Annotated in this window: 85 protein-coding genes, 4 other RNA genes and 3 pseudogenes (2 of these 92 cut by a window edge); 74 read left to right on the forward strand and 18 right to left on the reverse strand. The window is 65.1% G+C overall.

Going from position 1 to position 115,343, the window contains the following annotated elements; translation table 11 throughout:
* The 31 genes from ACCQ05_RS11520 to ACCQ05_RS11670 form a co-directional block, all read left to right on the forward strand.
* Positions 1-1,141, forward strand: the 3' portion of a protein-coding gene (locus ACCQ05_RS11520) for a FliI/YscN family ATPase (RefSeq protein ID WP_104541078.1). It extends 236 nt beyond the left edge of the window; only the last 1,141 of its 1,377 coding nucleotides appear in the window; the start codon falls outside the window, past its left edge; the stop codon is at positions 1,139-1,141.
* Positions 1,142-1,144: 3 nt separating this feature from the next.
* Entirely contained in the window at positions 1,145-1,600 is a 456-nt protein-coding gene (gene fliJ, locus ACCQ05_RS11525; RefSeq protein ID WP_228963695.1) for a flagellar export protein FliJ, read from the forward strand.
* Positions 1,597-2,877 (forward strand): flagellar hook-length control protein FliK, encoded by a 1,281-nt coding sequence (locus tag ACCQ05_RS11530; protein ID WP_372390329.1) that lies wholly within the window; start codon positions 1,597-1,599, stop codon positions 2,875-2,877. Before fliJ ends, ACCQ05_RS11530 begins: the two co-directional genes overlap by 4 nt.
* Positions 2,878-3,068: 191 nt before the next feature.
* Positions 3,069-3,587, forward strand: coding sequence for a flagellar basal body-associated FliL family protein (locus tag ACCQ05_RS11535; protein WP_104541075.1), 519 nt, complete (start codon positions 3,069-3,071; stop codon positions 3,585-3,587).
* A gap of 9 nt (positions 3,588-3,596) precedes the next feature.
* Positions 3,597-4,610, forward strand: a complete 1,014-nt coding sequence (gene fliM / locus ACCQ05_RS11540) for a flagellar motor switch protein FliM (RefSeq protein WP_104541074.1) — start codon at positions 3,597-3,599, stop codon at positions 4,608-4,610.
* Positions 4,607-4,945, forward strand: a complete 339-nt coding sequence (gene fliN / locus ACCQ05_RS11545) for a flagellar motor switch protein FliN (protein WP_104541073.1) — start codon at positions 4,607-4,609, stop codon at positions 4,943-4,945. The genes fliM and fliN overlap by 4 nt, the downstream gene beginning before the upstream one ends.
* Positions 4,942-5,349, forward strand: a complete 408-nt coding sequence (gene fliO / locus ACCQ05_RS11550; RefSeq protein ID WP_104588620.1) for a flagellar biosynthetic protein FliO — start codon at positions 4,942-4,944, stop codon at positions 5,347-5,349. The genes fliN and fliO overlap by 4 nt, the downstream gene beginning before the upstream one ends.
* A gap of 1 nt (position 5,350) precedes the next feature.
* Positions 5,351-6,208 carry a flagellar type III secretion system pore protein FliP gene (gene fliP, locus ACCQ05_RS11555; protein WP_104541071.1) on the forward strand — a complete coding sequence of 286 codons (858 nt, stop codon included), beginning with the start codon at positions 5,351-5,353 and terminating at the stop codon, positions 6,206-6,208.
* Positions 6,209-7,176: 968 nt separating this feature from the next.
* Entirely contained in the window at positions 7,177-8,127 is a 951-nt protein-coding gene (locus ACCQ05_RS11560; protein ID WP_506191520.1) for an IS481 family transposase, read from the forward strand.
* Positions 8,128-8,213: 86 nt separating this feature from the next.
* Positions 8,214-8,483 (forward strand): flagellar biosynthetic protein FliQ, encoded by a 270-nt coding sequence (locus ACCQ05_RS11565; protein ID WP_005917968.1) that lies wholly within the window; start codon positions 8,214-8,216, stop codon positions 8,481-8,483.
* A 13-nt stretch (positions 8,484-8,496) separates the two neighbouring features.
* Positions 8,497-9,288, forward strand: a complete 792-nt coding sequence (fliR, locus tag ACCQ05_RS11570) for a flagellar biosynthetic protein FliR (RefSeq protein ID WP_228963702.1) — start codon at positions 8,497-8,499, stop codon at positions 9,286-9,288.
* A 91-nt stretch (positions 9,289-9,379) separates the two neighbouring features.
* Positions 9,380-12,340, forward strand: a complete 2,961-nt coding sequence (locus ACCQ05_RS11575) for a ligand-binding sensor domain-containing diguanylate cyclase (RefSeq protein ID WP_372390334.1) — start codon at positions 9,380-9,382, stop codon at positions 12,338-12,340.
* Between the two features lie 512 nt (positions 12,341-12,852).
* Positions 12,853-15,774 carry a diguanylate cyclase domain-containing protein gene (locus ACCQ05_RS11580; protein ID WP_372390336.1) on the forward strand — a complete coding sequence of 974 codons (2,922 nt, stop codon included), beginning with the start codon at positions 12,853-12,855 and terminating at the stop codon, positions 15,772-15,774.
* A 92-nt stretch (positions 15,775-15,866) separates the two neighbouring features.
* Complete coding sequence (locus tag ACCQ05_RS11585; protein ID WP_228963711.1) at positions 15,867-17,954, forward strand: putative bifunctional diguanylate cyclase/phosphodiesterase; 2,088 nt, start codon at positions 15,867-15,869, stop codon at positions 17,952-17,954.
* A gap of 145 nt (positions 17,955-18,099) precedes the next feature.
* Complete coding sequence (gene flhB / locus ACCQ05_RS11590; protein WP_372390338.1) at positions 18,100-19,230, forward strand: flagellar biosynthesis protein FlhB; 1,131 nt, start codon at positions 18,100-18,102, stop codon at positions 19,228-19,230.
* 17 nt (positions 19,231-19,247) lie between these two features.
* A complete protein-coding gene (gene flhA, locus ACCQ05_RS11595; RefSeq protein WP_208622730.1) occupies positions 19,248-21,320 on the forward strand; it encodes a flagellar biosynthesis protein FlhA in 2,073 nt (690 codons plus the stop codon).
* Between the two features lie 389 nt (positions 21,321-21,709).
* Positions 21,710-23,455 carry a type IV secretory system conjugative DNA transfer family protein gene (locus ACCQ05_RS11600; RefSeq protein WP_372394053.1) on the forward strand — a complete coding sequence of 582 codons (1,746 nt, stop codon included), beginning with the start codon at positions 21,710-21,712 and terminating at the stop codon, positions 23,453-23,455.
* A 320-nt stretch (positions 23,456-23,775) separates the two neighbouring features.
* On the forward strand, positions 23,776-24,027 hold the full coding sequence (locus ACCQ05_RS11605) for a hypothetical protein (protein ID WP_372360406.1): 252 nt from the start codon (positions 23,776-23,778) through the stop codon (positions 24,025-24,027).
* Between the two features lie 378 nt (positions 24,028-24,405).
* Positions 24,406-24,783 (forward strand): hypothetical protein, encoded by a 378-nt coding sequence (locus tag ACCQ05_RS11610; protein ID WP_372390340.1) that lies wholly within the window; start codon positions 24,406-24,408, stop codon positions 24,781-24,783.
* Positions 24,780-24,929 (forward strand): hypothetical protein, encoded by a 150-nt coding sequence (locus ACCQ05_RS11615; RefSeq protein ID WP_372390342.1) that lies wholly within the window; start codon positions 24,780-24,782, stop codon positions 24,927-24,929. Before ACCQ05_RS11610 ends, ACCQ05_RS11615 begins: the two co-directional genes overlap by 4 nt.
* 117 nt (positions 24,930-25,046) lie before the next feature.
* On the forward strand, positions 25,047-25,502 hold the full coding sequence (locus tag ACCQ05_RS11620; protein ID WP_372390344.1) for a hypothetical protein: 456 nt from the start codon (positions 25,047-25,049) through the stop codon (positions 25,500-25,502).
* A gap of 32 nt (positions 25,503-25,534) precedes the next feature.
* A complete protein-coding gene (locus tag ACCQ05_RS11625; RefSeq protein WP_372390346.1) occupies positions 25,535-25,993 on the forward strand; it encodes a hypothetical protein in 459 nt (152 codons plus the stop codon).
* On the forward strand, positions 25,990-26,112 hold the full coding sequence (locus tag ACCQ05_RS11630; RefSeq protein ID WP_372390348.1) for a hypothetical protein: 123 nt from the start codon (positions 25,990-25,992) through the stop codon (positions 26,110-26,112). Before ACCQ05_RS11625 ends, ACCQ05_RS11630 begins: the two co-directional genes overlap by 4 nt.
* Entirely contained in the window at positions 26,099-26,647 is a 549-nt protein-coding gene (locus ACCQ05_RS11635) for a hypothetical protein (RefSeq protein ID WP_372390350.1), read from the forward strand. Before ACCQ05_RS11630 ends, ACCQ05_RS11635 begins: the two co-directional genes overlap by 14 nt.
* Entirely contained in the window at positions 26,640-29,849 is a 3,210-nt protein-coding gene (locus ACCQ05_RS11640; protein ID WP_372390352.1) for a zeta toxin family protein, read from the forward strand. Before ACCQ05_RS11635 ends, ACCQ05_RS11640 begins: the two co-directional genes overlap by 8 nt.
* A gap of 937 nt (positions 29,850-30,786) precedes the next feature.
* Entirely contained in the window at positions 30,787-32,469 is a 1,683-nt protein-coding gene (gene flhF, locus ACCQ05_RS11645; RefSeq protein WP_372390355.1) for a flagellar biosynthesis GTPase FlhF, read from the forward strand.
* Entirely contained in the window at positions 32,456-33,340 is an 885-nt protein-coding gene (locus ACCQ05_RS11650; RefSeq protein ID WP_010374294.1) for a MinD/ParA family protein, read from the forward strand. Before flhF ends, ACCQ05_RS11650 begins: the two co-directional genes overlap by 14 nt.
* The gene (locus ACCQ05_RS11655; RefSeq protein WP_228961404.1) at positions 33,337-34,104 is read left to right on the forward strand and encodes an RNA polymerase sigma factor FliA; all 768 of its coding nucleotides are present in this window, start codon (positions 33,337-33,339) and stop codon (positions 34,102-34,104) included. Before ACCQ05_RS11650 ends, ACCQ05_RS11655 begins: the two co-directional genes overlap by 4 nt.
* Positions 34,105-34,128: 24 nt before the next feature.
* On the forward strand, positions 34,129-34,521 hold the full coding sequence (gene cheY / locus ACCQ05_RS11660) for a chemotaxis response regulator CheY (protein ID WP_014507662.1): 393 nt from the start codon (positions 34,129-34,131) through the stop codon (positions 34,519-34,521).
* A complete protein-coding gene (locus ACCQ05_RS11665) occupies positions 34,521-35,147 on the forward strand; it encodes a protein phosphatase CheZ (protein WP_372390357.1) in 627 nt (208 codons plus the stop codon). The genes cheY and ACCQ05_RS11665 overlap by 1 nt, the downstream gene beginning before the upstream one ends.
* 2 nt (positions 35,148-35,149) lie before the next feature.
* Positions 35,150-36,802 carry a chemotaxis protein CheA gene (locus ACCQ05_RS11670; protein ID WP_372390359.1) on the forward strand — a complete coding sequence of 551 codons (1,653 nt, stop codon included), beginning with the start codon at positions 35,150-35,152 and terminating at the stop codon, positions 36,800-36,802.
* Positions 36,803-37,183: 381 nt separating this feature from the next.
* On the opposite strand, the gene ACCQ05_RS11675 is transcribed toward ACCQ05_RS11670, so the two are convergent.
* Positions 37,184-38,383, reverse strand: coding sequence for an XVIPCD domain-containing protein (locus ACCQ05_RS11675; protein ID WP_372390361.1), 1,200 nt, complete (start codon positions 38,381-38,383; stop codon positions 37,184-37,186).
* An 82-nt stretch (positions 38,384-38,465) separates the two neighbouring features.
* On the opposite strand from ACCQ05_RS11675, the gene ACCQ05_RS11680 reads away from it, so the two are divergent.
* A protein-coding gene (locus ACCQ05_RS11680) for an IS3 family transposase (protein ID WP_372360270.1) occupies positions 38,466-39,610 on the forward strand; the annotation gives its coding sequence in 2 pieces (ribosomal slippage) (positions 38,466-38,703 and positions 38,703-39,610; 1,146 coding nt in all).
* 4 nt (positions 39,611-39,614) lie between these two features.
* On the opposite strand, the gene ACCQ05_RS11685 is transcribed toward ACCQ05_RS11680, so the two are convergent.
* The 3 genes from ACCQ05_RS11685 to ACCQ05_RS11695 form a co-directional block, all read right to left on the reverse strand.
* Positions 39,615-40,283, reverse strand: a complete 669-nt coding sequence (locus tag ACCQ05_RS11685; RefSeq protein ID WP_372390363.1) for a hypothetical protein — start codon at positions 40,281-40,283, stop codon at positions 39,615-39,617.
* Between the two features lie 86 nt (positions 40,284-40,369).
* Positions 40,370-40,786 carry a SymE family type I addiction module toxin gene (locus ACCQ05_RS11690; RefSeq protein WP_372390364.1) on the reverse strand — a complete coding sequence of 139 codons (417 nt, stop codon included), beginning with the start codon at positions 40,784-40,786 and terminating at the stop codon, positions 40,370-40,372.
* Positions 40,783-41,052 (reverse strand): hypothetical protein, encoded by a 270-nt coding sequence (locus tag ACCQ05_RS11695; protein WP_372390366.1) that lies wholly within the window; start codon positions 41,050-41,052, stop codon positions 40,783-40,785. Before ACCQ05_RS11695 ends, ACCQ05_RS11690 begins: the two co-directional genes overlap by 4 nt.
* A gap of 555 nt (positions 41,053-41,607) precedes the next feature.
* On the opposite strand from ACCQ05_RS11695, the gene ACCQ05_RS11700 reads away from it, so the two are divergent.
* The 6 genes from ACCQ05_RS11700 to ACCQ05_RS11725 all read left to right on the forward strand — a co-directional run bounded on the left by ACCQ05_RS11700 (position 41,608) and on the right by ACCQ05_RS11725 (position 44,496).
* Positions 41,608-41,928 (forward strand): DUF2026 family protein, encoded by a 321-nt coding sequence (locus ACCQ05_RS11700; RefSeq protein ID WP_372390368.1) that lies wholly within the window; start codon positions 41,608-41,610, stop codon positions 41,926-41,928.
* Between the two features lie 39 nt (positions 41,929-41,967).
* Positions 41,968-42,282, forward strand: coding sequence for a DUF1153 domain-containing protein (locus ACCQ05_RS11705; protein WP_372390370.1), 315 nt, complete (start codon positions 41,968-41,970; stop codon positions 42,280-42,282).
* Entirely contained in the window at positions 42,282-43,106 is an 825-nt protein-coding gene (locus ACCQ05_RS11710) for an IS3 family transposase (RefSeq protein WP_228964733.1), read from the forward strand. Before ACCQ05_RS11705 ends, ACCQ05_RS11710 begins: the two co-directional genes overlap by 1 nt.
* Positions 43,107-43,121: 15 nt before the next feature.
* Positions 43,122-43,568: a DUF2026 family protein gene (locus ACCQ05_RS11715; RefSeq protein WP_372390372.1), complete on the forward strand. Its 447-nt coding sequence runs from the start codon at positions 43,122-43,124 to the stop codon at positions 43,566-43,568.
* 491 nt (positions 43,569-44,059) lie between these two features.
* Positions 44,060-44,135: non-coding RNA, sX9 sRNA (locus ACCQ05_RS11720), on the forward strand.
* Between the two features lie 46 nt (positions 44,136-44,181).
* Complete coding sequence (locus ACCQ05_RS11725) at positions 44,182-44,496, forward strand: PIN domain-containing protein (RefSeq protein ID WP_372390374.1); 315 nt, start codon at positions 44,182-44,184, stop codon at positions 44,494-44,496.
* A 103-nt stretch (positions 44,497-44,599) separates the two neighbouring features.
* Here ACCQ05_RS11725 and ACCQ05_RS11730 read toward each other — a convergent pair whose 3' ends face one another.
* From ACCQ05_RS11730 to ACCQ05_RS11745, 4 genes and pseudogenes are all read right to left on the reverse strand, one after another.
* Positions 44,600-45,580 (reverse strand): IS5 family transposase, encoded by a 981-nt coding sequence (locus ACCQ05_RS11730; RefSeq protein WP_372390376.1) that lies wholly within the window; start codon positions 45,578-45,580, stop codon positions 44,600-44,602.
* Complete coding sequence (locus ACCQ05_RS11735) at positions 45,561-45,995, reverse strand: RNA-directed DNA polymerase (protein ID WP_372390378.1); 435 nt, start codon at positions 45,993-45,995, stop codon at positions 45,561-45,563. Before ACCQ05_RS11735 ends, ACCQ05_RS11730 begins: the two co-directional genes overlap by 20 nt.
* A 777-nt stretch (positions 45,996-46,772) precedes the next feature.
* A pseudogene (locus ACCQ05_RS11740) lies at positions 46,773-47,264 on the reverse strand (TonB-dependent receptor domain-containing protein); the annotation flags it as partial.
* 273 nt (positions 47,265-47,537) lie between these two features.
* Entirely contained in the window at positions 47,538-48,449 is a 912-nt protein-coding gene (locus tag ACCQ05_RS11745) for a CPBP family intramembrane glutamic endopeptidase (protein ID WP_372390380.1), read from the reverse strand.
* A gap of 231 nt (positions 48,450-48,680) precedes the next feature.
* Between ACCQ05_RS11745 and ACCQ05_RS11750 the strand changes: the two genes are divergently transcribed.
* Positions 48,681-48,756: non-coding RNA, sX9 sRNA (locus ACCQ05_RS11750), on the forward strand.
* A gap of 267 nt (positions 48,757-49,023) precedes the next feature.
* Here the strand turns inward: ACCQ05_RS11750 and ACCQ05_RS11755 are convergent.
* Positions 49,024-52,122 (reverse strand): TonB-dependent receptor, encoded by a 3,099-nt coding sequence (locus ACCQ05_RS11755; RefSeq protein ID WP_372390382.1) that lies wholly within the window; start codon positions 52,120-52,122, stop codon positions 49,024-49,026.
* Positions 52,123-52,983: 861 nt separating this feature from the next.
* On the opposite strand from ACCQ05_RS11755, the gene ACCQ05_RS11760 reads away from it, so the two are divergent.
* The 16 genes from ACCQ05_RS11760 to ACCQ05_RS11835 all read left to right on the forward strand — a co-directional run bounded on the left by ACCQ05_RS11760 (position 52,984) and on the right by ACCQ05_RS11835 (position 79,146).
* Entirely contained in the window at positions 52,984-53,724 is a 741-nt protein-coding gene (locus ACCQ05_RS11760) for a flagellar motor protein (RefSeq protein WP_372390384.1), read from the forward strand.
* Between the two features lie 179 nt (positions 53,725-53,903).
* On the forward strand, positions 53,904-54,878 hold the full coding sequence (gene motD / locus ACCQ05_RS11765) for a flagellar motor protein MotD (RefSeq protein WP_372390386.1): 975 nt from the start codon (positions 53,904-53,906) through the stop codon (positions 54,876-54,878).
* Position 54,879: 1 nt separating this feature from the next.
* Positions 54,880-55,662 carry a ParA family protein gene (locus ACCQ05_RS11770; RefSeq protein WP_228964949.1) on the forward strand — a complete coding sequence of 261 codons (783 nt, stop codon included), beginning with the start codon at positions 54,880-54,882 and terminating at the stop codon, positions 55,660-55,662.
* On the forward strand, positions 55,659-56,957 hold the full coding sequence (locus ACCQ05_RS11775) for a chemotaxis protein CheW (RefSeq protein ID WP_372390388.1): 1,299 nt from the start codon (positions 55,659-55,661) through the stop codon (positions 56,955-56,957). The genes ACCQ05_RS11770 and ACCQ05_RS11775 overlap by 4 nt, the downstream gene beginning before the upstream one ends.
* Before the next feature lie 114 nt (positions 56,958-57,071).
* The gene (locus ACCQ05_RS11780; RefSeq protein WP_003489692.1) at positions 57,072-57,380 is read left to right on the forward strand and encodes an STAS domain-containing protein; all 309 of its coding nucleotides are present in this window, start codon (positions 57,072-57,074) and stop codon (positions 57,378-57,380) included.
* Positions 57,377-57,742 carry a response regulator gene (locus tag ACCQ05_RS11785; RefSeq protein WP_002806565.1) on the forward strand — a complete coding sequence of 122 codons (366 nt, stop codon included), beginning with the start codon at positions 57,377-57,379 and terminating at the stop codon, positions 57,740-57,742. The genes ACCQ05_RS11780 and ACCQ05_RS11785 overlap by 4 nt, the downstream gene beginning before the upstream one ends.
* Before the next feature lie 33 nt (positions 57,743-57,775).
* Entirely contained in the window at positions 57,776-59,788 is a 2,013-nt protein-coding gene (locus ACCQ05_RS11790) for a chemotaxis protein CheA (protein WP_372390390.1), read from the forward strand.
* A 246-nt stretch (positions 59,789-60,034) separates the two neighbouring features.
* Positions 60,035-62,305 (forward strand): methyl-accepting chemotaxis protein, encoded by a 2,271-nt coding sequence (locus ACCQ05_RS11795; RefSeq protein WP_372390392.1) that lies wholly within the window; start codon positions 60,035-60,037, stop codon positions 62,303-62,305.
* Between the two features lie 365 nt (positions 62,306-62,670).
* Entirely contained in the window at positions 62,671-63,204 is a 534-nt protein-coding gene (locus ACCQ05_RS11800; RefSeq protein ID WP_104540872.1) for an MCP four helix bundle domain-containing protein, read from the forward strand.
* Positions 63,205-63,500: 296 nt separating this feature from the next.
* Positions 63,501-65,675, forward strand: a complete 2,175-nt coding sequence (locus tag ACCQ05_RS11805; RefSeq protein WP_228964953.1) for a methyl-accepting chemotaxis protein — start codon at positions 63,501-63,503, stop codon at positions 65,673-65,675.
* Positions 65,676-65,877: 202 nt separating this feature from the next.
* Positions 65,878-68,577, forward strand: coding sequence for a methyl-accepting chemotaxis protein (locus tag ACCQ05_RS11810; RefSeq protein WP_372390394.1), 2,700 nt, complete (start codon positions 65,878-65,880; stop codon positions 68,575-68,577).
* Positions 68,578-68,838: 261 nt separating this feature from the next.
* Positions 68,839-71,088 (forward strand): methyl-accepting chemotaxis protein, encoded by a 2,250-nt coding sequence (locus ACCQ05_RS11815; RefSeq protein WP_372390397.1) that lies wholly within the window; start codon positions 68,839-68,841, stop codon positions 71,086-71,088.
* Positions 71,089-71,363: 275 nt separating this feature from the next.
* Positions 71,364-73,613, forward strand: a complete 2,250-nt coding sequence (locus ACCQ05_RS11820; protein WP_372390399.1) for a methyl-accepting chemotaxis protein — start codon at positions 71,364-71,366, stop codon at positions 73,611-73,613.
* Positions 73,614-73,721: 108 nt separating this feature from the next.
* On the forward strand, positions 73,722-76,193 hold the full coding sequence (locus tag ACCQ05_RS11825) for a methyl-accepting chemotaxis protein (protein ID WP_372390401.1): 2,472 nt from the start codon (positions 73,722-73,724) through the stop codon (positions 76,191-76,193).
* A gap of 95 nt (positions 76,194-76,288) precedes the next feature.
* Entirely contained in the window at positions 76,289-76,588 is a 300-nt protein-coding gene (locus ACCQ05_RS11830; protein WP_228964959.1) for a hypothetical protein, read from the forward strand.
* Between the two features lie 308 nt (positions 76,589-76,896).
* Complete coding sequence (locus ACCQ05_RS11835; RefSeq protein ID WP_372390403.1) at positions 76,897-79,146, forward strand: methyl-accepting chemotaxis protein; 2,250 nt, start codon at positions 76,897-76,899, stop codon at positions 79,144-79,146.
* A gap of 120 nt (positions 79,147-79,266) precedes the next feature.
* Here the strand turns inward: ACCQ05_RS11835 and ACCQ05_RS11840 are convergent.
* A non-coding RNA gene (locus ACCQ05_RS11840) (sX9 sRNA) lies at positions 79,267-79,343 on the reverse strand.
* Positions 79,344-79,747: 404 nt separating this feature from the next.
* Between ACCQ05_RS11840 and ACCQ05_RS11845 the strand changes: the two genes are divergently transcribed.
* The 5 genes from ACCQ05_RS11845 to ACCQ05_RS11865 all read left to right on the forward strand — a co-directional run bounded on the left by ACCQ05_RS11845 (position 79,748) and on the right by ACCQ05_RS11865 (position 87,635).
* On the forward strand, positions 79,748-82,417 hold the full coding sequence (locus ACCQ05_RS11845; RefSeq protein WP_372390405.1) for a methyl-accepting chemotaxis protein: 2,670 nt from the start codon (positions 79,748-79,750) through the stop codon (positions 82,415-82,417).
* A 675-nt stretch (positions 82,418-83,092) separates the two neighbouring features.
* Positions 83,093-83,875, forward strand: a complete 783-nt coding sequence (locus ACCQ05_RS11850; RefSeq protein WP_372390406.1) for a flagellar brake protein — start codon at positions 83,093-83,095, stop codon at positions 83,873-83,875.
* Positions 83,876-83,997: 122 nt separating this feature from the next.
* Positions 83,998-84,483 carry a chemotaxis protein CheW gene (locus ACCQ05_RS11855; protein WP_104540881.1) on the forward strand — a complete coding sequence of 162 codons (486 nt, stop codon included), beginning with the start codon at positions 83,998-84,000 and terminating at the stop codon, positions 84,481-84,483.
* 307 nt (positions 84,484-84,790) lie between these two features.
* The gene (locus ACCQ05_RS11860; protein ID WP_003486337.1) at positions 84,791-85,174 is read left to right on the forward strand and encodes a hypothetical protein; all 384 of its coding nucleotides are present in this window, start codon (positions 84,791-84,793) and stop codon (positions 85,172-85,174) included.
* Between the two features lie 82 nt (positions 85,175-85,256).
* Positions 85,257-87,635: a methyl-accepting chemotaxis protein gene (locus ACCQ05_RS11865; RefSeq protein WP_506191521.1), complete on the forward strand. Its 2,379-nt coding sequence runs from the start codon at positions 85,257-85,259 to the stop codon at positions 87,633-87,635.
* Positions 87,636-87,639: 4 nt separating this feature from the next.
* On the opposite strand, the gene ACCQ05_RS11870 is transcribed toward ACCQ05_RS11865, so the two are convergent.
* Positions 87,640-87,713: non-coding RNA, sX9 sRNA (locus ACCQ05_RS11870), on the reverse strand.
* Between the two features lie 279 nt (positions 87,714-87,992).
* Between ACCQ05_RS11870 and ACCQ05_RS11875 the strand changes: the two genes are divergently transcribed.
* The 4 genes from ACCQ05_RS11875 to ACCQ05_RS11890 are packed head-to-tail and all read left to right on the forward strand — an operon-like array spanning position 87,993 to position 92,859.
* Positions 87,993-88,859, forward strand: a complete 867-nt coding sequence (locus tag ACCQ05_RS11875) for a CheR family methyltransferase (RefSeq protein WP_228964932.1) — start codon at positions 87,993-87,995, stop codon at positions 88,857-88,859.
* Positions 88,856-89,452 carry a chemoreceptor glutamine deamidase CheD gene (gene cheD, locus ACCQ05_RS11880; protein WP_104588586.1) on the forward strand — a complete coding sequence of 199 codons (597 nt, stop codon included), beginning with the start codon at positions 88,856-88,858 and terminating at the stop codon, positions 89,450-89,452. Before ACCQ05_RS11875 ends, cheD begins: the two co-directional genes overlap by 4 nt.
* Positions 89,449-90,525: a protein-glutamate methylesterase/protein-glutamine glutaminase gene (locus ACCQ05_RS11885; protein WP_064508754.1), complete on the forward strand. Its 1,077-nt coding sequence runs from the start codon at positions 89,449-89,451 to the stop codon at positions 90,523-90,525. Before cheD ends, ACCQ05_RS11885 begins: the two co-directional genes overlap by 4 nt.
* A 6-nt stretch (positions 90,526-90,531) precedes the next feature.
* A complete protein-coding gene (locus ACCQ05_RS11890; RefSeq protein WP_372390410.1) occupies positions 90,532-92,859 on the forward strand; it encodes an EAL domain-containing protein in 2,328 nt (775 codons plus the stop codon).
* A 312-nt stretch (positions 92,860-93,171) separates the two neighbouring features.
* Here ACCQ05_RS11890 and ACCQ05_RS11895 read toward each other — a convergent pair whose 3' ends face one another.
* The 4 genes from ACCQ05_RS11895 to ACCQ05_RS11910 form a co-directional block, all read right to left on the reverse strand.
* Complete coding sequence (locus ACCQ05_RS11895) at positions 93,172-94,017, reverse strand: alpha/beta fold hydrolase (protein ID WP_372390416.1); 846 nt, start codon at positions 94,015-94,017, stop codon at positions 93,172-93,174.
* Between the two features lie 209 nt (positions 94,018-94,226).
* Positions 94,227-96,818 (reverse strand): bifunctional aconitate hydratase 2/2-methylisocitrate dehydratase, encoded by a 2,592-nt coding sequence (gene acnB, locus ACCQ05_RS11900; protein ID WP_372390418.1) that lies wholly within the window; start codon positions 96,816-96,818, stop codon positions 94,227-94,229.
* A gap of 66 nt (positions 96,819-96,884) precedes the next feature.
* The gene (locus tag ACCQ05_RS11905; protein ID WP_011259444.1) at positions 96,885-97,295 is read right to left on the reverse strand and encodes a type II toxin-antitoxin system VapC family toxin; all 411 of its coding nucleotides are present in this window, start codon (positions 97,293-97,295) and stop codon (positions 96,885-96,887) included.
* Positions 97,292-97,540: an AbrB/MazE/SpoVT family DNA-binding domain-containing protein gene (locus ACCQ05_RS11910; RefSeq protein WP_016903180.1), complete on the reverse strand. Its 249-nt coding sequence runs from the start codon at positions 97,538-97,540 to the stop codon at positions 97,292-97,294. The genes ACCQ05_RS11905 and ACCQ05_RS11910 overlap by 4 nt, the downstream gene beginning before the upstream one ends.
* Positions 97,541-97,687: 147 nt before the next feature.
* Between ACCQ05_RS11910 and acnA the strand changes: the two genes are divergently transcribed.
* Positions 97,688-100,456 (forward strand): aconitate hydratase AcnA, encoded by a 2,769-nt coding sequence (gene acnA / locus ACCQ05_RS11915; protein WP_372390420.1) that lies wholly within the window; start codon positions 97,688-97,690, stop codon positions 100,454-100,456.
* Between the two features lie 139 nt (positions 100,457-100,595).
* Here the strand turns inward: acnA and ACCQ05_RS11920 are convergent, their stop codons facing one another.
* Positions 100,596-101,042, reverse strand: a complete 447-nt coding sequence (locus ACCQ05_RS11920; RefSeq protein ID WP_372390422.1) for a nuclear transport factor 2 family protein — start codon at positions 101,040-101,042, stop codon at positions 100,596-100,598.
* 97 nt (positions 101,043-101,139) lie between these two features.
* Between ACCQ05_RS11920 and rpfB the strand changes: the two genes are divergently transcribed.
* From rpfB to ACCQ05_RS11945, 5 genes and pseudogenes are all read left to right on the forward strand, one after another.
* Positions 101,140-102,822, forward strand: coding sequence for a fatty acyl-CoA ligase RpfB (gene rpfB, locus ACCQ05_RS11925; protein ID WP_372390424.1), 1,683 nt, complete (start codon positions 101,140-101,142; stop codon positions 102,820-102,822).
* A gap of 22 nt (positions 102,823-102,844) precedes the next feature.
* Positions 102,845-103,303: pseudogene (locus ACCQ05_RS11930) on the forward strand (hypothetical protein); the annotation flags it as partial.
* Positions 103,304-103,346: 43 nt separating this feature from the next.
* Entirely contained in the window at positions 103,347-103,976 is a 630-nt protein-coding gene (locus ACCQ05_RS11935; RefSeq protein WP_228964924.1) for an imm11 family protein, read from the forward strand.
* 322 nt (positions 103,977-104,298) lie between these two features.
* Positions 104,299-105,633, forward strand: a pseudogene (locus ACCQ05_RS11940) (hypothetical protein); the annotation flags it as partial.
* Positions 105,634-105,746: 113 nt separating this feature from the next.
* On the forward strand, positions 105,747-106,394 hold the full coding sequence (locus ACCQ05_RS11945; protein ID WP_104540888.1) for a DUF1629 domain-containing protein: 648 nt from the start codon (positions 105,747-105,749) through the stop codon (positions 106,392-106,394).
* Between the two features lie 10 nt (positions 106,395-106,404).
* Here the strand turns inward: ACCQ05_RS11945 and ACCQ05_RS11950 are convergent, their stop codons facing one another.
* Entirely contained in the window at positions 106,405-106,890 is a 486-nt protein-coding gene (locus ACCQ05_RS11950) for a hypothetical protein (RefSeq protein WP_372394240.1), read from the reverse strand.
* Here ACCQ05_RS11950 and ACCQ05_RS11955 point away from each other — a divergent pair.
* The 4 genes from ACCQ05_RS11955 (at position 106,819) to rpfF (ending at position 113,324) form a co-directional block, all read left to right on the forward strand.
* The gene (locus ACCQ05_RS11955; protein ID WP_372394055.1) at positions 106,819-110,304 is read left to right on the forward strand and encodes a coiled-coil domain-containing protein; all 3,486 of its coding nucleotides are present in this window, start codon (positions 106,819-106,821) and stop codon (positions 110,302-110,304) included. The two genes, ACCQ05_RS11950 and ACCQ05_RS11955, sit on opposite strands and share 72 nt — an antisense overlap.
* Positions 110,252-110,983: a hypothetical protein gene (locus ACCQ05_RS11960; protein ID WP_372394057.1), complete on the forward strand. Its 732-nt coding sequence runs from the start codon at positions 110,252-110,254 to the stop codon at positions 110,981-110,983. The genes ACCQ05_RS11955 and ACCQ05_RS11960 overlap by 53 nt, the downstream gene beginning before the upstream one ends.
* 306 nt (positions 110,984-111,289) lie before the next feature.
* Entirely contained in the window at positions 111,290-112,240 is a 951-nt protein-coding gene (locus tag ACCQ05_RS11965) for an IS481 family transposase (protein ID WP_372360283.1), read from the forward strand.
* 214 nt (positions 112,241-112,454) lie between these two features.
* A complete protein-coding gene (gene rpfF, locus ACCQ05_RS11970) occupies positions 112,455-113,324 on the forward strand; it encodes a diffusible signal factor synthase RpfF (RefSeq protein ID WP_372390426.1) in 870 nt (289 codons plus the stop codon).
* 12 nt (positions 113,325-113,336) lie between these two features.
* Here the strand turns inward: rpfF and rpfC are convergent, their stop codons facing one another.
* A protein-coding gene (rpfC, locus tag ACCQ05_RS11975; RefSeq protein ID WP_372390428.1) for a sensor histidine kinase RpfC crosses the window boundary here: on the reverse strand, positions 113,337-115,343 show its 3' portion. It continues 174 nt past the right edge of the window; only the last 2,007 of its 2,181 coding nucleotides appear in the window; the start codon falls outside the window, past its right edge — the gene reads right to left on this strand; its stop codon occupies positions 113,337-113,339.

A 115,343-nucleotide genomic window follows, 5' to 3' on the forward strand; every position in this document is an offset into this window, starting at 1 on the left:
CTTCGCCGGCGAACGTACCTACCTGATGCCCAGCGCCGAACTGCACGGCCTGCTGCCCAATGCCCGCGTGGTGCCTTCGCGGCGCCGTGGCGGCGTGGAAGTGGGCGAAGGACTGCTCGGTCGCGTCATCGACAGCGACGGCACCCCGCTGGACGGCAAGGGCCCGATCCGCGCCGAAGGCAGCATCGGCATGGCCGGTGTGTCGATCAACCCGCTGGCGCGCGAACCCATCACCACCTCGCTGGACGTGGGCGTGCGCGCCATCAACGCGATGCTGCCGATCGGCCGTGGCCAGCGCGTGGGCCTGTTCGCCGGCTCCGGCGTCGGCAAGTCGACGCTGCTGGGCATGATGACCCGCTTCACCTCGGCCGACGTGATCGTGGTCGGGCTGATCGGCGAACGCGGCCGCGAAGTGCGCGATTTCGTCGAAACCACCCTGGGCGAGGAAGGCCTGCGCCGCGCCGTAGTCGTGGCCGCGCCGGCCGACCGCCCGCCGCTGGCGCGCCTGCATGGCGCCTACCGCGCCACCGCCATCGCCGAATGGTTCCGCGACCAGGGCCTGAACGTGCTGCTGCTGATGGATTCGCTGACCCGCTTTGCGCAGGCCCAGCGCGAGATCGGCCTGTCGGTGGGCGAGCCGCCCACCACCCGCGGCTACCCGCCGTCGGTGTTCGCCAAATTGCCGGCGCTGGTGGAACGCGCCGGCAATGGCGCCAAGGGCCGCGGCTCGATCACCGCCTTCTACACCGTGCTGACCGAAGGCGACGATCCGCAGGACCCGATCGCCGACGCCGCCCGCGCCATCCTGGACGGCCACATCCTGCTCTCGCGCCGGGTTGCCGACAGCGGCCTGTACCCGGCCATCGACCTGGAATCCTCGGTCAGCCGCGTGGTGCAGGACATCGCCGACGAACCCTGGCGCCTGCGCATCCGCAAGCTCAAGCGCCTGCTCTCTGCCTACACCGCCAACCGCGACCTCATCGCCATCGGCGCCTACCAGCGCGGCAGCGACCCGGCCACCGACGAAGCGCTGGCGCGTTGGCCGGAGATCGTCGAATTCCTCGGCCAGGACGTGCATAAGGCCTCGCTGCTGAGCGACAGCCTGTCGGCGCTGCAGCAACTGGTGGAACCCGAGAATTAATCCATGATGCAGTCCAAGCGAATCGATCCCCTGCTGCGCCGCGCGCAGGAACAGGAAGACAAGGTGGCCCGCGATCTGGCCGAGCGCCAGCGCGTGCTGGACACCCACCAGTCGCGACTGGAAGAACTGCGCCGCTATGCCGAGGAATACGCCAACAGCCACATGGCCGGCACCAGCGCAGTGGCGCTGAGCAACCGCCGCGCGTTTCTGGACCGGCTCGACAGCGCCGTGCTGCAGCAGGCCCAGACCGTGGAAAGCAACCGCGCCAGGGTCGAATCCGAGCGTACCCGCCTGCTGCTGGCCAGCCGCGAGAAGCAGGTGCTGGAACAGCTGGCCGCCAGTTACCGCGCCCAGGAAAACAAAGTGATCGAACGCCGCGACCAGCGCGAAATGGACGACCTCGGCGCCCGCCGCGTGCGCCTGGCGCGCGCCGAAGATACCCATGGAGAATCCGCATGAATCCCCTGTCCGCCTTCGCCGCCGGCCTTGGCGCGCTCGCCGGTACCGGCAAGAAGTCCAGCTATAGCGACCCGTCGTCCGACCCGGATCCGGCCAAGGACCAGTTCGCGCGCATGCTGCAGCCGACCAATACCCCGCAGCAGGCACCCGAGCGGGTGCCGGCCAAGCAGGCCGCGCCCAAGTCCAGCCAACCCGACAGGCAACGCGCCGACGACGATCACGGCGATGACGCCACCGGCGATGCCACCGCACGTCCGCGTGCGCAGGACGGCGATGCCAAGCCCGCGCAGTCGGCCAAGGAGCCGGCCGCCACGGACGGCAGCACCGCCGCCGCGACCGCCAAACCAGGCACCGCCGGCAAGGACGGCCAGGACGGCAAGGAGTCAGCGGCCGATGCCGCCACGGCCACCGAGGCCGGCTGGCCGCCGCCGGGACTGGGCGGGTTCGGCATGAGCCTGCTGGCCCAGGCCGTGCCGGGTGGCGATGCACTGGCCGCCGCTGCCGCTGCCGCTGCGCTGGCGGCCAGCGTGGCCAACGCCGCCGGCACCACCCCGACCGCAACCGCCGCGCCGACCGACGCGGCAGCACCGGCCGCCTCCGCCACCGTGGGCACCGCGCTGCCCTCGTTGGGCGCACTGGCGCCGGCAGCAGCGACCGTTGCCAAGCCCACCTCCACCACCGCGGTGAGCGGCGATGTGCAGACGGCCGCGCTGATGAGTCTGGCCGCAAAGGCCTTGGCACCGGCCGAGGACGACGGCGCCGCAGCGGCGGGCCCGGACGCCCCGGCCTTCGTGTTGCCCACTGCCGCCGCGCCGGTGCTCAACCGCGTGCAGGACCCGGCACCGATCTTCAGCGCCTCGCCCACCCCGACCCCGGAGATGGGCAGCGACACCTTCGACGATGCCATCGGCGCCCGCCTGAGCTGGCTGGCCGACCAGAAGATCGGCCACGCCCACATCAAGCTCACCCCCAACGAGATGGGCCCGGTCGAAGTACGCCTGCACCTGGAAGGCGACAAGGTCAACGCCAGCTTCACCGCCGCCCATGCCGACACCCGCCAGGCGCTGGAGCAGAGCCTGCCGCGGCTGCGCGAAATGCTCGGCCAGAACGGCTTCCAGCTCGGCCAGGCCGATGTGGGCCAGCAACAGCAGAGCCAGTCCGGCAATCGCAACGGCGGCGGCAGCGAGGGCAATGGCCTCGCGCTGGACGACAGCCCGGTCGTCGGAATTCCGTCGGTTGTGTTACGCCAGCGTGGATTGCTGGACGCCTACGCCTGATCCCACGCGCGGCAATCGTCCATAGCGGACCTGTCGCGCCCGCTTGCTAGGAACGGTGTGACCACCCCCTCCCCCCGCGGCGCAAGGCTTGCGGGGGGATTTTGCGTGGTCGCGCATGCGCGCCAGGAAACCGACGCGGTTTTGGCACGCTGATTGCATCCCTCGGGTGAGCATTCCCCCTGGAGCAGACCGTGGCAGCCGCAAAGAAACCCGAAAAGACCGAAGACAAAGACGAGAAGAAGAAGGGCGGCAAGAAGCCCATCCTGCTGATCGCCATCGGTGTGGTGGTGCTGGCGGCCGCCGGCGGCGGCGCCTGGTTCTTTCTCGGCCACAAGGGCGAGGAAAAAGGCGGCAAGCACGCCGCCCCCAAGGTGGCCGAAGTGCCAAAGCCGGCACAGTACTTCCCAATGGACCCGGCGATTGTGGTTAATCTGGCCGATCCTGGCGACGGCCCGCAGTATCTTCAGGTCGAAGTGCAACTGGTCACCCGCGACCCGGAAGAACTCAAACTCATCACCGAGAACGCCCCTGCCATCCGTGCGCACCTGCTGATGCTGCTGTCCCAGGTCAAGGCCACCGACGTGGCCGATCTGGCCGGCAAGCAGAAGCTGCAGAAATCCGCGCTGGCCGAAGCGCAGAAGGTCATGACCAGCGAAACCGGCAAGAAATGCATCGAAGAATTGCTGTTCACCAGTTTCGTCACCCAGTAAGGCTGCCCCATGAGCGTGAGTGATCTGCTTTCCCAGGACGAAATCGATGCCTTGCTGCACGGCGTGGATTCGGGCGCGGTCAACACCGAGCCGGAGCCGTTGCCTGGCGAGGCCCGCCAGTACGACCTGTCCAGCCAGGACCGCATCATCCGCGGGCGCATGCCCACCCTGGAGATGGTCAACGAGCGTTTTGCACGCCTGTGGCGCATTGGCCTGTTCAACCTGATCCGGCGCTCGGCCGACCTGTCGGTGCGCGGCATCGACCTGGTCAAGTTCAACGAATACATGCACTCGCTGTACGTGCCGACCAACCTCAACCTGATCCGCTTCAAGCCGCTGCGCGGTACCGGGCTGATCGTGTTCGAGCCCACCCTGGTCTTTACCGTGGTGGACAACTTCTTCGGCGGCGATGGCCGCTTCCACACCCGCATCGAAGGCCGCGAATTCACCGCCACCGAGATGCGGGTGATCCAGCTGATGCTCAAGCAGACCTTCGCCGACCTGAAGGAAGCCTGGGCGCCGGTGATGGACGTGGACTTCGAGTACATCAACTCGGAGATCAACCCGCATTTCGCCAACATCGTCACCCCGCGCGAATACGTGGTGGTGTGCCGCTTCCACGTGGAGCTGGAAGGCGGCGGCGGCGAGATCCACATCACCCTGCCGTATTCGATGCTGGAACCGATCCGCGAATTGCTCGATGCCGGCATCCAGAGCGACCGCAACGACCGCGACGACTCGTGGAACGTGATGCTGCGCGAACAGCTCGATACCGCCGAAGTGACCCTGTCCAGCGTGCTGGCCAGCAAGCGCATGAGCCTGCGCCAGCTCACCGGCCTGAAGATCGGCGACATCCTGCCGATCGACCTGCCCGCCCAGGTTCCGCTGTGCGTGGAAGAGATCCCCCTGTTCACCGGCGAATTCGGCGTTTCCAACGGCAACAACGCCGTGAAGATCACCGCCGTGCGCCCACCCGGCGTGCAAGCTCCGCGTGCCGTTCCATCCCAGGACCCCAACCCATGACCAACTCCGACATCCTCGACGCCGCGCCTGCCACCTTCGACAGCCTGCAGGCCGAGCACGACCAGAACGCCGCCGACCTCAACCTGGACGTGATCCTGGACGTGCCGGTGACGCTGTCGCTGGAAGTGGGCCGCGCGCGCATTCCGATCCGCAACCTGCTGCAGCTCAACCAGGGCTCGGTGGTGGAACTGGAGCGCGGCGCCGGCGAACCGCTGGACGTCTACGTCAACGGCACCCTGATCGCGCACGGCGAAGTGGTGGTCATCAACGACCGTTTCGGCATCCGCCTGACCGACGTGGTCAGCCCCAGCGAGCGGATCCGGAGGCTGCGGTGATCGGCCTGCTGGCCGCTGCCGCGCCCGCCGCGGCCAAGGCCACCCAGGTGGGCGCACAGGCGCCGGCCACGCCCAGCATGTTTGGCGCAGTCTTTGCATTGCTGCTGGTGCTGGCGCTGATCGTCGGCCTGGGCTGGTTGCTCAAGCGCATGCCCGGCAGCGGCTTCCGCAGCAGCGAGGGCCTGCGCCTGGTCACCAGCCTGGCGGTGGGTGCCAAGGAGCGCGTGGTGGTGGTGGAAGTCAACGGTCAGCAACTGCTGCTGGGCGTCACCCCTGGCGGCATCACCACCTTGCATACCTTGCCCGAACCGCTGCCGCCCACGCCGCCCCCCACCCTGCCCAACCTCAAGCAACTGCCCAATTTCGCCCAGCTGCTCGCCCAGAAGCTGCGCAAGGACCCGTGACATGTTCAGTAGCTGGAATCGCTGGGGGCGCAGCCTCCGCCTGGTGTTGATCCTGCTGGCGATGAGCTGCCCGCTGCTAGCCGCCGCCACCCCGGCCGCGCTGCCGTCGGTGGCGCAGGCCGCTGCACCGGCCGCCGCTCCCGCCGCCGCCCCGGCGGCGGTGCCGCCCGGCTCCAACCAGTTGCCGAACCTGCCCAACGTCAGCGTGGGCCGCATCGGCGACCAGCCGGTGAGCCTGCCGCTGCAGACCCTGCTGCTGATGACGGCCATCACCCTGCTGCCGTCGATGCTGCTGGTGCTGACCGCCTTCACCCGCATCACCATCGTGCTGGCCCTGCTGCGCCAGGCGCTGGGCACCGGCCAGACCCCGTCCAACCAGGTGCTGCTGGGCCTGGCGATGTTCCTGACCGCGCTGGTGATGATGCCGGTGTGGCAGAAGATGTGGGGCGCCGGCCTGCAGCCCTATCTCAACAACCAGATCGACTTCTCCAGCGCCTGGACCCTGACCACCCAGCCCTTGCGCGCCTTCATGCTGGCGCAGATCCGCGAGACCGACCTGATGACCTTCGCGGGGATGGCCGGCGACGGCAAGTACACCGGCCCGGACGCGGTGCCGTTCCCGGTGCTGGTAGCCTCGTTCGTGACCAGCGAGCTGAAGACGGCCTTCGAGATTGGCTTTCTGATCTTCATCCCGTTCGTGATCATCGACCTGGTGGTGGCCAGCGTGCTGATGTCGATGGGCATGATGATGCTGTCGCCGATGCTGATCTCCGCCCCGTTCAAGATCCTGCTGTTCATCCTGGTGGATGGATGGGTGCTGGTGGTGGGGACGCTGGCAGCGAGCTTCAACGCGTCGTAGAGGTGGATGGCGCGCTGGTGTCCGCGATATGTGCGACTGGCACTGTCGCTGTCATCCAGCTGAGCCAGATGCCTGTTTGAGTGGAGCCTGCGTTTGGTTGAGTTCGGCATATGGCACTAACGAACGTCGGCTTTGTGAGCCTGCCCCTTCTCGTACCCAATCACCTCGCTCCTCCAAAATTTTGGCTTTCGCTTCTCGGTTCTAGCTCCCGGATCTATGCTTTTGCTGTTGCTTGCTCCTGTGCTTTCGCTCTGTGCTCTTTGCTCGTCCGGGGCCCCATACCGCAGCGGCAAGGCCGGCAGATACAACCCGCAGGGCGGCGCGCATGGATGCGCGTCGTTTTTGTAAGGGACATGGATGTCCCTTACAAAAATTTCTGCCGGACTTGCGCACCCGCAGCGCCGCAGGCGCGGAGGGCGCGAGGACGGGGTGTGCTTTCTTTTGGTTACTTTTCTTTGCACAAGCAAAGAAAAGTGACTCGCGCCCGATAGGGCGTGAAAGCCGTTGACTTCAATATTTCGCATTAACAAGCAAAGTCAAAAAGCGTTGAGGCAGTGCAAGTGCAGAGCTTTCGTCCCCCTTCGGGGGGCGAGTCACTTTCTTTGCTTGTGCAAAGAAAGTAACCAAAGAAACACACCCCGTCCTCGCGCCTTCCGCGCTGCGCGCTCCAGGTCCGCAATCCGGGTAGAAATTTTTGTAAGGGACATCCATGTCCCTTACAAAAACATCGCGCATCCTTGCGCGATGCCCTGCGGGTTGTATCTACCCGGCTTGCCGCTGCGGTATGGGGGCCCGTAAAACCAACAGCAAAGCAACAGCAACAGCAAAACGCGTCGAAGACGCTGCGTCAACATGCCGCAAGCAAAAGTCCGCGCTACCCTCTAGCTGTGATCTCTCAGTAGGTTGTTCATCCGGGGCCGATCTGGAAGATGGGGTTACCACACCAACCCAGCCCCCAGGAGCCCCGGATGAACCTGCATAAACATGCCCGTTTGACGCCGCGAGGTCGAGCCTTGCTCGTGCAGCGCATCGTGGTGCACGGCTTGCGAGTGGAAGAGGCCGCGCACGCCAGTGGCGTGAGCGTGCGGACCGCCTACAAATGGCTGGCGCGCTACCGCCTGCTGGGAGAGGACGGCCTGCAGGACCGTTCTTCGCGCCCTCAACACTGTCCGCATGCCACGCCGCCGGAACTGGTCGAGCAGATCCTGCAGCAACGCCGACAACGCGCCACCTATTGGCAGATCGCCACCCACCTGAACGTGGGCCACAGCACCATCGCGCGCATCGTGCGCCGTGTCGGCCTGCATCGCCTGGCCGAACTGGAACCCAAGCCCCCTGTCGTGCGCTACCAATACCCCCAGCCTGGCGGCATGTTGCATCTGGACATCAAAAAGCTCGGGCGTTTCCGGCAAGCCGGCCATCGCGTCACGGGGGACCGTACCCAAACCAGCCGAGGCGCCGGATGGGAGTACGTCCATGTCGCCATCGACGATCACTCCCGCGTTGCCTTTACCAGCCTGCATCCAGATGAAGGCGGTGTTAGTGCCTGCCGGGCGTTGATCGCCGCATTGCGCTACTACCGTAGCCTGGGCGTGACCTTCCAGCGGGTGTTGACCGACAACGGCGCCTGCTATCGCTCCAAGGCCTTCGCCCGCACCATCCGGCGCCTCAACCTCAGGCACTACCGCACCCGCCCCTATACCCCTCGCACCAATGGCAAGGCAGAACGCTTCATCCAGACGGCATTACGTGAGTGGGCCTATGCCCACCGCTACGACAGCTCCGAGCAACGTGCCGCCTATCTGGGGCACTGGCTCCATCACTACAACTGGCATCGGCCCCATGCCAGCATCGGACACCGACCTCCCATCTCCCGGATCTACATCCCGCTGAACAACGTGGTGGGTTTACGCATCTAGCTCCCAGCCAAGCCACCGACCCGCATCCCCAATCCCCAATCCCGACTCCCCGCCCCTTTGGCACCCGACTTGCATCACCACCGCCCATGAGCCCTGAAATCGCCCTGACTGAATTGCGTGGTGGCCTGGTCACCGTCCTGTGGATTGCCGGACCGATGTTGCTGGCGGTGCTGGTGGTGGGTGTGGTGATCGGCGTGGTCCAGGCCGCCACCCAGTTGAACGAACCCACCATCGCCTTCGTCGCCAAGGCGGTGGCGTTGACGGCTACCCTGTTCGCCACCGGCAGCATGCTGCTCGGGCATCTGGTGGAGTTCACCATCGCGCTGTTCCAGCGCATTCCGCATCTGATCGGCTAGCGGGCCGGACCGGATGGATGCAGCCACCCAGATGGTGATCGACGGCCAGCGCGCGTTCGCGATGGTCGGGGCGATCATGTGGACCATGCTGCGCACCGGTGCGTTGCTGACCGCCATGCCGTTGATCGGCACCCGGGCCGTGCCGGCACGGGTGCGGGTGATGCTGGCCGGCACCTTGTCGATGGCGCTGGCGCCGATCCTGCCGCCGGTGCCGGAGTGGGACGGCTTCACCGCCACCGCGGTGCTCAGCATCGCGCGCGAACTGGCGGTGGGCGCCAGCATGGGCTTCATGCTCAAGCTGATCTTCGAAGCCGGCGCGCTGGCCGGCGAGCTGGTGTCGCAAGCCACCGGCCTGTCATTTGCGCAGATGTCCGACCCGATGCGCGGAGTGACCTCCGGCGTGATCGCGCAGTGGTTCTATATCGGTTTTGGGCTGTTGTTCTTCGCCGCCAACGGGCACCTGGCGGTGATCGCGCTGCTGGTGGACAGCTACAAGGCGTTGCCGATCGGCACCGCCATTCCCGACGCCAGCGCCTTCGCCGAAGTCGCTCCCACCCTGTTCCTGCAGATCCTGCGCGGCGGGCTGACCCTGGCGCTGCCGATGATGGTGGCGATGCTGGCGGTGAACCTGGCCTTCGGTGCGCTGGCCAAGGCCGCGCCAGCCCTGAACCCGATGCAGTTGGGCCTGCCGCTGACGGTGTTGCTGGGGATGTTCCTGCTGTCCAGCTTCGCCAGCGAGTTCGCACCGCCGGTGCAGCGCCTGTTCGATATCGCCTTCGATGCCGCCAGGGAGCTGACGGCCTAGCCGCGCCGGCTCAAGTTTTGCGCAGGGTCGCCGTCAACGCTGGGGACGATCGACCCGTTCCGTCATATCGCCCCTCGCCCCGCGGAAGCCGATGCCCAACCCTGCCCTGTTCGCCCGTCCTGTCCTGCGATGCGCAGTGTCGCGGGCGCGTCTGTGGTTGGCGGCGGCAGTGCTGCTGGCCTGCACGAGCGGTGCCCATGCGCAGAGTTACAGCTTCCGCGATTACGGCCAGGCGGACGGCTTGCAGGGCATGACCGTCAACGGGCTGGTCGAAGACCGGCGCGGCGTGGTGTGGGTGGCAACCGAGCTGGCGCTGCACCGGTTCGAACGCGATCGCTTCATCGCGGTCGAGCGCGATACCGGGCTCGATGCCCGCTACACCCGCGCCCTGACACTGGATCACGCAGGACGGCTGTGGGTTGCCACCGCCAACGGCGTTTTCGTGCGTATCGGCGACAGGTTTGTGCAGGTGTTCAACGAGGGCAAACGTATCAGTGCCGATGCCGGCAACGTGATCGCGGCCTACCGCAATGGCGTGGCGGTCGTCAGCGACGGCGCGTTGCTGGCGTTGACCCCCACCGACGGCAACCACTGGCAGGTGCAGACGCTGGAACTGGGAACAGCCGACGGCAACGTGCTCAAGGTCGGCCGTACCCTGCTGGCCGATGGGCAGTCGCTGTGGGTGTCCTGCAACGCCGGTGTCTGCCGCCTGGACGCCGACGGCAGGGTGGTCGAAACCTTGTTCGAAGCCGATGGCGTACCTGCCAAGCGTTGGCGTGTGATCTTTCGCGAGCGTGGCGGCCGGCTGTGGCTGCGCGGCGGCGGCATCATGGTCTCGCGCGAACCCGGCGCGTCACGTTTTCAGGAGCGCCCGGCCAATCCGCACAACAGCTTCAAAACCATGTCCGGCGCGACCACGATGGTGGAAGACCCGCAGGGCCGCATGTTGACGCGATCGGATCAAGGGTTGGTGCGCTGGGAGGGCTCGCACTGGTCCGACATCGGCAACGACCAGGGCATGCAGCTGGATGCGCTGGTCGGCCCGCTGCTGTTCCAGAGCACCGGCACCTTGTGGATCGGCACGCGTGGGACCGGGCTGCAGCGCTTGCTCGGCTACGGCACCATCGAGCATCTCACCGAAGCGCAGGGCATGGCTGCGGCGCCCATCTGGTCCATGCAGCGCCTGCCGGACGGCACGCTTGCGGTAGGCGCCGATGGTGGCGCCAACCTGCTCGCGCCACGCGCCACGCACGCCCAGCCCTGGCACCTGGAGGACGGCAAGCCGTTGTCGCAGACGCTGAGCATCGCGGTGGCGCCCGATGGCGCGGCCTGGGTGTCGTATTACTCCGGCGCCATCGCGCGGCGCGACCCGGCGACCGGATTGACCCGGCGCGTGATGGATCTGCCGCGGCCTGGCTACAAGATCCTGTTCGATCGCGACGATTCGGTCTGGATCGCGACACCGCGCGGGCTGGCGCACGGCCAGGCCAGCCCGCCCTATGGGTTGATCTCCGACCCGGCAATGGCGACGACGTTCGTTGGCGACATCGACTTCGACCCCCAGGGCCGCCTGTGGGCTGCCACCGGCGATGGCCTGTACCGCCGCGACGGGACGCGCTGGGTGCATGTGCCGGTCACCGGTCGCCTGCCCACCCAGGACATGTACCAGATCGATTTCGCACCCGATGGCGAAATCTGGCTCTCGTTGCGCGAAACCGGGTTGTGGCACGGCCGTCTGCAGGCAGACGGCAGCCTGCCGGTACAGGCGGTGGACGACCCGTTGCTGTCCAGGGTGATGCCTTTCATCCTGCGCCACGACCGCAAGGGCCGCTTGTGGGTAGGCAGCAGCCAGGGGCTGGATCTGTACCAACGTGGCCGCTGGTCGCGGATCACCCACGCCGAAGGTCTGTTATGGGACGACCTGGCGTCCAATGCATTTTTTGAAGACGACGACGGCAGCATCTGGATCGGCAGCAGCAGAGGGCTCAGCCATCTGCGCGACCCGCAGCAGTTGTTCGCGTCGCAGGCGCTCAGGGTCGAGGTCAGCCAGGTCCGTCGCGGCACCCGGATCGTACCGGCCGGCGGCGTGCTGGATTGGTCGGAAACGCCGCTGGACATCGAGCTGGACACGCCCGGCGTCGAAGGTGGCGCCGACCGCATCAGTTTCCGCTACCGCGTGCAGGGCCATCAGGCGCGCTGGACCACCACCTCGCTCAGCCATCTCACCTATCCGCTGCTGCCGCCAGGCCATTACACGCTCGAAGTGCAGGCGCTGGATGCCTATCAACGCAGCGCAAGCGAGGTGGCGCGCTTCCACTTCGTGCTGCGCCCACCCTGGTGGCGCAGCATCCCCGCGCTGATCGGCTATGTGGTGCTGGCCATCGCCGCGGTGATCGTGCTGCTGCGTTGGCGTACCGCCAAACTGCTGCGTCGCAAGCGCGAGCTGGAGCAGTTGGTGGCCCAACGTACCGCAGAGTTGGAGCAGGACAAGCGCGATCTGGAATCGGCCCGTGCCGCGCTGGCACTCAAGGCCACCCATGACGAACTCACCGGCCTGCTCAACCGCGCAGGCATCCTTGCTGCCCTGCGCGACATGCTGGAGCGCGCCGACGCGACCGCCCAACCGCTGGCGGTGGTGCTGATCGACCTGGATCACTTCAAGCTGGTCAACGATCAGCACGGCCATCTGGCCGGCGACGCGGTGCTGGCCGGAGTCGGCCGTCGCATGGATACGCTGGTGCGCGGCGACGACCGCATCGGCCGCTATGGCGGCGAAGAATTGCTGGCAGTGCTGCCAGGGTTGACCCAACAGGCCACCCATCGGCTGGATGCCCTGCATCGCGGCATCTGCGGCGACTACCCCATCGATGGCGGCTGGCTGCATGTCACCTGCTCGATCGGGGTGGCGTGGTTGCAGCCCGGCGAAACGCTCGAGCAACTGCTGGCGCGCGCCGATGCTGCGCTGTACCGCGCCAAGCGCAGCGGCCGTAACCGCATCGATTACGACGATGGTCAACTGCCGGCAGTGGTGATCGCCGACAGCGATGCTTGAGCGCCCGGGTCGCAGAACCTCCAGCTGCACCTGGCCATCTCCGCCCGGCGCGATGACTCCGCTGGCTGTGCAGTGCGCGCAGACAGACCCGATGCGGCGCGTATCGCGCTGATCTGTCACCTGTGGCGCGGCGCGGCGGCTGCGGCGGGTCGACCGCGTTGCCAGCCGGCGCGGGCCGGTTCGCCGCCTTCGTACACCGGATGCGGGCGGTCACGCCTGTCGGCGGCGGCGGCTGGTCGCCACTGCCTGCGTGCGCACGGCATGCACCCGCTGCGGCCGGCATCAAGCACCTGGCTTGATCGTGGTCGCAGCCAGTCTAGGCGGGATCTTCGCAGCGGTTGCGCTCGCCGATTCATCGCGTCAATTGATTGCCGCATGCAATTAAAGTAAACCGCGTGAACAGCCGCTAGTCGCTATATCGCGGCCTGCGATGGGGCCGCCCATAGCAAGCGTGAGACACCGCGCGAGGGGCGCGGACCGCACACACCGATGCGTGGGAGACAGCAACGCTCGTGGGGTTTTTGCAGCGCCAACGGAGGTCGTCGGGCCGGAGTGCATCGTTTGCTGCGGTGCTGCTGGTGGCGTTGCTGTCGTTGTCGGAACTGGCCAGCGCGCAAAGCGCCAGCATCCGCCGCTATGCGCACGACCAGGGCCTGCTCGGCCTGGCGGGCACCTGCCTGCTGCAATCCCGCAACACCTTGTTATGGGTGTGCACCGAAAGCGGGCTGTATCGCTATAACGGCCGTCTGTTCCAGCAGGTTGTGCTGGACGGCCTGCGCAACGAACCGATCACCGCGATGAGCGAAGCGCCCGACGGGCGGCTGTGGGTGGCCGGATTCCAGGCCTTGTTCGTGGGCGATGAGCGCGGCTTTCGCAAACTGGCGCGCGATGAGGCCGAACACCTGCAGGACGGCATGCTGCTGGCCAGCCTGTCCTGGGGCACGGTGCTGGCGAACGGCGGCACCCTGGAACGCCTGAGCGAACGCGCCAACGGCCGTTGGCACAGCGAGCCGCTGCTGGACACCGCAACCCGGGTCAAGGTGCCCGAGTTGTCCAAGGTGATCAGCCTGTCGGTGGACGGCGACACGCTGTGGGCAGGCTGCGCGCACAAGCTGTGCGCCATCGATGCGCAGCGCAAGGTGCAGGTCTACGGCCCCGAGCAAGGCGTCCCCGACGATCGCTGGTACAGCGTGCTGCGCGATCGCGACGGTGCGCTGTGGGTGCGCGGCGCCGGCACCCTGCTGTATCGCGCGGCCGGTGCCAGCCGCTTCAGCGTGCGACCGCTGCCGCTGCTGGACGGCACCACTGTCGGGCAACAGGCGCCGCTGGTGATGGACCGCGAGGGACGCGTCCTGGTCCGTCGCAACGATGGCCTGGCGCGCTGGGAAAACGGTCACTGGCGCAGCTTCGGCGCAGGCAACGGGCTGCCGCCGGGCAGCAGCGATGCGATCGTGGTGGACCGCGATGGCGATGTCTGGATGACCGTGGACGGCGAAGGCCTGGTGCGCTGGGCCGGCTACGAATGGATCGAGAACTGGGACGCTTCGCAAGGCATGCCGGCCGCGCCGACCTGGTCGATCGCACGCGATGCGCACGGTGCGCTGGTGGTGGGCAACGAACACGGCGCCGGGCGCCAGGACACTCCGGGCGGACGCTTCGTGCCGGCCCTGCCGGAGTCGGGCATCCAGATCGTGGGCATGGCGCGCAGCGCCGACGGCAGCCTGTGGACGATCAATTCGGCCGGGTTCCTGCGCCGCAACTGGCCCGATGGCCGTAGCACCGCGGTCGCCAGGCTGCCCCGCACCGCCCGGCGCCTGCACAGCGATCGTGAGGGCCGGCTGTGGATCCTGACCGCTGGCGGCCTGTTCGTGATCGAGCAGCCGCTGGAGGGCGGCGTGCCGCAGGCGGTGGCCGATATGCCCACCATCGCCTACACCGACATCCAGCAGACCGCTGACGGCACGCTCTGGATCTCCAGTGCCAATGGCCTGTTCCGGTTGCAGGGCCAGCGCTGGTCCAAGCTGCGGGTGAAGGTCAACGGCGGCGATGCCGACCCCTGGATCAGCAAGTTCCATATCAGCGACAGCGGCGAAGTGTGGCTGGCGTTCTATCGGCCCGGCGTCTGGCACGGCATGTTGCTCGCCGATGGCCTGGACCTGCAGGCGATCAGCGACGAAGCCTTGCGCGACGTCGGGGTGTATCTGTTGCGCGGCGACAGCGTCGGCCGGGTCTGGGTCGGCCATGCCCGCGGCGTGGAGGTCTACAACGGCGAGCACTGGGCGCATCTGTCGCAGTCGCAGGGCCTGCTGTGGGACGATGTCTCCGAAGCGGCCTTCGCCGAAGACCCGGACGGCTCGGTGTGGATCGGCACCGCGCGCGGGGTCAGTCATCTGCACGACCCGGCCCGGCTGTTCGACCAGCGCCAGCCCAGCGTACGCATCGACAGCGTCAGCCGCGGCGGTGAGCCGATCCGCAGCGGGCAACTGCTGGGCTGGAGCGACAAGCCATTGCATATCGAACTGTCGACGATGGAGGTCTACGACGACCCGAGCAGGCTGACCGTGCGCTATCGCCTGCTCGGCCTGCACGAGGAATGGATCCAGAGCGATGACCTGTCGATCGACCAGCCGCCGCTGCCGGCCGGGCACTTCCGCCTGCAGGTGCAGGTGCTGGACCGCTACCGGCGCACCGCCTCGCCGGTGGTGGACCTGGCCTTCGCGGTGGCGCCGCTGTGGTGGCGCAGTCCGCCGGCGATCGCGCTGTACCTGCTGATCGGCGGCGGCCTGCTGATCGGGCTGTGGAGCTGGCGCCACCGCCACCTGGTGGCCCGCGAACGCATGCTGGCCGAGCTGGTGGCCGAACGCACCTATCAGCTGGAGCGGGAAAAACGCGACCTGGAAAGCGCACGCGCGGCGCTGGCCCTCAAGGCCAGCCACGACGCGCTGACCGGCCTGCTCAACCGCTCCGGCGTGCTCGAGGCGATGACCGAGGAACTGCAGGCCTGCGCGCATGCCGAGCATCCATTGGCGGTGGTGCTGATCGACCTGGACCACTTCAAGCAGGTCAACGACGAGCACGGCCATCTGGTTGGCGACGCGGTGCTGGCCAAGGTCGGTGCGCGACTGACCGCCTGCCTGCGCGATTCGGACAAGGTGGGCCGCTACGGCGGCGAAGAGCTGCTGTTGCTGCTGCCCGGCATGCATCGGCAGAGCCAGCACCGGCTGCGCGCGATCCACGAAGCGATCAGCCTGCCGCCCTACGACGTGGGCGCCGCGCGTCCGCTGCAGGTGACCTGCTCGATCGGGGTGTCGTGGTTCCGCGTCGGCGACACTGCCGCCACCCTGCTGGCACGCGCGGACGAGGCGCTGTACCGGGCCAAGCGCCACGGCCGCAACCGTATCGAACCGGAAGAACCTGAAGTTTCCGTGGCCTGATCCACAGCGTTGCGGTAGACGGCCTCAAGAACACACGCAGCGGGTCGCTAGCTCCTTGAGCAAGCGCATCTGTCGGCGCTGGAACTGGATGGGTGGTCGCAACCTACAACCTTGGCATGGTGCTGTTGTCGCTGCTGGTGGCCGTGATGGCCTCCTACACGGCATTGCACATGGCCGCACGCACCTGCGCCAGTCGCGGCGGGATCGCCGCTGCCTGGCTGGTGGGCGGTGCCATCGCCATGGGCATCGGCATCTGGTCGATGCACTTCGTCGGCATGCTCGCCTTCCGCCTGCCCATTCCGCTGGGCTACGACGTGGCACTGACCGCGTACTCGATGCTGGCGGCCGTGCTGGCTTCGGCACTGGCGCTATGGCTGACCTCGCAGCCCCAGCTGCCCTGGTTGCGGCTGGGCCTGGGAGCCGTGCTGATGGGACTGGGCATCGCGCTGATGCACTACATGGGCATGGGCGCGCTGCGCATGGCGCCGGCCATCACCTATGACCCGTTGCTGTTCGGCCTGTCGATCGCGATCGCCATCGGCGCCTCCGCCGCCGCGCTGTGGATCGCGTTCCGGCTGCGCCACGAAGGCCGTCGCTACAGCCTGCGCCTGATCGCCGCCCTGATCATGGGCGTGGCCATCGTGGGCATGCATTACACCGGCATGGCAGCCGCGCAGTTCGCGCCGGGCAGCATCTGCGGTGCCGCCGCCGGAGCGCATCTGCCGTTGTCGTGGCTGGCCGCGCTGGTCATCGCGGTGACGCTGGGCCTGCTGATCCTGGCGCTGGTGATCTCCGTGCTGTCGCGCCGCTACCAGCAGCGTACCGACGTACTGGCGCAATCGCTGGCACAGGCCAACGCCGACCTGGCCCTGGCCGCCCTGCACGACCCGCTCACCCGCCTGCCCAACCGCGTGTTGCTGCACGAGCATGTGCTGCAGAACATCGAACGCGCGCAGCGCGATGGGCAGCGCTTTGCGGTGATGTTGATCAACCTGGACGGCTTCAAGGTGGTCAACGACGGCTATGGCCACCAGTTCGGCGACCGCCTGCTGGTGGTGGTGGCCGAGCGTCTGAGCGCGCACCGCAGCGCGCACGGCAGCCTTGCGCGCCTGGGCGCGGACGAGTTCGTGCTGGTGGTCGATATCGCCGACCCGGAAGACGCCGCCGCGACCGCCGGGCATCTGCTGCGCTCGCTGGCGGTGCCGTTCCTGGTCGGCGACCACGAACTGCGTCTGAGCAGCAGCATCGGGATCGCGCTGTATCCGGAAGACGCCGGCAGCGAGCACCAGCTGATGACCCATGCCGACGCGGCAATGGGCCACGCCAAGCAGGCCGGCCGCAACCGCTACAGCTTCTTCGAGCGCTCGATGACCGGCACCACCGGCGAGCGGCTGCAACTGTTGCAGGACCTGCCGCGTGCGCTGGAATCGGGCCAGTTCGTGCTGCACTACCAGCCCAAGTACAGCGCCGACGACGGCCGCCCGCTCGGTGCCGAGGCATTGATCCGCTGGCAGCATCCCGAGCGCGGCCTGGTGCCGCCGGACAGCTTCATTCCGCTGGCCGAACGCAGCGGCATGATCGGCCCGCTCGGCAGCTGGGTGCTGCAACAGGCCTGCCGGCAGATGCACGCCTGGCGCGAGGCCGGCCACGGCGACTGGCGGGTGGCGGTGAACCTGTCGGCCACCCAGCTCGCCTCGCCCAGCCTGCTGGAGGAAGTGGCGACCACGCTGGAGCGCCACGCCATCGCCCCCGGACAGCTCACGGTGGAGATCACCGAGACCATGGCCATGCGCGATGCCGAGGCCTGCCTGCGCACGCTGGGGCAGCTCAATGCGCTGGGTGTGCGCATCGCCATCGACGACTTCGGCACCGGCTATTCCAATCTGCTGTACCTGCGCAAACTGCCCGCCCACGAGCTCAAGATCGACCGCAGCTTCGTGCAGGCCATGGACAACGGCGCCGAAGACATCGCCATCGTGGCCGCGGTGGTGGCGCTGGCTCACACCATGCGCCTGCAGGTGGTGGCCGAAGGCGTGGAGACCCCCGCCCAGCGCAACACCCTCGAACGCCTGGGCTGCGACCAGCTGCAGGGCTACCTGCTGGGCCGCCCGATGCCGGCCGAGCACTTCATCGCCCTGGTCGTCGCCCAACGCGACGGCCCAGGACGCCTGGCCAGCTAGGTCACGCAGCAAGCGTGGCAATCCACCCCGCCCGCCCCATCGGCGCGCAGCCAACCGCTCTTACGAATCCCAAATCCCGACTCCCAAATCCCGCTTCTGGAACACCGCTTGCATCACCCCAGGCTGATCCCCCACCGGCATCTCCATGTCCGAGTCCGAAGACGGCGGCGAGCGCACAGAGCTTCCCACCGAAAAACGCCTGCGCGAGGCCCGTGAGCAAGGCAACATCCCGCAATCGCGCGAGTTGTCCACTGCCGCGGTATTCGGCGCCGGCGTGTTCGGCCTGATGGCCCTGGCCGGCGGCATCGGCGATGGCGCAGCGGTGTGGATGAAGACCGCGCTCAGCCCGGACCCGAAGATGCGCGAGAATCCGATGGCGCTGTTCGGCCACTTCGGCGACCTGCTGCTGCAGCTGATGTGGGTGATGCTGCCGCTGATCGGCGTCTGCCTGCTGGCCGGCCTGGCCGGGCCGCTGCTGATGAGCGGCATGCATTTCTCCGGCAAGGCGCTGATGCCCGACCTCAACAAGCTCAACCCGATGAACGGGGTCAAGCGCATGTGGGGCAGCAATAGCCTGGCCGAGCTGGTCAAGTCGGTGCTGCGCCTGCTGTTCGTCGGCCTGGCTGCCTGGCTGTGCATCTCCAAGGGTCTGCATGGCCTGCGCGCGCTGGTGAACCAGCCGCTGGAACAGGCAGTCGGCAATGGCCTGGATTTCACCAAGAGCCTGCTGTTCTACACGGCAGGCGCGCTGGTGCTGCTGGCCGCCATCGACGCGCCCTACCAGAAATGGAACTGGATGCGGAAGCTGAAGATGACGCGCGAGGAGATCAAGCGCGAGATGAAGGAAAGCGAGGGCAGCCCGGAGGTGAAGGGCCGCATTCGCCAGATGCAGATGCAGATGTCGCAGCGCCAGATGATGGAGGCGGTGCCCAAGGCCGACGTGGTGCTGATGAACCCGACCCACTATGCGGTGGCGCTCAAGTACGAGGGCGGCAAGATGCGCGCCCCGATCGTGGTGGCCAAGGGCGTGGACGAAATGGCCTTCCGCATCCGCGAAACCGGCGAGCAGCACCGGGTGGCGATCGTCACCGCTCCGCCTTTGGCACGCGCCTTGTATAGGGAAGCCCAAATCGGCAAGGAAATTCCCGTGAGACTCTATTCGGTCGTGGCCCAGGTGCTCTCCTACGTCTACCAGTTGCGCGGGTGGAACGGTGGCCCGATGCCGGAGCTACCCTCGCTGGACGTGGATGAGTTCGCCAAGGGGACCAGCGCATGAGTGCCCAGCCCGCCCCGATGAATGCCCGGCGCATCATGGAGTTGCTGCGCAACGGCCTGGGCGCCCCGCTGGCGCTGATGGCCATGCTGGCCATGCTGATGGTGCCGCTGGCCGCACCGGTGCTGGATGCGCTGTTCACCTTCAACATCGCCATCTCGCTGATGGTGCTGCTGGCGGTGGTGTACGTGCAGCGCCCGCTGGAATTCACCATCTTCCCGATCGTGCTGCTGATGACCACGATGCTGCGGCTGGCGCTGAACGTCGCCTCCAGCCGCGTGATCCTGATCAACGGCCAGGACGGCCACGCTGCGGCCGGCAAGGTGATCGAGGCCTTCGGCCAGTTCGTGATCGGCGGCAACTACGCGGTGGGTATCGTGGTGTTCGCGATCCTGACCATCATCAACTTCGTGGTCATCACCAAGGGTGCCGGGCGCGTGTCGGAAGTGACCGCGCGCTTCATCCTGGACGCCATGCCCGGCAAGCAGATGGCCATCGACGCCGACCTCAACGCCGGTTTGCTGACGCGCGAGGAGGCCAAGGCCCGCCGCGAGGAAGTGCGCGAGGAAGCCGACTTCTACGGCGCGATGGACGGTGCCAACAAGTTCATCCGCGGCGACGCCATCGCCGCCATCCTGATCTTGTTCATCAACCTGGTCGGCGGCATGGCCGTGGGCATGCTGCAGCACGGCATGTCGTTCGTGGATGCGGCCTCCACCTATACCTTGCTGTCCATCGGCGACGGCCTGGTGGCGCAGTTGCCGGCGTTGCTGGTGTCGTCCTCGGTCGCCCTGCTGGTGACCCGCGCCTCGCGTGCGCAGGACATGCGCGGGGCGATGATCGGCCAGGTGTTCGGCCAGCACCGCGCCCTGGCCGTGGCCGCCTCCATCCTGGGCCTGGTCGGCCTGGTGCCGGGCATGCCCAACGTCGCGTTTTTGACGCTGGGCCTGATCCTGGGCGTGATCGCCTGGAAAATGTACAAGCGCAGCCTGGCCGCACCGGCCGCCGGCGATGCCGCCGCCGATCCGCAGGCAGCTGCCACCGCCGCCACCGCCCAGGCCAGTGCCGAACTGAGCTGGGACGAGCTGCGCCCGATCGACCCGCTGGGCCTGGAAGTGGGCTACCGGCTGATCCCGCTGGTGGACAAGCACCAGGGCGGCGAACTGATGGCGCGCATCAAGGGCGTGCGCCGCAAGCTCACCCAGGACATCGGCTTTTTGGTACCGCCGGTGCATATCCGCGACAACCTGGAACTGTCGGCCAACGCCTACCGGCTGCTGGTGCACGGCGTGCCGGTGGCCACCGCCGAGATCCACCCCGACCGCGAGCTGGCACTGGACCCGGGCGGTGCGCTCGGCCAGCTGGACGGCATTCCCGGCAAGGACCCGGCGTTCGGCCTGGACGCCACCTGGATCCAGCCCCACCAGCGCGCCTATGCCGAATCGATGGGCTATACCGTGGTCGACCCGGCCACCGTGGTCGCCACCCACCTGTCGCACCTGATCCGCGAACACGCCCCGGAACTGCTCGGCCACGAGGAAGTGCAGCAACTGCTGGCCACCCTCGGCAAGACCGCGCCGAAGATGGTCGAGGACCTCACCCCCAAGGCCTTGCCGCTGTCGGTGGTGGTGCGGGTCCTGCAGAACCTGCTGATCGAGCGCATTCCGGTACGCCAGCTGCGCAAGATCGTCGAAGCGCTGGTCGAGCATGCCCCGCACAGCCAGGACCCGGCCGCCCTCACCGCCGCGGTACGCACCTCGCTGGGCCGCTTCATCGTGCAGGAAATTGCCGGCATGTCGGCCGAGCTGCCGGTGTTCACCCTGGCCCCGCAACTGGAGCGCGTGTTGCAGGAATCCACCCACGGCAACGGCGTGGCGCTGGAGCCCGGCCTGGCCGAGCGCCTGCACCAGAGCCTGGCCGATTGCGTCGGCAAGCAGGAAGCCCGCAACGAACCGGCCGTGGTGCTGGTGCCCGGCCAGGTCCGCGCGGCGCTGGCCCGCCTGGTCCGCCACAGCGTGCCGAGCCTGTCGGTACTGGCCTACAGCGAAGTGCCGGAAGACAAGCGCCTGAAGCTGGTAGGCACGATCAGCTAGTACGCAGGTCCGGCGTCGGCCGCACCGTTCCTGCACTCAACACCCGCGTATCGCCGACGAGCACGCACCCAACGCCCGGGAGCGTCCTAGCATCTGTTCGCACGAACCGAGGGCACTTGGATCCTTGGGTTTCCATGCCGGCTGGCCATCGGGACCGGAGCAGCTGACAGGACTGTTGCGCACGCACCGAGCGGGCGCGGCCGGCGCGCTTTCGGCTTGGACCACATGGATACTCCATTCCGTTGGCCGCACCAGGGCAACACGTTGACGCCGTGGCAACGCCAGTTCCCGCCGTACTCATCTATGATGAGCAGGGCCTGGAAAAAGACCGCCTCCCGATCGCTGCCCGTACGCGTGCGCGGGGGCAAATCACACACGGAGATGGAAGCATGGGTAGTAAGGGAAAGGTGGGCATTGCAGCGGTCCTGTTGGTCCTTGCAGTGGTCGCCGGGTTGTACCTGGCCGGTTACATGACGCTGGCGTTGCTGAAGTTGCAGGTGCCATTGAAGGCGACCACCTACCTGGAATACTGGAAGGCGCTAGACCTTCCGCAAGTCCAACCGTATGTCACGCGTATCAAGATCAGCGGCATTGTCGGCTTCGGCCTGCCGTTGATCATCTGGTTGCTGCTGCTGATTCCCCTGTTGAGAAAAAAGCAGCAATCCCTGCATGGCGAGGCGAGCTTTGCCACCGTCGGCGACCTCAAGAAGGCCGGCATGCTGGAGAAAAAACCGGAAAGCATTCTGGTCGGCAAACTCAATGGCCGTTATATCTATATCAACGGAGCGCTGCACGTGATCGTGGTTGCACCCACACGATCCGGCAAGACCACCTCCATTGCGATCCCGGTCCTGCTGACCTACCAGCAATCCATGGTGGTGCTGGACCTCAAGGGAGAGCTGTTCAAGGCCACCAGTGGGTACCGTGCCTCGCAAGGCCAGAAGATCTATGTCTGGGCGCCTTATGCCACCGATGGCAAGACCCATCGCTTCAACCCACTCACCCTGGTCCCGGAAGATCCGCGCGAGCGGATTGCGGCCATCCAGACGATGGCAGCAATCCTGTATCCGGACGAACCCGGCAAAGACAGTTTCTGGATTACCCAGTCGCGCGCTGCGTTTGTCGCATTCGCCTCTTTCATGTTCGAGAACTGGTACGACATGCGCAGCACCGGATTCCCCGGAGTTGAAGATCCCAATAGCAGCGATCTATTCCCCAGCTTCGAACGCATCCTGCGCTTCTCCACCGGCGGGAGCGACGGGGAAAGCACCTCGGATATGCTGAAAAAGCTGCTCACCAACAAGAACTTCAAATACATCAGTCCGCAGACGCGCTCCACGTTCAGTGCACTTGCCGGACTGGCCGAGCAGACGTTCTCTTCGGTCATGGCCACCATGCAGGCTCCACTGCAGCAGTTCCTGAGCCCGATCCTGGCGGCAGCCACCAATGCCACGGACATCGACGTCACCGCCATCCGCAAGCGGCTTACCACCGTCTACGTCATCATCCCAACCCAGAAGCTGGACGAAAGCGGCAAGCTGCTGAACATCTTTTTCAGCTCGGTCATCGGCAACAACCTCGACAAGCAGCTCAACGAGGATCCCAAGCTCAAGTATCAGATGCTGATGCTGATGGACGAGTTCACCGCCATGGGCCGGGTCGATGTTTGGTCCAAGCGCATCTCCATTTCCGCCAGTTACGGCGTACGCGACCTGTGCATCATCCAGAGCCAGTCGCAGTTGCGCGCCACCTATGGCGCCGACGACGCGCAAAACTTCATCACCAACCATGCCGCCAGCATCGTGTTCACGCCCCGCGAACAGGAAGATGCCAATGCCTATAGCGACATGCTGGGGTATACGACGATCCGCAAGCGGCACCGTTCCACCAGCAAGGGCGGCGGCGGAAGCAATGTGTCGTACAACTACACCGAAGAACGCCGCGCGCTGATGCTGCCGCAGGAAATCAAGGAACTTCCCGGCAACGACGAACTGCTGTTCTTCGAAGGAAGCAAGCCGATCCGCTGCGAGAAGAACTGGTTCTTCAAGGATTCGGTTCTGAAAAAGCGCATCATGGATCCGGTCGCCGTGCCTGCCCTGGCGATGGATCAGGCGAAAACCAAGGCCGGACCGTAACGGCCGACCGCATCGCATCGTTCCCGGACAGCCGGTATGGAGGAAGAGCCGTAGTTGCGGGCAGCTTCTCCATGGCGCAGTGCCCCAAGCTACCTGCAACCGGCTGGGGCGCTGTATGCTGAGCCCATTGCCCAGGCGCGTCCCTCGCGCCTGGGAAGCTGCACGTGATGGAGTTGGTAGACACTTGGAAGGACACAGGCCGCTGTCGGCGATGGTGGGCGATCATCGCTCAACCGAACAGGCCGCTGCAGGCATACCGATGCGCTACCATTTCCATAAAATCCGTTGATCCCAAGACACATCTGCAAAAGGACATGCATATGAGCAAAAAGGCAGACTCTCGTTACCTCGCCCTGGCACCGCTCGTGCCCGCGGCGCACACAGCACAGCTGCTCCGCGACCTGCAGATCATCAATGACCGGGTGATGCGTGAGCTCGGCGCACTTCCCCGCAAAGGACTGCCGGTACAGGCCAAACGCAAGCCCAAGCCTGCGCCCTGGGCCGCGGCAGCGCACCCACCAACGCCTCAGGACGCTGAGATGCATGACGCACCTCAACCAGCCATTTCCTGAAGGCAAGGCACCACCGTGTCGAAGCCGGCCGCTACAGCGCTCGACGACAATTCATCACCACCGGCTGTTCCGCAGACATTGCGTGAGCTACTGAAAGACGATCCCGAGTTGAGTCAGCGCTTGCCGAATTCCGTTACGCCACTTTTGCGCGTTGTATTGTGGAGATGCACACAGCGCAGTTGCCGGGCGATGTGCAACTGATCAACGAACGCGCGCAACGTATGCTCGCCCACCCTGCCCCGCACTGGGCTGCTGGTGCAGGTCAAGCGCGCACCCGAGCGCGCGCCGTGAATGCAGCACGTGCAACAGGCGCCTACACTGGATGACGATGTACGCACTGCGCTGGGCGCGTCCACTGCTGAGAGGAAAGACCCTGCCATGTCGAAGCCGACGCCTCCCTCCATCGAAAACGACTTGCCTGCACCTCCTGTGCCGCAGAAATTGCGTGAGCTACTGAAAGACTATCCCGAATTGATTCAGCGCTTGCAGGATGTTCTCGATGATTACATCAGGAAGCCCAATCGACTAATGCCATTCGATGGGGCCATCTGGGCGCTGGAGGGAAGGCTTGACTCCTTCATCTCCGAAGCACGCGAGGACCTTGATCGCGCGCAAGCTAGCGATGATGCTAACGCAGTAAAAATGGCTGAAGAAAAAGAACGTTTGACCCGTCATGCAAGATCGAGAAACCGCGGGATGTCGGATCTAGATCAGCTTTGGAATTACATCGAAACGTACAATGAGTCGTTGAGATGAACGAGAAGGAATCCCGTCTCGATGATGCCGAGCATCGCAGATTATTTGAGCAGAATATTCTTGATGATGCCGCACTGGAGACAAAATCATCCTTCGAACACCCCAGGGCGGTCATCCTTGCTGGGCAGCCTGGCTCCGGAAAGTAAGTCTTGCAAGAGCTGCAGACGTCGAGCTGGGCAAAGATGCCATCTTGATCGATCCGAAAGAATTGCGGAGAGTCGACAGCCCGGCTGCAGTTGCGGCAGCCTATGAGGGTGCCTAAAATGCCATTTGTGAATGAATTTATCCCTGCGCCGGATGTTGTTAAATACAACCTGGAAGGGATCGACAGAGATTTCGTGGTCGGCGGCACCAATGCAAGAGACTGGACAATTGATCGCGATCGCGACTTGTATTTGCGCAATGTCGCAAATGGGGGCGGCACCGAAATCGAGGTCAGAAACCAGACGAAGTTTTCATTTTATTGGCATGGCGAGCTCCTGACGCTGAGACTGGATTTGGTCGACGGTGGAGGCACGCGAGGTCAGTCCGGCTGGTCCCATTGGAGACTGATGTGGATCAATGGGGGAGATGGACTGCCTGAGCACCTCAAGGATGACAAGGACCAATTCATCGCTGACCTCAAAGAGGCCTTGCTCGCATACAAGGATTTTGGCGTCCATTCCAGGAACACGGAGTACCACATCGCCCTTGAAGTCGATGACAATTTATTTTTTTGAAAAGAATTCAGTCACAAGGCAGGAGTGTCACCATGGCATTCGTAAGCGAATTTATTCCCGCAGCTGATGTTGCTAGATACGGTATTTTATCGATTGACCGTAAATTTCCGATTGGAGCAACCAATTCCAGAGATTGGGTCATTGATCGTGAGCGTGAAATCTATTTGCGAAACGTGGCACATGGCGGGGGAAGTGAGCCTGAAATCCGCAATCAAACACAGTGGACATTTTACTGGCGCGGCGAATTGCTTACGTTGCGACTTGACATGCTTGAAAGTGGAGGAGAAAGAAAAGCAGCCGGCTGGTCTCGCTGGATGTTGATTTGGATCAATGGCGGGAACGGCCTCCCGGTTCATCTAAAGCCAGATGCGCAGCAATTCATTGAAGACTTGGGCATAGCGCTGACGGCACACAAAGGATTTGGAGGGGTTCACTCAAAGTATACCGACTACCAAGCCACGATTGAGATATCGGAAGGCTGTGTGATATGAAAAACGCATTGAGCGCGGAAGAAGCGATTGCTTTACTGAGGGAGCGGCCGGATGCGTGTCGTTCGGGCGAAGATCTGCGCACACTGGCGGCACAGGTAGATGCAAATGCACCAGAATGAACGTACCCTACGCGAGCTTGGCCCGCTGCCGCATGGCAGACTAAAGGCCCAGATCAAGCGCAAGCCAAAGCGCGCGCCATGGGAGCAACCGGTGCAGGAGCTGCCTGCACGTGATGCCGATGCGCGCACTGCGCCGCGCGTGCCCATTCTTGAGAGGAAAGACCCTGCCATGTCGAAGCCCATCCCTCCCTCCTTTGAAAACGACTTGCCTGCACCTCCTGTTCCGCAGAAATTGCGTGAGCTACTGAAAGACTATCCCGATTTGATTCAGCGCTTGCAGGATGTTCTCGATGATTACATCAGGAAGCCCAATCGACTAATGCCATTCGATGGGGCCATCTGGGCGCTGGAGGGAAGGCTTGGATCTTTCATCTCCGAAGCCCGCGAAGAACTCGAAAACGCCTATGCCAATGGCGATCCCGAGGCGATTGAGAAGGCCGAGAAGAAGGATTTTGCTGTTGGATGCAGTCGCTTGAATATGGGTCCAATGGCTGACTTGGCCGCTTATTTTGAAGGAGCGCAAGGTCATGAGTGATTACGCGCTCCCCCATGATGAGCACAGGAAGATCCTCAATGAAAAAATCTTTCCAAGAAGTCTCTTATTACAAAAATCATCGCTCGATCATCCCAATGCCATCATCCTGGCAGGTCAACCGGGTGCAGGTAAGGGAGGGCTTGCCAAAGCAGCCGAGCTTGAGCTCAGCGGGGATGTAGTAAAGATCGATCCAGACGAATTACGCGACTTTCATCCCCAAGTAAAATCTCTCCGCAACGCCCACCCCTACACCTGGTCCGGCTACACCCACCCCGATGCCAGCCAGTGGGCAGACGAACTGCTGCAAGCCACCATCGAAGGCAAGAAGAACCTGATCTTCGACACCACGCTCAGCAATGGCCAGTGGAGCTCGGAACTGATCAAGGATCTGCAATCGCGCGGCTACACGGTCGAGGTGCGCGCGATGGCCGCACACAAACTGGAAAGCGAACATGGCGTCGATTCCAGGTTTTCTCAGCAACTCGAACGGGAAGGCCACGGCCGTTACGTTCCCGAAGGCGCCCGCGACGCGATCTACAGCAAGTTGCCGGTCAGCCTGGACACCGTGCACGCGCAAACCACTGCGCCCATCCGCATCTTCAATCGTCAGGGCGTGGAGCTCTACGACAGCCGCACCGATGCACGCCCGCCAGGACAGGTATTGGAAGAGGCGCGCAATGCGTGGTTCAAGGATCCAGCGGTCACCCAGATGCTGCGCGAGAGCTGGCAACAGCAGGCCGACTGGCATCGCGATCTGCCGACACATGTGCAGGATCTCCCCAACTCCACCCCTGCCCTTCAGGAGCAATTGCTCGCAGAGCGCGCCGAACTCGCTGTAGAGAGAGCAGTCGCAAGCCGCCTGCAAGGCATCGCCACCATCGACGAACTTGTGCGGCCAGGCGCTCCGCCTGCACGCGTACCTGTGCCGGAACCTGAAATCCCAGGCTTGGGCCGCGCAGGGATGACGGCAGGGCTTGCGGGTTTGGGCGTCGCCGCCACCGCCTACGATGCGTCGCAGACCGGAGAGCGCGTTGCCACGCTATTGGCACAAGACAACCTCACCGCTGCGCGCTCGGAAGCGTTGCACTTTGCTGCACGAGGCGCGGGCGGCTGGGCCGGAGGTGCCGCCGCCGCTTCCGTTGTTGGCACCACCGGTGCCGGCCCTGTCGCGCTGGTAGTGGCCGATGCTTATCTGTTCAGTGCCGCTGCCGACAAGGCCGTGACGCTTTGGGACAACCGCCAGATCAACACGCAGACCGACAAGCAGGGCGTGAGCTGGGAGTTCAACGGCAGCCAGTGGCTGCGCCAAGAAAAGGCCGACCTGCAAGACAATGGCGTGGATACGCCGCAGAAGCAGGGTATGTTCGCGCTGCCTGAAAAAGCGCGCGAGCTGAACTATCACGCCAGCAGTGAAGCGACCGAGCAGGCGCTGGGCGAGGTGCAACCCCGTAATCCCTATGTGCAGCCATCCAGTGAGGCCGATGCGGCGCACCTTTACGCACGGGATTGGCGGCATGATCCGGCAAGTGGCCAGTGGTCACGGATGGTCGCTGACGAAGTCGATCGGAACGATCGGCCCATCTGGACCGTGGATCCAGCAAGTCCTGAGCGCAATGCTGCACTGGACCAGCAGGCAGCTCAGGTGGTGGACGCCAACATCGCCCGTGGCCCGGCTGCAATTGCGGCAACCTATGAGGCTGCCTATCGCCGCAATGGCTGGGAGGACTTCGGCCCTGTGCCAGCCGCCGTGCAAGCCGCCTTGAACCCAGACGCATTGCAAGCATCGGACGGCAGGCAGTATCAGCGCGATACGCAAGGCCAGTGGCGGCATGATGGTGTTGCTGCCGAAGGCAATGTCCCATTGGAACTGAACGCAACGCGTGAGCGCTTGCAGCCGGCCTTGGAGCAGCATGCGCAGGCAATGGCCCAGATGCCCGCGCGGCAAACGCCAACGCTGCAGCAGCAGGATCAGGCCAATACCGAGGCGACCTACGCCGCCTATGGCGTTGCGCCCAATGCTCAGACCGCTGGCGCGATCCAGCTTGCGGTGCAGAAGACCCGTGAGGCAAACGGAATCGATGCAGCGACCACCTCTTTGGCATTGGAGCGTGATTCAACCGGCCAATATTCGGTGGACAGTCCCATCCAGCATCTGAGCCGTGGCGCTGACGGTGTGGTCCGCGTTGCAGCAATCACCAGCACCGACGACATCCATCAGGCACGTGGCCAGCTGCAGGCGCGCCATCAGGAACACACTCCGTTGCGCGTGACGCCAACCGAGCCGACAGCGCCTGCGCAGACCCACGCCACCGCCCTGAGCCCCGGCGACCACGGTGCCAAGGTACAGGGGCTGCAGGCCAACCTGATCCAGCTGGGTATCAACGATCGGATCAAGACCCCGGTGGAAGTCAATGGCGTCTACGACCAGCCCACCCAGCGCGGGGTACAGGCCTTCCAGCTGATGCACGGCATGGACGAGGTCAGCGGCATTGCCGATCGCAGCACCGTGGAGGCGGTGCAGCAGGCAGCCAGTGCCATCGCCCAGCGCGCGATGGCGTCGCAACAGGCCGGCCCCACGCTGCAGGATGTACCGCACGGGATGATGGCCGCGCCCGCTGCGCCCGCAGCTGCCTCCCCCGACCGCAGCCAACCCGATTTGCACGCGCAGCACCAGCAACAAGCGCTGGACCAGCAGCGCCAGTGGCAGCTGCAGCAGGAGCAAACGCTACAACAGGAGCGTGGGCGACTGAAAGAGCAGAAGAAAACCGAAGAGCAACCTGACCAGGCACCGGTGGCAAGCACCATCGACAGCCCCCCGCGCGGCCAGACCTCGCCCACACTGCGGCCCATGAATGATCCCGCGCACCCCGGCCATGCCCTGTATGCAGACGTGAAAGATCGCCTGGAGGCCAAGGGCACGCCGCTTCCGGAGGATTGCCTGCACCAGGTCACCACAGAGATGTACATCATCGGCTTCAAGCCGGACTGGCGCGGGCGCGTGGATGTGGTCAACGACACCTTCTATGCGCAACACGCCACCGACCCCACCAAGCGGATGAACCTCTCCCTCGCCGAGCCGGCGCCGTCGATCCAGGAATCGATGCAACAAGCGCAGACCCACACGCTGGAGACCGCGCAGCAGCAGGCGGCAGCGCGAGCCAAGCAGGACCAGCCGACGCAGCCGGGGCCGGTCATGGGATGATTCCTGAATGATGAATTCATTCACGCGCCGGAAAGAACGCCGCACACAGCAAGCGGTTGAGGAATTGCAGTGATAGGTGGGGCTCCCGCTCAACCGCGTGATTGATGCGCATAGCACTGCGGAAGGCCAGGACGCGACGTGGTGGGACGAGCAGTCACTTATTGAACAGGTTGCCAAGGCCCGCAAGGGTGAGCGCCCTCAACACGACTGAAGCGACACGCAGGATCAGGCGATAGCGTTCGCCTTCACCAGTGGAGCCGAGGGTAGGCAATCAGACGAAGCACATTCGTCCTCGATTTACACAGTCAACTTCTGATGCCACTGCGGCCGACGAAGTAATGTGGTGGACACCGCCACCATAAGCGTGCCCCGAGCGCGACGGGACAACACATCGCGCCCGGGTGCGCTCCGGCACAGCCCGAGAGTCTTCGCCCGCCAGCCATCGCCATAGGCTGCCCGCCACCCAGATCCAGGCGTCGGAAATCCGCCACTTGGCGAACTCCCCAATCGATTGCATGACGCCGACCGCTGGAAGCAACGCGAGCGCGGCTTGATGGCGGTTCGCGCAGGGGTTCGATGTGCTCCAAGACACAAGATCGGCCCCGCCGCCCAGCACCTAGGCGATGTCGAACCGGCGGGCAGCAGTGCCAAAAATCCCAATTGGCACCTGCACTTAACGCTGCACATCCGGCACAGCATTTGCTTCCAGCTGTCTCCGCGCGCTCCCACGCCCTCTCGCCAGAAACCCGGCACTGCAGGTTTTGGCACACCGCATGCATTAGCTCTGGCGAGACCGCAGCTAGCACCACCGCTGCGGGGCGGATGGCAGGACTTGGAACTACCCACGGGACAGGCAACTCATGACGCTGGCAACACACCCACATTCAACCCGCACCCGCCCGGCGTCCGGCGGGTCCCGTTCCTGGAGGCAACTGGCATGAAGATCAAACGCTTTGTCGCCCCGGATATGCGCACCGCGTTCCGCATGGTGCGTGAGGAACACGGCCCGGATGCCGTGATCCTGTCCAACCGTCGTACCGCCGAAGGCATCGAGATCGTCGCCGCCAGCAACTACGACGAAGAGCTGGTGCAGCGCGCCCTGGAAACCGCCCGCGAAACCCCGGCCGCCGCCGCGCCGGTGCAGCAGGCTCCCGTGCAGCAGGCCCCGGCGCAAGTCGCTACCCGTCCCGCCGCGCCGGTCCACGCCCCGCTGAAGCCGGCTGCCGAGACCGGTATGAGCCACCGCCAGCGCGTGGCCAGCGCCGCCGAAGACATGATCGCCGCCATGGCCCTGCGCCAGCCGGCCAGCGTGCCACGCCAGGCCCCGGTCGCCACCCCGATCCGCAGCGCCGCGCCGATGCCGGCCGTGCAGGAACTGGCCGCGCCGGTCGTGCAGCGCCAGGAACACGCGCTGTCGGCGGTGCCGGAGCAACTGTTCGCCGACTTTTTGACCACCGCCCCGGTGCAGCGCCCGGCCGTGCAGGCCGCCCCGACCCCGGCCCCGGTCGTGGCCGCCACGGTTGCCGCCCCCGCCCCCGCCTACGCCGCCCAGGACCAGGACGACGACACCTTCGACGACGAAGCCGACTTCGATCTGGACGACGCGCTGCCGCAGATCCTGCCGCCGGCCGCGCTGCCGCCGATCGTGGTCGCCCCGCCCGCCCCCGCTGCCCTGGCCGCGGTGCCGGCCGCCGCCGCGCCGATCCCGCAGAACGACGAAGAACTCAAGCAGCTGCGCGGCGAACTGGCGCTGATGCGGCAGATGATCGAGCGCGAAATGAACCGCCTCACCGACGAGCGCCTGCGCGGCTCCCCGGTGCGTGCGCAGGCGCTGGAACTGATGGACGACTATGGCTTCGACGCCGGCCTGACCCGCGACGTCGCCATGCAGATCCCGGCCGATACCGAATTGCACCGCGGCCGCGGGCTGATGCTGGGCCTGCTGTCCAAGCGCCTGCCGGTGGCCCCGGTCGACCCGCTGGAACGCGGCGGCGTGATCGCCCTGGTCGGCCCGACCGGTGCCGGCAAGACCACCACCATCGCCAAGCTGGCCCAGCGCTTCGCCGCCCAGCACGCCCCGCGCGACGTGGCCCTGGTCACCACCGACACCCTGCGCGTCGGCGGCCGCGAGCAGCTGCACAGCTACGGCCGCCAGCTCGGCATCGCGGTGCACGAGGCCGACAGCGCCGAAAGCCTGCTCGAACTGCTGGACCGCCTGCGCGACTACAAGCTGGTGCTGATCGACACCGCCGGCATGGGCCAGCGCGACCGCGCCCTGGCCGCCCAGCTGAACTGGCTGCGCGCCGCCCAGCAGGTCACCTCGCTGCTGGTGCTGCCCGCCAACTCGCATTTCGCCGACCTCGACGAGGTCGTGCGCCGCTTCGCCCACGCCAAGCCCCAAGGCGTGGTGCTGACCAAACTCGACGAGACCGGCCGCTTCGGCAGCGCCTTGTCGGTGGTGGTCGATCACCAGATGCCCATCACCTGGGTGACTGACGGACAGCGGGTCCCCGACGACCTGCACCGCGCCAATGCCGCCAGTCTCGTTCTTCGTCTTGAAGATTTGCGGCGCGCTGCCGATAAGCCCTGTACTCCGGAGCACAACCATGCAGTCGCGTGAATACGCCAAGCTGACCAACGCCTTCCCCCTGTCGGCGACCCGTCCCGAGCCCCTGGGCCCGGTGCGCACCATTGCCGTGACCGGTGGCAAGGGCGGCGTGGGCAAGACCAACATCTCCGCCAACCTGGCCGTAGCGCTTGCCGACATGGGCAAACGCACGCTGCTGCTGGACGCCGACCTTGGCCTGGCCAACCTGGACGTGGTCTTGGGGCTCTCGCCCAAGTACACCCTGGCCGACCTGATCGCCGGCCGCTGCACGCTCGATGAAGTGATCATCGAAGGCCCCGGCGGCGTGCTGGTGGTGCCGGCCGCCTCCGGTCGCCGCCACATGGCAGAACTGGCCCCGGCCCAGCACATCGGCCTGGTCAACGTGTTCTCCGAACTGGAACGCGACCTGGATGTGATGGTCATCGACACCGCCGCCGGCATCACCGACAGCGTGCTGACCTTCTGCCAGGCCGCCCAGGACACCGTGGTGGTGGTCTGCGACGAGCCGGCCTCGATCACCGACGCCTACGCGCTGATCAAGGTGCTCTCGCGCGAACGCGGCGTGGACCGCCTGCAGATCATCGCCAACATGGTGCGCGACCCCAACGAGGGCCGCCTGCTGTACGACAAGCTCTCGCGCGTCTGCGAGAAGTTCCTCGGCGACGTGTCGCTGAACTACCTCGGCCACGTGCCGCAGGACGACTGGCTGCGCCTGTCGGTGCAGCGTCAGCAACCCGTCATCAAGGCCTACCCCGCCAGTCCGTCGGCGCAGGCCATCGCAGAAATCGCGCGCCGTACCTCGCGCTGGCAGGCCCCCACCGTGCCGCGCGGCAACGTCGAGTTCTTTGTCGAACGCATCATTCAACGGGGAGTGGCCGCATGAGCACCGCCACCGCAACGACCGCTAGCGCGCAATACCGCGCCGTGCAACGCAACAACGCCAACGACGTGGTGACCCAGCACGCCGATCTGGTGCGCCGCATCGCCCACCATCTGGCCGCCCGCCTGCCGGCGAGCGTGGAAGTGGACGACCTGATCCAGGCCGGCATGATCGGCCTGATCGAGGCCTCGCGCAGCTACGACTCCGAACAGGGCGCCTCGTTCGAGACCTATGCCTCGATCCGTATCCGCGGCTCGATGATCGACGAGATCCGCCGTGGCGACTGGGTGCCGCGCTCGGTGCACCGCCGCGCCCGCGACGCCGCTGCTGCAGTGCGCAAGATCGAGCAGAACACCGGCCGTGCCGCCGCCGCCACCGAAGTGGCCGCCGCGATGGAAATGCCGCTGCCGGAGTATCTGCGCCTGATGGAAGATGCCGCGCGCGGCCAGGTGCTGAGCCTGGAATCGCGCATCGAAGATCACGGCGAGCTGGACACCACCGCCAAGGGCGGGCCCAATCCGCAGCAGATGATGGAGCGTGGCGAATTCGGCCGCGAGCTGGGCAAGGCCATCGGCCAGTTGCCCGAGCGCGAGCAGCTGGTGCTGTCGCTGTACTACGAACAGGAATTGAACCTGAAGGAAATCGGCGCCGTGCTCGGTGTCAGCGAATCGCGCGTGTGCCAGATCCATGGCCAGGCCGTGGTGCGTCTGCGCGGCCGCCTCAAGGTATTCGAACTGGCCGATGCCGGTGTCGAAAATGACGATTGATTTTTTTCGTGTTAGGAGCTTGATGTGAACAAGAACATGCGGATCCTGATCGTGGACGACTTCTCGACGATGCGACGTATCGTCAAGAATCTGTTGGCGGATCTTGGCTTCACCAATACCGCAGAGGCCGAAGACGGCAACAGCGCGCTGGCTGCGCTGCGCGCGGGCCCGTTCGACTTCGTGGTGACGGACTGGAACATGCCCGGCATGACCGGCATCGACCTGCTGCGCAACATCCGCGCCGACGCCAAGCTCAAGCACCTGCCGGTGATGATGGTCACCGCCGAAGCCAAGCGCGAGCAGATCATCGAAGCCGCGCAGTGCGGCGTGAACGGCTACATCATCAAGCCGTTCACCGCCCAGACGCTGGAAGAGAAGCTGGGCAAGGTGTTCGAACGTCTGGCGGCGACCGCCTGATGAACGCCACCGTGGAAGCCGATGCCGAACGTGCCGCGTTGATCGAGCGCCTGCAAAGCGCGCTCGATGCACTGGAAAGCGGTGACCAGATCGCCTGGCGTCGCGAGGTCGATCACCTCGCCGCGCTGCGCACACGCCCGATGATGCAGAGCCTGAGCCGGCTCGCCCGCGAACTCGGACAGGCCCTGGGCGAATTGCCCACCTTGCCCGAAGAAGCCGGCGAACTGGACGATGCCTGCTCGCGCCTGGACCACGTGGTGGAAATGACCGAAAAGGCCAGCCATCGCACGCTGGACCTGGTCGAGGAATGCCGCGTGCTGGCCAACCAGCTGCGCGACGGTGGCCTGAATCAGGACCAGGGCGCGCTGATGGACAAGATGCGCCATAACCTCACCGAGCTGTCGCTGGCGCAGAGCTACCAGGACCTGAGCGGCCAGATCATCCGCCGCGTGGCCGGGATCGTGCGCCGCGTGCATGAGGGCTTCGGTGCACTCGGCCTGCCGCCGAAGAATCCCGAGCCGAAGAAAGACGACGGCGGTCTTGCCGGTCCTGCAGTCAAGGGCCTGGACCGTCACGCGGTGTCGCAGGACGACGCCGACGACCTGCTGTCCGGATTGGGGTTGTAACCATGAGTGCTGTTCCAGACGATATTGCTGCCGATTTCATCGTCGAGGCCCAGGAGATCCTGGACCGCCTCGGCGAACAGCTGGTGTCGCTGGAACAGGCGCCAGACGAAGCCGACCAGCTCAACGCGGTGTTCCGCGGCTTCCACACCCTCAAGGGCGGCGCCGGCTTCCTGGCGATCAAGCCGATGGTGGAGCTGTGCCACGCCGCCGAGGAAACCCTGGGCATGGCGCGCTCCGGCCAGGCGGTGCTGCAAGCGCATCACTTCGATGCCGCGCAGCAGTCGCTGGATTATCTGCAGGCCATGCTGGACGCGATGGGCTCGGGCGAACCCGTGCCGCACGCACCGGCCACGCTGATTGCGCAGTTCGATGCCAAGAGCGGCCCGCCAGCGGTCAAGGCGGCGCCCAAGGCCGCTGCCGCTCCGGCACACGATGACGCCCACGCACCCGCAGCGCCCGGCGCCAAGGCCGGCCCCAAGGCGGCCGCCAAGGCCGGTGCCGAAGCCGAACAGACCGTGCGCGTGGACACCAAGCGCCTGGATGCCATCGTCAACCTGATTGGCGAACTGGTGCTCTCGCGCAACCGCCTCAAGACCTTGCGCACCCGCCTGCGCGACGAAGAACTCGACCGCGCGGTGAGCACGCTGGACATCGCCACCGCCCGCCTGCAGACCGCGGTCATGCGCACCCGCATGCAGCCGGTGAGCAAGGTCTTCGCGCGCTTCCCCAAGGTGGCCCGCGACGTTGCGCGCACCCTGTCCAAGGAAGTGGAGCTGGAACTGATCGGCGCCGAAACCGAGCTCGATCGTAATCTGGTCGAAGCCCTGGCCGACCCGTTGGTGCACCTGGTGCGCAACGCCATCGACCACGGCATCGAATCGCCGGCCCTGCGCGAAGCCACCGGCAAGCCTCGTAGCGGCCATGTGCGCCTGTCCGCGCAGCAGGAAGGCGACTACGTCAGTATCGAAATCCAGGACGACGGCGCCGGCATCGACCCCGAGCGCCTGCGCGAGATCGCCCGCGGCAAGGGCCTGATCGACGCCGAGGCCGCCGCCCGCCTGAGCACCGACGAGTGCCTGCACCTGATCTTCATGCCGGGCTTCTCGACCAAGGCCGAAGTCACCGATATCTCCGGCCGCGGCGTCGGCATGGACGTGGTGCAGTCGCGCATCCGCGAACTCAGCGGCCAGATCCAGATCCAGTCCGAGCTGGGCCGCGGCAGCCGCTTCATGATCCGCGTGCCGCTGACCCTGGCGATCCTGCCGACCCTGCTGGTGCAGGCCGGCGAAGCCGTCTACGCCTTGCCGCTGGCGCGCGTGGTGGAAGTGCTGCACGCACCGCAGACCTCGCTGGGCTGGTTCGACGGCCGCGCCGTGCTCGACCGCCGCTCGCATACCCTGCCCCTGATCGACCTGCGCCGCTGGCTGGGCGTGACGGCGGACCAGCCGCCGCTGCTGACCGTGGTGCTGCTGCAGGCTGGCGAAACCCGCTTCGGCCTGGTAGTGGACCAGGTCCGCGGCCGCGAGGAAGTGGTGATCAAGCCCCTGCCCCGCGCCTTGCGCGGCCTGCCCGGCTATGCCGGCGCCACCCTGATCGGCGACGGCCGCATGGCGCTGATCCTGGATGTGGATGGCTTGCGCTCCAGCGATCATTGAGCTTCGGGATTCGGGATACGCCCCCGGTTGCCTGAGTGATGACAACGGCCGCACACAGCGGCCGTTGTCGTTTCCGAAGATCTCGCTACGCGCTCGTGCAGACGATTTCTCGCATGGGTCCCCCCCTTTTCCCGCGAGCGTTTCTCCTTCCCCCGCTTGCGGGGGAAGGTGCCCGGAGGTCGGATGGGGGCAGCGGTCTCGCGTTGTCCCCAGATGCAGCGCACGACCTCAACCGCCCTCATCCGGCGCTGTGCGCCACCTTCTCCCACGCGCGGGAGAAGGCGATGGATTGCCAGCGCTGCAGCAGTCCGGCCAACGCCTTTCCCTTATTGCCCTATTTGGGAACCGTTATTTGGCCCCCGTTATCTCGTTGCGAAACACTCAGCGCGTCATCGACGGACCAGACTGGCTGACGGCTTGCTGGGACTGCTCCAGCGCCTGCTGCTGTTCGCGCGCCTGGGCCTGAGTCTGGTTGATTGCCTGCAGGCGATCGAACGACTGGGTCTCTGGTGTCTGCACGGCGTCCACGGTTGGCATATAGGCACGCTGGTGAGCCGGGTCATTCAGAGCGCCCTGCACGACGAAGACCCTTTCGCCGCCGGCCAGCTTGGACGTGTGGGTATTGAGAACGACATGGTCCACCCGCGACAGTCCTTCCTCTTTCGCTAGCGCAAGCAGGCTGGCGGTCATGCGCTGGCTTGATGCATCCCACTGCCTGCCATGTTCGGTATCGAGCTTCTGCACCCCATCCTTGATCTGCCGGTAGAGCTGGTGATCCTCATGACCTGGGTCTGCCGGAAGGCGCTGAGTTGATGTTCCTTGCGATTGGGCTTCACGTGCACGGAGCTCCTGCTCCAGCTCTTGTGCAGAGATCGGCGAGACATGCAAATGCGTGTTCTTGCTGTGCTGGAACAAACCCGGCGTCGGTGGCTGGGTGCTGCTATCCAGGTAAGGCATCGGGCGCGTATTGCTGCCTAGATCAATGCCGTTGCGCTCGAGTATTTCTTCTTTCAATCCCAGACGTCGCATATTCAGAATCATCGGCTGTTCTGGCTCGCCGGGCTTTGGCTTGTTGTATTGCCGCTCATAGATGGCGGCCGTGGCCACCACCCATGGCCCGTAGTGGTTGGTGTAGTCGGACTGGCCTGCATGTCCGATGCGCGTGTTCGCGGCAGGCTTGTCGAAGAAGTTAGCACCCATCGCTTCGACGTTAGCCGCAGTTGCGGGCATTGTCATGTCTGCGTTCAAAGTGAGGTTGGGCTTAAGCGCGTAATTGAATTGCGGCATACCGCCGGTGCGATCGATGAAGTCATGTACACGGCCTGGTGCCTCCCGATAGATATCCTCCAGAGAGGCATGCGGATTTGATTGCCGCACCCTGCTAACGACTGCATTCCAGCCTGCGATTTCCGCGCTAGCTTCATCTGCTCGATTGCTTGATAACACCTTTTCCGCGGCGTCGGAATAATCGTGCGTAGTTTGGGCTATCTGCTTCGCTGCGGTTTTAAATTCCTCACGCGAAGCAGCCGCGGCCGGACTGTACATACCATGTTGCAGTTCGTGACCTAACACAAACGTCATGTCACCAGAGTCGAGCGATTGATACGCCCAGGGTTTCCTAGACATCTCATGGCCATGGAAAATGGTCGATTCGGAGGTGTCTATGAGCAGCAAGCGGTATACGGATGAGTTCAAGATCGAGGCGGTCCGGCAAGTGACCGATCGTGGGTTCAAGGTGGCAGAAGTCGCCGAGCGGCTGGGTGTCACCACGCACAGCCTGTACGCCTGGCTGCGCAAGTTCGGCAAGCCCGGCGTGGTACAGCGCGCCGAGGTAGACCAGAGCGCCGAGGTTCGGCGCCTGAAGGCCGAGTTGCGCCGCGTCACCGAGGAGCGCGACATCCTAAAAAAGGCCGCCGCGTACTTTGCCAAGGGGTAAAGGCAAAGTACGCCTTCATGCAAGCCTACTGCAGGGAATTCAGGGTCTGTGCGATGTGCCGGGTATTGCGGGTCAACCGGTCGGGCTATTACGCCTGGTTGTGCTCGCCCGACAGTGAGCGCGCCAAGGAAGACGAACGCCTGCTGGGGCTGATCAAGCACCACTGGCTGGCTAGCGGCAGTGTGTATGGGCATCGCAAGATCGCCAAGGATCTACGCGATCTGGGTGAGCGTTGCAGTCGCCATCGTGTGCATCGATTGATGCGCGCCGAGGGACTGCGTGCCCAGGTGGGCTATGGTCGCAAACCGCGCTTCCATGGCGGAACGCCGTGCAAGGCGGCACCCAACCTGCTGGATCGGCAGTTCGACGTGACCGAGCCGGACACGGCCTGGGCGAGCGATTTCACCTTCATTCGCACGCACGAAGGCTGGATGTACCTGGCTGTGGTGATCGATCTGTTTTCCAGGCAAGTCGTCGGCTGGGCGATGCGCGATCGGGCCGACACCGAGTTGGTCGTGCAGGCCTTGTTGTCTGCGGTGTGGCGGCGCAAACCCAACGCTGGTTGCTTGGTTCACTCGGACCAAGGGTCGGTCTACACCAGCGATGACTGGCAGAGTTTCCTGGCGTCCCATGGCTTGGTGTGCAGCATGAGTCGGCGTGGCAACTGCCACGACAACGCACCCGTGGAGAGCTTCTTCGGCCTGCTCAAGCGCGAGCGGATCAGGCGACGGATCTATCCCACCAAGGACGCCGCACGCGCCGAGGTATTCGACTACATCGAGATGTTCTACAACCCCAACCGCCGCCACGGTTCAACTGGTGACCTGTCCCCTGTAGAGTTTGAACGGCGCTACGCGCAACGAGGGTCTTGAGTGTCTACGGAACTCTGGGCGTATCAGCCGGCATCTCCACCGGCAGCAATACCTCCATTCGGATGTAGACCCATTCGACGCATTTGTGCGCTACCAACGCTTGCGGTTCCGCAGCCTCACCTCGCGGAAAGACCTCTACTCGCATTCCTGGGCGCGTAAAGAAATCACTCATCCAGCGCCCGTCTTCGACGATATTGCGCTCGCGCGCGAATCCCATTAATTCAAGCTGCTGGGTAAAGCGGTCGAAGTCCAGGCCGCAGATCTCGGTCATCGGGGGCGATGCGCCAGCCACATTGCGATCAAAACGAAATTCGAACCAGCGTCCATCGAGCTTGGTTTCATCGACACCAAAGCCGTAACTCCACTCTTTGGTGAGCGGGCCAAAAGCGCGGTATCGGCGTTCATCGTCTCTCACGAACTGAACCACCTGCCCCATCGCCGAATTCAGACGCTCGGGAGTGAAGTCGGAGATGGTCTGGCTGCCCTCGATCAAGGCAAGCAGCTGTCCAAGCAAATTCTCCGCAGTGGGCTTACCAGGCGGCACAGCCGCAGGGTTGGATGAACGCGTGGCAGATGTCTCCGTGACGGTTGCCGGGGCTGGGGTGGCCGCCGTGTGGGCGCATGCGCCCAGAGCGAGGGTGGCGAGCAAGGCGTAGAGGGGGCGCGCGATCATGAAGCGTCCGTGGTGCGCTGGTGTGGCTGCGACGCTAGTGGCATCCGGCACCGAGGTCAATCGCAAGGGGTCTGGCAGCCGCAGCATCATCGCCGCACGCTGCGCGCCTTGGCCGGCACCTCCACCGGCGGCAACACCTCCATCAACAACTGCCCTGCGCTGGCGGTGATGCGCAGCTTGGTGCCAATGGCAAAGCCCAGTTGTTCCAGCCATAGGCCGCTGAGGCGGACGTGGGGCACGTGCTGGTCGCCGCCGTGGTCGTGGGCACCGGGGTAATGCGTGTAGCTGACGGTGCATTGGCGCGGGCGGCGGGCGCGGCGGGGTGCGCGTAGCGTGCCGGGGCCTTGCGGGGAGGCGTCCGGGTCGGGCGGTAGCATCGGTGGCAGCTTGGTGCGGTCGGGTTCCACAACGACCCACTGCACCCGCTTGGACGGCGTGGCGCGCGCACGCGTGCGGGTGGGTCGTGCGCTGGCAGATGCCTTGGGTGGGCGGCGGCGTGTCATGGCACCTCCTGGTGGTGGCGGGTGATGGTTGCAGTGACGTACTGCTGCAATGGCACAGCCCTGCGTGCAGACAGGTGGCGCGAGGTGTGTGGCAATACACCGAGCTGGCGACTCAGCGGATGCGCGGTATGGTCTCTCGCCTGCTCAATAGCTGTGCGTGCGTCGAGCCTGCGCAGCACATCGCCCATATCCCACCCCAGGCGGTGAGCGGAAGCTGGCAACAGATCAACCGGCACAAATGCCGGCATGGATGGTGCGATAGACATGGCAACGCCCTCCTGGAACAACCCAAGAACCGCCGCCAACGGCGACGGGATGTCGGGAGGTTCGAAACCGCTAGTAGCCGGCGGGCATATTTCCCCGAAGGGTGTTGTATTAGCCGCCCTCCCGACGTAGGCATCGCGTCGGTTGCGCCTGCGAAGTGCAGGCACAAAAAACCCACCGGTTTGACGGAGGTGGGTACCGCTACTAGAGGAGTTTCGACGCTCCTTGGGCCTAGATTGCAAGTACGCGGTCTGGCGTGTCAATACACGCAGGCGGGTCTCGGGCGGCTGTGTGCGCCGCTGCCGCAGTGCCATACGGGCTACGCAAACCGAGCGCCGTCGCCTGATAAGTGCACCTGACCCCACCACGGTCGTTGCTGCAAGCTGCGCCGCCTTGGCAGCCATAAAATCACTGAAAAAGTATTGCCCGCCAGCGCTAGCCTGGTGCGCAGCGCCCACGCCGACGATATGCCACTGAGGCCGGAGCAGGGACGCCTGCACAAAAGCTCGGCCGTCAAGTTTTAAACTTCGATCTCTAACAAATCTGGTCACAATCCTATGCGCATCATCAATTCTGAGCTGTCCCCACCACTATCAGTTGCTGACTTCGCGCGACTTCATGGCGTAATTCGAACAGTGCTTGCCGGCACCGGCGCTCTTACGTCCGACATCACTAAATCCTGCATTTTTTTTGCCTTAGCGGGCGCATATCTTCTAGAAAAACGCCACGGTCTACGCGCTCGCCCTGTTGCTGGAGCTGCTTTTCTAGCCCTTGCCTTAAGAAACGATGCTCTCGACATCCTGACCTTCGCCAAGCTTGATGCCGAGGATGGTCGCTGGTATAGCGACCGGGATGCGTTTCATGTAATGACCCACTGATTTCCTGCTCAGGTGTTACTTTCCCCGAAGGAGACACCGATGAGCGAAGTGATGGAAGAAGAGATCAAGCGCTGGACCGCCCGGCGCAAGTCAGCGCTGGTGCTTGAGATCATCCAGAGCAAGACGACGGTAGCAGCGGCCAGCCGGCAGTTCGACCTGACCCCGGCTGAGATCGAGAACTGGGTTGAGGAGGGCAAGCGAGGCATGAAGAACGCCCTACGGGCGAAGCCCGAGGACGTGCGCGAGCAGTACGAGCGGCAGCTGAAGGACTTGCAGGAGGCCTACGGCGAGGCGATGTTGGAGATCCGCGCCCGAAAAAAGCTGGCCTCCCTGCTGGGAAAGGACGAGAGCTGATGCTCTCGGTCCAGCAGGGCCTGAAGGACGAAGGTGTTTCGGTTCCGATGACCAAGTTGTGCCAATGGTTCGGTGTGGCACGTCGCACGACGTACTACAAGCCGACCAGATCGCCAGCCAAAGTGAAGCCGGAGCTGGCCGAACCGATCAAGAAGATGATCGAGACGGAGCCGAGTTTCGGCTATCGCACGGTCGCTGCGCTGCTTGGTATGAACAAAAACACGGTGCAGCGGATCTTCCAGCTGAAGGGCTGGCAGGTGCGCAAGCGTGCCCTTGGCCAGCGCCCGCGCATTGAAGCCAAGGTCTCCCGCGCCGAGAAGCCGGATCAACGCTGGGCCACTGATCTGTGTCGCGTTTGGGGCGGCAAGGACGGCTGGCTGAGTCTGGCGCTGGTGATCGACTGCAGCACGCGGCAACTGCTCGGCTGGCACCTGTCACGGACCGGTAAAGCCAGCACGGCATCTGCCGCACTGGAGCAGGCGCTCATCACACGCTACGGCACGCTGGGCCGAGTGCAGGAGCCATTTCTGCTTCGCTCAGACAATGGTCTGGTGTTCACCAGCCGCGACTACACCCGACTGGTTCGCAGCTATGGGCTGATGCAGGAGTTCATCACCCCGCATTGCCCACAGCAGAACGGGATGGTGGAGCGTGTGATCCGGACCTTGAAGGAACAGTGCGTGCACCGACATCGCTTTGAGAGCCACACACACGCGCTGCGAGTGATTGCTGACTGGATCGCCTTCTACAACCAACAGCGCCCTCACCAGGCGCTGAAGATGATGACCCCGGATGCGGCCTATGCCGCTACATTAACTGCATGACCTGAGCAGAAACCGATGGGTCATTACATTCATGCATGGATCGAAGTTACTGACAAGGCCGATCAGGTCTGGCTTGTGGACTTGACCTCACCCTTGTACCCCGATGGGATTCGAATGCACACGCCGAGCGCCAAAGTGCCCTACAAGGCTTTCGTCCAACCTATCGCTGCAATGCTTGGTCATCCAGATGAGCTTCAGCACGGAGGTGGGCCCGGCGACTTCTTCGTCCAGCCAAGCCTGGCACATACAGCGGAAATAATGAAAAGTGCTGCATCATCCGTGCAGGCTCGCGACTTGATCGACATTATCAATCAGTGGTACGTGCCAGCCCCGGCTGCCATGCGGCCAAAGCTGCTGATTGGCTCGAGCAATGGTGTTTCTAGGGAACTGACTTTCATACAGCCGAGTCTCTCGGGGTATTGGTCTGCGCCTAATAAGCCCACCGAAGACCCCGACCTGTAGATGCAGAAGAGGCTATAGCTGACCGTGAATCCGCGCAAGCGGTACCTCGTTGGCGCTACTTGTTGCGTGGCGCCGGCGGCGCACAGCTGCGGCTTGGCTCAACGCGGCCAGCGTGAAAAGCGAGTCAGGAGAGGTGAATCGGGCGGAACAAGTCAACCTATCAACAGGCAGCTTGGCCTACACCTCCCGGCCGGAGACCCTGCGCTCACTTAGCTGAATAGAGCACGCGAAGAAGACGCCTCAATCCGAACTGATTGATCTCTGTTCTGTCCGTCAGTAGCCGAGACGAGTCAGACGGTTCTTCGACAATGTCAGCTATGATGGCCGAGGTGCGGCCACCCCAGTTCGCACTTGGACCTAAAACCCTGAAATTTAGCCACTCCAACAACCATCTACATACTATTGAGTGCGCGGACTGCTAGCGCAGCTTAGAGCAGCTAGCAAAACTACTGCGCGGCCGCCAGGCGGGCGCGGTCGGTGCTCGGTGCGGCATGTACCACTCGTACACTGCGGTTCCTCCGCGCCGTCCGCACCCACCTGACGACCGCTCGCTACGTTTTGTTAGCCGCTCTTATCCTAAGGAACTGAAATGACAGGCCGGAAGAGATAGTACATGGCAGCCAAGCATACTCAACGCGTATTTATAGATGCCAATGTCTGGATATCCTGGGGTCTTGAATTTCGCAAGGCAGAAGCGTCCACTTTGGATGATTTGATTGAGCACGACTTAGTCAAAGTTATCGTTACCGATCTTACCATCATGGAAATCGCCAAGCGATTCAGAAACAATGACTTCGATAAATTGGACCCGCTTACCAAGTCCGAATTGAGGTCAGCAGCCGATCGGCATCTTGGCTTGAAAATACCCGAAATAAATAGGGAAGCCTTGAGAGAATCGCTGTTTGAGCACCACTTAGGGAAGGTCTGAACAACGATACCTGACAGGGCGGAATGTGGCATCGCTCCGGAGAGTCGCGTTTGGAGCCTCGGGTTCTCGCCATTTATGGCGTTTTCCTTGGGAATCGCCCGGGTTACAGGCACGCGCTCCCCATCACAGGTAGTAACTGCTTGCGCGTCATCCACAGGTTTGACAGCGCAAACAAGGTCAGCACCTGTGCCGTGTTCTTGGCCAGACCGCGATAGCGGACCTTGGTGTAGCCAAACTGGCGCTTGATCACCCGGAATGGATGCTCCACCTTCGCGCGCACGCTGGCCTTGAAGTGTTCCCAACGCTGTTCCCGAGCACGCTCGCGTTTGTTGCCGATGCCTTGCATCGTCGAGGGCTTGGCGGCGATGAAGAATGCTGCTTCGCAGTCCCGCAGTTCTTGGCGTTTGTCCGCGCCGGTATAGCCGCTGTCGCCGAACACGCTGTCTTCTTTGCCATGCAGTAATGCGTGCGTCACAGTGACATCGGCGACATTAGCCGCTGTGCAATGGACATGGTGTACCAGCCCGGAAAACTCATCCACGCCGATGTGCGCCTTCATCCCGAAATACCACTGATTCCCTTTCTTGGTCTGATGCATCTCAGGGTCGCGCGCATGCTCAGCGTTCTTGGTCGAACTGGGCGCAGCGATCAGCGTCGCATCGACGATCGTGCCCGACCGCAGGCTCTGACCCTTGCGCGCCAGATGCGCATTGACCGCTTCCAGCATCCGTGCGGCAAGGCTATGGGTCTCCAGTAGGCGCCGAAAGTTGAGAATCGTGGTCTCGTCGGGAATATCATCCAACCCACCGAGCTGGGCAAAACGCCGCAAGGTCGGGATCTCGTGCAGCGCTTCTTCCATCGCCGGATCGCTCAACGCATACCACTGCTGCAACAGATGAATCCGCAACATTGTCGCCAATGCGTACGGCTGCCGACCGGGCCGCCCCGACACCGGGTAGTGCGACACGATCAGTCCGAGCAGTTGCTGCCACGGAACAACCTGCTCCATCTCGGCCAGGAAGATCTCGCGCCGGGTCTGCTTGCGCTTGCCCAGGCCCTCAGCGTCACCGAACGTCAGCTGCATGGATGAATCCTCTACATGAGGCGGTAGTGTCGCGCATCTGTGGTGAGTTGATCAGACCTTTCTTAGTTCGATTCAGTGACAGACCGTAGTTGGCCAATCTTTTAGACAAGTAGGCCAGATGCTCATGAGCCGTCTGGAAGTCAGGAGCGATTAACACATAGTCATCAACGTATCTTAGCCAATTGATGCCTTTTCTATCTAGAGACTGATCTATAGGAATCATGAAAGCCTCTGCCACGATTCGCGAGAATTGACTTCCAACAGGTAGCGCAAACGATCTACCAGCGGAGAAGCGCGAGAGCAGACCGTTCGCCTGGGCTGCGCACTGGTCACCTACTAGGCTCCTAAGTGTGTCCTCGATATGGTGATGTGACACACGCTCATAGAAGCTTGAGATATCTGTCTGAACAACCACCGCGTCGTCGCCCGCTTATACAGCAGAAGAGATACAGCCCTCTCTAAATTTTCGCCAACTGTAGGACCGATCGAATATTTCGACCGCGTCATTTGTCGCGAGAAACCTGTACGAGCACGCCCTATGTGACCTCTCTCCTTCAGACGCACGTGCGACTGTTACCCCGATTCCATTGAGGTAGACATTCCAGAACGGATGTATCTTCGTTACGACTCTGAAGCCAGCGGTACCGGTCGCTACAAGCAGACGCTCAGAGAATGGTTCGAGGCCCCAGAGTGTTGCCTTTGCTGCACTAGGACTCGTGGCTGCAAGTTCCTGGTAGAGATTGTTAGCTATGTACGCCAGAGATGCCGCTTTTGCTTTAACGAACCTCGCGTCTCCATCGAATGGAAGAGTGTCGTTATCACCGTGCGCACCAACCTCGCGCGCCGCCCTCATGAAATCCTCTTGATCCATCCCCACCTAACTCCAAACTGCGCGATTCCACATAAAGAGACTGCCGACTTTGAGTGACACGAAGCTCTGCAAAGCCCGCGACACCCTACTGACAGGTGAAGTCCAATGATGCACTTTAGCGTAGACAGTGGAAACTCCGCGCCGAAGCAAATTATCCTGAACCAGCCGACCCGCCCCAAACAAAAAGCCCCGACCAACGCCGGGGCTTTCTGCTGTAACTAGAAATAACGATTCCAGGTTCACTTCCACTATAGCCCAGCCGCCGCCGAACCATCGCGCCCATCTCCCCACGCGGCAGGCGTGGGCGCGACACGCTGGGACCTAGAACTTATAGGTCAGCCCCAGGTACGCCAACCGGCCTGCGTATCCGCCGTTGTAGAAGCGGGCGCGGGTGTCCTCGCCCAGGTGCGCGCGGGACTCCTGCTTGGTCAGGTTCAACACCGAGGCAGTGAGGCTGAGCGCCGGGGTGATGTTGTAGGCCGCGTTCACATCGATCTGGTAGTACGGCTCTTCAAAGACGTTCAACCCGTTGACCAGGCCTTGCACGAGCTCGCCGCGACGGTTGTAGGAGGCGCGCAGCAGCAGGCTGTCGGTCTCGTAGAACACGGTGAGGTTGGTCTGGTTCCTGGCGCTGCCCGGCATGGAGGTCTTGCCGGCCTCGGTACCCTCCTCCAGCCGCACCGCGGCCTTGCTGGCATCGTTGTAGGTGTAGTTGAACTGCACACCGAGGCCGAACGGCAGCGTGTGCTGCGCGTACAACTCCCCACCCTGCGAGACCGCATCCTGGCCGCCAGCCTGGATGCTGTAGTTCTGAAACCTCAGGGTCAGGTCGACTTCCTTAAGTGAATCAGAGCCCGTTCTTTTGAGTGACCGCTTAGGGTCGGGAGCTGCCCTAGCCCCGATAAACATCCCTAATTCTAATGTTGGATAGCAGTTCCCTACCCTACCGAGAAGCCCCGTAATGGAGCGTCGATCGGCCCACCGAGCGCTAGCAGACGCTCCATTGCGTGGTCGTCGCCGGTACGGCGCGAACCAGCATCCGATCGGCAAGGGCCCGGACGGGGCGATGCCGCCCGGGCAGTGGCGTCACCTGCTGGTTGGCAAGAAGTTCTGAGCTCCGCGCGTCTTTCGCCACTGGATCCACGCGATCGCGGCGACGAGGAAGGCGCTGCACAGGTAACTGCCTTCCGGCCCTTGCGCGCCGCCGGTCAGGGTGTCGAGGCCTTGCGGGCGCAGCGCCACCAGCAGCGCCGGCAAGTGCGCATCCATGCCGGTGACGGGCAGTTCGAAGCCGGTCGCGAGCAGCCAGTTCCACCCCGCGTGCCAGCCCATTACGCCCCAGATATTGCCGGTCTGCAGCGCCCAGGCGCAGGCGAGCAGCGAGAACAGGAACGTGCCGAGCATGACCAGGGGCGGCTGGTGCGGACTGAAATGCAGGACGCAGAAAACGAGCGACACCAGCAGCACGGCCACCGCGACATTGGTCTTGCGCGCCACCACCGACAGCATCCAGCCGCGGAAGATGACTTCCTCCACGCTCGCCTGGAACATGAAACTCAATAGCAGCAGACCGATGTGCAGCAGACTGACGGGCGACCGCCAGGCCTGCCCCAAGCCCGCCGCCTGCATGCCGCCAGCCATCCAGATCGCGACTACGACCAGCGCGATCGTGCCGAATCCAACGGCCAGTCCGCGCAGGAAGGTTTTCAGCGGCGCCGGACCGGTCAGCCCGATACTCGCCAGGGAGCGCCCTTCGACGAAGCGCACCCAGGCGAGCACGGCCGCCAGCGTCGGCGCGAAGCCGATCCACAGCAGCGCATACAAGCCAGCGAGGCCGATCGGATCGCCGCGCGGCGTCGACCAATGCTGCGACTGCATCCACCCGTCCAGCGCCATCACCGGTACCGCGTTGAACAGGATCATCAGGATCGGCGTCAGCCAGGCCCAGGGCAGCCAGCCGCGGGCCGGATCGGGCGAATACAGGGCAACGGGGGTCATGCGGGGCTCCAGGTCGACGTGATCGCCGCTGCAAGTTGCCATCCGCGCGGGGGCGTGGGTACCCGTTTGCGACCAAGCCACAGAAGGCGCCGATGAATCACCCGGATCGCCGACGAAATGGCGCTGAGTCGTCGCCCGTGGTATCGAAATAACGGTTCCAGGTCCACTTAGAGCAGCTAGCAAAACGACTGCGCGGCCGCCAGGCGGGCGCGGTCGGTGCTCGGAATCGGCATGTACCACTCGTACACTGCGGTTCCTCCGCGCCGTCCGCACCCACCTGACGACCGCTCGCTACGTTTTGTTAGCCGCTCTTATTTTCAGCAAGGCCCGACTAGATCGCCGCATCGCTCGACGGTTTGGCCGCGGTGCGGCAGCCAGCGTCGGCGTGGCCAGCGGCGGCACTGGGTACAGAGAGAGCGTTCGCACCAGCAACGACCTCATGCGCTGAGATCCTGCGGTGAACGACCACGCACACGCGACGATGTCGTCGCGACAGCGAAAGCTGCAGCCCAGCCGTCGCCGAACCGTCGCGCCCATACCGCCACCTGGCGGACATGGCACGACACGCTGGGACCTAGAACTTGTAGGTCAGCCCCATATACGCCAGCCGGCCTGCGTAGCCGCCGGTATAGAAGCGGGCGCGGGTGTCCTCGCCCAGGTGTGAGCGGGACTCCTGCTTGGTCAGGTTCAGCACCGAGGCGGTGAGGCTGAGCGCCGGGGTGATGTTGTAGGCCGCGTTGACATCGATCTGGTAGTACGGCTCCTCGAAGACGTTCAATCCGTTGACCAGGCCTTGCACCAGCTCGCCGCGACGGTTGTAGGAGGCGCGCAGCAGCAGGCTGTCGGTCTCGTAGAACACGGTGAGGTTGGTCTGGTTCCTGGCGCTGCCCGGCATGGCGGTCTCGCCGGCTTCGGTGCCGTCCTCCAGCCGCACCGCCGCCTTGCTGGCATCGTTGTAGGTGTAGTTGAACTGCACACCGAGGCCGGACGGCAGCGTGTGCTGCGCGTACAGCTCCACACCCTGCGAGACCGCGTCCTGGCCGCCGGCCTGGGTGCTGTAGTTCTGCACGGTGACCGGTTGCCCGTCGACCATCATGTTGACGTCGCTGATCACGTCGACCGCGAAGTTCTCCACGTTCTTGCGGAACAGCCCCACCCCCGCCACCGAACCCGGGCGGAAATACCATTCCAGCCCCAGGTCGAACTGGGTGGCCTTGTACGGCTCCAGGTTCTTGTTGCTGCCAGAGCCGTACCAGCCCTGCTCGCTGGCGCCGCCGGTCAGGCGCCGGTCGGCCACGTATTCGGGGCTGTAAAACTCCAGGCTGCCAGGCGCGGCGATGTCGTTGTAGCTGGGGCGTGCGATCACTTTCGACGCTGCCGCGCGTAGCAGCAGGTTTTCGGTCAGGTCGTAGGCCAGGTTGAAACTCGGCAGCACGTCGGTGTAGTTGCGGTCCAGCCCGCTCACCACGAACGATTCGGTGCGCTGCACGCTGTCGGCCAGACGCCAGTAGCCTTCGGTGCCGCAATAGGTGTCGGCCGGCGCGCCGCCGGGGGTGGCGGCGCCCTGCTGGCAGGCCAGCGGATTGCCGTCGGCGCCGTCGAAGAAATAGTCGTTGTAGGCGGTCACCTTGTCAGTGGACTCGGCACGCTGACCGGTGCGCGCCACCCGCACGCCGACGTTGCCGCGCAGCCGCTCGGTGTGGAAGTTGAGCTGCAGGTAGCTGGAATAGATCTCTTCGTCGACGTTGTAGACGAAGTTGTCTTCGCTGCGGGTCTGCATCGCGCCGTAGGTCTGGTTCAAGTAGCCGATGTAGCCAGGGAAGTTGATCGCCGGGAACGCGCTGGCGTTGACGCCACCGGCCAGATTGTCCTGCGCGAACAGCAGGCCCGGCGAGAACTGGGTGGCGATGGCATTGCAGCGCCCGTTCCAGTAGCGGTTGTCGTAGTCGCCCGGGTCGGTGCCCGGGCACACCCAGTAGTTGTTGCCGGTACTGCGGTGGATGCCGCCGTCGCGCCGTTTGATGCCGAACTGCAGCGAGTCGAAGACCTCGCCGTCGAAATGCCAGGTGGTATCGATCTGCGCGTACTGCTGCTGATTGGTGTTGCGGGTCCAGGACGAGCCGGTCGAGCCCAGGTCGACCTGCAGGATGCCGTTGCGCAGGTTCTGCATCAGCTCCGGCGAGAAGGTCATGGACGGCGTACCGGTCAGGTCCCAGGCGCTGGCGAAGTTGCCATTGGTCCAGCTGCCGTCGGCGTTTTGCAGGCGCGGCTTGATCGGCAGGGAGAACTGCAGCTCCGGCCCGCCCTTGGCCCAGGTGCGGCCGGCCTTGAAGGCCACGTCCACCTGCTCGCCACGCCATTCGCCGCCCAGGTCCACCGTCTGCGACTGCGATTTCTCGATGTTGTAGCTGCCGGTGATCTGCGGAGTCGGCACGGTGCAGTCGTCCGAGCCCCAGCCGCCCGGCGGCAGGCCGGCCGCGGCGGCCTCGGCCTCGCTGCAATAATAGGTCTTGCCCGGACGCAGGCTGTAGGCGGCGCCGGTGACAATGGTGCCGCTGCGATCGAACTGCAGCCGGTCGAGCAGACGGCCGCCGCGCCAGTTGCCGTCGCCGTTGTAACGGGCGATGTTCCACTCGGGAACCTTGATGGTATTGGTCTGCGAGTCTTGCGACAGGTCGAAGCGGAAGTAGTTCGCGGTCAGGGTCAGGTCGTCGGTCGGCTTGAACTGCAAGGTCAGTTGCGCGCCCTTGCGCTCGCGCTCCTCGCGTTTGGCGCCCAGGCTCACCGCCGTCGGCATCATGAAACCGGTGGAGTAATTGCCGTCCTGGGTCCAGAAGCCGGTACCGCCCCACCAGTTGGCGTTGAAGTCCGAGGGATTTCCGTTCACGTCAACCGCCGGACCGACTTCGTCGCGTCCGTACCACTGCCAGCTCTCGGTACTGGCATCGAGGGTACGTGCGGTGCGCTTCTGCTGCGTGTAGCCAACGAAGACACCGAAGCGGTCGTCCTTGTCGTGCCACGAGTACGAACCGGAGAACTGGCCGTCGGTCTTCCTGCTGGTATCGGACCAGGTGCCCTCGGCGGAAACGAAGCCGGAGTTCGGCTCCAGTTCCAGCGGGCGCCGCGTCTGCAGGATCACCGTGCCGCCGATGCCGCCTTCGTCGATGCGCGCTTCCGGGGTCTTGTACAGCTCGGCGCTGCCCAGCAGGTTCGACGGCAGCAGCGTGTAGTTGAACGAGCGCGTCGGGTCGCCGTTGGACTCGGCGGTGGCGATGTAGTTGCCGTTCAATTGGGTCAGCACCAGCTCCGAGGACAGGCCGCGCACGCTGACGTTCTTGCCCTCGCCGCCGTCGCGGCTGATGACCACGCCGGGCACGCGCTGCAGCGCATCGGCCACGTTCTTGTCGGGGAACTTGCCCACGTCCTCGGCGGTGATCACATCGACCACGGCGTTGGCGTTGCGCTTCTGCTCCAGGCTTTTTTCGATCGCGTAGCGGTAGCCGGTCACCGTCACCGCATCCAGGTCCGTGGCCTGCACCGCGGCCTGGCCCGTGGGCGCCGGCGTGCCGCCGGCCTGCTGGGCGGCGGCGGTGGAGGCGGCGCCCGCGAACAAGGCGATGGCGATAGCGGCGGACAGCGTGCTGCGGTGGCGTGCGAATGGCATGCAGTTCATGTCGATCATGCTCTCCCAATGGTGATCGGCTTCGGCGGCATGCGTCGATCCCAACGATCGGACAACAACGCCGCGCGAAGTGGCACAGAAATATCCGGCGCCGTTGCGGCGACCCGGTTCCCCCTCCTCTTGCGTCCGCTTCTGCGCGGACGCAATTAGATCGTTCTAATGCGGTGGGAAACTAAGTACCACAGCCCATGCAGCAACGCATTCTGCCGCGCAGCAGGCCCGCGGCGTCGTGAGGCATCCACGATATGAGAAAGGCTTGCCACGCTTGAACGCTGCACGGTACAGCCTGCCTGCAGCAACGCGATCGCGGACAGCAAACCACCGCGCCCGCAACCAGGCGCAAGCGGTTTAGCAGAGCGACTGCACTCTTTCCTTCGTTCGCAACCGAGCTCAATGAGAGACAAGGCCGACATGCGCGTTGGCACACGCCAGGAGACGGCCCAGCACACGCCGCCTGGCTGCCATGGCCATCCCAGGGATGTACCGTGATGGCGAGTCATAGAGAATGTTTGGAAAGCCGAAGAGACGACTCCCGGCGGCGCTCGCGCTCCTCATCGAAGCCGGCGACCGAAAGCCGCGCCTGGACGTACCCTCACCCCAACCCCTCTCCCGCAGGAGAGGGGCTCAGGAACGCGCAGGCCGCGCGTTCTCTCTGCTCTCCTAAAGCAGGGCTGACGCTAGGTATCACTGAGTTCGTTGAGACGTTTCCCGACCGAGGACCGATCCCCGGCCGGGCATACCGCCCGCAACGAAGCCGGCAATTGAAGACCCATCCCCCGGAACGACAACTTTCTGGCGCTCTCGACCGCCCGCGTCTATCAAGTCCGCCGCACCTGGGCCGATACCGCTTGCATGGACAGATTGAGCATCATCGGACTGGTGCTGGCGATCGTGACGATCGTCGGCGGCAGCGTATTGAAGGGCGCCGGCATTTCGTCGCTGTGGTCGCCGGCAGCCTTCGTGATCGTCATCGTCGGCACGGTGGCGGCGATCCTGCTGCATACCTCGCCGGCGGTTTTCCGGCGCGCCTTCAAGATCCTGCGCTGGGTGATCCGGCCGCCGGTCAGCGACCGGCCGCAGCTGGTCGCGCGCATCGTGGAATGGAGCAACATCGCCCGTCGCCAGGGCCTGCTGGGCCTGGAAGACCAGCTGCCGCGCCAGAGCGACGCCTTCCTGCGCAAGGGCCTGCAGATGCTGGTCGACGGGGTGGAGCCGGAAGCCATGCGCCACATGCTGGAAATCGAAGTGGACAACCAGGAGCGTCAGGATCTTGCCGCGGCCAAGGTGTTCGAGGGCATGGGCATCTACGCGCCCACGCTGGGCATCATCGGCGCGGTGCTGGGCCTGATGGCGGTGATGAAGAACCTGGCCGACCCGGCCATGCTCGGCCACGGCATCGCGGCCGCGTTCACCGCCACCATCTATGGCATCGCCTCGGCCAACCTGCTGTTCCTGCCAGTGGCGGCCAAGCTCAAGAGCGTGATCCATTGCAGCACCAACGAGCGCGAAATGGCGATCGAAGGGCTGATCGCCATCGCCCAGGGCGAGAACCCGCGCAACATCGAATCGAAATTGGCAGGCTACTTGCATTAGAGCGTGCCATGGACGTTGAGATGAGATGCAACCCGCTCGGGGAGTGGTCTGTGGCGCGCCGGCACTGCGTTGCGCGCCCTGCCCGGGCGGCCGGCCTGGGCAGCAGCGCAGGCCTTGTCTCGACGCGCCACGGACCGCTTCGCACTCACCTCAACACCCCTCACACGCCCTGACCCCCCATGGCCCGTCGTCACAAACACCACGAAGAACACGGCAACCACGAAGCGTGGGCGATTCCCTACGCCGACCTGATGACGTTGCTGCTGGCGTTCTTCGTGGTGATGTACGCCATTTCCTCGCTCAACGAGGGCAAATACAAGGTGATGGCGCAGGCGCTGACCAGCGCCTTCGGGGGTTCCTCCAACACCGCAAGCCCGGTGCAGATCGGCAAGACCCAGACCCTGGGCGCCGACTACGATCGCCCGTCGGTGATCAAGGCCGGCGTGCCGATGGCCGCCACCCATGGGCAGACCGACGCCACCTTGCTGCCGTCGATGGCCGCGCAGATGCGCATGCCGGTGTCGTTGCGCAACCAGGCGCAGCTGGCCCGCGCGCAGCGCCAGATGGACGCGGTGGCGCAGCAGCTGAGCAAGACGCTGTCGCCGCTGATCGACAAGAAACTCATCACCATCCGCCGCAACGATCTGTGGATCGAGGTGGAGATCAACAGCGACATCTTGTTCGGCACCGGCTCGGCCACCCTGGCCGGCGGCGCGCGCGGGACGCTGTCCACGCTGGCCTCGGTGCTGCGCGATGCGCCCAACGGCGTGCGCGTGGAGGGCTATACCGACAACCAGCCCATCGCCACCGCGCAGTTCCCCTCCAATTGGGAATTGTCGGCGGCGCGCGCGGCCAGCGTGGTGCACCTGTTCGCCGACGATGGCATCGCCCCGCAACGATTGGCGATGGTGGGCTATGGAGAATTCCGCGCACGTGCCGATAACAGTACCGAGGCGGGACGGAATGCGAACCGGCGTGTGGTGTTGATCATCCTCGCTGACTCGGCTGGCTCACTCGCACCCGATCCGCCATCGCAGTTGCATGCGACCGCCGCCGGGGCGCCGAAGCTTCCCAAGTCTGACGGCGGCCAAACGGCCGTCACCACCGAAAGCGGCACAAGTTCCGTCCCCGCCGTAATTGAAGGAGTGCAGTGAGATGCGTATCTGGGCAATCGCCAACCAAAAGGGCGGCGTAGGCAAGACCACCACGACGCTGGCGCTGGGTCGCGGCCTGGCCGCGCTCGGCCATCGGGTGTTGTTGATCGACCTCGACCCGCACTCCTCGCTCACCCGCGCGTTCGGCGTGGCGGTCGACCCGCCGCCGCGCGGGGTACTGGACCTGTTCGGCACCCCGCCGAGCGATCTGGCCAGCCTGGCCCACGAAAGCGCCATCCCCGGCCTGTCCTACGTCTGCGCACAGGCCGCCTTGGCCACGCTGGAGCGCCGCAGCGCCAACCAGCCCGGCCTGGGCCTGGCCTTGCAGAACGCGATGACCCGCCACGCGGGCCAGCACGACTACATCCTGCTGGACTGCCCGCCCACCCTGGGCCTGTTGATGATCAACGCCCTGGCCGCCTGCGACCGCGTGGTGGTGCCGACCCAGGCCGAACCGCTCGCCCTGCATGGCCTGGCCAGCATGGTGCGCACCGCCGACATGGTGCAACGCTCGCGTCGCCGCGAACTGCCGGTGTCGATCCTGCCGACCCTGTTCGACCGTCGCACCCGCGCCGGCAACGAGACGCTCAAGGAAATGCAGACCACCTACGGCCCGGCGGTGTGGGAAGACGCGGTTCCGATGGATACCCGTATCTGCAATGCCGCCGCACTCACCGTCCCGGCTACCGGCGGCGACTACCAGGGCCGCGGCCTGTCCGCCTATCGCCGCGCGCTGGAATGGGTGCTGGCCGATGATGCGATGCGTATGGAGCAAGCCGCATGAGCAACCACACCGCCAACGGTGAGCTGGACGATTACCTGGAGGGCCTGCTGCACGATGCCGGCGTGGAGATTCCCGCTGCCGCACCCGCGGTGGCAGAGCCGCCGGCCGCGCTGGCCGCGTTCGACCAAGCCGATGTCGCAGTGGCCGAACCACCGGCCGCCGCCGTCGCCTCGCCCGAGGCCATCGCCGCCAACCTGCTGGCCGAGATGCATTCGGATCCGGCCTTCGGCGCACCGGTGGCCGCCGCGCCCACGCCCGAGCAGATCGCCGCCGACCTGTTGGCCGAGATGGATTCCGATCCGGCCTTCGGCACACCGGTGGCCGCCGCGCCCACACCCGAGCAGATCGCCGCCGACCTGTTGGCCGAAATGGATGCCGATCCGGCCTTCGGCGCACCGGTGGCCGCCGCGCCCACACCCGAGCAGATCGCCGCCGACCTGTTGGCCGAGATGGATTCCGATCCCGCCTTCGGCGCACCGGTGGCCGCCGCGCCCACGCCCGAGCAGATCGCCGCCGACCTGTTGGCCGAAATGGATGCCGATCCGGCCTTCGGCAGTGCCGTCCCAAGCGCGGACATGATCGCTGCCGACCTGCTGGCCGAAATGGATTCCGATCCCGCCTTCGGCAGCGCCGTTCCCAGCGCCGACATGATCGCCGCCGACCTGCTGGCAGAAATGGATGCCGACCCGGCCTTCGGGCTGGAGCCCGCAGCGGTCGCCGTGCCGGCGCCTGCACCGGCTCCTGCCGCGCTGCCGTCACGCGCCGCACCGGCAGCTGCACGTGCCGCGCCGGCGCCGATCGCGCCGACCGGGCTGCAGGCGCTGCTGGCTCCCGGCCAGGCCGACAAGATCCACGCCGAGCGCCGTGCCAGCGAACGCAGCACCCGCTGGCTGCGCCTGCGCTGCGGCGAACAGACCTATGCGCTGGAACTGCTCAAGGTGCAGGAAGTGGTGCTGCCAGTGCCCTTGCTGCCACTGCGCGGCACACCCAGCGCCATGCTCGGCATCATGAACCTGCGTGGCCAAGTGGTGCCGGTGATCGACCTGGGCATCCACCTGGGCTCGTCGCCGGTGGACATGGACCTGCAGACGCGCGTGGTGGTGCTGGAAGAGAACGGCGAAACCATGGGCCTGCGCGTGTCGGCCGTGGAAGACGTCACCAGCCTCACCGACCAGCAGATCGAACCGCCGGACAACGCCCGGCTGTGCCGCATCTCCAACAACCTGTTCCGCGGTGTCGCGCGCCTGGGTCATCAGCCGATGATCCTGCTCGATGCCACACATCTGCTGCACTGACACGCGCGTAAACCTGATCCCAGGCTTGCACAATCTGGCGTGTCACCGATTCACCGTTAAAGCTTTCCCGCCCCCCGCCGTTAGTACGCATAGAACCATCCGTTCGGAGCAACAATGAGCACAGTGACATTGGGTGAGGATCTCGGCATCGAGACCAGCGCCGACCTCAAGCAGAAGCTTGCCGGATTCCTCACCCAGGACGGCGACCTGGTGCTTGATGCCGGCGAAGTCCGGCGTATCCACACCGCCAGCGTGCAGTTGCTCTGCGCCTTCGTGCAGAGCCGCCGCCAGGCCGGCCTGCATACCGAATTCGATGGCTGTAACGACACTTTTAGAGATGCGGCGCGTCTGCTCGGCGTCACCGACGCCCTCGGGCTTCCCGCATCCAATGACAACCTGAAATCTGTGGAGAACGCCGCATGAGCGCACGTATCTTGGTGGTGGACGATTCGGCGTCGATGCGCCAGATGGTCTCTTTCGCCCTCACCTCTGCCGGCTTTGCCGTCGAAGAAGCCGAAGACGGCGCCGTTGCGCTGGGCCGCGCGAAGGGCCAGCGCTTCAATGCGGTGGTCACTGACGTGAACATGCCCAACATGGACGGTATCTCGCTGATCCGCGAGCTGCGCCAGCTGCCGGACTACAAGTTCACCCCGATGCTGATGCTCACCACCGAATCGGCGGCCGACAAGAAATCCGAAGGCAAGGCGGCCGGTGCCACTGGCTGGCTGGTCAAGCCGTTCAATCCCGAACAGCTGATCGCCACTGTCCAGAAAGTTCTGGGTTAACCCTTACTCGCTCCACGATCGGATCTCACGCCCATGAGCATGGACCTGCAACGTTTCCACGCCACCTTTTTCGAGGAAAGCCGCGAAGGGCTCGACGCGATGGAGGCCGGGCTGCTGTCCCTTGAAGAAGGCAACCGCGACCCGGAAATCATCAACTCGGTGTTCCGTGCCGCGCACTCCATCAAGGGCGGCGCTGCCACCTTCGGGTTCGAGGCCGTCGCCGGCCTGACCCATGTGCTGGAGACGCTGCTGGACGAGTTGCGCTCCAACAAGCGCCAGCTCGAAGCCAATGCGGTCGATGCCATGCTGGGCTCGGTGGACGTGCTGCGCGCCCTGCTGCGCGAAGCCGAGCACGGCACCCCGGCCGACCCGGCCGCGGTCAAGGCCGTGCATACCCGCCTCAACGCAGTGCTGGCCGGCGAAGCGCCGACCGCGGCGGCGGCGGCCAAGCCCAAGGAAGAAGAACCCGAAGCCTGGCACATCGGTTTCACCCCGGCACCGTCGCTGTTCATGAGCGGCAACGACCCGCTGCGCATCATCCGCGAGCTCGAACATCTGGGCCCGCTGCAGATCGCCGCGCGCCTGGAGCGTATGCCGGGCTTCGAGAACATCGACCCGCTGGAAGCCTACCTGGCGTGGGATCTGGGCCTGATCGGCAAGATTCCGCGCAGCAAGATCGAAGACACCTTCGCCTGGGTCGTGGACGACTGCGAGCTGGATATCCGCCCGATGCCGGTGCCCGGCCCGCCGCCGAGCCTGGCGGTGGAAGCCGCTGCGCCGGCACCAGTGACCGCTGCTGCCCCGGCCGCACCTGCAGCCGCTGCCGAACCTGCTGCCGCCGCCGCCACGCCGGCCAAGGCCGCTGCGGCCGAAGCCGAAAGCTCGATCCGCGTCAGCGTGGACAAGGTCGATGCGCTGATCAATCTGGTCGGCGAGCTGGTGATCACCCAGGCCATGCTCAAGCAGGTCTCCACCGGCCTGGACCCGGCGCATGCCGAACGTCTGTTCGCCGGCCTGGATCTGCTCGAGCGCAATACCCGCGATCTGCAGGAAGCGGTCATCGGCGTGCGCATGCTGCCGGTCGATGCGGTGTTCCGCCGCTTCCCGCGCCTGGTGCGCGACCTGTCCAGCCGCCTCGGCAAGCAGGTGCGCCTGCGCACGATTGGTGAGGGCACCGAACTGGACAAGGGCCTGATCGAGAAGATCGCCGACCCGCTCGTCCACCTGGTGCGCAACTCGATCGACCACGGCCTGGAACTGCCCGATGCGCGTCGCGCCGCGGGCAAGGACGAGACCGGCACGATCACCCTGGCGGCCTCGCATCAGGGCGGCCACATCGTGATCGAAGTCAGCGACGACGGCCGCGGCCTCAATCGCGCCAAGATCCTGGAAAAGGCGGCCGAACGCGGCATCGCCGTGCCGGACAACCCGACCGACGCGCAGGTCTGGGACCTGATCTTCGCACCGGGTTTCTCCACTGCCGATGCGGTCACCGACCTGTCCGGTCGTGGCGTGGGCATGGACGTGGTCCGCCGCAACATCCAGGGCCTGGGTGGCGAAGTGCAGCTGGAAAGCAATGCCGGCAGCGGCACCCGCGTGCTGATCCGCCTGCCGCTGACCCTGGCCATCCTGGACGGCATGACCGTCTCGGTGGCCGGCGAAACCCTGATCCTGCCGCTGGCCTACGTGCTCGAAGCGCTGCAGCCGGCGGCCGAAGACATCCGCTCGATGGCCGGCGACGGCCGCGTGCTGCGGGTGCGCGGCGAGTACCTGCCGATCCTCTCGCTCACCAATTACTACGGCTTCGGCGGGCAGCAGTCCTCGCAGGAACCGCTGGTGGTGGTGGTCGAAGGCGACGGCCAGAAGATCGCGCTGGAAGTGGACGAACTGCTCGGCCAGCAACAGGTGGTGGTCAAGAACATCGAGAACAACTACCGCCGCATCCCCGGCGTCTCCGGCGCCACCATCCTCGGCGATGGCCGTGTGTCGCTCATCGTGGACATCGGCGGACTGGTGCGCTCGCTGAAGGTGCCGCAGGCGGCGTGAGCCAACACCACCGCGGCATGGAGGCCGCGGCCGCCCGACTCCACCACGCGATCGACGAACGATCGGCGCTGGAGTGATCGCCGGCAGTATGGGGACTGCCGGCATCAGCAACACCCGTCCGGCCCGACACGACCGGCGGGAGATTCTGGCCCTTTGTCCGGATCTTTCGACTCTGCCATCGTCCCTCGCCCAACGCCGACGGGCGCCCACGAGGCCAGTCGTTCTCTGCAACACGAGAAGACCGTTATGAACTGGTTCCGTAATCTTGCCGTTGCCCGCAAGTTGGCCGTGGCATTTTCCTTCACCGCATTGATCACCCTGAGCCTGGGCGTGTTCGCGCTGGCGCGCATGCAATCCAGTGCGCACCTGTTGCGCGAGATCGGCAATGTGTGGGCGCCGGCGGTGCAGCAGCTGAGCGAAATGCGCGCCTTGCTGGGCGAATTCCGCACCTACGAACTTGCCCAGCTGGCACACGCCGACGATCCGAAGGCGGTGCAGAATTATTTCGAACGCATGGACAAGGCGCGTGCCGAGATCGACGCGGCGCAGAGCGCCTATGCCAAGACCACCACACCCGGCAAGGAAGCCGAACTGTACGACCAGGTCAAGCAGAAGCTGGGCGACTACTACAAGGCCAATGCCGCGCTCAGTGCCGCCGTGCGTGCCGGCGATCTGGTCACCGCAAACAGCGTGTCCGATGAGCAATCGCGGCCGGCGCGGCGCGAACTGTTCGCCAAGCTGGTGGAGCTGACCAAGTTCAACACCGCCCACATGGACGAGGAAATCGCCAGGGCAGAAGCCACCTACCAGCGCTCGGTGCAGGTGATGATCGCGGCGATGGTGCTGGTGGTGCTGCTGGCCGCATTTGCCGGCTGGTTCATCGCGCGCAGCATCGCCGGCCCGCTCGGCCGTGCCACCTGCGTCGCCGGGGCCATTGCCCGTGGCAAGCTGGACAACGCCATCCAGGTCGATAGCCGCGACGAAGCCGGGCAGCTGCTGGAAAGCATGCAAGGCATGCAGCATCAGCTGCAGGCCGTGCTGGCCGCGCAGTCGGAAATGGCACAACGCCATGATGCCGGGCAGATCAGCTACCGCATGGATCCGCAGGCATTTCCCGGCGATTTCGGCACGATGGTGCACGACACCAACAGCCTGGTCGGCGCGCATGTCACCGTGCAGACCAGTCTGGCGCAGATCATGTCGCGCTATGCCATCGGCGACCTGAGCCAGGACATGCAGCGTTTGCCGGGCGAAAAGGCCGTGCTGAGCGACACCATGGATACCGTCAAGGCCAACCTCTCGGCGATGAACCGCGAGATCAAGATGCTGGCGCAGGCGGCGGCCAATGGCGATTTCAGCGTGCGCGGCGATGCGCAGCGCTTCCAGTACGATTTCCACGCCATGGTGGACAGCCTCAATCAGCTGATGGCCACCGCCGATGCCAACCTGGCCTCGCTGTCCAAGGTGCTGCAGGCCATTGCCGCCGGCGACCTGAGCGAGCGCATGCACGGCCAGTTCCATGGTGTGTTCGCGCGGATGCGCGACGATGCCAACGCCACCACCGAGCAGCTGTCGAGCATCGTCGGGCGCATCCAGCACGCCACCACCTCGATCAATACCGCCGCCAGCGAAATCGCCGCCGGTAATCAGGATCTGTCGCAGCGCACCGAGCAGCAGGCCGCCAACCTGGAAGAAACCGCCGCCTCGATGGAAGAGCTCACCTCCACCGTCAAGCAGAATGCCGAGCACGCGCGCCAGGCCAACCAGCTGGCGATCGGCGCCGCCTCGGTCGCCTCGCAGGGCGGCGCAGTGGTGGCGCAGGTGGTCACCACCATGTCCGGTATCGAGGTCTCGTCGAAGAAGATCGCCGAGATCATCTCGGTCATCGACGGTATCGCCTTCCAGACCAACATCCTGGCCTTGAATGCCGCAGTGGAAGCAGCACGTGCCGGCGAACAAGGCCGCGGATTCGCGGTGGTGGCCAGCGAAGTGCGTACCCTCGCCCAACGCTCGGCCGGCGCGGCCAAGGAGATCAAGCACCTGATCGACGACTCGGTCGGCAAGGTCGCCGAAGGCGCGTTGCTGGTGGACCAGGCCGGCAAGACCATGGCCGACATCGTGGCCAGCGTGCAACGCGTCACCGACATCATGGGCGAGATCTCCGCTGCCTCTCAGGAACAGTCTGCCGGCATCGAGCAGGTCAACCTCACCGTCACCCAGATGGACGAGGCCACCCAGCAGAACGCGGCCCTGGTGGAAGAAGCCACCGCCGCCGCACGCGCGATGGAGGACCAGGCCGGCCAGTTGTCCGATGCCGTGGCGATCTTCAAGCTGCAGCCCACCGATGTGCTGACGGTGGCACCGGCACGCACTACGCCGACGCCGCTCAAGCCGGTGAAAAAGACTGCAGTCAAGTCCGCTGCCGCTCCGGCTGCCACTGCATCCAGGACGCGCGCGGCCGCACGCCCCGCGCTGGCAGCCGCTTCCAACGGCGACACCAGCTGGCACGAGTTCTGACCCAGCCGGTTCGATCGGCGGCCGTTGCGCAGCCTCCATGCACAGGCCCTGGCAACGATGTCGGGGCCTGTGCGTTTGTGCAACTGCGTTCTGTGCCACTCGATCCAGTGCCGGCGACTGCAACGCCATCGGTGGAGATCGCGCCTTGCACGGCGTCCCGGCCGTGCCGGGGGCCTGCTGCCGTCCAGCCCTGCATGCTGCTGATCGTGCATCGAATGCGCGCGGTGCCCGTTCGGATTTCACGAAACCAACGATTCACCGTGCGGACCTGCCGCTGGTCGAAACGTGATCAAGCGCAAGCACATGCGGCCGATACAAACAGCACTGAGGGCCGCATTGCCCGCGCCAGATTGGAGGACGTCCGCATGCACATCGCCAATTCCATCCGCTCCGCTCGTCCGCTGCTGGCTGCCGTGTTCGCCGTTGCCCTGCTGGCAGCCGGCGCCTCGATGCCGCCCTCGTTCGCGGCGCCGGCCGCCCCGGTCTCGGTTTTGCTGGACAGTGTGCCGGTCACGGCATTGCAGTCGCTGGCCGTCGATCTGGTGCAGCTGCGCGAAGAACAGCGTGCCCAGCTCGCCGCTTCGCACGACCCGGCGCGGGTGCAGGCCTACGACGAACGCCTGGGCAAGCTGCGTCAGCGTATCGCCCGCCACGCCGGATACTTTCAGGCCACCGCGCCGCAAGGCGAGCAGGCACGCCAATTCGCCGTGGTGCAGCAGCAGCTCGGCCAGTACCTGGCGCAACACCGCCAGGCCAACCGCGCCCTGCATGCCGGCGATCTGCACGATGCCCAGGCCTTGTCGCTGGGCCATGCCGGCGACACCCGCCAGGTGCTGTGGGCCGAACTGCAGAACCTGCAGGCCTCTGTTGCCGGTAACGGCAAGCCGCCGCGCAATTGAGCGCTTCTGGCAATGCGGCCGACGCGGCCGCATTGCCTGCACCGCGATCTCCGCCCCCGGGCACGCCCGCTCACGCATCGCCGCGCTGCAGCCGGTCGTGCCCGCGGCGCCGTGCACGCTGACCTTGCGCCGGCCAAGCCTGCGGCTCCGGTTGTAGTGGCGCCCAGGGCGCGGCACCGTCTCCCGTAACCGGTTCGCGGCGCTAGCACACCGTGCGTCGCCCAATGCTCAATCTTTCTCTCTTCGGGTCGCTATTCGACTTATCCCGGTCACATTCCCTTCGCTGGATACCTGTCATGACGTTCAAGAGTTCGCTCGCAAAGACGTTGGCCAACGTGCCGCTCAAGCGCAAGTTTCTCGCCCAGACCGCGCTGATGGCGCTGGGCATCATCGCGCTGGCCATCGTTGCGGCACGCATGCAGTACGTTGATCTCACCGACACGCGGCGCGATGGCCTCAAGAGCCAGATCGAAATGGCCATTGCGGTGGTCAACGGCTACGCCGAGCGCGCCGAGAAAGGCGAGATGGACGTGGACGCCGCCAAGAAGGCGGCGTTGAACACCTTGTCCACCATGCGCGCACGCGGTGGCGTGGACTATATCTACGTCACCGACCAGGCGCCGGTGATGCTGATGCACCCCACCCGCCCGGACCTCAACGGCAAGCCGCTGACCGATGTGCTCAGCCCCGACGGCAAGCGCATCTTTCCGGCGTTCGTGACCGCCGCGCAGGCCGGTGGCGGCTATGTCGATTACACCTGGGCCAAGCCGGGCCAGAAAGACCCGGTGCAAAAGACCTCCTACGCGGCGCTGTACAAGCCGTGGGGCTGGGTGATCGGTACCGGCGTGTACCTGGACGACACCCAGTCGCAGGCGCTGGCATTCACCGGCATCGTGACCCTGGCCGGCGGCGTGCTGGTGCTGCTCAACCTGTTGGTCGGCTGGATGATCGGCAATTCGATCCTGGAGCCGGTGGCACGTGCCCTGGCGGCGATCAAGGGCGTGGCGCGCGGCGACCTCAGCGTGCGCACCGCAGCCCATGGCAACGATGAAATCGGCCAGATGCTCAAGGCCACCGACGACATGGTGCACACCCTGGAGCGCTTCTCGGCGCAGACCAAGGTGATGGTGCACATGCATGCCGGCGACGATGTGACCCACCGCATGCCGACCGATTTCCCGGGCGTGTATGGCGAGCTGGCTGTCGGCATCAACACCATGATCTTCGAACACCTGGACGCCATCGTCGATGCCATCGGCATCCTCAACGAGTATGCGCAGGGCGATCTGTCGCGCGATGCCGCGCGCCTGCCTGGCACCCGCGCGGTGCTGCACGAAGCGATGGACGCCGCCAAGGCCAGCCTGCTGGCGATCAACACCGAGATCAAGCGGCTGGCGCAGGCGGCGGCCGAAGGCGACTTCAGCCAGCGCGGCGATGCCACGCGCTTCAAGCACGATTCGGCACGCATGATCAACGATCTCAACGCGATGATGGAGGTCAGCGACCGCAACCTGGGCAAGCTCTCCGAGCTGCTGGCCGCACTGGCCGAAGGCGACCTCACCGCACGGATGGAAGGCCAGTTCCACGGCGTGTTCGCACGCATGCGCGACGATGCCAACGCCACCGCCACGCAGCTGGCCGGCATCGTCGGGCGCATCCAGCAGGCCGCCGGGTCCATCACCGGCTCGGCCAGCGAGATCGCCGCCGGCAACAACGATCTGTCGCAGCGCACCGAGCAACAGGCCGCCAACCTGGAAGAGACCGCCGCCTCGATGGAAGAGCTCACCTCCACCGTCAAGCAGAACGCCGAAAGCGCGCGCCAGGCCAACCAGCTGGCCATCGGTGCGGCCAGCGTGGCATCGCAGGGCGGCCAGGTGGTCAGCCAGGTGGTGGAGACCATGTCCGGCATCCAGACCTCGTCCAAGAAGATCGCCGAGATCATCTCGGTCATCGATGGCATTGCCTTCCAGACCAATATCCTGGCCTTGAACGCTGCGGTGGAAGCGGCGCGTGCCGGCGAACAGGGCCGCGGCTTTGCCGTGGTCGCCAGCGAAGTGCGTACCCTCGCCCAGCGCTCGGCCGGTGCGGCCAAGGAGATCAAGCATCTGATCGACGATTCGGTCGGCAAGGTGGCCCAGGGCTCGGCGCTGGTGGATCAGGCCGGCAAGACCATGGCCGAGATCGTGTCCTCGGTGCAGCGCGTCACCGACATCATGAGCGAGATTTCCGCCGCCTCGCAGGAGCAGTCGGCCGGCATCGAGCAGGTCAACCTCACCGTCACCCAGATGGACGAGAGCACCCAGCAGAACGCCGCATTGGTGGAAGAAGCCACCGCCGCCGCCAACGCGATGCAGCAGCAGGCACGCCAGCTGGACGATGCGGTGGCGATCTTCCGGATCGAGGCCACGGCGCAATCACGCGCCACTGCAACCGCGCGCGCGCCCAAGCGCGCCGCCCTGGCAGCCTACTGAGCGTGGCAGCAAAGGGTGCTGCGCAATTATAAGCCGGGTGTAGCCGGCATGCGGGAGCGCCGGGGTGTACCAGCGATACATGAAATGAAGGTTCCGCGCACCTGCCACGCCGGCCTTGCGGCTGCGCACTAGCGTTGCCAGCCGTTCCAGACGCACCACCCCGCTTCGGCGGGGTCATCCCTCCCTTCTGCGGCCAACGCCCATGACCTCTTCCACGCACTCACGTTTGAGCGGACGCCTGGCGTACCGCCTGATGGTCGGTACTGCGGTCATCGCCTCGCTGTGCTTCGGCCTGACCGCAGCCATCACCTACTGGCAGAGCAGCCGTGCCTTGAGCACCTCGGCGCAGGCCACGATGCAGAACGCCGCGCGCTACCAGGCCGAGCAGATCGGCAGCGAACTCGGGCAGGCGCTGACCACCGGTCAATCCCTGGCCACCACCATGCTGGTGCAGCGTGCCAGCGGTGGCCTCAGCCGCGAGACCGCCGCGGCGATCGTGCATGACCAGCTGCTGGACCATCCGGAATGGGTGGGCATGGGCACCTTGTGGGAAACCCAGGCCTTCGATGGCAGGGACGGCGATTTCGCCAATGCCAAGGGCCACGACGCCACCGGTCGTTTCATGACCTATTGGGGACGCGACGGCCAGAAGCTGGTGCGCGAACCGCTCACCGATTACGAAACCCCAGGCCTTGGCGACTGGAACCTCAAGCCGCGTGCACTGCTGCGCCAGACCGTGGCCGAACCGTACGATTACAAGATCGGCGGCAAGACCGTGCTGATGACCACCCTGTCCACGCCGATCCTGCAGGATGGCAACTACCTGGGCGCGGTCACCGTGGACGTGGCGCTGGCCGCCTTGCAGCAGCGCCTGGGTGCGCTGCGCCCGATGCGCAGCGGTTATGTCGAACTGATCTCGCCCGCCGGCGTGGTGCTGTCCTCGCGCGATGGCGCACGCATCGGCAAGCCGGTGACCGATGCGCGGCATCGCCGCATGCTGGAGGCGATCAAGGCCGGCAAGGACTCGGTGGATTTCGATCCCGATGCCAACGGCAGCGTCAGCGCGTATGTGCCGTTGCAGATCGGCAAGGCACAGGAGCGCTTCGCGCTGGGCGTGGTGGTGCCGTATGCCGCCATCATGCAGCAGGCGCACCGCTTGTTGTTGACGATTCTGCTGGTAGGCCTGGGCTCGGCAGTGGTGCTCAGCGGCGCCTTGTTCCTGCTGCTGCGCCGCCAGGTGGTGCGTCCGCTGGAATCGGCGGTGGGCGTGGCCGATGCGATCGCCTCCGGCAAGCTCGACAACCACATCGCCGTGCAGCGCCAGGACGAAGTGGGCCGCCTGATGGGCGCCATGCAACGCATGCAGAACGACCTGCGCGCGCGCATCGAGCGCGACACCGCCATCGCCAACGAAAACCTGCGCATTCGCACTGCGCTGGAACACTCGGAAATGGAAGTGTTGCTGGCCGACGAACAACACAACGCGGTGTTCATCACCGAAGCGCTGCACACGTCGTTCAAGCGGGGCGAGCCCGCGTTCCATGCCAAGGGCCAGAGCGGCTTCAGCGCCGATGCGGTGGTCGGCAAGCCACTGGACTATGTGTTCGGTAGCGACATTGAAGGCCGGGCGCGCACGCAACGCCTTCAGCAATTGCAATCCACCACCCAGGAGCGCTACACCTTCGGCCCGGTCACGCTGGACCTGACCATGACCCCGCTGTACGCAGCCGATGGCCGTCGCAGCGGCAGCATGTTGCTGTGGCGCAATGTCAGCGCAGAAGTAAGCACGCAGAAGGAAGTGGCCGCGCTGGTGCAGTCCGCCTTGATGGGCGATTTCGGCCAGCGGCTGGCGCTCGAAGACAAGCACGGCTTCTACCTGGAATTCGGTCGCCAGCTCAATGGTTTGCTGGAAACCACCTCGCAAGGCCTGGAGCGCATTTCCAGCCTGCTCAGCGCGCTGGCCGAGGGCGACCTCACCGTGCGCATGGATGGACAGTTCGAAGGTGTGTTCGCGCGTATGCGCGACGATGCCAATGCCACGGTGGCGCAGCTGACCGGCATCGTCTCCGGCATCCAGACCTCGGCCACGCAGATCAATGCCGCCGCCAGCGAGATCGCTGCCGGCAATCAGGATCTGTCGCAGCGCACCGAACAACAGGCCGCCAACCTGGAAGAAACCGCCGCCTCGATGGAAGAGCTCACCTCCACCGTCAGGCAGAATGCCGAGAGCGCGCGCCAGGCCAATCAACTGGCCATCGGTGCGGCCGGTGTCGCCTCGCACGGCGGCAGCGTGGTGGCGCAGGTGGTCTCCACCATGTCCGGCATCGAAGTCTCCTCGAAGAAGATCGCCGAGATCATCTCCGTCATCGATGGCATCGCCTTCCAGACCAATATCCTGGCGCTCAACGCCGCAGTGGAAGCGGCGCGTGCCGGCGAGCAGGGCCGCGGCTTCGCCGTGGTGGCCTCCGAAGTACGTACCCTCGCCCAGCGCTCGGCCGGTGCGGCCAAGGAGATCAAGCACCTGATCGACGATTCGGTCGGCAAGGTGGCCGAAGGCTCGCACCTGGTCCACCAGGCAGGCACCACCATGGCCGAGATCGTGGCCAGCGTGCAGCGCGTCACCGACATCATGGGCGAGATCGCCGCCGCATCGCAGGAGCAATCGGCCGGCATCGAGCAGGTCAATCTCACCATCACCCAGATGGATGAAGCCACCCAGCAGAACGGCGCACTGGTGGAAGAAGCGACCGCCGCTGCACGCGCGATGGAAGATCAGGCCGGTCAGCTGGCGCAGGCGGTGGCGCGCTTCACGCTGGCCGATGCGCCCCACGCCATTGCAAAGCGCAGTGCCATGCACGTATCGCCCGCGCCCGGCGCATATGCACTGGCCGCCACCCGATAGTGCGCTCGACGACACAATGGTCGCGCTCGGTTATCGCGGCCAGTGAAAGGCGCATCGAGCCAGAACGCGCGGCCCTGCAGCAGCAGTCACAAAGGCTGTCATAGCAAGCCGGCTGCTGGTAAATCAGCAGCTTTTCGCAGCAAATCCGCACATCTGCAGTGTGCGGCGGTGCTGCCGTTCATCCTTGAAAAATAAAGTATCCAGCCCCGGGGCCGCTAGCGTGCAGGACAACATTGCGACGCGACATCCCTGGAGTAATAGATGAACAAGTTCAACGACTGGCCCATCCGCCGCAAGCTGATGTTTGCGTTCTGCCTCAGTGCCGCCCTCACTGCCCTGCTTGGCGGGCTGGGCTTCTCGCGCATGAAGCAGATGCAGCAGCAGGCGGTGCTGATCAACGAAGATGTGGTTCCGGTGCTGACCCGGCTCTCGGAACTGCGCGCATTCGGCGGCGAATTCCGTATCTACGAATCGGGCCAGTTCGTCAATCTGCAGAACCAGGAACGCTACGACTACTTCCTGACCCGCATGGACGAAATCCAGGGCAAGTACGCACAGACGCAGAAGGCGCTGGAAGCCAAGATCGCTGACGGCTCGCCGCTGAAGGCCGGCTACGACAAGCTCGCCAAGGAAAGCGCCAGTTACTTCGAAGCCAACAAGACCTTGCGCGCGCTCTACAAGGATCCCGACTACGCGGCTGCGGTGGCTGCGAACAAGCAATCCGGCGACATCCGCAAGGTGCTGTTCCAGACCATCGACAAGATGTATGCCGAGCAATCCACCGCGCTGGCCAACATGGTGGCCGCCAGCAGCGCCTCGTTCAAGATGACCAGTGCGGTGCTGTTGATCGGCACGCTGCTGATGGCGGCCCTGTCGGTCACCTTCGGCTGGTTGATCGCGCGCAGCATCACCACGCCGCTGTCCAAGGCGCTGGGCGCCATCCAGGCGGTCTCGAGCGGCGATCTCGGCGCGCAGATCGGCACCACCAGCAAGGACGAAATCGGCCAGATGCTGCAGGCCACCGGCGACATGACCAGGTTGCTGCGCCGCTTCTCCGACGAGACCGCGCGCATGTCGCACCTGCATGCGGCCGAAGACATCACCCATCGCATGCCGGAGGATTTCCCCGGTGTGTACGGCAATCTGGCCGCCGGCATCAACACGATGATCTTCGAGCACCTGGATGCCATCGTCGATTCGGTCGCCATCCTCAACCAGTACGCCCAGGGCGACCTGAGCCAGGATGCGCGCCGCCTGCCCGGCAGCCGCGCCGTGCTGCACGAAGCCATGGACGCGGCCAAGGCCAGCCTGTTGGCGATCAATACCGAGATCAAGCAACTGGCGCAGGCCGCCGCTGCAGGCGACTTCAGCGCACGTGGCGATGCCGCACGCTTCAAGTACGATTTCGCGGTGATGGTGGCCGACCTGAACTCGATGATGGAAGTCAGCGACCGCAACCTGGGCAAGCTCTCGCAGCTGCTGGGTGCGGTGGCCGATGGCGACCTGACCGCGCACATGGACGGACAATTCCACGGCGTGTTCGCGCGTTTGCGCGACGATGCCAATGCCACCGTGCAGCGCCTGACCGACATCGTCGGCCGCATCAAGCATTCCACCCTGGCCATCAACACGGCCGCCGGCGAAATCGCGGCCGGCAACCAGGATCTGTCGCAGCGCACCGAGCAGCAGGCGGCCAACCTTGAAGAAACCGCTGCCTCGATGGAAGAACTCACCTCCACCGTCAAGCAGAACGCCGAGCACGCACGCCAGGCCAACCAGCTCGCCATCGGCGCGGCCGGCGTGGCCTCGCATGGCGGCGCGGTGGTCGGCCAGGTGGTCACCACCATGTCCGGCATCGAAACCTCGTCCAGGAAGATCGCCGAGATCATCTCGGTCATCGACGGCATCGCCTTCCAGACCAACATCCTGGCCTTGAATGCCGCAGTGGAAGCGGCGCGTGCCGGCGAGCAGGGCCGCGGCTTTGCCGTGGTGGCCTCGGAAGTGCGCACGCTGGCACAGCGCTCGGCCGGTGCGGCCAAGGAGATCAAGGGCCTGATCGACGATTCGGTGAGCAAGGTGGCCGAAGGCTCGGCGCTGGTGAATCAGGCCGGCAGCACCATGAGCGAAATCGTCTCCTCGGTGCAGCGCGTGACCGACATCATGAGCGAAATCTCCGCGGCCTCGCAGGAACAGTCGGCCGGCATCGAGCAGGTCAACCAGACCGTGACCCACATGGATGAAGCCACCCAGCAGAATGCGGCATTGGTGGAAGAAGCCACCGCCGCCGCGCGTTCGATGGAAGAACAGGCGCAGCAGCTCACCGAAGCGGTGGCGCTGTTCCGGCTGTCGGCCGAGCTGGAGTCGGTGACCCGCGCCACCCCGGTGGTGCGTCAGATCACGGCCAGCAAGCCAGCTCCGGCCAGCAGGGCCGCCAAGCCGGCGAGCCGGCCGGCGCCGCGCGCGGCCGTGGCAGCAGCGGTGTCCAACGACTCGGACTGGGCAGAGTTCTGAGCGCCCGCTGCAACCCGATGACTGGCTGACGACAAAGCCGCGCGATGCACCTCGCGCGGCTTTGTCGTTGATGAAGCTGGCGCACGCCGCTGCGATGCAGAGGATTGCGTGAAGGCAGCCCCGTCTATTTGGCGAATTGTGTCACGCTATGCAATTTTTGCGACAAGGTATTCAAGAAGGCATACCGAGGGCCGCTAATTACGACAGTCGCATGGACCATGTCAAGCGCCGCGCGACGCATCCGAGCACCCACCTGACCTGAGCGAAGGCCTGTCATGAATGCCCTACTGCAACGCTACAACGTCGGCCCGCGGCTTGCCGCTGCGTTTGCCATCCTGATCGTCCTGTCTGCCGCAATCGCGGTCATCGGGTACCGCGGCCTGTCCTCGGCACGCGATCTGGTCGACGACATCGTGCACCAGAACATGGTGTCGATCCGGCTGTCCAACGACATGATCAATGCGAACTACGTCATCGCCGCGGAGATCCGCAACGTGGTGCTGCCGACCACCGATGAACAGAACCGCACGTTCATCAAGAACGTACAGGCTGCGCGTGCCGACTACAGCAAGGCGCGCGACGCACTGTATGCAATACCGCCCTCCGATCAGGGCAAGCTCATTCGCGCGAAGATCGACGCCAACCGTGCCAAAGCGAAGGTGCTCAACGACAAGGTCATCGATCTGGCGATGGCCGGCCAAAGCGAACAGGCACTGCAGCTGCTGCTGAACGAAGCCGCTCCTGCCTTGCAGCAGTGGCAGGACGCCATCAACGAGAACATCGTCCTACAGGATAAGCTTGCCGCCGACGCGTCTGCCGTGGCGCTGAAGTCGATGGACGATTCACGCAAGCTGCTGATCGGCGGAACGCTGCTGGTGGTGCTTTTGAGCGGCGTCCTGGGCCTGCTGATCACCCGCAGCCTCACCCAGCCGCTGAGCCGCGCCACCCGCGCTGCCGAGGCGATCGCCGGCGGCAAGCTGGACAACGACGTCGACACGCCGTTCAACGACGAAGCCGGCCGCCTGCTCAAGGCCATGCACAGGATGCAGCAACAGCTGCGCAGCCTGCTGGCCGCGCAGACCGACATGGCCCGCCGCCACGACGACGGCCAGATCAGCTTCCGCATCGATGCCGATGCGTTCCCCGGCGAGTACGGCCGCATGGCCAGCGACACCAACAACCTGGTGGGTTCGCATATCGCGGTGAAGATGAAGCTGGCGCAGATCATGGGCCGTTATGCCATTGGCGATCTCAGCCAAGACATGGACAAGCTGCCCGGCGAAAAGGCCGTGCTCACCGACACCATGGTGCAGGTCAAGGCCAACCTGGCGGCGATGAACCATGAGATCAAGCACCTTGCGCAGGCCGCCGCCAACGGCGACTTCAGCGCACGCGGCGACGCCGAGCGTTTCCAGTACGACTTCCGCGCCATGGTGGACAGCCTCAACACGTTGATGTCCACCGCCGACGGCAACCTGCAGTCGCTCTCGCGCCTGCTGCAGTCCATCGCCGCGGGCGATCTCACCGCGCGCATGAGCGGCGAGTTCCGTGGCGTGTTCGCGCAGATGCGCGACGACGCCAACGCCACCGCCACCCAGCTGGCCGACATCGTCACCGGCATCAAGCAATCGGCCGTGTCGATCAAGGGCGCGGCCAGCGAAATCGCCGCCGGCAACCAGGACCTGTCGCAGCGCACCGAGCAGCAGGCCGCCAACCTGGAAGAGACCGCCGCCTCGATGGAAGAGCTCACCTCCACCGTCAAGCAGAATGCCGAAAGCGCGCGCCAGGCCAACCAGCTGGCGATCGGCGCCGCCGGTGTGGCCGCGCAGGGCGGCGAGATCGTCAGCAAGGTGGTGCAGACCATGAGCGGCATCGAGGCCTCGTCCAAGAAGATCGCCGACATCATCTCCGTCATCGACGGCATCGCCTTCCAGACCAACATCCTGGCCTTGAATGCGGCGGTGGAAGCGGCGCGTGCCGGCGAACAGGGCCGCGGCTTTGCGGTGGTGGCTTCGGAAGTACGCACCCTGGCGCAGCGCTCCTCGGGTGCGGCCAAGGAGATCAAGGACCTCATCGACGACTCCGTGCAGCGCGTGGCCGACGGTTCGGTGCTGGTGCACAGCGCCGGCAAGACCATGGGCGAGATCGTGGCCAGCGTGCAGCGCGTGACCGACATCATGGGCGAGATCTCCGCCGCCTCGCAGGAACAGTCGGCCGGCATCGAGCAGGTCAACCAGACCGTGACCCAGATGGACGAAACCACCCAGCAAAATGCCGCACTGGTGGAAGAAGCCACCGCCGCGGCACGTGCGCTGGAGGAACAGGCGGTCGGGCTGACCGAGGCAGTGGCGGTGTTCAAGACCGATGCGGCCTACGCGCAGCCGGCCGTACGTGCCGCGCCTGCGCGCCCGGCAGTGACGCCCGCGCTGAAAGCGCAGGTGGCGGCGGCCGGTCGTACCGCCGCGTCCAAACCACGCGCGGTGGTCACCGCCTCCAGCAACGACACCAGCTGGCAGGAGTTCTGAGGCAAGCGGACACAACAAGCTGAACGGAGCCGGTCGGCAGCAGTGCCGACCGGCTCAAGGCATACCAGGCATCGGCCGATAGCCAGCGTACGCCCAAGAGACGCCCCGATGACCCTTTCGCCCGCGCTACCGCCGCACTCCGCTCCGTCCGCATCGCTCCGCTGGACCCGCCGCTGGGACGATCTGGGCATCGCCAGAAAGCTCGGCGCGATCGGGGTGCTGGCGCTGGTCGGGCTGGTCATTCCGGTGCTGCTTTACCGCGGCAAGCTCAATGAGAGCGTGGCCATCAGCAGCAACGAGTTGCGCAGCTACGCGCCGCTCGGGCAGATGCTGGGCCTGATCACCGACCTGCACGCAGCCCATGTCGACAGCGGCAGCGCCGCCAACGCGGCGGCGCAGCGTGCCGAACGCGATCTGCAACAGCTGCTTGCCGCCACCGCCGCCCTGCCCGGCTTCGAACGCAGCCAGAAACAACTGCTCGCGTTGCAGCAGCGCCACGTGGCCGGCGTCGCTGCCAAGGACTACGCCGGTGTGAGCGAACAGGCATTCGCCGCGCTCGATGCACTGCGCGACGACAGCCAGCTGGTCTATACGCCCTATATCGAAAGCTACCACCTGGTGGTGGCCACGCTGATCTACAGCCCCGACGCCACCGAGTCGCTGACCCGTCTGGATGCCGCCAGCGACCCGTCGCAGGCCGGCGACAGCCGCGCCATGCTGCGCGAGCAGCTCGGTCAGCTGCAGCGCAATCATGTGCGCTTCCGGCATGAGCTGGACAAGGCCATGGGCCTGCTCGAACAGCCCGACCCCGCGCTGGCCGACGCCGCCACCACCGAAGCGGCGCGCGCGAACGCGGCACTGGCCGCCCTGGGCAGCGCGCTGGAAGGCAGCGACGCGCAGGCCGACACGCAATGGAACGCCGCGCTCGATACGCTGGGCCAGGCCATGCAGGACCTCAGCCGCACATCGCTGCAGGCCTTGCAGCGACAGTCCGAACGTCACCTGGTGGCTGCACGCAATGCGGTCTGGCAGGCGATTGCCGGGCTGTCGCTGCTGGCGGTGCTGATTGCCGCGCTGTGCTGGTACACCTTGTCCAGGCTTACCCGCAATGTGCGCCGTGCCGCCGCGGTGGCCGCCAACATCGCGCAGGGCGACCTGGACGAGCACATTCTTCCGCCGTGCCGCGATGAAACCGGCCAGCTGCTGGACAACATGCGCCAGATGCAGGAACAGCTGCAGCGCGTGCTGGCTGCGCAGAGCGAGATGGCGCAGCGCCACGACGCCGGGCAGATCAGCTTCCGCATGCAGGACGAGCGTTTCCCGGGCGCCTACGCAACCATGGTGCGCGACACCAATGCCCTGGTTGGCTCGCATATCGCCGTGAAGATGCAGCTGGCGCAGATCATGTCGCGCTATGCCATCGGCGACCTGAGCCAAGACATGCAACGCCTGCCCGGCGAAAAGGCCGTGCTCAGCGAGACCATGGACACCGTCAAGGCCAATCTGTCGGCGATGAACAGCGAGATCAAACTGCTCGCGCAGGCCGCGGCCAACGGCGACTTCAGCGTGCGTGGCGATGCGCAGCGCTTCCAGTACGATTTCCGCGCGATGGTGGACAGCCTCAACCACCTGATGTCCACCGCCGATGCCAACCTGCACGCGCTGTCCACGGTGTTGCAGGCGATCGCCGCGGGCGATCTCACCACCCGCATGCAGGGCCAGTTCCATGGCGTGTTTGCGCGCATGCGCGACGACGCCAACGCCACGGTGGCGCAGCTGGCCGATATCGTCGGGCGCATCCAGCAGGCCACCGATGCCATCAACGAGGCAGCCAGCGAAATCGCCTCCGGCAACCAGGATCTGTCGCAGCGCACCGAACAGCAGGCCGCCAATCTGGAAGAAACCGCCGCCTCGATGGAAGAGCTCACCTCCACCGTGCGCAACAACGCCGAGCATGCCCGCCGTGCCAACCAGCTGGTGGTCGGCGCCGCAAGTGTCGCCTCGCAAGGCGGCGAGGTGGTGGGCCAGGTGGTGGGCACCATGGCCGGCATCCAGGCCGCGTCCCGCAAGATCGCCGACATCATCGGCGTGATCGACGGCATCGCCTTCCAGACCAACATCCTGGCGCTGAACGCGGCGGTGGAAGCGGCGCGTGCCGGCGAGCAAGGGCGCGGCTTTGCGGTGGTGGCCTCGGAAGTGCGTACCCTCGCCCAGCGCTCTGCCGCTGCGGCCAAGGAGATCAAGCACCTGATCGACGACTCGGTCAGCCGGGTCGACCACGGCAACCAGCTGGTCGGCCAGGCCGGCCGCACCATGCAGGACATCGTCGATTCGGTGCGCAACGTCACCACCATCATGCAGGAGATCAGCGAGGCCTCGCAGCAGCAATCGCAAGGGATCGAGCAGGTTGGCCAGACCGTGGCGCAGATGGACCAGGCCACCCAGCAAAACGCCGCGCTGGTGGAAGAAGCCACCGCCGCGGCACGTGCGATGGAAGAACAGGCGCAGCAACTGCGCGACGCGGTCTCGGTATTCCAGCTGCAGGCCGCGGCACCGGCCCGCTTCGGCCAGGCCGCCTGATCGCCAGAGCGTCTTGATGAAACCCGTCTGCGGCGCAGCCCGCAGGCGGACAGCGGTGCAGCCGCTGCAACAGGTGGTATGCATCGTCCGTTGCCATGCTGACCGCGCTGCCGCTACGCTACGCATACGGCATTACGGCATGCGGCAAGAGATCCTGCAACACCGATTCCCGCGCCATGCCCGATCCCGACGCCGCGATTGCCATGCAAATCGCACCAGTCGCCCATCGCGAACGCTCTGGCGTATTCACCGCCCTTTCCCGCGCCATGCCCGATCCCGGCGCCGCGATTGCCATGCGAATCGCACCAGTCGCCCATCGCGAACGCTCTGGCGTATTCGCCGCCCTCTCGCATCCCGTCTCGACGCACACGCAGCCGTCACGCCTTGGCACGTGATCGAACAGTGAAGCCCACGATTCCTCGCCGATCGCTGATAGCGCTCCCATAAGGCGTTTGGAGGCACTCGTGCACATCCGCATCACCTCGGTGACGGCCGCCCATACGTGGCCCTGGCAGCAGCGTTCAGCCCGAATCTGCAGCGCCGTTACCGACCACAAGCATGCAGACCCGCCCTGCCATCGCGCCCGGCACATCCATCGGTCGGTGGATGGATCGGCCGGATGCCTGCCCACGGCCGGCTCGACGCGGGGACGACACGGCGCCGATGCATTCCCCCTTTCCACCCCTCGCTCCTGGAGACCAACATGATCGCTCTTCTACAACGGTACAACGTCGGCAAGCGGCTGACCTTCGCCTTCGGCACGCTGATCCTGCTGTCCTGCGGACTGGTCGCCGCCGGCCTGTACACCGTGGCGCAGGCGCGCGAGCGCATCGACACCGTGGTCAATCGCAATATCGCGATCATGCAGCACCTGGAAGACATGACCAACGCCAGCTCCGCCGTTGCCGTGCAGTTGCGCAACATCGTGTTGCCCACCACCCGGGAAGACAATCTGCGCTTTGCCGGCATCATCAAGGACAAGCTCGCGGCCTACGAAGACAGCCGACGCACGCTCTACGTATTTTCCGCATCGCCGGAGGCCGCCGCGCTGCGACAGAAGATCGACCAGGCCAGCGCCGCCGCCAGCAAGCTCAACGCGCAGGTCGCCGATCTCGGCCTGAACGCCAGGGCCGACGAAGCGCTGGCCCTGCTGTTGCAAAAAGCCGCACCGGCCACCGAACAGTGGCAGAACGCCCTGGCCGACTATTCGGCGCTGCAGCGCCGGCGCGCCACCGAAGCCTATGAAGCTGCCACTGCGGCGATGGCGCGCGGCCGTGCCATGTTGATCGGCGGCGGTGTGGCGGTGGTGCTGATCAGCGCCCTGCTCGGCTGGGCGATCACCCGCAGCCTGGTGCGTCCGCTGACCCAGGCAACCCGCGCCGCCGAGGCCATCGCCAACGGCCATCTGGACAACGACGTGCGCACCGATGCCAGCGACGAAACCGGCCGCCTGTTGCAGGCCATGGACAAGATGCAGGACCAGGTACGCACGCTCATCGGCGCGCAGCTGGACATGGCCAAGCGCCACGACGAGGGCCAGATCAGTTTCCGCATGGACGCCAGCGTGTTTCCCGGCGATTTCGGCCGCATGGCACGCGACACCAACGAGCTGGTGGCTGCCCACATCAAGGTGAAGATGCAGACCATCCACCTGGTGGAACGCTACGCCATCGGCGACCTGAGCCAGGACATGCCGCAACTGCCTGGCGAGAAGGCCGCGATCACCACCGCGATGAACCAGGTCAAGCACAACCTGTCCACGATGAATCGCGAAATCAAGCATCTGGCGCAGGCGGCGGCCAATGGCGATTTCAGCGCACGCGGCAACGCCGAGCAGTTCCAGTACGACTTCCGCCTCATGGTCGAAAGCCTCAACCACCTGATGGCCACCGCCGACGGCAACCTCGCCTCGCTCTCCGGCCTGTTGCAGTCGATTGCCGCCGGCGACCTCACCGCGCGCATGAGTGGCCAGTACCAGGGCGTATTTGCGCAGATGCGCGACGACGCCAACGCCACCGCCGAACAGCTGGCCGGCATCGTCGGCCGCATCCAGCAGGCTGCCGACGCGATCGGCCTGGCATCGGGCGAGATCGCCTCCGGCAACCAGGACCTGTCGCAGCGTACCGAGCAGCAGGCCGCCAACCTGGAAGAGACCGCCGCCTCCATGGAGGAGCTCACCTCCACGGTCCGGCAGAACGCCGAACACGCCAGCCAGGCCAACCAACTCGCCATCGGCGCCGCGGCGGTGGCCTCGCAAGGCGGCAACGTGGTGGCCGATGTGGTCGCCACCATGTCCGACATCCAGGCCTCGTCGAAGAAGATCGCCGAGATCATCTCGGTCATCGATGGCATTGCGTTCCAGACCAATATCCTGGCACTGAACGCGGCGGTGGAAGCGGCGCGCGCCGGCGAACAGGGCCGCGGCTTCGCCGTGGTGGCCTCGGAGGTGCGCACGCTGGCCCAGCGCTCGGCCGGCGCCGCCAAGGAGATCAAGCAGCTGATCGACGACTCGGTGGACAAGGTCGCGCAAGGCGCAACCCTGGTCGATCAGGCCGGTACCACCATGGCCGAGATCGTCGCCAGCGTGCAGCGCGTGACCGACATCATGGGCGAGATTTCCTCCGCATCGCAGGAGCAGTACGCCGGTATCGAACAGGTCAACCAGACCGTCACCCAGATGGATGAAACCACCCAGCAGAACGCCGCGCTGGTGGAGGAAGCCACCGCCGCCGCCCGCGCGATGGAAGAGCAGGCGCAGCAACTCACTGCCGCGGTGGCGGTGTTCAAGGTCGATACCCAGGCACCGGTGACACGCCAGCTCGCTGCCATCGCCAGCGCGCCCGGCCATGCGCGCAAGACAACGCGTGCAGCCGCCGCACCGGCAAGCGCACCGCGCCCCGTGGCACGCGCGCCTGTGCCGGCCACCGATGCCGCCGATTGGCAGGAGTTCTGAATCGCGTCCGTGCGCGCCCGGGTTTGCCCGCGGCGCGCAGGCCGTGGGCTTCGATCACCATGCCGCGTTGCCCGGCTGCGTTGCGCAGGCCATGGACGAACCGCAAGGGCAAGCTGGAGCGGCTGACAGAACCTCGCAAGCCATCGTCAGCCGGGCGTGAACGGCGCGCCCGGAACCGCAGTGGACGCGTGTCCCATGCCGCGCCGCAACCGCCTGACGGCTGCGCAGTCGTCCATCGACCGCTCCTGCCGGCGTGCAGGCACCGCGCGTCTCGGAGACGCCCGCCTTGGCGGGCTTGGACCCGCGCTCAATCGATCTCGCCGGACCTCTGGCTTGCAAGAGCAGCGGTTTTTCGTAGCTGCCTACCGAAGGAGCCAGTTGGTGCGCCGCAGGCGCCACAGCTTACCCGCGTCAAACTTCACCTCGAATTTACAAAGGACGTCCTCGGGTCGCCTATCTGGAAACGCTTCCACACGCCCGAAGCTGAACACATCGCACGTTTTCATGCAGATTTGAGCATAAAAGATCAATTTTGAGCATGGGTGGCCGCTAACGCATTCACGCATCCGTAACGCCCTCCCCCGGGCAAGGTCGATCCCTCATGCATTTCTTCAACCGACTGTCCGTCGGCACGCGGCTGTCCGCGCTGCTGACCCTGATCATTGCGATCTCGCTGGGCCTGCTGGCCCTGACCATCTACCGGCAATCGGCCGGCGACATCGAATCGCAGGTCAAGGCCGAACTGCGCTCGAGCACGCGATTGATGCAGCAGTCGGTGGCGATGTACGACGTCACCCTGACCGAGGGCACGCAGCGCCTGGGCAGCGTGTTCGACGACATGCTGCCACGTGGCGCACGCGAACTGGACACCGCCAACACCGTCACCATCGGCGAGCAGAACACGCCGTCGCTGCGCGCAGGCAATCAGGCGCTGAACCTGAACTTCGAGGCGGTGGACCGCTTTGCGCAGGCCACCGGCGGCGTGGCGACCCTCTTCGCGCGCACCGGCGACGACTTCGTGCGTATCACCACCTCGCTGCGCAACAAGCAGAACGAGCGCGTGATCGGCACCCTGCTCGACCGCAAGGGCAAGGCCTATGCCGCGCTGTCCGCAGGCAAGCCCTTCACCGGCCAGGCGCAGCTGTTCGGCGAGCAGTACATGACCCATTACGCCCCGCTGCGCAACGCCGCCGGCGACGTGATCGGCGCCCTGTTCGTGGGCCGCAACTACACCCAAGGCCTGGCAGCGCTCAAGGCGCAGGTGAGCGCGACCAAGCTCGGCCAGGACGGCTATTTCGTCATCGTCGACATGGCCCCCGGCGAGCATTACGGCCAGGTCATCGCCGCTCCGGCGGGAACGCCGGCCAGCCTGTCGGCGCTGGTTCCGGACGATCAACTGGCCACCCTGCAAGCGGTGCTGGACGGCAAGCAGCCCAGCGCCACCCTGCAGTTGCGCGACGCCAAGGGCAGCAGCCAGGCCTTCGAAGTCACCGCCCAGCGCTATGCGCCGTGGCAGTGGGCGGTGATCGGCACCCAGCCGCGCAGCGCCATCGACGGCCCGCTGGACGAGCTGATGGGCAGCATGCTGCTGTTCTCGCTGGTGGTGCTGGCCCTGTGCATCGCGGTGGTGTTCATCGCCGCGCGCAAGATGGTCACCCGCCCGCTGGTGGCGGTGGAACGCGTGCTCGGCGACGTGGCCGCCGGCCGCCTGGACGGTCACATCGAGATCGACCGGCACGACGAGCTTGGCCGCCTGCTGCTCAATGCCCGCACCATGCGCGACGACCTGCGCGCGCGCCTGGAGCGCGATCACCTGATCGCCAGCGAAGCGCTGCGCGTGCGTACCGCGCTGGACGATGTCAGCACCAACGTGATGATCGCCGATGCCGACCGCCGCATCATCTACGCCAACCGCCCGCTACAGCGCAAGCTCACCGACATGCAGGACGCCTTGCGCCAGCACCTGCCGAACTTCGACGCCACCGCATTGAGCGATCTGCGCATCGACCAGTTCCATCGCCATCCGGATCAGGCACGCCTGCTCGAACAACTCGCCGCTGCACACACCGCGCAGATCGAGGTCGGCGGCCGCATCATGCTGGAAATCGTCAGTCCGGTGCTGAGCGCAACCGGCGAACGGATGGGCTACGTGGTCGAATGGAGCGACCGCACCCAGGAAGTGCAGGTCGAAGAGGAAGTCGCACGCGTCGTGCAGGCCGCCGCCGCCGGCAACCTGAGCGAACGGATCGACGTGCAGGACAAGCACGGCTTCCTGCTGCTGCTCGCCGAGCAGCTCAACACGCTGCTGGACAACAACGCCGACGGCCTGTCGCGGGTATCGGCGCTGCTGTCCGCGCTGTCGCAAGGCGATCTCACCGCGCGCATGGAAGGCGACCTGCAGGGCGTGTTCGCCAGTATCCGCGACGACGCCAATGCCACTGCCGACCAGCTGGCCGGCATCGTGCGCCGGATCAAGGATTCCTCGCTGGCGATCAATTCGGCCGCCACCGAAATCGCCACCGGCAACGGCGACCTGTCGCGCCGCACCGAGCAGCAGGCCGCCGCGCTGGAAGAAACCGCAGCCTCGATGGAAGAGCTTACCGCCACCGTCAAGCAGAACGCCGACAATGCCGACCAGGCCAACCGCCTGGTGCTCGACGCCGCCGGGGTCGCCGCCCAGGGTGGCGATGTGGTCGGCCGCGTGGTCACCACCATGGCCGACATCGACACCTCGTCCAAGAAGATCGCCGAGATCATCTCCGTCATCGACGGCATCGCCTTCCAGACCAACATCCTGGCCTTGAACGCGGCGGTGGAAGCGGCGCGTGCCGGCGAACAGGGCCGCGGCTTTGCCGTGGTCGCCAGCGAGGTGCGCAGCCTTGCGCAGCGCTCGGCCGGCGCCGCCAAGGAGATCAAGCACCTGATCGAAGACTCGGTGGCGCGTATCGGCAATGGCGCCGCGCTGGCGTCGGAGGCCGGCAGCACCATGCAGCAGGTGGTGAGCTCGGTGCAGCGCGTCACCGACATCATGGGCGAGATCACCAGCGCCTCGCGCGAGCAGGCCGCCGGCATCACCCAGGTCAACCAGACCGTCACCCAGATGGACGAAACCACTCAGCAGAACGCCGCACTGGTGGAAGAAGCCACCGCCGCCGCACGCGCGATGGAAGACCAGGCCGCGCAGTTGGTGGACGCGGTGGCGGTGTTCCGCCTGGAACAGCAGGACCAGTTGAACACCCTGCTGAGCAACGCCCGCCACGCCTACAGCTGAGACGGCAACCGCGATTGCCTGCAGCGAAATCGCAGCATCGAGGGCGCGGCAAGGACGCCGCACCAGGCAGCTTGCTGGTGGTCTTGCTGAAGAACGAAACTGCCGCCTCGTGCGCTTTGCTGGTTGCTGTGCCGAAACGTTGCGCACCGATCGACTCGACTGGCCCTTGCCCGCCCACCGTCGCGGGACCCTTGGCGGCAAGGATGCCGCTGCGGAGCTTACAAGGACCTACTCGCAGCGTGTCCCGCGATGGTGGGCGGGCAAGGGCCCTGCAGCAAACGCGAAGACCTGGAGTGCGCGGCGCCCTCACCGCTTGCGGGACACGCCGTTAACCCGTCCATGGGGGCTCGATGGCGGCATCCATGCCGCCAACGGTCCCGCAAGCGGCGAGGACACCACGCCAGACAGTTGGCTGATGGTTTTGCTGAAAAACCAGCAAGCCGCGTCCCACGCAACGTAGCAACGTCTATGAGGTCACCGCCTCCAGTGAGTCGTGAGAAAGAGCGCTGTCAGGCCGTTGCGCGCTGGCGGAAACCACAAGGCCAGCTGCGCACACCTATCGGTAGGCAGACGATGTTGGGCGACAGTCCTTAAAGATTTGGGTTTGCCGCCGATATCAAGGCGACGCCGGGACAACCCGCCGGGCGTCATCCCGCTTCCACTGTGCTTGTGCCCATGTCCCAAGGCGATACCTCCGAGCTGGACCACGACGATCACCTTGCCGAAGGTGACGAACGCTATCTGCAGCGCAACAAGCGGCAGATCCGTGGCCTGCTGCGCCAGCTGCTGGACCAGCGCGCCGTGGTCACCATGCACGTTGCCGGCCGCGACATGGCCGTGCCCACCGCCGTGCTGGAGGTGGACGAAGACGACGATTGCGTGATCCTGGACGGCAGCCACAACGACACCTCCAACCGCGCCATCGAAGACGCCAAGTACCTGCTGTGCTATGCGCAGCTGGAGCGGGTCAACATCCGCTTCCGGCTGGAAAAGGCCGAGCGCATCGAGCGCGACATCCACGTGGCCTTCCGCGCCGACCTGCCCGAGGCCATGTACCACATGCAGCGGCGCGAGTCGTACCGGCTGGAAACGCCGATCACCGATTCGCCCATCTGCACCATCCGCCAGGAGGACGCCCAGGGCGGCAATCTCAATCTGCAGCTGCGCGTGATCGATATCAGCAGCGGCGGCCTGGCGGTCTCGCTCACCGCCGGCATGCCCCTGCTGGAACCGCAGCGCACCTACCGCAACTGCACCCTGCAGCTGCCCGACACCGCGCCGATCTCGCTGCCGCTCACCGTGTGCAGCCAGCACAAGCAGACCCTGCCCAACGGCAGCGAAGGTTTTCGCGTGGGCATGCAGTTCAGCGACCTGCCGCGCGGCGCCGACGAAACCATCCAGCGCTACATCTTCCGGGTGGACCGCCAGCGCAACGCACGCAAGAGCGGCGTGTTCTGAACCCGCCAGCACCACCTCCAGCGCATCCCTAAAGTTGCCGGGCGCTGCGCCGATGTTGCTATGGCAACCCTCTTTCAACCCTGTGCCGCACCCGACACTCAGCCGCAACGCCCGGAGTTTCCATGAACGACAAAAGCACGACCACCGGCACCGGTGGTGAATTCCTCAGCTTCGCCCTGGGCGAAGAGCACTACGGCGTGGACATCCTGAAGGTGCAGGAAATCCGCGGCTACGACTCGGTCACCCGCCTGCCGGACGCGCCGGACTACATCAAGGGTGTGATCAACCTGCGCGGCACCATCGTGCCGGTGATCGACCTGCGCCTGAAGCTGCGCCTGAAGGAAGCGCGCTACGACGCCTTCACCGTGATGATCGTGCTCAATGTCGAAGACCGCGTGGTCGGTATCGTGGTGGACAGCGTCTCGGACGTGATCCCGCTCAACGACGACCAGATCCGTCCGACCCCCGAGTTCGGCGCCTCGGTCGATACCCGCTTCATTTCCGGCATCGGCACCCAGGACGACCGCATGCTGATCCTGCTGGACATCGAGACCCTGCTGGACAGCACCGAACTGGGCCACCAGCAGCTGACCGAAGAAGCCGCCTGATTCGACGCGGCACTGCGGTCTGCGCGGCCGTCAGAGGGGCGACGGGGGCGTCGGGGGTGCGATGCGGCGGGTGCGCATCGCAAGCCGGCGGTCCCGTCCCCACCTGACGGCCGCAGCCATGTACGGGCCAGCGAAGTTGCGACCATCGGGTGTCAGGAGCTTCCCGACACGCGACGCACTGCCGAATCGAAGTGCGATGAGATTCACGCTTTTTGCATTCAAGTTGAACCAGAGCTCGCCGATAGCTGAATGGAAGCCCGCGCACACAAACGGGTCACCGTTCGACTTTCGATTCTGGAGAATCCACATGAAGTTCCTGCTCTCGCTCCTCCCCGTCGCTGCTCTCGTGATCGTTGCTCCCACGCTGTCGGCCCAGTCGCAGGAAATGATTCCGCCGGAGATGGCCACCCGTTTCGTCGGCAAGGACGGCATGGTGTGCGGCAAGGTCGAAAAAGCCAAGTACGCACAGAGCTCGGAGGGTGAGCCCACCTTCCTGTACATGGGCGGCATGTTCCCGCGCCACACCTTCTCGGCCCGCATCGACGGCGCCAACCGCGGCAAGTTCAGCTTTGCCCCGGAAACCCTGGAAGGCAAGGACGTCTGCGTCCTGGGCAAGATCCAGCGCGACAGTTCGCGTGCCGAAATCGAAGTCAGCTCGCCGGCCAGCCTGAAGCTCGCCACCATCAAGTAATCGCACCGCACATCGCCACGCCCACGCGTGGCGATGTGCTGTCTGGATTATGCGGACTGACTTCTACGGGGGAATCGTGTCAATGCAATGGATCAATAACCTGAAATTGATGCCGCGGCTGATGCTGGCGTTCGGCATCGTGCTGCTGATGATGCTGGTACAGGGGATCATCGCCTACTCAGGCCTGGCATCGCTCAACAACGTCACCAGCGACCTGGCCGGCAACACCATGTCCAGCGTGCGCGAGGCCGGCGACCTGCGCGGCATGCTCGGCGAATACCGGAATGCGTCTTACCAAAACCTGGTACGCGCCAGCGATGCGGTCAAGCAGGAAGCCAAGGCCCGTGCCAAGAAACTCAATGGCGAGATCGAAGCCACGATCAAGGGCTACCCCCGCCTGATCGAGACCCCGCAACAGAAGAAGCTGTTCGACGTGTTCGTGGCTGACTGGAAGAAGGCCTCGGCCTCCTATGCCAGCGTCGACGAGATGATCGAACTCAACCTCCCCGACGACGCCGTCGACACCTTCGTCGGTGAGACGCGCACCCTGCACGACAAGGCCAAGGGTTCGCTGGCGGCGTTGATCGCCGAAGACAACCTGCTCGCGCAGGCTGCCAAGACCAAGGCCGAGAAGGTCCACGCCACGTCCGTTTCGCTGACCGTGATGGTGCTGCTGATCGGCATCGCCGGCGGCCTCGGCCTGGCCTTCCTGTTCGCCCGTTCCATCGTCAAGAGCATGCGCGGCGCGGTCACCACCGCCACCGAAATCGCCGGCGGCAGGCTGGATGGACAGATCAACGTGCAGGGCCAGGACGAGGTGGGCGAACTGATGCGCTCCATGCAGCGCATGCAGCGCGACCTGAAGGAGCGCATCGAACGCGATCGCACCATCGCCGACGAGAACCTGCGCATCCGTACCGCGCTGGACAAGTCCTCCACCGGCACCTTCATCACCGACCCCGAGCGGGTCATCATCTACGCCAACGACGCCTTCAAGAAGATCGTGGCGCAGTACGAAAGCAGCATCCGCCTGGCATCGCCGGAGTTCGATGCGAGCAAGATCATCGGCCAGCACATCAGCTACCTGGGCCTGTCCGATGCCACCGTGCGCAAGGCCATTGCCGCACTGGAACGCGATGGCGTCACCAGCTTCGAAGAGCGCTTCGGTGAAGTGGTGCTGGCGCAGACCGTCACCGGCATCAAGAACGAGGAAGGGCAAACCACCGGCGAAGTCTGCGAGTGGCGCGACCGCACCATCGAAGTGCAGGTCGAAGAGGAAGTCGCCCGTATCGTGCGCGCCGCCGCCAGCGGCGACATGAGTGGCCGGGTAGAAACCGACGGCAAGCAGGGCTTCTTCCTGCAGCTGGCGCAGCAGCTCAACGGCTTGCTGGACGCCAACGCCGCCAGCATCGAGCAGATCTCCGCGCTGTTGTCGGCGCTGTCGCGCGGCGACCTGACCGTGCGCATGCACGGGCAGTTCAGCGGCGTATTCGCGCAGATGCGCGACGATGCCAATGCCACCGCCGAGCAGCTGGCCGACATCGTCGGGCGCATCAAGTCCTCGTCCACCGCCATCAATGCGGCGGCCGGCGAGATCGCCTCCGGCAATACCGACCTGTCGCATCGCACCGAACAGCAGGCCGCCAACCTGGAAGAGACAGCCGCCTCGATGGAGGAACTCACCTCCACCGTCAAGCAGAATGCCGAGAGCGCGCGTCAGGCCAATCAGCTGGCCATCGGCGCCACCGGCGTGGCCTCGCAGGGCGGTGAAGTGGTGTCGCAGGTGGTCACCACCATGTCCGGCATCGAGGCTTCGTCCAAGAAGATCGCCGACATCATCAGCGTCATCGACGGCATCGCCTTCCAGACCAACATCCTGGCCTTGAATGCCGCAGTGGAAGCGGCGCGTGCCGGCGAGCAGGGTCGCGGCTTCGCCGTGGTCGCCTCGGAAGTGCGCACGCTGGCGCAGCGCTCGGCCGGTGCGGCCAAGGAGATCAAGGGCCTGATCGACGACTCCGTGCACAAGGTGGCCGAAGGTTCGGCGCTGGTGCGCAAGGCCGGCGCCACCATGGCCGACATCGTGGCCAGCGTGCAGCGCGTGACCGACATCATGGGCGAGATCTCCGCCGCCTCGCAGGAACAGTCTGCCGGCATCGAGCAGGTCAACCAGACCATCACCCAGATGGACGAAACCACCCAGCAGAACGCCGCGCTGGTGGAAGAAGCCACCGCCGCTGCCCGCTCGATGGAAGAACAGGCCGGCCACCTGGCCGAGGCGGTGTCGGTGTTCAAGCTGGACGAATCGGCCGCCCTCGCCAGCCAGGCACGCCTGCGCCCGGTGGCCTCGCGTCCGGTAGCGGTGCGGACCGCCGCCAAGCCGGCGGTCCGCACCGCGGCCAGCCCACAGCGCCCAGCCAAGTCGCAGGCCGCGCTGGCCGACGGAAACTGGCAGGAGTTCTGAGAGCGGCCAACAAAACGTAGCGAGCGCTCGTCAGGTGGGTGCGGACGGCACGGAGGAACCGCAGGGTACGCGTGGTATACGCCGCACCGAGCACCGACCGCGCCCGCCTGGCGGCCGCGCAGTCGTTCTGCTAGCTGCTCTGAGTCACCGCTGTTACCCGCAACGCCACGGCCCTGCCGGGGCGTTGCGTTTTTGGCTGTTGCGATTCGCACTTTCCTGCTGTGACGCAGCACGGTACGCAGGTCCCGGCACGGCGTCGTCCACGCAACGGCATGGAGCAGCCGCCACCGATCGACGGATTTGGCGCTTCAGTTGCGCGGCCCCATGGCCGATATCCAGTCATAGCTAACAACGCGTATGGATATGACGACTACCACTCCCGCTTCTGACACACGCGAATTCGATTTCGGCGACCGCGACTTCAAGCGCGTCTGCGACCTCATCTATCAGCGTGTCGGCATCGCCCTGGCTCCGGCCAAGCGCGACATGGTGTATGGCCGGCTGTCGCGTCGTCTGCGCGTGCTTGGCCTGCGCTCGTTCCGCGAGTACCTGGACCAACTGGAAGCCGGCAACGACGAGGAGGAATGGCAGGCGTTCACCAACGCGCTGACCACCAACCTGACCTCGTTCTTCCGCGAACCGCACCATTTCGACAAGCTGCGCGAAGAACTGCAAAAGCGCGCGGCGCAGGCGCCGCTGAAGATCTGGTCGTGCGCCGCCTCCACCGGCGAGGAGCCCTACTCCATCGCCATCACCGCCTGCGAAGCCTTTGGCACGCTGACCCCGCCGGTGAGCATTGTCGCCACCGACGTGGACACCCAGGTACTGGAAACCGCCTCGCGCGGCGTCTACGCCATCGACCGTGTCGCATCGCTGGACGCGTCGATCAAGCGCAAATATTTCCAGCGCGGCAGCGGCCCCAACGAGGGCAAGTGCCGGGTGATCCCGGCATTGCGCCAGCTCATCGAGTACCGTCAATTGAATCTGCTGGCGCCGCGCTACGACGTCGGCGGCCCGTACGCGGCGCTGTTCTGCCGCAACGTGATGATCTATTTCGACAAGCCCACCCAACGCGGCATCCTGTCGCGACTGGTCACCCATATGGGCGACGACGGCCTGCTCTACACCGGCCACTCGGAGAACTACCTGCACGCGGCCGACCTGATCCAGCCGTGCGGGCGCACGCTGTATCGGCGCGCAGCCCGCGCAGGAGCACCTGCATGAGTACCGCCGTGCAAGTCGACGACGTCATGCGCTACCGCGATTCGCGGTTCCAGACCATCACCGCCAAGCTGTTGCCCACCCAGTACCTGGTGGTGGACGACGACACCGCGTTGACGACCACCCTGGGATCGTGCGTTGCAGCCTGCCTGCGCGACCCGGTGCTCAAGATCGGCGGCATGAACCACTTCCTGTTGCCGGAAGGCCAGGTCGGCGATGGCGCACCCGCGCGCTACGGCAGCTACGCGATGGAGGTGCTGATCAACGACATGCTCAAGCGCGGCGCGCATCGCAAACGCATCGAAGCCAAGGTCTTCGGCGGCGCCAACGTGCTCAAGGGCTTCACCAGCAATCCGGTCGGCACCCGCAACGCAGAATTCGTGCGCCAGTACCTGCAGGCCGAGCACATCCCCATCATTGCCGAAGATCTGTGCGGCATCCATCCGCGCAAGGTGTGGTTCTTCCCGACGACCGGCCGGGTGGTCGTGCAGCGTCTGCCGCACGCACACGAAGCCGAAGTCGCCGCTGCCGAATCGGCCGTGCGCGCCCGTCTATCCAAAGCACCGGTCACCGGTGGAGTGGAGTTGTTCGAATGACGCTGGAAACTCCTGTGCGTGTGTTGATCGTCGACGACTCGGCGGTCGTGCGTCAGATGCTCACCGAAATCCTCTCGCGCGACGCCGGCATCGAAGTGGTCGGCTCCGCCGCCGATCCGTTGCTCGCGCGCGAAAAGATCAAGCGCCTCAATCCGGACGTGATCACGCTGGATGTGGAAATGCCGCGCATGGACGGCCTGGTGTTCCTGGAAAACCTGATGCGCCTGCGCCCCACCCCGGTGGTGATGATTTCATCGCTGACCGAACGCGGCGCAGACACCACCTTGCAGGCGCTGTCGCTGGGCGCGGTGGATTTCGTCTCCAAGCCCAAGATCGATGTCGCGCGCGGGCTGGAAGGCTACGCAGAAGAGATCGTCAGCAAGGTCAAGATGGCCGCCAAGGCCAAGGTCAGCGCCCTGCACCGCCCCAGCACGCCCAAGGTCACCCTGGACATGCAGTCCGCGCCGGTGCCGGGCAGCGCGCTGCGCTTTCGCACCACCGACCGTCTGATCGCCATCGGCGCTTCCGCCGGCGGCACCGAAGCGCTGCGCGTGGTGCTCGAACACATGCCTGCCGACGCGCCGGCGGTGGTGATGACCCAGCACCTGCCGGCCAGCTTCAGTACCGCCTTCGCCGAACGCCTCAACCGCCACTCGGCGATGTCGGTGCGCGAGGCCAGCGATGGCGAAGCCATCCTGCCCGGCCATGCCTACCTGCCGCCGGGTGGCCAACACCTGCGCATCATCCGCGACGGTGCGCGCTGGCGCTGCCGCATCGACGACGGCCCGCCGGTCAATCGCCACAAGCCGGCGGTGGACGTGCTGTTCCGTTCGGTGGCCGCCAACGCCGGCCCGAATGCGGTCGGCGCCATCCTCACCGGCATGGGCGACGACGGTGCGCGCGGCCTGCTGGAAATGCTGCAGGCCGGTGCCCCCACGCTGGTGCAGGACGAAGCCAGCAGCGTGGTCTGGGGCATGCCCGGCGCCGCCTACAAACTCGGCGCTGCGCAGGAAGTGGTGCCGCTGGATCGCGTGGCCGAGCGCCTGATCGCCTTGTCGGCCCAGGCGCGCTGATCGCCCATGCCAGCGCTCCCCCCGCACCCGAACGACCCGGCGGAGGCACTTGGCGCTGTCGATGCCGCGCCGCTCGTCGTTGCGGCGGGCGCGGCCGGGCGCACCGCCGAGGGTGTGGCCATCGTGGCTGGCCCGCTCACCGCCGGCATGCGCATGCAGGGCGAAAGCCCGCAGGACAGGCGTTCGCGGCTGCTGGCCGAAGCCCTGGACGGCAGCAGCAGTGCCATCCTGATCTGCGACCTGCAATCGCGCCTGCTGTACGCCAACGATGGCTTCCAGCGCATGTTCGGCTATACCGAGGCCGAACTGGTGGGCCAGCGTCCCTCCGACGTGCTGACCCGCGCGCAGAGCGACCAGATCGAAGTCGCACGCATCCGCGAGCGCGCCGATGCCCTGCAGCACACCCGCGCCGATCTACTGGTGTATCGCAAGGACGGCTCGCCGCTGTGGATCTCGCTCAATTTCAATCCGATCTACGACGCCCGGCATCACCCGTCGCATTACGTTGCGGTGCTGACCGACATCACCGATACCAAGATGCACGAGGTGCTGCAGCACCGCGTGCTCGAAGCCCTGGTGCAGGAACGCCCGCTGATCGAAGTGATGACGCTGATCTGCAGCGAAGTGGAGCGCATCGCACCGGATGTGCTTGCCACGGTGATGAGCGCCGACAACCAGGGCTGCCTGCATTCCCTGGCCGCGCCCAGCCTGCCGCCCGAATACGCCGATGCGGTCAACGGCCTGAAGATCGCTCCGGGTGCCGGCGCCTGCGGCACCGCAGCCTGGCGCGGACGACCGGTGATGGTGGAAGACATCGCCACCGACCCGTTGTTCGCGCAATACCGCGATCTCTTGCTGCCGATGGGCCTGCACGCCTGCTGGAGCGCCCCGATCCGTTCCAACAGCGCACGCGTGCTGGGCACCTTCGCGCTGTATTACCGCAAGCCGCAACGCGCCGACGCCTGGCATGTCCGGTTGACCGAACTGTGCCAGCAGCTGTGCACGCTGGCGCTGGAGCGCGAGCAGATCCGCCAGCGCGTGCACCAGCTCGCCTTCTACGATGCATTGACCGGCCTGCCGAACCGCATCATGTTCAGCGCACGCGCCGAGCAGGCGCTGACCCAGGCCGAATATGCCGGCGAGCCGGCGGCACTGATGTTCATCAACATCGACCGCTTCAAGCTGATCAACGACAGCCAGGGACATGCTGCCGGCGATGGCCTGCTGCGCGACATCGCGCTGCGCGTCACCGACCAGCTGGCGGCCACCGCCATGCTGGCGCGCGTGGCCGGCGACGAATTCGCCCTGGCATTGCCGCACTGCAGTGCCGAGCAGGCCAGCGCCGCGGCCGAGCGCGTGCTCGGCACCATCGCCAGCCCGCTGACCGTGGGCCACATGACGGTGCACTCGTCGGCCAGCATCGGCGTGGCGATGTTTCCCGAGGACGGGCGCGACATCAACATCCTGCTGCGGCACGCCGACCTGGCGATGAATCGTGCCAAGAAGGAAGGCGGCGGCCGCTTCCGCTTTTTCAGTTCCGATATGAACCGCATGGCGCAGGAGCGCGTGGCGCTGGAGGCCGAGCTGCGCCAAGCCATTGGCCGCGACCAGCTGCAGTTGCACTACCAGCCGCAGATGCACAGCGCCGCGCCGCATGCCTTGTATGGCGTGGAAGCGCTGCTGCGCTGGAATCATCCGCAACTGGGCGCAGTGTCGCCGGCGCGGTTTCTGCCGGTGGCCGAAGAGCAAGGCATGATGCCGCAGCTCAACGCCTGGGTGCTGCGGCGTGCCTGCGAACAGGTCGCCGACTGGCGCCGGCGCGGCGTGCCGGTGGCGCGCGTGTCGGTGAACCTGTCGGCCAGCGGCTTCGAAAGCCCGCGCATGCTTCCGGACCTGCTCCAGCTGATCGCCGAACTCGGCGTGCAGCCGTCCGACCTCACCCTGGAACTGACCGAAAGCGTGATGCTCTCCGGCCAGCCGGGCGTGCTGGAAAACCTGCATGCCATTCGCGAGGCCGGCATTTCGTTGTCGCTGGACGACTTCGGCACCGGCTATTCCAGCCTCAGCCATCTGCACCGCCTGCCGATCGACGAACTCAAGCTGGACATGAGCTTCGTGCGCGACATCGAACATAGCGAAGACGCGCGCGCGCTCACCACTTCGGTGCTGCGCATCGGCGAACACCTGCGCAAGCACGTGGTGGCCGAAGGCGTCGAGAACGAGGCCCAGCGTCTGTTCCTGGCCGACCTGGGTTGCGAGGTGCTGCAGGGCTACCTGTTCTCGCGCCCCCTGCCGGCCCCGGCACTGGAAGCCTGGCTGGGCGCGCAGTCTTAGAGGATTGCCGCCCTGGCGAGGGGTGGTACTCAAGTCACCCATACCCTCATCCGGCGCTACGCGCCGCCTTTTCCCAATGGTTGCGAAAGCGCGCAAGCTCTTCCCTGCGAGAGAGCGCTTTAAGCCCCTCTCCCTGCGGGAGAGGGGTTGGGGTGAGGGTACGGAGGCGAAGCCACTCACAAGTCAAATACACGTGGCTGCGCCAGTACGCTCATCCGCCCCTGCGATGAACCTTCTCCTCGATAAAGGAGGACAGTGAGGAGTTGAGAAGGAACCACGCGCCTCATCCCACGTCAGATGAGGCCATTGCCCTCATCCCGCACGCAAAAGCTCCACCTCGGTCTCCCCCACCGTCCGCTTCAACCAGCCCAGCAACTGCGCGTTGACGAAGGCCGGGTTCTCCAGCGAAGCGATATGGCCTGCGTCCGGAATCAGCTCGTAATCGCAGCAGATCGCCTCGGCCATCATCCACACCTCTTCCGGCGGGCGCGGAATGTCCTCGGCGCCGCCGAGCAGGAAGGTGTTGGCCGGATCCAGTGCTGACAGGGCGTCCAGCCGATCGGCACGGCCGAAGATCAGCCGACCCAGCGGCACGATGGATGCGCGCAACTGCTCGGCCGACAGCGCCGCCAGACGTTGCGCGAAGGCCGCCGGCAATGCCGAGCTCAGATCGATGCCCGGGCGGAAGAAGATCGGCACGATCGCCTCGATCAGCGCAGGCGTCACCTGCCCTGCCGCTTCGATCGCATCGAGCAGGCCGAAGTAGCGCGTCCGCGTGGCCTGCGGCTCGGCGCCCAGGAAGGTATCCATCAACACCAGGCTGCGCACGCGCTCCGGCGCCATCAGGGCAAGCTCGGCGCCCCACATGCCGCCCACCGACAGGCCCACCACCGCGCACTGCGGCACCTCCAGCATGTCCAGCAGGGCCAGCATCTGCCGGGCAAGATCGCCGATCTGCTGCGTGCCGTGCGGCAACGGACCCGACTGCCCATGCCCCCAGAGTTCGGGAACGATGACCTGGTAGTGCCGCGACAGGGCTTGGATCTGCGGCTCCCACATGGCCGCGTCCCAGAGGTAACTGTGCCCGAGCAGCACCGGAAAGCCCTGGCCGTGTTGGGTGTAGTGCAATGTCTGACCAGCGATGGTGCAAGTGGGCATGAAGGGCAAACCTGGTAAGTGGGAGAGCGGGCGCTACTTTAGTGCGACCCAGCGCACTTTTGGTTGCAGAATGTTGCAGCGCCATGCACGAGTTAGCTGGGATTGCTCTTGGCTGCCACTCGCGGGACACGCATGCGAACCGATAGCCGGAAAAGCGAAATGCCCGGCAGTGCCGGGCATTTCGTCCAACGCTTCGCTGCAGCAGCGGATCAGGCCGCCACGGTCTCGGCCACGTCCTGATACTCCTGGATCTGATCGAAGTTCATATAGCGATAGATCTGCTCGCCACTGGTCTTGATCACGCCCACATCGGCCATGTATTCCTCCTTGGTCGGGATCCGGCCCAGACGCGAGCAGATCGCGGCCAGTTCGGCCGAACCCAGGTACACGTTGGTGTTGCGGCCCAGCCGGTTGGGGAAGTTACGGGTGGAGGTGGAGAACACCGTGGCACCTTCGCGCGCCTGCGCCTGGTTGCCCATGCACAGCGAGCAGCCCGGCATTTCCATGCGCGCACCGGCCGCACCGAAGGTGCCGTAATGGCCTTCCTTGGTCAGCTCGGACGCATCCATCTTGGTCGGCGGTGCCACCCACAACCGGGTCGGGATGTCGCGCTTGCCTTCCAGCAGCTTGGCGGCGGCACGGAAGTGACCGATGTTGGTCATGCACGAGCCGATGAACACTTCGTCGATCGCCGCGCCGGCCACGTCGGACAGCGTCTTGACGTCGTCCGGGTCGTTCGGGCACGCCACGATCGGCTCATGGATGTCGGCCAGGTCGATCTCGATGACCGCGGCGTATTCGGCATCGGCATCGGGCTCGAGCAGCTGCGGATCGGCCAGCCACTCTTCCATCTTCTTGATGCGGCGGCCCAGCGTGCGCGCATCGGCGTAGCCTTCGGCAATCATCCAGCGCAGCAGGGTGATGTTGCTGGTCAGGTATTCGATGATCGGCGCTTTGTCCAGGCGCACGGTGCAGCCGGCCGCCGAACGCTCGGCCGAGGCATCGGACAGCTCGAACGCCTGCTCCACCTTCAGGTTCGGCAAGCCTTCGATTTCCAGGATACGGCCGGAGAAGATGTTCTTCTTGCCCTGCTTGGCCACGGTCAGCAGGCCGTCCTTGATCGCATACAGCGGGATCGCGTTGACCAGGTCGCGCAAGGTCACGCCCGGCTGCATCTGCCCCTTGAAGCGCACCAGCACGCTCTCGGGCATGTCCAGCGGCATCACGCCGGTGGCGGCGGCGAAGGCCACCAGGCCGGAGCCGGCCGGGAACGAAATACCGATCGGGAAACGGGTGTGCGAGTCGCCGCCGGTGCCCACGGTGTCGGGCAGCAGCATGCGGTTGAGCCAGCTGTGGATCACGCCATCGCCCGGACGCAGCGACACGCCGCCACGGGTGGAGATGAACTCCGGCAGGGTGTGGTGGGTCTTGACGTCCACCGGCTTCGGGTAGGCGGCGGTGTGGCAGAACGACTGCATCACCAGGTCGGAAGAGAAGCCCAGGCAGGCCAGGTCCTTGAGCTCGTCGCGGGTCATCGGGCCGGTGGTGTCCTGCGAGCCCACCGAGGTCATCTTCGGTTCGCAATAGGTGCCCGGGCGCATGCCCTGGCCTTCCGGCAGCCCGCAGGCGCGGCCGACCATCTTCTGCGCCAGCGAGAAGCCCTTGCCGGTGTCCGGCGGGTCCATCGGCAGGCGGAACAGGTCCGAGGCCGGCAGGCCCAGGAACTCGCGCGCCTTGGCGGTGAGGCCACGGCCGACGATCAGCGGAATGCGGCCGCCGGCGCGCACTTCGTCGAACAGCACGTCCGACTTCATCGCGAACTCGGCAATCACTTGCCCGTTCTTCAGCGCCTTGCCGTCGTACGGACGCAGCTCGACCACGTCGCCGTGCTCCATCTGCGACACGTCCAGCTCGATCGGCAATGCGCCGGCGTCTTCCATGGTGTTGTAGAAGATCGGGGCGATTTTGCTGCCCAGGCACACGCCGCCGAAGCGCTTGTTCGGGATGTACGGAATGTCTTCGCCGGTCCACCACAGCACCGAGTTGGTCGCCGACTTGCGCGAAGAACCGGTGCCCACCACGTCGCCCACGTAGGCGACCAGGTGGCCCTTGTCCTTGAGATCGGCAATGGCCTGGATCGGGCCGCGCTTGCCGTCTTCCTCCGGCTCGAACGCCGCGCCGTCGCGCTTGTTCTTCAGCATCGCCAGCGCATGCAGCGGGATGTCCGGGCGGGTGGTGGCATCCGGGGCCGGCGACAGGTCGTCGGTATTGGTTTCGCCCGGCACCTTGAACACGGTGACGGTCAGGCTCTGCGGCACTTCCGGCTTGCTGGTGAACCACTCGGCGTCGGCCCAGCTCTGCAGCACGGCCTTGGCGTGTGCGTTGCCGGCTTCGGCCTTTTCCTGCACGTCATGGAACGCGTCGAACACCAGCAAGGTGTGCTTGAGCGCCTCGGCGGCGGTGGCGCCCAGCTCGGCATTGTCCAGCAGGTCGATCAATGGCTGGATGTTGTAGCCGCCCAGCATGGTGCCAAGCAGTTCGGTGGCGCGCGTGGGGCTGATCAGCGCGGTGGTTTCGGTGCCGAAGGCCACCGCGGCCAGGTACGAGGCCTTGACCTTGGCGGCATCGTCCACGCCGGCCGGCACGCGCTGGCTCAGCAGCTCGACCAGGAATTCTTCTTCGCCGGCTGGCGGTGCCTTCAACAGCTCGATGACCTCGGCGGTCTGCTGCGCGGTCAGCGGCAGCGGCGGGATACCGAGCGCGGCGCGCTCTGCAACGTGGTGGCGATAGGCTTCCAACATGCGGGTTCTCCAAAAAAGACAGCGGTGAATGTGTAAAAACGTCAGACGTGGATCAGAAGGCGTGGATCAGGCAACGGGCTTGGGGACGGTGATCTTCAAGCCCTTGAAGTAGTCGCGGAAGAAGCCTTCGTCGCGGGTGATCAACCCGTCGCACTGGAGCATCGCGTGGGCGCCGATCAGAAAATCCGCCACCACTCGTTCGCGCTTGCCGCCGCGCGCACGGAAGCGCTTGTTCATATGGCCGGCGCGTACCGCCGCCGCTTCCTGGGTGGCTTCGTAACGCACCCCGATCGAGGCCAGGGTTTCCATCAGGTCGACCTGGGTGTCCAGCATGGCCAGCACCTCGGCCACCACCGCGTCGCAGACCACCACCTCGTCGCGCGCCAGCGCATCGCCGATGCAGATTTCCGACACTTCGCCATAGACCGGATCGCCGATCAGGATGTCCAGCAGTACCGAGGAATCCAGGGCGATCATGGGTCGAACGGGTCCCCGGGCGCGCGGCCGCGAATGGCGCGCATGGCCTCGTCCGTGCTGGTCAGGCCATCGACCAGCTTGAACTTGCCGCGCACCTTGCGCAGCGCCTCGCTGACATCCTTGCGCAAGATGATGCGCCCACCATCGAGTTCGATCTTGAGCGTGGTGCCCTTGGTCAGGCCCAGGGCATCGCGCACGGCCTTGGGCAGGGTGATCTGTCCGCGTTCGGCAACGGTGGCTTCCATGAGCATGCTCCAGAAAGTATGCACGCATGATACGTACTTCGACCGTCGTACTCAAGCCGGCAGATCGTTCCAGACACACCGTACGTACACACTGAATCGCTCAGAATGAGCGCCTACCTAAAGCCTTCGACGCCATAGGAGTGACGCATGAGCGATTCCTTTTCCACCCGCACCTCGCTCGAGGTCCACGGCAAGCGCTACGACTACTACAGCCTGCCGAAGCTGGGCGAACGTTTCGATATCGGCCACCTGCCCTACTCGATGAAGATCCTGCTGGAGAACCTGCTCCGGCACGAAGACGGCGGCGTGACCGTCGGCAAGGACCACATCGAAGCGGTGGCCACCTGGGACCCCACCGCCGAGCCCGATATCGAGATCGCCTTCATGCCCGCGCGCGTGGTGCTGCAGGACTTCACCGGCGTGCCCTGCGTGGTCGACCTGGCTGCGATGCGCGATGCGGTGGTCAAGCTGGGCGGCAAGGCCGACCAGATCAACCCGCAGATCCCCTCCGAGCTGGTCATCGACCACTCGGTGCAGGTGGACGTGTTCGGCAAGCCTGACGCGCTCGACCTCAACGGCAAGATCGAATTCCAGCGCAACCAGGAACGCTACGGCTTCCTGCGCTGGGGGCAGAAGGCATTCGAAAACTTCAAGGTGGTGCCGCCCAATACCGGCATCGTCCACCAGGTGAATCTGGAGAACCTGGCGCGGGTGGTGATGAGCGCCGACAGGGACGGCACCCTGGTCGCCTACCCCGACACCGTGTTCGGCACCGACAGCCACACCACCATGATCAATGGCATCGGCGTGCTGGGTTGGGGCGTGGGTGGCATCGAGGCCGAGGCCGCGATGCTGGGCCAGCCCTCTTCGATGCTGATTCCGCAGGTGGTCGGCTTCAAGCTCACCGGCAAGCTGCCCGAAGGGGCCACCGCCACCGATCTGGTGCTCACCGTCACCCAGATGCTGCGCAAGCTGGGCGTGGTGGGCAAGTTCGTCGAGTTCTATGGCGAAGGCCTGCAACACCTGCCGCTGGCCGACCGCGCCACCATCGGCAACATGGCCCCGGAATACGGCGCCACCTGCGGCATCTTCCCGGTCGATGAGGAATCGCTGACCTATCTGCGCCTGTCCGGCCGCAGCGAAGAGCAGATCGCGCTGGTGGAGGCCTATGCCAAGGCGCAGGGCCTGTGGCACGACGCCAATACCCCGCACGCGCAGTACAGCGCCACGCTGGAGCTGGACATGGGCCAGGTCAAGCCGTCGCTGGCCGGGCCCAAGCGCCCGCAGGACCGCGTGCTGCTGGAAGACATGCAACGCAACTACCGCGAAAGCCTCAAGCCGTTCGCCGAGGCACGCAGCAAGAAGCCGACCGATCTCAAGCAGGAAGATCGCCTCAAGAACGAAGGCGGCGGCGGCACCGCGGTCGGCGCCAAGGCTGCGCAGGCCGAGCACGCCGGCGACAGCGGCGCCGGCTGGCAGCTGCGCGACGGCTCGGTGGTCATCGCCGCCATCACTTCGTGCACCAACACCTCCAATCCGGCAGTGATGCTGGGCGCCGGCCTGCTCGCGCGTAACGCCGCAGCCAAGGGGCTGAAGGCGCAGCCATGGGTGAAGACCTCGCTCGGGCCGGGCTCGCGCGTGGTCACCGACTATCTGGAAAAGGCCGGCGTACTCGCCGACCTGGAGAAACTCGGGTTCTACGTGGTCGGCTATGGCTGCACCACCTGCATCGGCAACTCCGGCCCGCTGCCGGAAGACGTGTCGGCCGCCATCGCCAAGGACGATCTGGTGGTGACCTCGGTGCTATCGGGCAACCGCAACTTCGAAGGCCGCGTGCACCCCGAAGTCAAGATGAACTACCTGGCCTCGCCTCCGCTGGTGGTGGCCTACGCCATCGCAGGGACCACCGACATCGACCTCACCACCGAGCCGCTGGGTACCGGCAGCGACGGGCAGCCGGTGTATCTGCGCGACATCTGGCCGAGCAACAAGGAGATCGGCGACACCATCGCCGCCACCGTGGGCCCGGAGATGTTCAAGCAGAACTACGCCGACGTGTTCAAGGGCGATACGCGCTGGAACACGATCGCCTCTCCGGATGGCGCCCTGTACGAGTGGGATGCCGCATCGACCTACATCAAGAACCCGCCCTACTTCGACGGCATGACCATGCAGGTGGGCAGCGTGGACGACGTGCACGGCGCGCGCATCATGGGCCTGTTCGGCGACTCGATCACCACCGACCACATCTCCCCGGCCGGCAACATCAAGAAGGACTCGCCGGCAGGCCGTTTCCTGCAGGAACGCGGCGTGCAGCCGGCCGATTTCAACAGCTACGGCAGCCGCCGCGGCAACGACGACGTGATGGTGCGCGGCACCTTCGCCAACATCCGCATCAAGAACCTGATGTTCGGCGGCGAGGAAGGCGGCAACACGCTGTACTACCCGGCCGACGGCGGCCAGCCGGAAAAGCTGGCGATCTTCGATGCGGCGATGAAATACAAGGCTGATGGCGTACCGCTGGTTGTGCTGGCCGGCAAGGAATACGGTACCGGTTCCTCGCGCGACTGGGCCGCCAAGGGCACCAACCTGCTCGGGGTCAAGGCGGTGATCGCCGAGAGCTTTGAGCGCATCCACCGCTCCAACCTGGTCGGCATGGGCGTGCTGCCGCTGCAGTTCCTGGACAACGAGAACGCGCAGAATCTGGGCCTGGACGGCTCCGAAGTGCTGGACATCACCGGCCTGCAGGACGGCGCCAGCCGCCGTGCCACCGTCGATGCGAAGAAGTCCGACGGCAGCGTCAAGCAGTTCCAGGTCAAGGTGCTGCTGCTGACGCCCAAGGAAGTGGAGTACTTCAAGCACGGCGGCCTGCTGCAATACGTGCTGCGTCAACTGGCTGCACGCAAGGCGGCGTAATTCCCGTCACCGCGTACTGGCCCCGACATTCCCGCCTGCTGGCGGGAATGTCGTTTTTGGTCCGGCAGTGCCTGGCTCTGGAGGGCTGGGCAACGTAGAGGCCGCCGTCTGGCGCGACGCCCCCACCCGACTTTCCGGCCTAGCGACCTGCCGGCGCCCATTGCGCGTGGTAGAGCCGCCAGTCGCCGTCCTGCAGGCGCCAGCCGGTGGTCAGCTGGTAGGTCTGGGCCTGCTCGGGCAGCCAGCGGCCGTCGCCCCCGGTGAGCAGCGCGGTGAAGCTGGCGGTGGCGGTCGCGCCTTTTAGCTGCACGTCCACCGGCCCCAGGGTGACGCCGATCTTGCGGTTGCCCAGCAATTGCAGCTGCAGCAGGAGGCGCAGACCGGCCGCATCCAGGCCCTGCTCGCCCACGAAGTCTGCCGCCACCGGCTGCATCGCCTTGCCGACATCGCGCGCCTCGATCGCGGCCTGCATCTGCGCCACGGCCTGGCGCACGCGCTGCTCCGGCGCCGGGCGTGCGCACCCGGCAAGCAGCGCCATCCAGGCGAGCACCATCGCCCACCGCCACCAATGAATATTGCCCTGCATCACGCTTCGCCTTTTCCATTCATGACGGTATGCTGCCAGCTGTTACAGCGCCGTGGAACACACCGCGGCGCATCGAGAACACCCTGGAGGGGGGCAGATGAATCAGGCACGTCCTTGGTTGCAAAGTTATCCGGCCGGCGTAAGTGCCGAGATCGATCTGGAACAGTTCCGCACGGTGGCCGAGGTATTCGCCACCTCCGTTGCGCGCTTTGCCGATCGTCCTGCGTATCACAGCTTCGGCAAGACCATCACCTATCGCGAGGCCGACCAGCTGGTCGAACAATTCGCCGCCTACCTGCTGGGCGAGCTGCAATTGAAGAAGGGCGACCGCGTGGCGCTGATGATGCCCAACTGCCTGCAGTATCCGATCGCCACCTTCGGCGTGCTGCGTGCCGGGCTGACGGTAGTCAACGTCAACCCGCTCTACACCCCGCGCGAATTGAAGCACCAGCTGATCGACTCCGGCGCCAGCGTGCTGGTGGTCATCGACAACTTCGGGACCACCGTGCAGCAGGTCATCGCCGAGACGCCGGTCAAGCAGGTGATCACCACCGGCCTGGGCGACATGCTCGGGTTCCCCAAGGGAACGCTGATCAACTTCGTCGTCAAGTACGTCAAGAAACTGGTGCCGGACTACCGCATCGACGGCGCGATCCGCTTCCGCGAGGCATTGGCGCTGGGCCGCAAGCACAGCGTGCCCACGCTGCAGATCGAAGCGGACGACATCGCGTTCCTTCAGTACACCGGCGGCACCACCGGCGTGGCCAAGGGCGCGATGCTGACCCACCGCAACCTGGTCGCCAACATGCAGCAGGCGCACCAGTGGATCGCCGGCACCGGCCAGCTGGAGGAAGGCAAGGAAGTCGTCATCACTGCCCTGCCGCTGTATCACATCTTCGCTTTGACGGCCAACGGCCTGGTCTTCATGAAGGTCGGCGGCTGCAATCACCTGATCAGCAACCCACGCGACATGCCCGGCTTCGTCAAGGAATTGAAGAAGACCCGCTTCACCGCGTTCACCGGCGTCAACACGCTGTTCAACGGCCTGCTCAACACCCCCGGCTTCGACCAGATCGATTTCTCCTCGCTCAAGATGACCCTGGGCGGCGGCATGGCGGTGCAGCGTTCGGTGGCCGAGCGCTGGAAGAAGGTCACCGGAGTGACCCTGGTCGAGGCCTATGGCCTGACCGAGACCTCGCCAGCGGCCTGCATCAACCCGATGAACCTGAAGGACTACAACGGCTCGATCGGCGTGCCGATTCCGTCCACCGATGCCTGCATCAAGGACGACGCCGGCGCCCCCCTGCCAATCGGCGAGATCGGCGAGCTGTGCATCAAGGGCCCACAGGTCATGAAGGGCTATTGGAAAAAGCCCGAGGAAACCGCCAAGGTGATGGATGCCGAGGGCTGGTTGCATACCGGCGACATCGCACGCATGGACGAGCAAGGTTTCGTTTACATCGTCGACCGCAAGAAGGACATGATTCTGGTGTCCGGCTTCAACGTCTACCCGAATGAGATCGAAGACGTGATCGCCACCCTGCCCGGCGTACTGGAAGTGGCAGCGGTCGGCGTGCCCGACGAAAAATCCGGTGAACTCGTCAAGGCGGTGATCGTAAAGAAAGACCCTGCCCTGACCGCCGACGACGTGAAGGCGCATTGCCGTGCCAACCTCACCGGCTACAAGCAGCCCCGAGTGATCGAATTCCGCAAGGAATTGCCCAAGACCAACGTCGGCAAGATCCTGCGCCGCGAACTGCGGGACGCGCCGAAGGCGTAGTCGCAAGCACGACCACTACGCGGCGATCCGACGCCCGCAATGCCACCACGCATTGCGGGCGTTTGCATTTCGCGCCGGAACGCCACGGGGATTGACCAAGCGGCAGGCGTTGCCGGATCCGCACGTTCTGACCGACTCAAATGGCCAGCGCTACTACCGCAACATGGACGATCAGTGGACGAGCCACGGCGCTCCGCCCGATGCCAATCGCGTGCTGGAACTGGAAACCACGCGCGCCATGCTGCAGCCGGCGCTCGCCGAGCATGCCCAGGCGATTGCAGCCATCGGGCAGTCGCCACCGTCGCCGCAGGACGTGCAGCGCGAGCAGACGCTGTATAGCTACCGCATCGTAGGCACCGAGTTGCAGCCGCAGTGGCGCGAAGCAATCGAACTGGCGACGCAGCGCACGCGCGAAGCGGAAGGACTCGCGGGCGATGGTGGTGCTCTTGGAGGTGATGGCACTCCCCGCCATCTCAAGCAAACAGTTTGCTACGCTTGACCGATAAAGCGTCTTGGAGAAAAGAGTGTCTACCCAGAATGCACCCAGGAAAGGCGAGTTCTATATCCTCAGGTCCGACATGCGTGGCGGGGGGCGCGGGCATGGCGTGGAATTCGAGAACGAAGATGCCGTGCCGTTTTCCATTGCTGACAGCCTACCAGGGGAGGATGCAGGCCTGGCCGCATTGAAGGAAACCCCGCGGCTGCGCTACGACAGCCGCATTGGCGATATGCCCAATGACATGCACAGTGGATTCAAGAGTTACTGGCTGGTCTCAGAGCCACTGAAGCAGGTCCTTGAAGCTGCGGACCCGGAGGGGTTTGCCTTCGCGCTATGCGACTTCCGATTGGAAGACGGTACGCCGGGGGCACCGCACTATCTCTGCGAGGTGGTGCGGATTATCGATGCCATCGACGAGGAGGCGTCCACCGTCAAGGTGTTGACCGGGTATCGGAATGGAAAGTATTACGACATTACGGGTGGTGCCGATTTCGCTTTCAAGAAGGACGTTGTCGGAGCTGCACATGTCTTCAGGACACCTTATACAGCAGATGCCTTTTGCGATCGGTTCTTGCGCGACACCTTGATCGCGCATGGATTTGGCAAATCGCCCAGGACGCGCGGCGTCTGGTTGATAGACGCTTTCGGTTGCTGAGCAATACATTTCCGACATTTTGATGGAGTGAAAGCAGATGCCGTCCGGTAACGTCATCCTTGAAAGTCATCATGTCATTGAAAACACCGTTTTCCGTGATCACAGGTTGCTCAAGAAATTGCTTGAGCATGGCTTGATCGACAAGGATGTATCGACCAACCGCCTTTATCTTCCGGTAGATGGCAAGCTGGCTGACGAAATCGAAACATCCCCACACCGCGGACGCACGCGCAGTTCCTACACGAAGGGAGTTATTGGTTATCTCGAAAAAGTGCTTAACTCCCCAGATGGCGAAGCCGCCATGCGCAACGACGCTGCAGCATTGAAGCGCGTCGCCGCCCAGGTCCATGACCTGCAAGACACCCTCAAAGTCGCCCTGATCAACGGCGACATGTTCGCAACGACGCCGGATCACTTGACCAAGGCCGAGACCAACGCGCAAAACCGCAGAACTCTCTTCGAGATTGATCAGTACCGCGCCATCCACGCCGACCAACTGAAGACGCTGCGCTCAATGAGCCCTGTCGAATCCGAATGGGCCGCGATCACGCACTCCGAGCAGCGGATCACACAGGTGATCGACGCCGCACGCACGACCGGCAAAAATCTGGTCGCTGTCCCGGATGAGCGCGATGCCGTGATCCGCGAGATCGCCGGCCGCGAAGAATTTCGCATGGCCATCGCGCATGCCGAAGAGGCCGGGCGTGTCACGTTGTCCGAGTCGAATGCGGCGTTGGTCCAGCAGGTCTTGGATGACACGCCGACAACCATCGGCGGTGCTGCGCGCAGCATCCGCCAAGGCGCAGGCGCCACACCGCTTCCGTCGTACACACCAGTATCGCAACGCGGCTTCGCCACCGCCGAATTGCTGGCAGGCGAGCTATCGGCAGGCCAGGCACTGCGCACCGCCGGCCTGCTCGCCACCGCCGCAGATGCCGTCGCCTCCGGCCAACGCGCCACGCACTTGCTCGGTCAGGACAACCCGCTGGCTGCGCAGTCGGAACTGGCGCATTTCGCCGGGCGCAATGTCGGTGGCTGGGCCGGCGGCACGGCAGCGGCCTACGCGCTGGGCAGCTCCGGCGCCGGGCCGATGGTGCTGATCGCCGCCGACGCCTATTTCATGAGCGTGGCCGGCGAGAAGGCCGCCGCGTTGCTCGATAACCGCGCGATCTACCACCAGACCGATCGCGATGGCACGCAGTGGTCCTTCGATGGCCGCGCCTGGGCGCGGGACGGCATGGCCGATACAACCGGCGATGGGATCGACAACCCCACCGCCACGCCCATCGTCGCCAGCTACCAAAAGGCCCGAGAACTCAATTACCAGGCTACCAATGCCGCCGCCGCACTCGCTCTCAAAGATGCACCCACACCGCAGGATCCTTACCAGCAGCCGGCCAACGCCACCGACCGCCCCAGCCTGAGCCCGGCCGACTGGAAGCGCGACCCGGCAGCCGGCCAATGGCATCGCCTGGTCAAGACCGCGATCTCCGGTGCCAACGAGCGCGGCAGTTACGTGCAGGAGACCGCATTGCCGCCTCGCGCGGCGGAACTGGAGGCGCAGGCGCAGGCCACCATCGCCCGCAACATCGCCAACAGCCCAGGGGCGATCGCCGCGCGCTATGAACTGGCCTACCACCGCAGCGGCTGGGCCGCCGTGCAAAGTGAAGACAAACTAGCGAGGATTTCGCCAGCGCGGCTCTTAATGTTGCAAAAATAGTATTTTTTGCTAACCATCGAACTAAAGATAAATCAATTGAAGCAACCTCAATGAACAGCAACTTGAATGCCGCGAAGGGACTTTTCTACATCCTCGATCCGGATATCCGCGGCGGCGGCCCTGGAACCGATGTTGAAATTGCCAACGAAGAAGCCCTTTTGACACCTCCACGCTTGATCATTCGGCCCGTGGAAGGCGGATTTCCTACGCTGGCGGAAACGCCGCTTCTGGCTCACGCGCGCAACTCAAAAAGGCGCCCTCGAGATCTCGAAGGGGGATTTAGTGGCTACTGGCTGGTCTCTGAGCGACTCAAGCGCGCTTTCGAGTCAGTGGACGCCGAGGGCTTTGCATTTGTTCCCTGCGATTACGCATTGCCAGACGGCTCGAAGGGCCCACAGCATTACCTATGCGACGTGGTTCGGACAATTTTTGCGCTGGACAAATCCAACTCTGAATTTCAGACGCGAATAGCCCGGGACCACGCGGTGAATCAAGATGTGGAAATGATTACGTTTTCGGGAGGCGCGAAGCTATTCTTCAAGAAAGAATTGATTGGGGATGCCCATGTCTTCAGGATGGGAGAGGATCCATCCAGCGTGATCTGTGATCGCACGATGTATGAAGCGATACGAAGCGCGGGAATTGGAGTGAAACCTAGCTCCGATGGCCTGTGGTGGAAGGACGCCGCCGATTTCTAGTGGCTTGCACTCACTGTGATACGCAAACTCGGAATTTTGGACCGTGGCCAAGAATGACAAGCCGGTTTTCCAGGGACATCACCTTATTGAGCAGCAAGCATTCCGAGACAGTGCTCTGCTCAAGAAGCTCTACAGTTTCGGGCTTTTCAATCTGGATGGTGACGTCAATCTGCTGAACCTCCCGGCGGACAAGCAACTGGCGCTGCAGCTCGACGTCTCTCCTCACAACGGCGGCCCTCTCGGACAGTATTCCCAGGGCCTGAGGCAAGAACTGAATTTTCTCCAGAAGAGCTTTGATGGCCAAGCCGTACTGACTGGCGATCGTGGGGCGGCCGCGAGGGTTGCTAATGACGTGGACAGGCTTTGCGCCACTTTGAAAGTGGCCATGGTGAACAACGATCTGCTGACCAACACGCCCATCGGAATGACAGTGGAGCAGGCCAACCAATTCAACCGGGATTTCTTCAAGAAACTGCCGGCCTACCAACAAACTCATAGCCTGCAGATCGATGAAGCCATCAAGCTGACGGGTCCGGAAGCACGTTGGCCCGCGGTACTCAAGTCAGAACCCAATCTCATCCACAGTCTTAACGCGATCGATCAACCGGGTTCCAAGACGGTCAAAGGCGATGCGGCAATCGGTCGGCAGGTGTTGCGAGAATCGGTCGAGCAGGCGCAGGCAGGCGGACGTCTGACGCTTTCAGCGCAGGGTGCCGATCAGGTCAGTCAAGCTTTTTCCAGCAACGCTGCAGCAGTGCCAAGGACATCCAGCTCCACTAGGTTGGATCTTGATTCCATGGTTGTTCCACGATCGCAACGCGGCTTCGCCTCAGCAGAGCTACTGGCAGGCGATCTGTCCGCAGGCCAGGCACTGCGCACCGCCGGCCTGCTCGCCACCGCCGCAGATGCCGTCGCCTCCGGCCAACGCGCCACGCACTTGCTCGGCCAGGACAACCCGCTGGCCGCGCAATCGGAACTGGCGCATTTCGCCGGGCGCAATGTCGGTGGCTGGGCCGGCGGCACGGCAGCGGCCTACGCGCTGGGCAGCTCCGGCGCCGGGCCGATGGTGCTGATCGCTGCCGATGCGTACTTCATGAGCCTGGCCGGCGAAAAAGCCGCCGCGTTGCTCGACAATCGCGCGATCTACCACCAGACCGATCGCGATGGCACGCAGTGGTCGTTCGATGGCCACGCCTGGGCGAGGGACGGCATGGCCGATACAACCGGCGATGGGATCGACAACCCCACCGCCACGCCCATCGTGGCCAGCTACCAAAAGGCCCGCGAACTCAATTACCAGGCCACCAATGCTGCTGCAGCACTCGCTCTCAAAGATGCACCCACACCGCAGGATCCTTACCAGCATCCAGCCAACGCCACCGACCGCCCCAGCCTGAGCACCGCCGACTGGCGACGCGACCCGGCAGACGGCCAATGGCATCGCCTGGTCAAGACCGAGGTCTCCGGTGCCAACGAGCGCGGCAGCTACGTGCAGGAGACCGCATTGCTGCCTCGCGCTGCGGAACTGGAGGCGCAGGCGCAGGCCACCATCGCCCGCAACATCGCCAACAGCCCAGGGGCGATCGCCGCGCGCTATGAACTGGCCTACCACCGCAGCGGCTGGGCCGCCGATGGCTTGCCGATGTCGTCGGCCGTCCAGCAGGCATTGCCGGATCCGGATGCGTTGACCGCCTCGAACGGTCAGCGCTACTACCGCAACATGGAGGGCCAGTGGACCGGCCACGGTGCAGCGCCCGATGCCAACCGGGTGCTGGAGCTGGAGACCACGCGCGCGATGCTGCAGCCGGCGCTCGCCGAGCAGGCCCAGGCGATTGCCGCCATCGGGCAGTCGCCACCGTCGCCACAGGACGTGCAGCGCGAGCAGACGCTGTACCGCTACCGCATCGTAGGCACGGAACTGCAGCCGCAGTGGCGCGAAGCGATCGAGCTGGCGACCCAGCGCACGCGCGAAGCGGAAGGACTCGCAGGCGATGGCGCCATGCAGCTGCAGCGCGGCCCCGGCGGTCAGTATGGCGCCGACAGCCCGATCGCCCATCTGCAGCGCGGTGCCGATGGCGTGGAGCGCATTGCAGCGGTGACCAGCACCGAGGACATCCGTCAGGCGCTGCAGGAGCTGCAGGCTCGCCAGCAGCCGGACGCACCGGTGCAGCAGCTGGCCTCCAAGCCGCCTTCGTCCGAAGGCTCCACGGATGCGGACACGTCCGCCTCGCCGCCCTCGAACCAGCATGTGCTCGACGTGCAGGCCCGGGGACAGGCCGCCAGCGCCGCGCAGGAGCACCAGCAGCGGCAGCAGGAGGCACGACAGGCGCAAGATCAACAGTTGGCGCAGGTTCGCGCCCACGCGCTGCAGGCGCAGGCATCGCACGACGTCCGGGCGCAAGCTGCCCAGGCGCTGCAGGCGCATACCGCGCTGGAAGCACGGCAGCAAGCGCAGCGTCTGGAGCAACAAGAACGCCAGGCGCTGGACATCCAGCAACGCGAACGCGTCCAGCGGCGGGCGCATGAAACGGAGCAGCGCGAACAAGCGCAGATGCAGGCTCAGGAGACACAGCAGCGCGAACAGGAAATACGCCAGGCACAAGACGCCCAGCAGAGCCAGCAGGACCGGCTGCAGGCGCAGACTGTGCACCATGCCGGGCAACAGCCGCTGCACGCCCAAACGGCCCCACAACGCGAGCAGGAGCTGGCACAGGAAGCAGCCTCGCGCGAGTCGTCGTCGCTCCATGCGCAAGACACATCGCCGCGCCAACCCGAGCAGCGGCCTAACCAGGATGCCGTCATCCAACGGCCCCGGGAACAGCTGGTAGAGCCTGCGCAAGCACATGCATCCGACGTAGCGCAGCAGCAGACGCAAAGCCAGCAAGCGCAAGAACAGCGTCCGCAGGAAGTCCAGCAGCAGATAGCGCAGAGCGCTGCGATCGCGCAGACCGCACCGGCAGAGCAGCAGCAGGTTGCGGACCTGCCCCAGGTGGCGACTGCGCCTTCCGCGCCGTCGCTCGCCACCGCGATGGCCGCAGAACACCGCGACGAGCAACAGGCGCACACGCCACAGACTCAAGCACCGGAAGTACCAGATCCCCCTGCAGCGTTGCCAGTGCCCGCACACCTCGCGCATGCGACAGGGCCGTCGCCGGAGATGCCGATCGTTGGTCGCGCAGCCGATACACCCGAGGACGCGGCCGATGCGCGCGCGCCGCTGTCCGCGTCCCTGGCAGATGAGCACGACCGTCCTGCCGCTGTGCCCGCCGATCCGGACTCCTGGGAGGAAATAGAACGCTCCATGCGTGAGCTACGCATCCAACTCGAACAGGATCTCGAAACAGAAAACCGCGTCGCAGAAGCGCGGCAGGCGCGCGTGGACCGTGGTGAGCGGCCGTTTACCGACTTGGAATTGCGTGATGGGTACGATCCGGATGGCCCCTCTGGGCTGAGACCACCACGCGTTCCGCCGGCAGACACCGCGCCACAACCTCTTGCCGCTGGCGAGCAGGAGGATCGGCCGCAGCCCCAGCGTAAAACCATCACCGGCGATCCGGATGTGGACGAGTTGCTGTACGCCATCGACTGCAAGGACGAACTGGCGATCGAACAGGCCTTGAAGCGGGTTGCCAACAGCCCCCATAGCCAGACACTTGCCAAACAAGGGCATGAGTTTCTGGATGCCCAGGCGATGCAGGAGGCTCAGGAACAGGCAAGTATGCGCCAGGCCCTGAACATGGACGTCTCGACAGAGGTGCAGACCAGCCGTGGCCCGGTGATGGTGATGACATTGCCGCAGTTCGCCAACGGACCGGCGATGCAAGGTGGTCCGCAGGGTGACGGTGGTGGTGGCGGAGATGGTGGCGGTGGCGGTGGTGGCAGTGGTGGCGGCGGTGGCGGCGGTGGATAGCCGGAACACGTGCAGCAAGTTGAATCATCGAGAGAACACTATGGAGATGCAGAACACCTCCGCACTACCCGATGCCAACGCGTCGGAACGCACGCTAAAAGAATCGATCCAGGCCATGGCGGCACTGATCGGGACGCTGCAACGGCGCGAGCACGCATTGGAAGATCTGGTCCGGGAGCAGCTGCAGCTTCTGCAGATTGCCGTCAAACATGCCGATCAGCGCGTCAGTGGCCTGGTGGAAAATGCGCTGCCCCGCCTGACGCAATTGAGCAACCAGGCGCTGACGCAAACGCTGGAACCGGGGGCCGAGCGATTCAACAAGAAGATGGTCCAGGCGGAAAGGACGCTTGAGCAGGCGACCGCGCGCTACGCACAGGCGCAGCAATCGCTGGAAACCACCGTCACCCGGCGTAGCTGGGCCGGGCTCGGCGCGCTGTTGGTCGGCACGCTCCTGTGCCTGGCTGCAGTCGGCTACGCCGTCCAGGGCGCCCGGCCTGTGCTGGCTGAGGCCACCCAGCGCCGCGCGGAAATCGCCTTTCTGGATCGCGTCGCGCGCGCGGACCTGGTGCCCTGCGGCCAAGACAGGCTCTGCGCCGTTATCGAGCAGAAGGGGCCACGTTACGGCGATCGCCGGCAATATCGCGAGGTCGCGTTGCGTCAACGGACCCGACAACACTAGCGGCTCCAGCACCACCGACCAGCGCGTCATGGCGCACGGAAGCGCAACGACGGCTCCGCCGAAAGAGGGCGCCAGGAAGTAAACCTTCAGCCAGATCGTCAAGGTGGCGATCCTGGAGACACTGCCCTGCCCTGACCGCCGCCTCGACCTCACCGGCTGCTGGCAATCTGGGATGACCGCACGGCAGGCAATTGCACGTGGCCGGCGCCGTCAAAGAGCTAGCTGTGATCTCTCAGTAGGTTGTTCATCCGGGGCCGATCTGGAAGATGGGGGTTACCACACCAACCCAGCCCCCAGGAGCCCCGGATGAACCTGCATAAACATGCCCGTTTGACGCCGCGAGGTCGAGCTTTGCTCGTGCAGCGCATCGTGGTGCACGGCTTGCGAGTGGAAGAGGCCGCGCACGCCAGTGGCGTGAGCGTGCGGACCGCCTACAAATGGCTGGCGCGCTACCGCCTGCTCGGAGATGACGGCCTGCAGGACCGTTCTTCGCGCCCTCAACACTGTCCGCATGCCACGCCGCCGGAACTGGTCGAGCAGATCCTGCAGCAACGCCGACAACGCGCCACCTATTGGCAGATCGCCACCCACCTGAACGTGGGCCACAGCACCATCGCGCGCATCGTGCGCCGTGCCGGCCTGCATCGCCTGGCCGAACTGGAACCCAAGCCCCCTGTCGTGCGCTACCAATACCCCCAGCCTGGCGGCATGTTGCATCTGGACATCAAAAAGCTCGGGCGCTTCCAGCAAGCCGGCCATCGCGTCACGGGGGACCGTACCCAGACCAGCCGAGGCGCCGGATGGGAGTATGTCCATGTCGCCATCGACGATCACTCCCGCGTTGCCTTTACCAGCCTGCATCCAGATGAGTGCGGTGTTAGTGCCTGCCGGGCGTTGATCGCCGCATTGCGCTACTACCGTAGCCTGGGCGTGACCTTCCAGCGGGTGTTGACCGACAACGGCGCCTGCTATCGCTCCAAGGCCTTCGCCCGCACCATCCGGCGCCTCAACCTCAGGCACTACCGCACCCGCCCCTATACCCCACGCACCAACGGCAAGGCAGAACGCTTCATCCAGACGGCATTGCGCGAGTGGGCTTATGCCCACCGCTACGACAACTCCGAGCAACGTGCCGCGCACCTATTGCCCTGGCTCCATCACTACAACTGGCATCGGCCCCATGCCAGTCTTGGAAAACGCCCCCCTATCTCCCGCATCCACATTCCACTGAACAACGTGGTGGGTTTACACAGCTAGCGCTGCGAAATTGCAGCACGCGCCGAAGGCGTGCTTCCAGGCCCGACCGCAAGGCCGCTCGTTCAGCATCCGACCACACGCCTGTAACGCCCGCAAGGCCTTGCGGGCATTGGCTTTTGCACGCATAGAATCCGGTGTCGGCGCACGCTCAGGCGTTCACCCTCTATCGCCGTCCGCAAGGCGACCGGCCGGACGGTCTTCACGGAGAACCACCATGTCTGCAGTTCAACCCTTCATTCGCACCAACATCGGCTCGACCCTACGCATCATCGAAGAACCGCAGCGTGACGTGTACTGGATCCACATGCATGCCGACCTGGCCATCAACACGGGTCGCGCCTGCTTCTCGAGCCGTCTGGTCGACGACATCACCGGCTACCAAACCAACCTGGGGCAGCGCCTGACCAACGCGGGCGTACTGGCGCCGCACGTGGTGCTGGCGTCCGACAGCGATGTCTTCAACCTGGGCGGCGATCTGGCGCTGTTCTGCCAACTCATTCGCGAAGGCGACCGCGCACGCCTGCTCGACTACGCGCAGCGCTGCGTGCGCGGCGTGCACGCGTTTCACGTTGGCCTCGGCGCACGCGCGCACAGCATTGCGCTGGTCCAGGGCAATGCACTCGGCGGCGGGTTCGAGGCGGCACTGAGCTGCCACACCATCGTCGCCGAGGAAGGCGTGATGATGGGGCTGCCCGAAGTGCTGTTCGACCTGTTCCCGGGCATGGGCGCCTACTCCTTCATGTGTCAACGCGTCAGCGCGCAGCTGGCGCAGAAGATCATGCTCGAAGGCAATCTGTATTCGGCCGAGGAACTGCTTGGCATGGGCCTGGTCGATCGCGTGGTGCCGCGCGGCCAGGGCGTGGCCGCGGTAGAACAGGTCATCCGCGAAAGCAAGCGCACGCCGCATGCCTGGGCGGCGATGCAGCAGGTACGCGAAATGACTACCGCCGTGCCGCTGGACGAGATGATGCGCATCACCGAGATCTGGGTGGATACGGCGATGCAGCTCGGCGAAAAATCGCTGCGCACCATGGACCGCCTGGTGCGCGCGCAGTCGCGTCGCTCAGGGCTCGACGCGGGTTGATGCGTTGGCGGTCTATTCGTTACTACGGGGGGAGCACTCGCCGTCCTTGACGCCGTGCAGGCGTGCGCCGAGTGCATCCTTTCCCGCCTCTAGGTGTTCGCGCAGTGCGGACAGCCGCAGCCGCCACTCCGCCTGCAACTGCCAATCGGCCATGCGCATCAGCTCGCCTCCATGAGTGGCCACCTGCGCCAGCCCCAGATTACTGGCCACGCCGCGCAGCGCATGCGCGCTTTCGCGCAATTGTTCCCAATCCGAGCGCGTGCCGTCGCGCTCGATCGCGCTCACGCAATTGTGCGCGTCGTCCAGGCATTGCCGGATGAACTGACGTTCGAACTCTTCGCCCATGCCCAGCGCGGCGAGTTCGTCCAGCACGCTCGCGTCGAGCACGCCCTCGAAACTGGCCGGTACCTGCACGACGGTGGCCGGCGCCGCCAGCGGACGGGTGCTGACGGCTAGATCGGCCAGGGTGTCGAGCAGCTTGGTTGCCACGACCGGCTTGGCCAGAAACGCGCGCGCGCCGGCCTGCTCGCAACTGCGGATGGCCTCCGGGGTGACGTCGGCGCTGAGCACCACCACCGGGGTGTAGCGCATGCCGCTGGCCTGCATCACCCGCAGCTGCTTGAGCATGTCCAGGCCATTCATGCCCGGCATGTGCAGGTCCACGATCACCGCATCGAAATCCTCTTCGGCCATGGCGTCCAGCACCTGCTCGGCACCGTTGACGCACAACACCTTGTGTCCGGCCTTTTCCAGCAGGCGCTGCAGCACCATGCGGTTGGCCTCATGGTCGTCGGCCACCAGCATGCGCATGCTGCGCACGCGGGCACGATGCCGCAGGAACGGGTTGGAAAAAGCGATGACGTTGGAGGCTTCCAACTCGTCGGGTGTGTCCACCAGCGCACCGGTCGGCGCGCGTGCCGGCGTGTCTTTCAGCGGCTCACCGATCGCCATCGGCAGCTCGAACCAGAACACGCTGCCGCTTGGCCGATTTTCCTTGAACCCGATACTGCCGCCCATCGCTTCGACCAGGCCCTTGGCGATCGTGGTGCCCAGGCCGGTGCCCTCGTAGCGACGCGACAACCCGACGTCGGCCTGTTCGAAGGCCTCGAACAGGCGCGGACGCATGTCCATCGGCACACCGATGCCGGTGTCTTCGACCTCGAAGCGCAGCTGGACCGCTTCGTCGGCACTACCGGACACGCGTGTGACCCGCAGCAACACATGCCCATGCTCGGTGAACTTGACCGCATTGCCGACCAGATTCAGCAGCACCTGACGCAAATGGCCGGTGTCGCCCTTGAGCAGATCCGGCACGTCGCCCGCGACCTGTGTCCCGTAGTCCAGCCCACGCCCCCGGGCCTGTGGCTGCAGGATCATATTGACCGAGCCAATCATCTCGCGCAGGGAGAAATCGCGGCGATCGATGCGGATCTTGCCGGCTTCGATGGCCGAAATATCCAGCACCTCTTCCACCAGCGACAGCAGACTGCGTGCCGATGCCTGGATGGTGTTCAGGCATTCCTTCTGTTCCGCATCCAGTCGCGTGGTGGCCAGCACTTCGGTCATGCCGGACAAGCCATTGAGGGGAGTGCGGAACTCGTGGCTCATATTGGCCAGGAACCGACTCTTTGCCTGATTGGCGTGGCGCGCCTCGCGCACCGCGCGGGTCATCGCACGCAGCAGCGAATCGAAATACAGCGGCACCGCGATCAGACCCAGCAACAGCCCCCAGCTCAGATAGGGATTGCCCCTCCAGTACGGCGAGATCAGGATGGCGCTGAGGAAACTCAGGCTGGCCATGGCCGTGGCGGCACGTAGATAGTTGCTGCCGTAGCGCAACCCGTTGCCGATGGTCACCCACATGCAGACGGCATACAGTGGCGAGGCGGGCTCGCCCTGAATGGCCATGATTGCGCCGGTGCAGGTGTAGTCGAGCACCATGCCGATCAGGCGCCGGGTGTGCGAGACCTGCGGCCGCATCAGGATCGCCACCATCAATCCCAGCGACACCACCAGCTC

Source organism: Xanthomonas sp. NCPPB 3582, assembly GCF_041475735.2.
GTDB classification, from domain to species: domain Bacteria; phylum Pseudomonadota; class Gammaproteobacteria; order Xanthomonadales; family Xanthomonadaceae; genus Xanthomonas; species Xanthomonas codiaei.

Excerpts from the sequence above, each read along its gene's own strand:
- fliJ (WP_228963695.1), top strand. The coding sequence starts at position 1,145 with ATGATGCAGTCCAAGCGAATCGATCCCCTGCTGCGCCGCGCGCAGGAA.
- ACCQ05_RS11530 (WP_372390329.1), top strand. The coding sequence starts at position 1,597 with ATGAATCCCCTGTCCGCCTTCGCCGCCGGCCTTGGCGCGCTCGCCGGT.
- fliM (WP_104541074.1), top strand. The coding sequence starts at position 3,597 with ATGAGCGTGAGTGATCTGCTTTCCCAGGACGAAATCGATGCCTTGCTG.
- fliN (WP_104541073.1), top strand. The coding sequence starts at position 4,607 with ATGACCAACTCCGACATCCTCGACGCCGCGCCTGCCACCTTCGACAGC.
- fliP (WP_104541071.1), top strand. The coding sequence starts at position 5,351 with ATGTTCAGTAGCTGGAATCGCTGGGGGCGCAGCCTCCGCCTGGTGTTG.
- ACCQ05_RS11560 (WP_506191520.1), top strand. The coding sequence starts at position 7,177 with ATGAACCTGCATAAACATGCCCGTTTGACGCCGCGAGGTCGAGCCTTG.
- ACCQ05_RS11565 (WP_005917968.1), top strand. The coding sequence starts at position 8,214 with ATGAGCCCTGAAATCGCCCTGACTGAATTGCGTGGTGGCCTGGTCACC.
- fliR (WP_228963702.1), top strand. The coding sequence starts at position 8,497 with ATGGATGCAGCCACCCAGATGGTGATCGACGGCCAGCGCGCGTTCGCG.
- ACCQ05_RS11575 (WP_372390334.1), top strand. The coding sequence starts at position 9,380 with ATGCCCAACCCTGCCCTGTTCGCCCGTCCTGTCCTGCGATGCGCAGTG.
- flhB (WP_372390338.1), top strand. The coding sequence starts at position 18,100 with ATGTCCGAGTCCGAAGACGGCGGCGAGCGCACAGAGCTTCCCACCGAA.
- flhA (WP_208622730.1), top strand. The coding sequence starts at position 19,248 with ATGAATGCCCGGCGCATCATGGAGTTGCTGCGCAACGGCCTGGGCGCC.
- ACCQ05_RS11600 (WP_372394053.1), top strand. The coding sequence starts at position 21,710 with ATGGGTAGTAAGGGAAAGGTGGGCATTGCAGCGGTCCTGTTGGTCCTT.
- ACCQ05_RS11605 (WP_372360406.1), top strand. The coding sequence starts at position 23,776 with ATGAGCAAAAAGGCAGACTCTCGTTACCTCGCCCTGGCACCGCTCGTG.
- ACCQ05_RS11610 (WP_372390340.1), top strand. The coding sequence starts at position 24,406 with ATGTCGAAGCCGACGCCTCCCTCCATCGAAAACGACTTGCCTGCACCT.
- ACCQ05_RS11615 (WP_372390342.1), top strand. The coding sequence starts at position 24,780 with ATGAACGAGAAGGAATCCCGTCTCGATGATGCCGAGCATCGCAGATTA.
- ACCQ05_RS11620 (WP_372390344.1), top strand. The coding sequence starts at position 25,047 with ATGCCATTTGTGAATGAATTTATCCCTGCGCCGGATGTTGTTAAATAC.
- ACCQ05_RS11625 (WP_372390346.1), top strand. The coding sequence starts at position 25,535 with ATGGCATTCGTAAGCGAATTTATTCCCGCAGCTGATGTTGCTAGATAC.
- ACCQ05_RS11630 (WP_372390348.1), top strand. The coding sequence starts at position 25,990 with ATGAAAAACGCATTGAGCGCGGAAGAAGCGATTGCTTTACTGAGGGAG.
- ACCQ05_RS11635 (WP_372390350.1), top strand. The coding sequence starts at position 26,099 with ATGCACCAGAATGAACGTACCCTACGCGAGCTTGGCCCGCTGCCGCAT.
- ACCQ05_RS11640 (WP_372390352.1), top strand. The coding sequence starts at position 26,640 with ATGAGTGATTACGCGCTCCCCCATGATGAGCACAGGAAGATCCTCAAT.
- flhF (WP_372390355.1), top strand. The coding sequence starts at position 30,787 with ATGAAGATCAAACGCTTTGTCGCCCCGGATATGCGCACCGCGTTCCGC.
- ACCQ05_RS11650 (WP_010374294.1), top strand. The coding sequence starts at position 32,456 with ATGCAGTCGCGTGAATACGCCAAGCTGACCAACGCCTTCCCCCTGTCG.
- ACCQ05_RS11655 (WP_228961404.1), top strand. The coding sequence starts at position 33,337 with ATGAGCACCGCCACCGCAACGACCGCTAGCGCGCAATACCGCGCCGTG.
- ACCQ05_RS11665 (WP_372390357.1), top strand. The coding sequence starts at position 34,521 with ATGAACGCCACCGTGGAAGCCGATGCCGAACGTGCCGCGTTGATCGAG.
- ACCQ05_RS11670 (WP_372390359.1), top strand. The coding sequence starts at position 35,150 with ATGAGTGCTGTTCCAGACGATATTGCTGCCGATTTCATCGTCGAGGCC.
- ACCQ05_RS11675 (WP_372390361.1), bottom strand. The coding sequence starts at position 38,383 with ATGACGTTTGTGTTAGGTCACGAACTGCAACATGGTATGTACAGTCCG.
- ACCQ05_RS11685 (WP_372390363.1), bottom strand. The coding sequence starts at position 40,283 with ATGATCGCGCGCCCCCTCTACGCCTTGCTCGCCACCCTCGCTCTGGGC.
- ACCQ05_RS11690 (WP_372390364.1), bottom strand. The coding sequence starts at position 40,786 with ATGACACGCCGCCGCCCACCCAAGGCATCTGCCAGCGCACGACCCACC.
- ACCQ05_RS11695 (WP_372390366.1), bottom strand. The coding sequence starts at position 41,052 with ATGTCTATCGCACCATCCATGCCGGCATTTGTGCCGGTTGATCTGTTG.
- ACCQ05_RS11700 (WP_372390368.1), top strand. The coding sequence starts at position 41,608 with ATGCGCATCATCAATTCTGAGCTGTCCCCACCACTATCAGTTGCTGAC.
- ACCQ05_RS11705 (WP_372390370.1), top strand. The coding sequence starts at position 41,968 with ATGAGCGAAGTGATGGAAGAAGAGATCAAGCGCTGGACCGCCCGGCGC.
- ACCQ05_RS11710 (WP_228964733.1), top strand. The coding sequence starts at position 42,282 with ATGCTCTCGGTCCAGCAGGGCCTGAAGGACGAAGGTGTTTCGGTTCCG.
- ACCQ05_RS11715 (WP_372390372.1), top strand. The coding sequence starts at position 43,122 with ATGGGTCATTACATTCATGCATGGATCGAAGTTACTGACAAGGCCGAT.
- ACCQ05_RS11725 (WP_372390374.1), top strand. The coding sequence starts at position 44,182 with ATGGCAGCCAAGCATACTCAACGCGTATTTATAGATGCCAATGTCTGG.
- ACCQ05_RS11730 (WP_372390376.1), bottom strand. The coding sequence starts at position 45,580 with ATGCAGCTGACGTTCGGTGACGCTGAGGGCCTGGGCAAGCGCAAGCAG.
- ACCQ05_RS11745 (WP_372390380.1), bottom strand. The coding sequence starts at position 48,449 with ATGACCCCCGTTGCCCTGTATTCGCCCGATCCGGCCCGCGGCTGGCTG.
- ACCQ05_RS11755 (WP_372390382.1), bottom strand. The coding sequence starts at position 52,122 with ATGAACTGCATGCCATTCGCACGCCACCGCAGCACGCTGTCCGCCGCT.
- ACCQ05_RS11760 (WP_372390384.1), top strand. The coding sequence starts at position 52,984 with ATGGACAGATTGAGCATCATCGGACTGGTGCTGGCGATCGTGACGATC.
- motD (WP_372390386.1), top strand. The coding sequence starts at position 53,904 with ATGGCCCGTCGTCACAAACACCACGAAGAACACGGCAACCACGAAGCG.
- ACCQ05_RS11770 (WP_228964949.1), top strand. The coding sequence starts at position 54,880 with ATGCGTATCTGGGCAATCGCCAACCAAAAGGGCGGCGTAGGCAAGACC.
- ACCQ05_RS11775 (WP_372390388.1), top strand. The coding sequence starts at position 55,659 with ATGAGCAACCACACCGCCAACGGTGAGCTGGACGATTACCTGGAGGGC.
- ACCQ05_RS11780 (WP_003489692.1), top strand. The coding sequence starts at position 57,072 with ATGAGCACAGTGACATTGGGTGAGGATCTCGGCATCGAGACCAGCGCC.
- ACCQ05_RS11785 (WP_002806565.1), top strand. The coding sequence starts at position 57,377 with ATGAGCGCACGTATCTTGGTGGTGGACGATTCGGCGTCGATGCGCCAG.
- ACCQ05_RS11790 (WP_372390390.1), top strand. The coding sequence starts at position 57,776 with ATGAGCATGGACCTGCAACGTTTCCACGCCACCTTTTTCGAGGAAAGC.
- ACCQ05_RS11795 (WP_372390392.1), top strand. The coding sequence starts at position 60,035 with ATGAACTGGTTCCGTAATCTTGCCGTTGCCCGCAAGTTGGCCGTGGCA.
- ACCQ05_RS11800 (WP_104540872.1), top strand. The coding sequence starts at position 62,671 with ATGCACATCGCCAATTCCATCCGCTCCGCTCGTCCGCTGCTGGCTGCC.
- ACCQ05_RS11805 (WP_228964953.1), top strand. The coding sequence starts at position 63,501 with ATGACGTTCAAGAGTTCGCTCGCAAAGACGTTGGCCAACGTGCCGCTC.
- ACCQ05_RS11810 (WP_372390394.1), top strand. The coding sequence starts at position 65,878 with ATGACCTCTTCCACGCACTCACGTTTGAGCGGACGCCTGGCGTACCGC.
- ACCQ05_RS11815 (WP_372390397.1), top strand. The coding sequence starts at position 68,839 with ATGAACAAGTTCAACGACTGGCCCATCCGCCGCAAGCTGATGTTTGCG.
- ACCQ05_RS11820 (WP_372390399.1), top strand. The coding sequence starts at position 71,364 with ATGAATGCCCTACTGCAACGCTACAACGTCGGCCCGCGGCTTGCCGCT.
- ACCQ05_RS11825 (WP_372390401.1), top strand. The coding sequence starts at position 73,722 with ATGACCCTTTCGCCCGCGCTACCGCCGCACTCCGCTCCGTCCGCATCG.
- ACCQ05_RS11830 (WP_228964959.1), top strand. The coding sequence starts at position 76,289 with ATGCTGACCGCGCTGCCGCTACGCTACGCATACGGCATTACGGCATGC.
- ACCQ05_RS11835 (WP_372390403.1), top strand. The coding sequence starts at position 76,897 with ATGATCGCTCTTCTACAACGGTACAACGTCGGCAAGCGGCTGACCTTC.
- ACCQ05_RS11845 (WP_372390405.1), top strand. The coding sequence starts at position 79,748 with ATGCATTTCTTCAACCGACTGTCCGTCGGCACGCGGCTGTCCGCGCTG.
- ACCQ05_RS11850 (WP_372390406.1), top strand. The coding sequence starts at position 83,093 with ATGTCCCAAGGCGATACCTCCGAGCTGGACCACGACGATCACCTTGCC.
- ACCQ05_RS11855 (WP_104540881.1), top strand. The coding sequence starts at position 83,998 with ATGAACGACAAAAGCACGACCACCGGCACCGGTGGTGAATTCCTCAGC.
- ACCQ05_RS11860 (WP_003486337.1), top strand. The coding sequence starts at position 84,791 with ATGAAGTTCCTGCTCTCGCTCCTCCCCGTCGCTGCTCTCGTGATCGTT.
- ACCQ05_RS11865 (WP_506191521.1), top strand. The coding sequence starts at position 85,257 with ATGCAATGGATCAATAACCTGAAATTGATGCCGCGGCTGATGCTGGCG.
- ACCQ05_RS11875 (WP_228964932.1), top strand. The coding sequence starts at position 87,993 with ATGGATATGACGACTACCACTCCCGCTTCTGACACACGCGAATTCGAT.
- cheD (WP_104588586.1), top strand. The coding sequence starts at position 88,856 with ATGAGTACCGCCGTGCAAGTCGACGACGTCATGCGCTACCGCGATTCG.
- ACCQ05_RS11885 (WP_064508754.1), top strand. The coding sequence starts at position 89,449 with ATGACGCTGGAAACTCCTGTGCGTGTGTTGATCGTCGACGACTCGGCG.
- ACCQ05_RS11890 (WP_372390410.1), top strand. The coding sequence starts at position 90,532 with ATGCCAGCGCTCCCCCCGCACCCGAACGACCCGGCGGAGGCACTTGGC.
- ACCQ05_RS11895 (WP_372390416.1), bottom strand. The coding sequence starts at position 94,017 with ATGCCCACTTGCACCATCGCTGGTCAGACATTGCACTACACCCAACAC.
- acnB (WP_372390418.1), bottom strand. The coding sequence starts at position 96,818 with ATGTTGGAAGCCTATCGCCACCACGTTGCAGAGCGCGCCGCGCTCGGT.
- ACCQ05_RS11905 (WP_011259444.1), bottom strand. The coding sequence starts at position 97,295 with ATGATCGCCCTGGATTCCTCGGTACTGCTGGACATCCTGATCGGCGAT.
- ACCQ05_RS11910 (WP_016903180.1), bottom strand. The coding sequence starts at position 97,540 with ATGGAAGCCACCGTTGCCGAACGCGGACAGATCACCCTGCCCAAGGCC.
- acnA (WP_372390420.1), top strand. The coding sequence starts at position 97,688 with ATGAGCGATTCCTTTTCCACCCGCACCTCGCTCGAGGTCCACGGCAAG.
- ACCQ05_RS11920 (WP_372390422.1), bottom strand. The coding sequence starts at position 101,042 with ATGCAGGGCAATATTCATTGGTGGCGGTGGGCGATGGTGCTCGCCTGG.
- rpfB (WP_372390424.1), top strand. The coding sequence starts at position 101,140 with ATGAATCAGGCACGTCCTTGGTTGCAAAGTTATCCGGCCGGCGTAAGT.
- ACCQ05_RS11945 (WP_104540888.1), top strand. The coding sequence starts at position 105,747 with ATGAACAGCAACTTGAATGCCGCGAAGGGACTTTTCTACATCCTCGAT.
- ACCQ05_RS11955 (WP_372394055.1), top strand. The coding sequence starts at position 106,819 with ATGACAGTGGAGCAGGCCAACCAATTCAACCGGGATTTCTTCAAGAAA.
- ACCQ05_RS11950 (WP_372394240.1), bottom strand. The coding sequence starts at position 106,890 with ATGAGTTTGTTGGTAGGCCGGCAGTTTCTTGAAGAAATCCCGGTTGAA.
- ACCQ05_RS11960 (WP_372394057.1), top strand. The coding sequence starts at position 110,252 with ATGGTGGCGGTGGCGGTGGTGGCAGTGGTGGCGGCGGTGGCGGCGGTG.
- ACCQ05_RS11965 (WP_372360283.1), top strand. The coding sequence starts at position 111,290 with ATGAACCTGCATAAACATGCCCGTTTGACGCCGCGAGGTCGAGCTTTG.
- rpfF (WP_372390426.1), top strand. The coding sequence starts at position 112,455 with ATGTCTGCAGTTCAACCCTTCATTCGCACCAACATCGGCTCGACCCTA.